This window comes from Enterobacter cloacae complex sp. Mu1197 (assembly GCF_040059225.1).
Taxonomy (GTDB): domain Bacteria; phylum Pseudomonadota; class Gammaproteobacteria; order Enterobacterales; family Enterobacteriaceae; genus Enterobacter; species Enterobacter quasiroggenkampii.
Window position 1 is genome coordinate 1,377,358 of the sequence record NZ_CP157375.1, and the last position, 114,100, is coordinate 1,491,457.

Genomic DNA, 114,100 nt, shown 5'->3' on the forward strand with positions numbered 1-114,100 from the left:
TACCCAGACCGCGGTTGTTGTACTCCCACATGCGGTTGAAGTTAGCGTCGTTCAGGTTACGCTGCACGTTCCCTTTATCGTCCACCGCACCGGTATTGCCGGAGAACGGACGTTTGGAGATTGCCGCATCCGCCCACGGCTTCGCCATGTTGAAGCCTTCGTTGATCACGCTGTCACGGATCACAACCTGACCGTTGGTCGCAGCGTCCACGTCCAGGGAGCGTCCCAGCTGCGCCACGCCGTCACTGGCAGCGTTAAAGCGGCTGTTCACGGCCAGGAAGCCGAAGAAGAGGTTCGACTGGGTTGCCGGAGCAAACACGTAACCTTCCTGCTGAGTGCGTGAGTTCACCACGCGGAAATCGGTGTTATCAAATACCACCGCGCCGCGGCCGGACACCAGATCCACATCACCTTCAACGTAGCTGTTGGTCACCAGCGTACGGGTCAGACGGTTATTCTGCAGCGTGTTCTGTACACCGCTGTTGGTCACGAAGAAGGTGTTCTGACGACCCAGGATGTTGACGTTGTTAATCTGCACTTTATCGCCATCGCTGCGCAGCGCGACGGCCTGGTGGTTACCGGCGTCAACGCTGTCACCCAGGGTATTCTGGATGGTCAGGTTCTGCAGCTGCAGACCGTTATTCTGGGACCAGAACACCGCTGAGCACATCACGCCAATGGTGGCGGCACGCTTGCTCTGGCAGTTATCAAACATGTACCACGCCGGTTTACCCGGCATATATTTACCGGCTGGGTTCACCAGGTGACGCCAGGTGTTGCTGTCGATTTCGGAATCAATCGCCAGGCCAATTTTTACGTCGATCGCTTTTTCGCCCAGACCGTAAAGCGTAATGCTGCCCGGTGCCGCCGGAACATAGACGGTGCCTTCATATTCACCTGGCAGGATCGCGATGTACTGGCGAGACGCGCTGTGTTTCGTGATGGCAGCATCTACCGCAGCCTGAATCGAGGTATGCGTTACGCCCTGCGCACCCGCCGGGCCAACCACGAAGTCAGGCTGTTTCGGCAGGTTAATCGAAGACGGGGTCCACGGCGCAGCGTTAGGATCCATCGACGAGAAGTAGTGCGCACGGTCGAAGTTCTTCGCTTCATCAGCAGACAAAATCGGGCGGGAGGCCGTACCGGGCGCGACCTGCTCAGAAGGCCGCTGATCCGGTGGGGTTGAACTGCATGCGGATAATGTCACGCTAAAGGCGAGTGCTAACGCCAGACGGGAAATCCTGGAAATGTTCAAGGTGAAGCTCCTGGGTATGCAAGTCTTTACGGGATAGACGAAATAGCCTGCTTTTTTATACTAAGTTGAGCGAAACGGGAAGATAAAAAGGGTAAAAGTTGCATTTTTAGCCCAGGGACGGCGGGTAAGTGATCACAAATAAATAACATTTTCCGCAAAGTCGGTTGACAGCAGACAACAGATGAAAATAAATGTCTATACAACCTATGACAAGTGGAATGCCCATGCAGCAGATTCATCCCGACGATGTGATATGGCGAAATGCGCGACTGGCTACGATGGCGCCGGACGTCTGTGCGCCCTATGGACTGAAAGAGCAACACGCCCTGGTCGTACGCGGCCACACCCTTCTGGCCGTGATCCCTGAATCTGACATTCCGGCCGGACACCGTCACTGTGTCGATCTTCAGGGACGTCTGGTCACGCCGGGCCTGATTGACTGCCATACCCACCTGGTGTTTGGCGGCGATCGCGCGGCGGAGTGGGAGCAGCGTCTGAACGGTGTCTCTTATCAAACCATCAGCGCCCAGGGGGGCGGGATTAACGCTACCGTGACGGCGACGCGCAGCAGCTCGCCCGAAACCCTGCTTAAGCTGGCGCAGCAGCGGCTTCAGCGTCTGATGAATGAAGGTGTCACCACGGTTGAAATCAAATCCGGATACGGTCTCAACGCCGAGGCCGAAGAGAAGATGCTGCAGGTCGCACGCCAGCTGAGCCTCAATAATCCGGTTGATATCAGCCCAACGCTGCTGGCAGCTCATGCGGTTCCGCCGGAATACCGACAGGATCCGGATGCGTACCTCACGCTGGTCTGTGAGCAGGTATTGCCCACGCTGTGGCAAAAAGAGTTATACGAATCAGTAGACGTGTTCTGTGAAAACGTCGGCTTTACCCCGTCGCAAACCGAGCGCCTCTTTAAGGCGGCGACCGCGCTCGGTATTCCGGTGAAAGGGCACGTCGAGCAGCTGTCGAATCAGGGCGGTGCGGCGCTGGTCAGCCGGTATAAGGGACTCTCCGCCGATCATATCGAGTATCTTGACGATGCAGGCGTTCAGGCGATGGCGCAAAGCGGCACGGTTGCGGTCCTGTTGCCGGGCGCGTTCTATTTTCTGCAGGAGCGCCAGCGTCCGCCGGTTGAACAGCTCAGAAAACAGGGCGTGCCGATGGCGGTCGCTACCGACTATAACCCCGGTACCAGCCCGTTTGCCAGCCTGCACCTGGCGATGAACATGGCCTGCGTTCAGTTTGGCCTGACGCCTGAAGAGGCCTGGGCTGGCGTCACGCGGCATGCCGCACAGGCGCTGGGCCGCGGGGAAACCCACGGACAGCTGCGGGCCGGGTTTGTCGCTGATTTCATCGTCTGGGATGCACACCATCCGGTAGAGATGGTCTACGAGCCGGGACGCAATCCGCTGTATCAACGTATTTTCCGTGGGGAGGAAGTATGAGGTTATGGCGGCCCGTAGCCGAAACGGTCTGGCAGGGGCGCGACGACAGCGCCGAGGCCAGCAACGCAACGCGCATTTTCCAGACGATACGGCAGCAGGGAGCGTTCACGCCGCTATCATCCGGCATTGCGCTGATAGGCTTTGAATGTGATGCAGGCGTAAAACGCAATCAGGGCAGGCCCGGCGCCGTGCAGGCGCCAGATATGCTGCGAAAGGCGCTGGCGAATATGGCCAGCCATCAGGGACACGATCGGCTGGCGGATATGGGCTCGGTTTACGTTGAAGGTGACGAGCTTGAGGCGGCACAGCAGACGTTAAGCGATGCCGTGACAGCCTGCCAGCGCTCCGGGATGCGCACGCTGGTCTTTGGCGGCGGACACGAAACCGCGTGGGCGCACGGTCGCGGCGTGCTGGACGCCTTCCCGAACGAGCGGGTTGTCATCATCAACCTTGATGCCCATCTCGATCTGCGCAAGGCCGAGCGGGCGACGTCCGGCACGCCGTTTCGCCAGCTGGCGCACTACTGCGATGAGCGCGGGCGGGCATTTCAGTACGCCTGCTTTGGCGTGAGCCGGGCGGCAAACACGCAGGCGCTGTGGGATGAGGCCGAACGCCTGAACGTCACGCTGGTGGAGGATCTCCATTTCAGGCGCGATGCACTGTCCGCGCTGGAAAGTATGCTGGCGCAGGCCGATCGCGTTTACCTGACGATCGATCTGGACGTCCTGCCCGCCAGCGAGATGCCTGCCGTTTCCGCTCCGGCTGCGTTAGGCATTCCGGCACTGGATCTCCTCCCCGTCATCGAACATATCTGCCGTAGCGGTAAGCTCCAGGCCGCCGATCTGGTAGAGTTTAACCCACAGTACGATCGGGACGGGCAGGGCGCTAAGCTCGCCGCCCGCCTGGCCTGGCAAATTGCTCACTGGTGGGCATAACACTATTCAAGGAGTCACGATGTTTTCACGCTCACCCCTGCCGCAGTCGAGCTCTCCCGCACCTTTCTACGAAAAGGTGAAGCAGGCGATCAGCGAAAAAATCGCCACCGGCGTCTGGCGGCCGCACGACCGCATTCCCTCGGAGGCCGATCTGGTGGCGCAGTTTGGCTTTAGCCGGATGACCGTCAACCGCGCGCTGCGCGAGCTGACCGACGAAGGGCTTCTGGTGCGTTTGCAGGGCGTTGGGACGTTTGTGGCGGAACCGAAAGGGCAATCCGCCCTGTTTGAAATCCGCAGTATTGCGGACGAAATTGCCGCGCGTAATCATCAGCACCGCTGTGAGGTGCTGGTGCTCGAAGAGACCCAGGCCAGCGCCGAGCAGGCGGTAGAGCTGAATGTCAAAGAGGGAAGCCGCATCTTCCACTCCGTGATGGTGCATTTCGAAAACGACATTCCGGTGCAGATTGAAGATCGCTGCGTTAACGCCGAACGGATACCGGACTATCTGAACCAGGATTACACCCACACCACGCCGCATGCCTATCTTTCGCTTGTCGCACCGCTGACGGAAGGGGAGCACATTGTGGAAGCCGTGCGCGCCACGCCGCAGGAGTGCGAGCGGCTGCGCATTAAAGAGCACGACCCGTGCCTGCTGATCCGCCGTCGAACCTGGTCCTCGTCGCACATTGTGTCGCATGCCCGGCTGCTTTTCCCGGGTAACCGTTACCGGCTGCAGGGCCACTTTATGTCATAAGTTTTATAAGCGTGATCGCTAACGCAATATAACAAAATTGTATCTTTTTTGTTAAATCCGACCTTGTGTGTGCTTGTCTATACAAGTATATCTAAATGCATCATCTGTCCCGTATAGGAGCACACAATGTCGTCAGGTAAATACCGCCAGCAGGACGTCCGCGCCGCGCGCGGCACCACCCTTACCGCCAAAAGCTGGCTCACCGAAGCCCCGCTGCGCATGTTGATGAACAACCTCGATCCGGAGGTGGCGGAAAACCCCCACGAGCTGGTGGTTTACGGCGGCATAGGCCGCGCCGCGCGCAACTGGGAATGCTATGACGCAATTGTAAAATCCCTGACCGAACTCGAACACGACGAAACCCTGCTGGTGCAGTCCGGCAAGCCGGTGGGCGTGTTTAAAACGCACAAAAACGCCCCGCGCGTGCTGATCGCCAACTCTAACCTCGTGCCGCACTGGGCAACGTGGGAACACTTCAACGAACTGGACGCGAAAGGGCTGGCGATGTATGGCCAGATGACCGCCGGGAGCTGGATCTACATCGGCAGCCAGGGGATCGTGCAGGGCACCTACGAAACCTTCGTGGAAGCCGGTCGCCAGCACTATAACGGCTCGCTGAAAGGCCGCTGGGTATTGACCGCCGGTCTGGGCGGCATGGGCGGCGCGCAGCCGCTGGCCGCCACGCTGGCCGGAGCATGTTCCCTGAACATTGAGTGCCAGCAGAGCCGCATTGATTTCCGACTGCGCACCCGCTACGTCGATGAACAGGCCGAGAATCTCGATGACGCGCTGGCGCGCATCAAAAAATACACGTCCGAAGGCAAAGCGGTGTCGATTGCCCTGTGCGGCAACGCGGCGGACATTCTTCCTGAACTCGTCGCCCGCGGCGTGCGCCCGGATCTGGTCACCGACCAGACCAGCGCCCATGACCCGCTGCACGGTTACCTGCCAAAAGGCTGGACGTGGGAAGTCTACCAGCAAAAAGCGGAAACCGATCCGGAAGGCACGGTGCTTGCCGCGAAACGCTCCATGGCCGAGCACGTCTCCGCCATGCTGACCTTCAGCCAGATGGGTATTCCGACCTTTGATTACGGCAACAACATTCGCCAGATGGCGAAAGAGATGGGCGTGAATAACGCCTTCGATTTCCCCGGCTTCGTTCCGGCCTATATCCGCCCGCTGTTCTGCCGCGGTATCGGTCCGTTCCGCTGGGTTGCCCTGTCCGGTGATCCGGAAGATATCTACAAAACCGACGCCAAAGTGAAGGAGATCGTCGCCGATGACGAACACCTGCACCACTGGCTGGACATGGCCCGCGAGCGCATTAACTTCCAGGGTCTGCCAGCGCGTATCTGCTGGGTAGGGCTGGAGTGGCGTCAAAAACTCGGCCTCGCCTTTAACGAAATGGTGCGCAGCGGTGAAGTTTCCGCGCCGATTGTGATTGGCCGCGACCACCTGGACTCCGGCTCCGTCGCCAGCCCGAACCGCGAAACCGAAGCCATGCGCGACGGCTCGGATGCGGTGTCCGACTGGCCATTGCTGAACGCCCTGCTGAATACCGCCAGCGGCGCGACCTGGGTGTCGCTGCACCACGGCGGCGGCGTGGGGATGGGCTTCTCCCAGCATTCCGGGATGGTTATTGTCTGTGACGGAACGGATGAAGCCGCCGCGCGTATCGCTCACGTGCTCCACAACGACCCGGCCACCGGCGTGATGCGTCACGCGGATGCGGGTTACGAGATTGCCATTGACTGTGCCAAAGAGCAGGGCCTTAACCTGCCGATGATCCCTGCCACACAAGGAAAGCATGAATGAACGCATTAACCCTCACTCCCGGCTCACTGACGCTCAAACAGCTGCGTAACGTCTGGCGTCAGCCGGTCACCCTTTCGCTGGATGAAAGCGCCCACGCCGCCATTAACGACAGCGTGGCCTGCGTTGAAGCCATCGTTGCCGAAGGGCGCACGGCTTACGGGATTAATACCGGCTTTGGGCTGCTGGCGCAGACCCGCATCGCGACACACGATCTGGAAAACCTGCAGCGTTCTCTGGTGCTGTCGCACGCGGCGGGCGTCGGCCAGCCGCTTGACGATGAGATTGTCCGTCTGATGATGGTGCTCAAAATCAACAGCCTGGCGCGCGGTTTCTCCGGCATCCGCCTGAGCGTGATCCAGGCGCTGATGGCGCTGGTTAATGCGGAAGTCTATCCGTGGATCCCGGCGAAGGGTTCCGTCGGGGCCTCCGGCGATCTCGCACCGCTGGCGCACATGTCGCTGCTGCTGCTGGGTGAAGGCAAAGCGCGCTGGCAGGGCGAGTGGCTTCCGGCGAAAGAGGCGCTGAAAAAGGCTGGCTTAACGCCGATCACGCTGGCGGCGAAAGAGGGGCTGGCGCTGCTGAACGGCACCCAGGCGTCGACCGCCTTCGCGCTGCGCGGCCTGTTTGAAGCGGAAGATCTGTTTGCCTCGGCGGTGGTGTGCGGTGCGCTGACTACCGAAGCGGTGCTGGGTTCGCGTCGCCCGTTCGATGCCCGCATCCACGAGGTGCGCGGTCAGCGCGGGCAGATCGATGCTGCCGCGATGTACCGTCACGTGCTTACCGACACCAGCGAGATCGCGGATTCACACCACAACTGTGAAAAGGTGCAGGATCCGTATTCCCTGCGCTGCCAGCCGCAGGTGATGGGCGCGTGCCTGACGCAGCTGCGCCAGGCGGCGGAGGTGCTGCTGGTGGAGGCCAACGCGGTGTCCGATAACCCGCTGGTGTTCGCCCAGGAAAACGAGGTGGTCTCCGGCGGTAACTTCCACGCCGAGCCTGTGGCAATGGCGGCGGATAATATCGCACTGGCGATTGCCGAAGTCGGCGCGTTGTCCGAGCGCCGCATCGCGCTGATGATGGATAAACACATGTCCCAGCTGCCACCGTTCCTGGTGCGTAACGGCGGGGTCAATTCAGGCTTTATGATTGCTCAGGTGACGGCCGCAGCGCTGGCAAGCGAGAACAAGGCGCTGTCGCATCCGCACAGCGTGGACAGCCTGCCAACCTCGGCGAATCAGGAAGATCACGTTTCGATGGCACCGGCTGCCGGGCGTCGTCTCTGGGAAATGGCCTCCAACACCCGCGGCGTGCTGGCGGTGGAATGGCTGGCGGCAAGTCAGGGTATCGATCTGCGTGAGGGGCTCAAATCCAGCCCGCTGCTGGAGCAGGCGCGTCAGGTACTGCGGGAGCACGTCACCCATTACGACGATGACCGCTTCTTTGCCCCGGATATCGATAAGGCGATGCAGCTTCTGGAAAAAGGGCGGCTGGTAGGACTGTTACCTTCGGTGCTGTGATTTTTTTGCCCGGTGGCGCTGCGCTTACCGGGCCTACGCGTGCAAAATCCAGGCCGGGTAAGGCGTAGCCGCCACCCGGCTTTTTTCAGGAATACATCGCTGTAATCGATGCGCTCCCCAAGGAATGGAAATGCACGTTAAACCCGACCATTGCGCCGCTCGCGCCTTCATCGACCTCAATCTTCTCCACATCCAGCGCGTGCACCGTGAAGATATAGCGGTGGGTTTCCCCTTTTGGCGGCGCCGCGCCGCCGTAGCCCGCTTTACCAAAGTCAGTGCGCGTCTGAATGGCACCTTCAGGCAGAGCAACCAGGTCTGAACCGGAACCCTGCGGTAGTACGCGCGTGTCGGCAGGCAGGTTCGCCACAATCCAGTGCCACCAGCCGGAGCCAGTTGGCGCATCCGGGTCGTAGCAGGTCACGACAAAGCTTTTGGTGCCTGCCGGAACCTCGTCCCACGCCAGGTGCGGGGAGATATTGTCTCCCTGATACCCCATGCCGTTAAAAACGTGACGTTCCGGCAGTTTTTCACCGTCGCGCAGATCTTTACTGATGATTTTCATACGGTTTACCCTCGTTGATCGCTCGTTCAGCAAGTGTAATGCATAGGGTTAAATCGTGAAATGCGCGGGAATGTTAACGGCTGTTACGACCGCGTCGGTTAATTTACGCAGTTGCTCCGGCGTAATGCTGTACGGCGGCATCAGGTAGATAAGCTTGCCGAAAGGCCGTATCCACACGCCCTGATCCACGAAGAAACGCTGCAGCGCCTCCATATTCACCGGATGGGTGGTTTCAATCACCCCGATGGCACCCAGCACTCGCACGTCCGCCACGAAATTCGCCCCCGAGGCGGCGCTCAGCTCCGCTTTCAGCTGCGCTTCAATCGCCGCAACCTGCGTCTGCCACTCGCCGCTCGCCAGAATCGCAAGGCTTTCACTCGCCACGGCGCAGGCCAGGGGGTTGCCCATAAACGTCGGGCCGTGCATAAAACAGCCTGCTTCGCCGTCGCTGATGGTGTCGGCGACCTGGCGGGTCGTGAGCGTGGCGGAGAGCGTCATGGTGCCGCCCGTCAGCGCTTTACCGAGGCACAGAATATCCGGGGCGATACCCGCATGTTCGCAGGCAAACAGCTTGCCGGTGCGGCCAAAGCCGGTGGCGATCTCATCGGCAATCAGCAGAATGCCCTCGCGGTCGCACATTCTGCGAATACGCCTCAGCCATTCCGGATGGTACATCCGCATTCCGCCCGCGCCCTGCACGATCGGTTCAAGAATGACGGCAGCAATCTCGTGACGATGTGCCGCCATCAGCCGCGCGAAGCCGACCATGTCCATCTCGTTCCACTCGCCGTCGAAGCGGCTCTGCGGCGCAGGGGCGAACAGGTTTTCCGGCAGATACCCCTTCCACAGGCTGTGCATGGAGTTATCCGGATCGCACACCGACATCGCCCCGAATGTATCCCCGTGATAGCCGTTGCGGAAGGTGAGGAAACGCTGGCGCGATTCGCCTTTGGCGTGCCAGTACTGCAGCGCCATTTTCATCGCCACTTCCACCGCCACGGAGCCGGAATCCGCCAGGAACACGCACTCCAGCGAGTCAGGCGTCATCGCCACCAGACGGCGGCATAAATCCACCGCGGGCTGATGGGTGATCCCGCCAAACATCACGTGCGACATCTGTTCAATCTGGGCCTTCATCGCCGCATTCAGGCGCGGGTGGTTGTACCCATGAATCGCCGCCCACCAGGAGGACATCCCGTCAACGAGCCGCTCGCCGCTGGCGAGGTGCAGCTCGCAGCCGTGGGCGGAGGCCACCGGATAGACGGGAAGGGGGCGGGTCGTGGAGGTGTAAGGGTGCCAGATATGCTGCTTGTCGAAGGCGAGATCGTCCTGGGTCATAATCGACTTGTAAACCATTTTGAAAAGTTTTAGGTTTACGAGTATAAACCGAACCGAAAATTAACAAAACCCTTTGGAGAAGCCCGATGGCTCACCACGCACGCTGGACGATGTCGCAAGTTACTGAATTATTCAACAAACCTTTCCTTGAGCTGATGTTCAAAGCCCAACAGGTGCATCGTCAGCATTTCGATCCCCGCCATGTTCAGGTCAGCACGCTGCTGTCGATCAAGACCGGCGCCTGCCCTGAAGACTGCAAATATTGCCCGCAGAGTGCGCGCTACAAAACCGGTCTGGAGTCAGAGCGCCTGATGGAAGTGGAGCAGGTCCTTGACTCCGCGCGCAAGGCGAAAAACGCTGGATCAACCCGCTTCTGCATGGGCGCGGCGTGGAAGAACCCGCACGATCGCGACATGCCGTACCTGGAGCAGATGGTGAAGGGCGTGAAGGAGATGGGCCTCGAAGCCTGTATGACCCTCGGTACGCTCAACGAAGAGCAGGCGCAGCGCCTCTCGGCCGCGGGGCTGGATTACTACAACCACAACCTCGACACCTCGCCGGAATTTTACGGCAATATCATCACCACGCGTACCTACCAGGAGCGTCTGGATACGCTGGATAAAGTGCGTGATGCGGGGATCAAGGTCTGCTCCGGCGGCATCGTGGGCTTAGGCGAAACGGTGAAAGACCGCGCGGGCCTGCTGCTGCAGCTGGCGAACCTGCCGACCCCGCCGGAAAGCGTGCCGATCAACATGCTGGTGAAGGTCAAGGGCACGCCGCTGGCGGATAACGAGGATGTGGATGCGTTTGATTTTATCCGCACCATCGCGGTGGCGCGCATCATGATGCCAACGTCTTACGTTCGCCTCTCAGCGGGCCGCGAGCAGATGAACGAGCAGACCCAGGCGATGTGCTTTATGGCCGGCGCCAACTCCATCTTCTACGGCTGCAAGCTGCTGACCACGCCGAACCCGGAAGAGGACAAAGACGTTCAGCTGTTCCGCAAGCTGGGGCTGAACCCGCATCAGACCGAGGTGCTGACGGGCGATAACGAGCAACAGCAGCAACTGGAGCAGCAGATTTTCAACGCCGACACCGACCAGTTCTACAACGCGGCAGCCGTATGACCTGGCAGGCACGGATCAACTCTGCGCTCGACGACCGTCGGGCGGCAGAGGCATTTCGCGTTCGCAGGGTGGTGGAAAACGGCGCGGGTCGTTTTCTTACCCGTGAAGGCCAGCGGTTCTGCAATTTCTCCAGCAACGACTATCTCGGGCTGAGCCAGCATCCGGCCATTATCCGCGCCTGGCAGCAGGGCGCGGAGCGGTTTGGCGTGGGCAGCGGCGGATCGGGACACGTCAGCGGATACACCACGGCGCATCAGGCGCTGGAAGAGGAACTGGCTGACTGGCTCGGCTACCCGCGCGCGCTGCTGTTTATCTCCGGCTTTGCCGCCAACCAGGCGGTCATCACGGCCCTGATGGGGAAGGCGGACCGCATTGTCGCCGACCGCCTGAGCCACGCCTCCCTGCTGGAGGCGGCAAATTTAAGCCCGGCGCAGCTGCGGCGTTTTGCCCATAACGATGCTGGACAGCTCGCTGCGCTGCTGGATAAACCCTGCGAAGGACAACAGCTGGCGGTCACGGAAGGGGTGTTCAGCATGGACGGCGACAGCGCGCCGCTTGCCGCGCTGCACGAGGCCGCAAAGCGGCAGCATGCCTGGCTGCTGGTCGACGATGCCCACGGCACTGGCGTGATGGGCGACGAAGGACGCGGAAGCGCGTATCAGCAAAACGTGAAGCCGGAACTGCTGATTGTCACCTTCGGCAAAGGCTTTGGCGTCAGCGGCGCCGCCGTGCTGTGCAGCGAATCTATCGCCGACTATCTGCTGCAATTTGCCCGCCACCTGATTTACAGCACCAGCATGCCTCCGGCGCAGGCCGTGGCGCTGTCAGCGTCGCTGGCAGTCATCCGCAGCGCGGAAGGGGATGAGCGTCGCCAGCGGCTGGCAGAGCATATCGCCCGCTTCCGTCAGGGACTCGCGGCGCTGCCCTTCCGCAGCACCGATTCGCAGAGCGCTATCCAGCCGGTGATTGTCGATGAAAATGCCCGCGCGCTGGCTCTGGCACAGGCGCTGCGCCAGCGCGGCATGTGGGTGACCGCCATCCGCCCGCCAACAGTACCACCGGGCACGGCGCGGCTGCGCTTAACCCTGACGGCGGCGCATGAACGACAGGATATTGAGACGTTGCTGGAGGCGCTCCATGATGCCGGTGAATAAGCAGGCCATCGCGGCGGCATTCGGCCGCGCCGCGCAGAGCTATTCGCAGCATGATGAGCTGCAGCGTCTGAGCGCGCAGGGGCTTCTGGCCGCGCTTGGCGAGAACCGTTTTCCCCAGGTGCTGGACGCCGGGTGTGGTCCCGGCAGCAACAGCCGCTACTGGCGCGGAGCGGGGAGCCAGGTGACGGCTATCGATCTCTCAGCACAGATGCTGGAAGAGGCGCGCCAGCGGCAGGCTGCAGATCGTTATCTGCTGGCCGATATCGAGACGATCCCGCTGGCAGATGCGCAGTTTGATCTGGTCTGGAGCCATCTGGCGGTTCAGTGGTGCAGCAGCCTGCCGCAGGCCTTGCGCGAGCTTTATCGCGTGGCGCGACCGGGCGGGAAGGTGGCGTTTACCACCCTGCTGGAAAGTTCGCTGCCGGAGCTGAATCAGGCCTGGCAGGCAGTCGATGAACAGCCGCACGCTAACCGGTTTTTATCGCATGATCAGGTGACGCAGGCGCTGGCAGGCTGGCGCGCTCGCAGCGTGGTGCAGACCATCACGCTCAATTTTAGCGATGCGTTCAGCGCCATGCGTTCGCTGAAGGGCATAGGCGCTACGCACCTGCATACCGGACGCGAGAAAAAGCCGCTCACCCGCGGTCAGCTGCAGCGCCTTGAGCTGGCCTGGCCGCAGCAGCGGGGTCAATTCCCGCTCTCCTATCAACTTTTTCATGGGATTATCGAACGTGACTGAACGTTATTTTGTCACCGGCACGGACACAGAAGTGGGCAAAACGGTGGCCAGCTCGGCGCTGCTGCAGGCGGCACGGCTGCTCGGGAAAAACACCGCCGGGTATAAGCCCGTGGCGTCCGGCAGCGAGATGACGGCGGAAGGGTTACGCAACACCGACGCGCTGGCGCTCCAGCGTAACAGCACGCGTGAACTCGCCTATTCCGCGGTGAATCCGTACACCTTTGCCGAGCCGACCTCGCCGCACATTATCAGCGCCGATGAAGGTCGTCCGATTGATTTCGCCGTGCTGTCTGCCGGATTGAGGACGCTGGAAAATCAGGCCGACTGGGTGCTGGTAGAAGGGGCTGGCGGCTGGTTTACGCCGCTTTCTGACACGCAGACGTTTGCTGACTGGGTGCAGGCCGAGCAGCTTCCGGTCATTCTTGTCGTCGGCGTCAAGCTGGGCTGCATCAATCACGCCATGTTAACTGCGCAGGCCATACAGCAGGCCGGACTGCGTCTGGCGGGCTGGATAGCCAACGACGTGGTTGCGCCGGGTAAACGACACCTGGAGTATCTGGCGACGCTCAGGCGCGTCCTGCCCGCGCCGTGCCTTGGGGAGATCCCCTGGCTTGCTGACGGCGCGGAAAATGCCGAAACCGGACGTTATCTCGATCTCAGCGTTTTGCTTCCCGCGACATCCAGTGAGCGATAAGCTCATCATCCAGTTCGGTAACGTGGCCCTGCGCCACGTTACGCCCGCGATAGAGCATACAGAAACGGTCCGCCACCCGGCGGATAAACGACAGCTGTTGCTCCGCTAACAGCACCGTCATACCCAGCTCCCGGTTTAATCGCCCCAGCAGCTGCACAAGCTTCTGGGCAACGCTGTGCCCCGCGCCGTGCAGGGGTTCATCCAGTATCAGCAGGTGAGGGCGGTTTACCAGCGCATTAGCCAGCGCCAGCTGATACTGGTCGTCCGGAGAGAGCGTGTTAGCGCGGGTTTGCCGCACCCCATAGAGCGCCGGAAACAGGTCGTAAACGTCATTTTTCGCCTCCGGGTTAGGTTTCCCCGTCGCCCGCATGGCGATATGCAGGTTCTCCTCAATCGTTAGCTGAGAGAAGATCCGCCTGTCCTGCGAGACATAGCCAATCCCCGGCCCGGAGCGCTGTTCTGACGGCGGGTGGAGCAAATCACGCGGCGGCGCGCCCGCCTCATACCAGATGATGCTGCCGCTTTCGACGGGCACTTTTCCGGCGATGCAATTCATGAGGGTGGTTTTCCCCATCCCCGGCAGGCCAACGACGCCTGTACACATCCCTTGCGGAAAATCTAAATCCACATTCCATAGCGTATGTTGACTTCCGTAAAACTGATTCACTGCACGCAGACTCAACATCTTTCTCTCCTTAAAAATGTGTGTAGGTGTGGCTCGTGGATGAATCTGCAAAACCCCTGCCATAAAGCGGAAAGTGGTTAAAAAAGCGACTTTTTTAGGAATAAGTCACGGAAGCGCGGCGGATAAAAACCGGGCTTGCACATCGACGGTGCTGGCGGTGGTGAGTTGTGGTGCAGAGCCTGAAAGGGTGAAAATGTGAGCAAGATCGCATCGGTTGGTTATGAATGACGCAACTGTTAATCAGCAAAAAATAGCTATAAAAATTTTTTGCCGCCGTCTCGTGGGAAAATCCGGGAATTTGCGGAGCGCCAGTCTGTATGGGCTGGAAGCAGTTATCCACTATTCCTGTGGATAACCATGTGCATTAGAGTTAGAAAACACGCGATAAGCGAGAGAAGACGCGGCTTACGCCCAAATTGACGCGAAACGCGGCTTTAGAAAATATCGTTTAGTTTTTAATTGCTTAGATAAAAGCAATTCCCGTCATGAAAGTGTCACCGGTTGCCACAAAACTATCATTACCTGGCTTGACAAATGTTAAAAAAGAAAAAGTTCTGGGGATAACCTGACCTGACTGGTGTTTTATGTTGTCACAGTCCAAATTTTGGTCGCTATCGCGCTAATCATTCAGGCGCTACTCTAAATATCCTGACATGCTACTGGTTTTTCATCCAGTGTTTTTTACTGGCATTCCTGGCAACAAGGAGTAAAATTACTCACCTGCCGCTTATAACGTCATCAGGTTGTCGCCCATGAGTAAACCGTTCAAATTGAATTCTGCTTTCCGTCCATCTGGCGATCAGCCTGAGGCGATCCGTCGTCTGGAAGAGGGGCTGGAGGATGGGCTGGCGCACCAGACGCTGCTGGGGGTAACCGGCTCGGGTAAAACATTTACCATTGCCAACGTGATTGCGGATCTCCAGCGCCCAACGATGGTGCTGGCGCCCAATAAAACCCTGGCGGCGCAGCTTTACGGCGAGATGAAAGAGTTCTTCCCGGAAAATGCGGTAGAGTATTTCGTCTCCTACTACGATTACTACCAGCCTGAAGCCTATGTGCCGAGCTCTGACACCTTCATTGAGAAAGATGCCTCGGTGAACGAACACATCGAGCAGATGCGACTGTCGGCCACTAAGGCGCTTCTGGAGCGTCGCGATGTGATCGTCGTTGCCTCGGTTTCCGCGATCTACGGCCTGGGCGATCCGGATCTCTATCTCAAGATGATGTTGCACCTGACGCAGGGGATGATCATCGACCAGCGCGCGATTTTGCGTCGCCTGGCGGAGCTGCAGTACACCCGCAATGACCAGGCCTTCCAGCGCGGCACCTTCCGCGTGCGCGGTGAAGTGATCGACATCTTCCCGGCAGAATCGGACGATATGGCGCTGCGCGTCGAGCTGTTTGACGAGGAGGTCGAACGCCTGTCGCTCTTCGACCCGCTGACCGGACACGTTGAGTCGGTGATCCAGCGCTTCACCATCTACCCGAAAACGCACTACGTGACGCCGCGCGAGCGTATCGTGCAGGCGATGGAAGAGATCAAAGTGGAGCTGGCCGAGCGCCGTAAGGTGCTGCTGGCGAACAATAAGCTGCTGGAAGAGCAGCGCCTGAGTCAGCGTACCCAGTTCGACCTGGAGATGATGAACGAGCTGGGCTACTGCTCCGGCATTGAAAACTACTCCCGCTTCCTCTCAGGGCGCGGGCCGGGCGAGCCGCCGCCGACGCTGTTTGATTACCTTCCGGCCGACGGTTTGCTGGTGATCGACGAATCCCACGTCACGATCCCGCAGATCGGCGGGATGTACCGTGGCGATCGGGCGCGTAAGGAGACGCTGGTGGAGTACGGTTTCCGCCTGCCGTCAGCGCTGGATAACCGTCCGATGAAGTTTGAAGAGTTTGAGGCGCTGGCGCCGCAAACCATCTACGTCTCGGCCACGCCGGGCAACTATGAGCTGGAAAAATCGGGCGATGAGGTGGTTGACCAGGTGGTACGTCCGACCGGGCTGCTGGATCCGGTTATCGAGGTGCGTCCGGTGGCCACGCAGGTGGACGACCTGCTCTCTGAGATCCGCGCCCGTTCCGCCATCAACGAGCGCGTGCTGGTGACCACGCTCACCAAGCGTATGGCGGAAGACCTGACCGAGTATCTTGAAGAGCACGGTGAAAAGGTGCGTTATCTGCACTCGGATATCGATACCGTGGAGCGCATGGAGATTATCCGCGACCTGCGTCTGGGTGAGTTTGACGTGCTGGTAGGGATTAACCTGCTGCGAGAAGGTCTCGATATGCCGGAGGTCTCGCTGGTGGCGATTCTGGATGCGGACAAAGAGGGCTTCCTGCGTTCCGAGCGTTCGCTGATTCAGACCATTGGCCGCGCCGCGCGTAACGTCAACGGTAAAGCGATTTTGTACGGTGACAAAATTACCCCGTCGATGGCGAAGGCGATTGGTGAGACGGAGCGCCGCCGCGAGAAACAGCAGCGTTACAACGAAGAACACGGCATTACCCCGCAGGGGCTGAACAAGAAGGTGGTGGATATTCTGGCGCTGGGTCAGAACATCGCCAAAACCAAAGCGAAAGGCCGCGGCAAGGCGCGTTCAGTGGTGGAAGAAGATACCGTCGTGCTGACGCCAAAAGCGCTGCAGCAGAAAATCCACGAGCTGGAAGGGCAGATGATGCAGCATGCGCAGAACCTGGAGTTCGAAGAGGCGGCGCAGATCCGCGACCAGCTTCATCAGCTGCGAGATCTGTTTATCGCGGCATCGTGAGTAAAGCGTTGTTTTCTCCCTCTCCCCGTGGGAGAGGGCTGGGGTGAGGGCATCAGGCCGCACAAAACGAATCTAACCCAGCGCCTGAATCGCCTTCTCCAGCGCCTCGCGCAGCAGATGGCGGTCGTGGCGATACTTGATGTCTGAGGCCTCCAGCGGCTCCTGCACCACCAGACGATCGCCGATACCGGATACATCCACCTTCGGCCCCACCACCACGCCGTCAATGATCTTCTTACCGACGTAATGCTCCATCAAATTGAGTTTATCCGCCAGCGACAGGCTTGCGGCTGCCGGGCTCAGTTCACGCCCGAGGTTACCAATGTAAACCATTGGCGCCGGGGTGCGGCGCAGCGCCTGCGCCAGCTCTTTCACCAGCAGGATCGGCATCAGGCTGGTGTAAAAGCTGCCCGGGCCGATCAGAATTAAATCCGCGTCGCCAATTGCTTCTACGGCTTCACGCGTCGCCGGCACGCTCGGGTAAGTCATCAGCTCTTTGGGCGGCAGCAGAAGCTGGTCAATATTCACCTCGCCGTAAACTTCATGCCCTTCGGCGTCGATAGCCATCAAGTCAACCGGTTGTTCAGACATGGGGATCAGAAATGCGTCCACTTTGAGCAGATTACGGATCAGATTGATGGCTTCGAGAGGTCTTACGCTCAGGTGATCCAGCGCCTTTAACATCAGATTTCCGAGGTTATGTCCGGAAAGTTCGCCATTACCGCCAAAACGGTACTCAAACATCGCCGACGCGACGCTCGGCTCGGTAATTAACTGGTTCAGGCAGTTGCGCATATCGCCCCAGGCAATGCCGCCTTCGGCACGTCTGATCCGCCCGGTTGAGCCGCCGTTGTCGGTGGTGGTCACTATCCCTGTCAGCCTTGAGCCGAGTGACGACAATGAAGACATGACGCGGCCCAGGCCGTGGCCTCCGCCAAGAGCGACCACTCGGTCAAGATCCGCAAAAGTGCGATTGCGCATACGTATTCCTTATCACGTTCGATCGCGTAACAGTAACCTAACTACCCCTAAAAGACGATGCCTCACCCGATGCAAAATGACGTATATCAATGTGAAAGTGCGATTTTTAGGTATTCTGTAGCGAAAATGGACGAATGATTCGCTATATACGTAATTATATAGCGAAAAGCGACAATGGCGCTGTCCGAATTTCCGCGCTACTATCGCCCTAACCACGTTTTCAACATTGAAAACATACACTCTAGCCCTTGTGCCTGTGTCGAAAGATATGGCGCTCTGGCCGTGGCGAATTTGCCACCAGGGTACAGAAAGAAATGACTGTGCCTCCCGATCTGGAAAGGTGTACATGGCTTCACAACTTACTGATGCTTTCGCGCGTAAGTTTTATTACTTACGTCTGTCGATTACCGATGTGTGCAATTTCCGTTGCACCTACTGCCTGCCCGACGGCTACAAACCGGGCAGCGTCACCAATAACGGCTTTCTCTCCGTGGATGAAGTGCGCCGCGTCACGCGCGCCTTCTCTGAGCTCGGCACCGAAAAAGTGCGCCTTACCGGCGGTGAACCCTCGCTGCGCCGCGATTTCCCCGACATCATTGCCGCCGTGCGTGAAAACGAACGTATCCGCCAGATTGCGGTGACGACCAATGGCTACCGTATGGCCCGCGACGTGGCCACCTGGCGCGATGCGGGCTTAACCGCTATTAACGTCAGCGTGGACAGTCTGGACGCCCGCCAGTTTCACGCCATTACCGGCCAGGATAAATTCCAGCAGGTCATGGACGGTATCGATGCGGCATTTGCGGCCGGCTTCGAAAAAGTCAAAGTCAACACGGTGCTGATGCGTGATGTAAACCATCACCAGCTTGATACCTTCCTGGCGTGGATCAAATCCCGCCCCATTCAGCTGCGTTTTATTGAGCTGATGGAAACCGGCGAGGGCAGCGAGCTGTTTCGCCGCCATCACATCTCCGGCATGGTGCTGCGCGACGAACTGCTCAGGCGCGGCTGGATCCACCAGATCCGCCAGCGCAGCGACGGTCCGGCGCAGGTCTTCTGCCATCCTGATTATGAAGGCGAGATCGGGCTTATCATGCCTTACGAGAAAGACTTCTGCGCCAGCTGCAACCGCCTGCGCGTCTCTTCCGTGGGCAAACTCCATCTCTGCCTGTTCGGCGACGGCGGCGTGGACCTTCGCGATCTGCTGGAAGACGATGCGCAGCAGGACGCGCTTGAAGCGCGCATTTCTGAAGCACTGACGCATAAAAAACAGACCCACTTCCTGCATCAGGGCAATACCGGCATTACTCAGAACCTGTCTTATATTGGCGGGTAACCAGTCTTAAGAAGGAATCAGAAGATGAGTCAGGTCAGCGCAGAATTTATCCCGACACGCATTGCGATCCTTACCGTTTCCGACCGCCGTGGCGAAGAGGATGATACCTCCGGCCACTGGCTGCGCGAGGCGGCCCATGACGCGGGGCATAACATTGTTGATAAAGCGATCGTGAAGGAGAACCGCTACGCCATTCGCGCGCAGGTCTCGCAGTGGATCGCCAGTGATGAGGTGCAGGTGGTGCTGATCACCGGCGGCACCGGCTTTACCGCGGGCGATCAGGCGCCTGAAGCGCTGCTCCCGCTGTTCGACCGCGAGGTGGAAGGCTTCGGCGAGGTGTTCCGCATGCTCTCCTTTGAAGAGATTGGCACCTCCACGCTGCAGTCGCGCGCCGTTGCCGGGATGGCGAACAAAACCCTGATTTTCGCCATGCCGGGCTCGACAAAAGCCTGCCGCACCGCGTGGGAAAACATTATCGCCCCGCAGCTGGACGCCCGTACCCGTCCGTGTAATTTCCATCCCCATTTAAAGAAATAAGCTATGTCACAACTGACCCACATTAACGCCGCTGGCGAAGCGCATATGGTGGACGTCTCCGCCAAAGCGGAAACGGTGCGCGAGGCGCGCGCCGAAGCGTTCGTCACCATGCTGCCGGAAACGCTGGCGATGATTATCGACGGCAGCCATCACAAGGGTGATGTCTTTGCGACCGCGCGCATCGCGGGTATTCAGGCCGCCAAGCGCACCTGGGATCTCATCCCGCTGTGCCATCCGCTGATGCTGAGCAAGGTGGAGGTGAACCTGCAGGCCCAGCCGGAGCAGAGTCGCGTGCGCATTGAGTCACTCTGCCGCTTAACCGGCAAAACCGGCGTGGAGATGGAGGCGCTGACGGCGGCCTCCGTTGCCGCGCTGACCATCTACGACATGTGCAAAGCGGTGCAGAAAGATATGGTGATTGGCCCGGTTCGCCTGCTGGCAAAAAGCGGCGGCAAATCCGGTGATTTTAAGGTGGACAGCCATGATTAAGGTGCTCTTTTTTGCGCAGGTGCGCGAGCTGGTGAATACCGACAGCCTGACGCTGGATGCCTCTTTTGAAAACGTTGCGGCCCTGCGCGCGCATCTGGCGGCACAGAGCGACCGCTGGGCGCTGGCGCTGGACGAAGGCAAGCTGCTGGCCGCCGTTAACCAGACGCTGGTGGAGCTTACCCATCCGCTGAAGGCCGGGGATGAAGTGGCCTTCTTCCCGCCGGTGACAGGGGGCTAAGATGGCTGAAACCCGAATTCTGGTAAGCCCCGAGCGTTTTAACGTGGGGACCGAATACAGCTGGCTGGCGGAACGCGATGAAGACGGCGCGGTCGTGACCTTTACTGGCAAGGTGCGCAACCACAACCTCGGCGACAGCGTGAAGGCGCTGACGCTGGAGCACTATCCCGGCATGACGGAAAAATCGCTGGCGGAGATTGTGGACGAGGCGCGAGGCCGCTGGCCGCTCGGGCGCGTCACGGTGATTCACCGCATCGGTGAGATGTGGCCTGGCGAGGAGATTGTCTTTGTCGGGGTGACCAGCGCCCACCGCGGCAGCGCGTTTGCCGCAGGGGAGTTCATTATGGATTACCTCAAAACCAAAGCGCCGTTCTGGAAGCGCGAAGCCACGCCGGAAGGCGATCGCTGGGTAGAATCTCGCGACAGCGATAAGCAGGCCGCCAGCCGTTGGTAGTCGGTTTACGTGGATGTGTTACTCTTAACTAGTGTGTCTACTTAATCTTAATCAGGAGTGAATCATGGACCGATTTCCGCGTTCCGATTCAATAGTACAGCAGACCCGTAGCGGCCTGCAGACGTATATGGCTCAGGTGTACGGCTGGATGACGGTTGGCCTGCTGCTTACCGCGTTTATCGCGTGGTATGCGGCGAACACGCCGGAGCTGATGATGTTTATCTTCTCCAGCAAGATCACTTTCTTTGGGCTGATTATCGCGCAGCTGGCGCTGGTGTTTGTGCTTTCGGGTCTGGTGCACAAGCTGAGTGCCGGCATGGCAACGACCCTGTTTATGCTCTATTCGGCGCTAACGGGGCTGACGCTTTCCAGCATCTTTATCGTTTATACCTACTCATCCATCGCCAGCACCTTCGTGGTCACCGGCGGGATGTTTGGTGCGATGAGCCTGTACGGTTACACCACGAAGCGCGATCTGAGCGGTTTCGGCAGCATGCTGTTTATGGGGCTGATTGGGATTGTGCTGGCGTCGCTGGTGAACCTGTGGCTGAAGAGCGAAGCGCTGATGTGGGCCGTGACCTATATCGGAGTGGTGCTCTTCGTCGGGTTGACGGCGTATGACACGCAGAAGCTGAAAAACATCGGCGAGCAGATCGACGTGCGCGACAGTTCAAACCTGCGCAAATATTCGATTCTGGGCGCGCTGACGCTCTATTTGGACTTCATCAACCTGTTCCTGATGCTGTTGCGGATTTTAGGCAACCGTCGCTAAGATTGCTTTGCCGGGTGGCGGCTTCGCCTTACCCGGCCTACGAATCGCGAACCGTAGGTCGGGTAAGGCGAAGCCGCCACCCGACTTATTCACTTCGCTAGCATCCTCTCATTCTTCGCCCGCAGCTTCTTCGCCCGACTTTCCAGCACCAGATAGCAGACCGTTGCCAGCGCCAGCGGCAAGAAGTAATACAGCATCCTGTACGCCAGCAGGGCGGCGATAATCGTTCCCTGAGAAACATGCTCCCCGGCCAGCAGGGCAAGAAACACCGCCTCCAGCACGCCGATCCCCGCCGGAATATGCACAATCACCCCGGCAATACTGCTCACCAGTAGCACGCCCAGCACGAAGAAGTAGTTTACGTCCTCGCCGATCAGCAGCCAGATGATGGCTCCCATCGCCATCCAGTTGGCGCTGGAAACCGCCATCTGCAGCACCGCAAACTTCCACGAGGGCAGAACCAGCTTTTGCCCTTTAATGGTCATATGACGGCGTCTGGCAAAGGCGCAGGCCCACAGATAAACGGCGATAATCAGCAGCAGTACGATGCCCAGAATGCGCAGCGTAGCCTCATCGATATACCAGTGCGCGGGCAGCTGCACCACGCCGATGGTGAAGATCACCCCGCCGAGCAGAATATAGCCCAGCCAGTTGGTGGTAATGCTCAGGGAAAAAATGCGCGTGATGGTCCCGCCCGGCAGGCCGAGCCGCGAGTAGAGGCGATAGCGCATGCCAATCCCCCCGACCCAGGTGCTCAGCGTCAGGTTAAAGGCGTAGCAGATAAACGACACCAGCATTACCTGACGTTTGGCCAGCTTGTGGCCGCAGTAGGCCCGACCCAGCAGATCATAGCAGCCGTACATCAGGTAGCTCACGATAACCAGCCCCGTCGCGCCCAGCAGCACCATCCGGTTATAGTTGCGGATAACCTTCCACACCTCTTCCCAGTCCACTTTCTGCGCGTAGACCACCAGCAGCACCGCGACGGCAATAAAGAATACCCAGGTGAGGATCTTTTTTGCCAGACGCCAGCGTGGATGCGATTTCGACATCAGGGTTTGCCTCCGTCTTCCGCTTCTATGCGGTCCTGGGTTTCCATTTCGGGTTGTACCGGCGGGTCCACCTGCGCCAGCTTCGGCGTATGCGCTGGCAGCCAGCCGACCATCGCCGGGAAATGCCGCAGAAAGTGGAACACCACCACGCTGATGCCCAGGTTCCACCAGGTGCGTTTGGGAACCATGGACTCATCCACGCGCACGCAGTCGTTAACGATCAACGCCTGCAGGTTATCCCGCAGAGTCTGATTAAACTGGCGGTCGTGAATGATCAGGTTGGCTTCAAGATTCAGCGACAGGCTCAGCGGATCGAGGTTGCTGGAGCCCACGGTGGCCCAGTGATCGTCCATCAGCGCGACTTTGCCGTGCAGCGGCCGACGGCGGTATTCGTAGATCTGGACGCCGCCCTTCACCAGGTAGTTATACAGCAGCCGCGCCCCTACTTTGACGATCGGCATATCCGGCTCGCCCTGCACGATCAGCTTCACGCGCACGCCGCGACGGGCAGCATTGCGCATGGCATGCAGCAGGCGATAGCCCGGGAAAAAGTAGGCGTTAGCAATAATCACTTCGCGCTTGGCGTTGGCGAGCATCTTAAGGTAGTGGCGTTCAATGTCGTCCCGGTGCTCGCCGTTGTCGCGCCAGACGAAAAGCGCCTGCGCTTCACCGGGCTTCCGGTTCTCTTCCGGGCGATGGCGGCGTCGCCACCAGCGGCGAACGGCCTCTTTCCCCGGCAGGTTCTCCAGCTCAAACAGCAAGATGTCCTGCACCACCGGGCCTTCAATGCGAATGGCGTAATCCTGCTTCGCTTCCGGGCCGTAGTCGGACATATGCTCAGCGGAGTAGTTAATGCCGCCGACAAACGCCACCGTCTCATCCACCACCACAATTTTGCGGTGCATCCGGCGGAAAAGGTTGGTACGCATGCCGAACAGGCGAGGGCCGGGATCGTAGTAGCGGAACACCACCCCCGCGGCGGTCAGTTCATTGACGAACGCATCGCTAAGGTCCGGCGAGCCGTAGCCATCCAGCAGCACTTCAATTTTGACGCCGCGCTGGGCGGCGCGCAGGAGCACGCTGTGCAGCTGCTTGCCGACGTTGTCTTCGAACCAGATGAAAGTTTCGAGGATCACCTTCTGCTGGGCGTGATCAATCGCCTTAAACACGGCCGGGTAATACTCGTCCCCGTTGACCAGCAACGTGATCCGGTTGCCTTCCTGCCAGGAACATTTCATAGGTGGATCTCCGCGCTGAGCGGGGCATGGTCGGAAAGATGCCGCCAGTTAAGGAGCGCCAGGGCGGTCGGGCTGCTGGCATGGGCATTTTTTACGTAGATGCGGTCAAGCCGCAGCAGCGGGAAACGGACTGGAAACGTGCGCGCAGGCCTGCCGTTCGCCCGGGTGAAAATTTCCTCCAGTCCTGCCTCCACCTTCAGGGGGTGGTTTGCCCGCTGGCGCCAGTCGTTGAAATCGCCTGCCACGACAACAGGTTCACCGTCAGGCAGCGCGTTGGCCCATTCGGCCAGCATTTTCAGCTGCGCCTGACGATGGGCTTCGCGCAGGCCCAGGTGAACGCAGCCGACGTGGATGGGCAGCTCAAGGTCGGGCGGGGTAATGCGGCAGTACAGCAGGCCGCGTTTTTCGCTCTCCCCGACGGAAACGTCGCGGTTCTCGTAATGTTCAATGGGGTAGCGGGACAGCACCGCGTTGCCGTGATGCCCTTCCGGATAGACCGCGTTGCGGCCGTAGGCATAATCACTCCACATGGTGTCAGCCAGAAATTCATAGTGCGGCGTGTCGGGCCAGTTCTCAAAGTGAAGCGGATGCACTTCGTGTGCGCCCATCACTTCCTGCAGGCAGACAATATCCGCGCTGACGGTGCGCACCGCGTCGCGCAGCTCCGGTAAAATGAAGCGGCGGTTAAATGCTGTGAAGCCTTTATGAATGTTTATCGTCAGCACTTTAAGCGAGAAATGCTGCATTTTTTTCGTCATAAGCTCCTTCCTGAGTGACTATCCCAATGAAAATAAAGTGTAGTCGGCGTCACAAAAAGATGCGGCGTTACGGAATTTTCCGTAAAGTGCGGTAGTCTGATTAAGCAGAGAAAAATCCTTCAGGAGAGAAGCCATGAAGTGGCAACAACGTGTTCGTGTCGCAACTGGCCTGAGTTGCTGGCAGATAATGTTGCATTTACTGGTCGTGGCCGTACTGGTGATGGGCTGGATGAGCGGCACGCTGGTGCGTGTTGGCCTGGGGCTATGCGTCCTTTACGGCGTCACCGTGCTGTCGATGCTGTTCTTACAGCGCCACCATGACGCGCGCTGGCGTGAGGTGGGTGATGTGCTCGAAGAGCTCACCACCACCTGGTACTTTGGTGCAGCGATGATTGTCTTGTGGCTGCTGTCACGCGTCCTACAGAACAACCTGCTGCTGGCCCTGGCGGGTCTGGCTATCCTCGCAGGGCCTGCGGTGGTCTCGTTGCTGACCAAAGAGAAAAAGCTACGCGATGTTGCGTCTAAACATCGCGTACGCCACTGAGCCCGTCGTGGCCGCGATGACCAGTAGCGGCCACAAACTTCCCCAGACAATATCCAGACTCGCATCCTTCAGATAGATCTGCTTGGTGATATCCGTAAAGTGTCGTATCGGGTTTATCCACGTCAGATCCTGGAGCCACACCGGCATATTCTCGACGGGTGAGACGTACCCCGAGAGCAGGATCGCGGGCATCATAAAGACGAATACCCCGATAAACGCCTGCTGCTGCGTCGAGCAGAGTGCGGAAATCAGCAGCCCAAACCCCACCAGCGACAGCCCGTAAATCACCATCGTGAAGTAAAACAGCGCCAGCGATCCGGCGAACGGGATCTGGTAGGCCCAAATTCCCACCCCCAGCACGATGGTGGCCTGGAAGGTCGCGACAATCAGCGCCGGCACCGCTTTGCCGACGAAAATTTGCCAGGTGGCGAGCGGGGAGACCAGCAGCTGATCCAGCGTGCCCTGTTCGCGCTCGCGGGCGACGGAGAGGGAAGTGACGATCATCACCCCGATGGTGGTGATCATGGCGATCAGCGACGGCACCACAAACCACTTGTAGTCCAGATTCGGGTTATACCAGTTGCGCACCACCAGTTCGCTGTTGTTGGGCTTCGGTTTGCCGTCCATCAGCTCCTGCTGGTAATCCTTCACGACCTGCTGCAGATAGTTGGCCGCGATCTGGGCGCTGTTGGAGTTGCGTCCGTCGAGGATCAACTGCAGCGGCGCGGTCTGGAAGGTATCCAGATTGCGGGAGAAATCAGCCGGGAACCGCACCAGCAGCAGCGCTTTTTGCGTGTCGATGGTAGGCTGGATCTCCTGCGGGCTTTTCAGCAGCAGGATGTGGGTAAAGGCTTTCGCGCGGGCAAAACGCTGCGTCAGCTCAACGGCGTGTTTGCCGTTGTCTTCGTTGTAAATGGCGATGGTGGCATTGGTCACCTCCAGCGTGGCGGCAAACGGGAACAGTAAAACCTGGATCAGCACCGGCAACACCAGAATGGCGCGGGTTTGCGGCTCGCGCAGCAGGGATTGCAGCTCTTTGCGTATTAACGTCCATAAACGGTGAAACATGCGCGCTCCTTAATCTAACCGCCGTTTGGTTTTCATCCACGTTAACCCGATAAACATCGCCGCAGACGCCAGTAAAAACAGCGTGTTGACGATCAGCACCACCGGAATATTCCCTGCCAGGAACAGGCTCTGCAGCGTGCTCACAAAGTAGCGCGCCGGAATCACGTAGGTCACGGCGCGGATCACGGCAGGCATGCTGTCTATCTGGAAGATAAAGCCGGACAGCATAATCGACGGCAAAAAGGCGGCGTTGAGGGCCACCTGGGCCGCGTTAAACTGGTTGCGGGTGATGGTGGAGATGAGCAGCCCCATCCCTAGCGTGCTGAGTAAAAACAGGCTGGTGATAAAGAACAGCACCACCAGCGAGCCGCGATACGGCACGCCGAGGATAAAGACGGACACCAGCATGCAGAGCAGCATCGCCAGCATGCCGAGGAAGTAGTAGGGAATAAGCTTGCACAGCAGCAGCTCGACGCGCGTCACTTCAGTTGAAAGCAGCGCTTCCATGGTGCCGCGCTCCCACTCGCGGGCGATCACCAGCGAGGTCAGAATCGCGCCAATGACCGTCATGATAATCGTCACCGCGCCCGGAATAATAAAGTGCTGGCTGATGGCGGCGGGGTTAAACCAGTAGCGCGTCTGCACGTCGATGAGCGGTTTAAATTCTTCACCCCGATCTTCCGCCCGCTGCATCTGCCAGAGCTGCCAGATCCCCTCCGCGTAGCCCTGCACGAAGTTCGCGGTGTTTGGCTCGCTGCCGTCGGTGATCACCTGGATCGGCGCATCGGTATTCGCCCGCGCCATATTGGCGGCAAAATCCACCGGAATGACGATCAGACCGCGAATTTTCCCGGCCTGCATCTTCTGGATCAGTTCCTGACGATTGTCGCTGATGGTGGCGTCAATGTAGGGCGAGCCGGTCATGGCGTGGGTGAAGTCCAGCGCCTCCTCGCTCTGCTGCTCCAGCAAAATCCCGACCCGCAGCTTGCTGGAGTCCAGGTTAATGCCGTAGCCAAAGATAAACAGCAGCAGCAGGGGGATCACCACCGCAATCAGCCAACTGCTGGGGTCACGCACGATCTGCCGCGTCTCTTTTATGCACAACGCGCGCACCCGGCGCCAGGAAATGGCGTTACTGCGCATGGGCATTCTCCTTATCCCAGTCGTGGATGAGGGTGATAAACGCCTGCTCCATGGTCGGGTCCGGGACCTCATCGTCGGCGGCCTGGTTTTTCAGGTCGTCCGGTGTACCGTGGGCAATCAGCTTGCCGCGATACACCAGCCCGATGCGGTCGCAGTACTCCGCCTCGTCCATGAAGTGGGTGGTCACCATCACGGTCACCCCTTTTTCCACCATGCTGTTGATATGCAGCCAGAACTCGCGGCGGGTGAGGGGATCAACGCCGGAGGTCGGCTCATCCAGAAACAGAATATCCGGCTCGTGCATCAGCGAGCAGGCCAGCGCCAGCCGCTGCTTAAAGCCGAGCGGCAGTTCGTCGGTGGCGTGAGAAGCAATCGTCGTTAACCCGAAGGCGTCGCTCATGCGGCGGATCTTCTCGTTCTGCGCCCGTCCGCGCAGGCCATACACGCCAGAGAAAAAGCGCAGATTCTGCTCGACCGTCAGGTTGCCATACAGCGAGAACTTCTGCGCCATATAGCCCAGATGCTGGCGCGCCTTGCCGGAGCTGACCTTCAGATCCATATCCAGCACCAGCGCTTTGCCGGACGTCGGCACCAGCAGGCCGCACATCATCTTAAAGGTGGTCGATTTTCCCGCGCCGTTCGGTCCAAGCAGGCCAAAAATCTCGCCGCGTTTTACCGCGAAATTGACGTTATCGGTGGCGGCGAAATCCCCGAACTTTTTGGTGAGGGATTTGGCTTCGATCACCGTTTCGCCCGGCGTGCCGTCCACCGTGTGCAGAATTGCGCCAAGTGGAGACTCAGATGTCCCCGCGCCGCCCAGCAGGTCGATAAACGCATCTTCGAAGCGCGGCGCCGTCTCTTCCATGTCGATCTCAGGCATGCCGGGCGCATGGCGAATATCGTCGACGGTGGCCTCTTTTTTGAGGATCACCCGCACCGAGCGGCCCTGAATCATCCCGTCGCTGACCTGTGGCAGCCTGAGCACCCGCTGCAGCAGCGAACGGTTGGACGCCTGCGGGCTGTGCAGCAGGAAGCTGCGCCCGGCCATGCTCTGCGTCAGCGTCGTCGGCTCGCCCTGATAAAGCAGTTCGCCTTCGTTCATCAGCAGCACGTCCCGGCACTGTTCCGCTTCATCGAGGTAGGAGGTGCTCCAGAGGATCAGCATCCCGTCGCCCGCCAGCTCGTGCACCATCTGCCACAGCTCGCGGCGCGATATCGGGTCGACGCCCACGCCGGGCTCGTCCAGCAGCAGCACTTTTGGCTCGCCCACCAGCGTGCAGGCCAGACCCAGCTTCTGCTTCATCCCACCGGAAAGCTTGCCCGCCAGCCGGTCGGTGAACGGGCCGAGGGAGGTAAATTCCAGCAGGCGGGCGAAGGTCTTCTGTCGGGCTTCGCCGGTAACGCTGCGCAAGTCGGCGTACAGGTTCAGGTTTTCCATCACCGTCAGGTCTTCATACAGGCCAAACTTCTGCGGCATATAGCCGAGCATGGCGTGGAGCGCGCCGTCGTCTTTAATCGGATCCAGGCCAAGCACGCTGGCCGAGCCTTCATCCGGCTTCAGCAGCCCCGCCAGCATGCGCATCAGCGTGGTCTTTCCCGCACCGTCCGGGCCGACCAGGCCGGTGACATAGCCTTTCTGGATGGTGCAGTTCAGCGGCGCGACCGCCAGTTTGTCCATCCCTGCGAAGCGTTTGACCAGATTGTTGAGCTGGATAACCGCATCATTCATGTCGTTCCCCGCTGTTCACTTTTACGGTGACGGGCATACCCTGGCGCAGAGCGTCATCCGCATCAGTCACGATGATGCGCAGGCGATACACCAGGTCGGTACGCAGGTCCGGCGTTTCTACTGTTTTCGGTGTGAATTCGGCGGTAGGGGAGACAAAGCCCACCTTGCCGTGATACGGCTTGTCCGGGCGACCGTCGGTATAGAGCAGCAGCTCGCGGCCCGGCTGCATCTGGCCGAGGTTGGGCTCATCAATGTAGGCGCGTACCCAGACCGGGCGGGTCAGGGAGAGGGTTAACACGGTGCTGCCCGCGCTGAGCATGCTGCCCGGCTCCATGGCGCGGGTCATCAGCGTGCCGTCAGACGGTGCGATGAGCGTGGTGTCGTGCAGATCCAGCTCCGCCTGGGCCAGTTGCGCCTGCGCCTGTTCAAGGCTGGCTTTCGCCTGGGCGATATCCTGCGGGCGGTTACCGGTGTGGTACTGGCTTAATTTATCCTGCGCGGATTTCAGCGTTGCCTGCGCCTGGTCGCGGGAGGAGCGCGCATTTTCCAGGTCATTCGCGGAAATGGTTCGGCTTTTCCACAGCCCCTGCTGGCGAGCGTAGAAGTTCTGCGCGTAGTCATAGGCCGCCTGCGCCTGTTTGACGGCCGCTGCGGCCTGAGCGATCTCTTCGTCGCGATAGCCGGCCAGCATCAGGTCATACTGCGCCTGCGCAACGGAGACGCCCGCTTTGGCCTGCAGCAGCGCATTTTCATAGGGCGCTTTGTCCAGCATCCCCAGCGTCTGCCCGGTTTTAATGGCATCGCCTTCGTCAACGCTCAGCGCGGCGAGACGGCCGCCGACGCGGAAGCTCATGTTTACCGTGCGAATATCCACGTTACCGTACAGCGTCAGGCCTTTATCCTGATGGCTCTGGTACCACAGCCATCCACCGACGCCCGCGGCAAGTAAAACAACAACCACCAGAATGATGGCGACAGGTTTTTTCATGACTTCAGGCTCCTTTGCGTTAAGCCTTGCAGGATCAGATCGAGATGACAGGCGATCACCTCACCGATCTGCGCGGCTTTATCCTCATCAAATTGTGTCCAGCCGGTGCGTAACAGGATGGTTTCCCGGCCCAGACGGAAGGCAAGGATTTCACCCAGCAGGGCGTGGGTATGCAAAATTGTCGCGGTATCGTTGGCATCCCGCCCGGTATAGGCGGCGATCAGCCGGGTCAGGTGGGTATGCATCGGGGCAATGACCCGATCGTGTACCCGCTGATAGGCGGCAGTGGGGGAGAGCTGCTCGCGGGAGATAAACTTGCTCAGGTTGAGCGTATCGTCGTGGGTCAGCACGCGGATCATGTTGTGGCAGGCAGTGAGGATCAGCTGGCGGATGGCCTCGCGATCGGGTGACGGCTGGCTGAGCAGCGCGGTGGCCTCCTCGACGTGAGGGTGAAACTGCGTGCCGATAAAATCGGCAATCCACTCGGCGCAGGCGAGATATAAATCCTCTTTTGAGCCAAAATAGTAGGTAATCGCCGCAATGTTTTGCCCGGCCAGCGCGGCGATATCGCGCGTGGTCGCATGCAGCCCGTACTCACCAAACTGCGCCAGCGCGGCGGCAATAAGCTGGTTTTTGGCCTGTTCACCTTTGGTTGTTGTGGGTGTTGTATTCATGGCGGCATTAAAAATTAATCAATCGATTGATTAAGATTATGCCTGATTCACGCTTACGTCGAGGGAACGCGGAGGGATATTTTATGCGCCACGTCACAAAAGCTGCTACACTCCGCCCCTTCGCGACATTGTGGTTTTTGTCCTCCTAATTGTTATATCTCCCTGAAAACTACACCTGTGATGGTCGGGGCGGTTCGGAGTTTTTATGTCTTTTGATTCCCTTGGCCTGAACCCGGAAATTCTGCGCGCGATCGCAGAGCAGGGCTACGTTGAGCCAACCCCAATCCAGCAGCAGGCTATTCCTGCCGTTCTTCAGGGTCGTGACCTGATGGCCAGCGCCCAGACCGGCACCGGTAAAACCGCGGGCTTTACGCTGCCGCTGTTAGAGCTGCTGGTAAAAAACCAGCCGCACGCTAAAGGCCGTCGTCCGGTTCGTGCGCTGATCCTCACCCCAACCCGCGAACTGGCCGCGCAGATTGGCGAGAACGTGCGTGACTATAGCCGCTATCTCAACATTCGCTCGCTGGTGGTGTTCGGCGGTGTCAGCATCAACCCGCAGATGATGAAACTGCGCGGCGGCGTGGACGTGCTGGTGGCAACGCCGGGCCGTCTGCTGGATCTGGAACACCAGAACGCGGTGAAGCTGGATAACATCGAAATTCTGGTGCTGGACGAAGCCGACCGCATGCTCGACATGGGCTTTATTCACGATATTCGTCGCGTGCTGGCCAAGCTGCCGCCGCGTCGTCAGAACCTGCTCTTCTCCGCGACCTTCTCCGACGAGATCAAGGCGCTGGCGGAAAAGCTGCTGCATAACCCGCTGGAAGTCGAAGTGGCGCGCCGCAACACCGCCTCTGAGCAGGTGACGCAGCACGTTCACTTTGTGGATAAAAAGCGCAAGCGCGAACTACTCTCCCAGATGATCGGCCAGGGTAACTGGCAGCAGGTGCTGGTCTTTACCCGCACCAAGCACGGCGCGAACCACCTGGCGGAACAGCTGAATAAAGACGGCATCCGTAGCGCTGCGATCCACGGCAACAAGAGCCAGGGCGCGCGTACCCGTGCGCTGGCGGACTTCAAGTCTGGCGACATCCGCGTGCTGGTGGCAACCGACATTGCTGCCCGTGGCCTCGACATTGAAGAGCTGCCGCACGTGGTGAACTACGAGCTGCCAAACGTGCCGGAAGACTACGTGCACCGTATTGGCCGTACCGGTCGTGCGGCGGCAACCGGCGAAGCGCTCTCTCTGGTTTGCGTGGACGAGCACAAGCTGCTGCGTGATATCGAACGTCTGCTGAAGAAAGAGATCCCGCGTATCGAAACCCCGGGGTATGAAGTGGATCCGTCGATCAAAGCCGAGCCGATTCAGAACGGTCGCCAGGGCGGTCGCGGTCAGGGCGGCGGTGGTCGCGGTCAGCAGCCGCGCCGTGCCGAAGGCGGCGCGCCGAAGTCAGCGGGCAAACCGCCGCGTCGTAGCAACGACAGCAAACCGGTCGGTGACAATCCGTGGCGCAGCGGCGAAGGCAAGCCGGCAGGAGAAGGGCAGCGCCGACGCCGCCCGCGCAAGCCTGCTAACCCGCAGTAATCTGGAAGCCCGGTCATAAAGCCGGGCTTTTCTTTTTGCGGCTGCGAAGAGAAAGTGCCACAATAGTGGCTGTTTATACAGTATTTCAGGTTTTCCGATGGCTTTAACCGCTGCGCTCAAGGCGCAAATTGGCGCATGGTATAAGGCGCTACAACAGCAGATCCCCGATTTCATCCCCCGAGCGCCGCAGCGGCAGATGATTGCTGACGTGGCAAAAACGCTCGCCGGGGACGACGGGCGACATCTGGCGATTGAAGCCCCGACCGGCGTCGGGAAAACCTTGTCGTATCTCATTCCAGGCATTGCCATCGCGCGGGAAGAGGACAAAACGCTGGTGGTCAGCACCGCCAACGTGGCGCTGCAGGATCAGATCTTCAGCAAAGATTTACCGCTACTGCGCAAAATCATCCCCGACCTGCGGTTTACGGCCGCCTTTGGTCGCGGTCGCTACGTCTGTCCGCGTAACCTGGCAGGTCTTGCCAGCAGCGAGGCGTCGCAGCAGGATCTGCTGGCGTTCCTCGACGACGATCTCACGCCAAACAACAAAGCCGAGCAGGAGCTCTGCGCAACGCTGAAAGGCGATCTCGATGGCTATAAATGGGACGGCCTGCGCGATCACACCGATAAAGCCATCAGCGACGATTTGTGGCGCAGGCTCAGCACGGACAAAGCCAGCTGTCTGAACCGCAACTGTCACTACTATCGCGAATGCCCGTTTTTTGTCGCCCGGCGTGAAATTCAGGAAGCGGAGGTGGTTGTGGCTAACCACGCCCTGGTGATGGCGGCGCTGGAGAGCGAAGCGGTGCTGCCGGAGCCGAAAAACCTGCTGCTGGTGCTCGACGAAGGCCACCATCTGCCCGACGTGGCGCGCGACGCGCTGGAGATGAGCGCAGAAATTACCGCCCCCTGGTTCCGCCTGCAACTGGATCTCTTCTGCAAGCTTGTCGCCACCTGCATGGAGCAGTTCCGGCCGAAAACCACGCCGCCGCTGGCGGTGCCGGAGCGTCTGAGCGACCACTGCGAAGAGGTTTACAGCCTTATCTCATCGCTGAACAACATCCTGAATCTTTATCTTCCCGCAACCCAGGAGGCGGAACACCGCTTTGCGATGGGCGAACTGCCGGACGAGGTGATGGAGATTTGCCAGCAGCTGGCGAAGCATCTCGAAAAGCTACGCGGGCTGGCGGAGATGTTCTTAAACGATCTCAGCGAGAAAACCGGCTCGCACGACGTGGTTCGCCTGCACCGTATTCTTTTGCAAATGAACCGTGCGCTCGGCATGTTTGAAGCGCAGAGCAAGCTCTGGCGGCTGGCCTCGATGGCGCAGGCGTCGGGCGCGCCGGTCACCAAATGGGCCACCCGGGAAGTGCGCGACGGGCAGGTCCATCTGTTTTTCCACTGCGTGGGCATCCGCGTGGCCGATCAGCTGGAAAAGCTCATCTGGCGCAGCGTGCCGCACGTGGTGGTCACCTCTGCCACGCTGCGCTCCCTGAACAGTTTTTCGCGTTTGCAGGAAATGAGCGGGCTTAAAGAGAAAGCGGGCGATCGTTTTGTCGCGCTGGACTCGCCGTTTAACCACTGCGAGCAGGGGAAGCTGGTGATCCCGCGCATGAAATTCGAGCCGCTGATCGACAACGAAGAGCAGCACATTGCGGAAATGGCGGCCTACTTCCGCGAACAGGTTGAGAGCAGAAAATACCCCGGCATGCTGGTGCTGTTTGCCAGCGGGCGCGCGATGCAGCGCTTCCTGGAGCACGTCACCGATCTGCGTTTATTACTGCTGGTCCAGGGCGATCAGCCCCGTTACCGGCTGGTGGAAACGCACCGCAAACGTATCGATAACGGCGAGCGCAGTGTGCTGGTGGGATTACAGTCCTTCGCGGAAGGTCTGGATTTGAAGGGCGATTACCTGACGCAGGTGCATATTCATAAAATTGCCTTCCCGCCCATCGACAGCCCGGTCGTCATCACCGAAGGCGAGTGGTTGAAAAGCCTCAATCGCTATCCCTTTGAGGTGCAAAGCTTACCTGCGGCGTCGTTTAACCTCATTCAGCAGGTCGGGCGTCTGATCCGTAGCCACGGCTGCTGGGGAGAGGTGGTGATTTATGACAAACGTCTGCTCACCAAAAATTACGGCCAACGTTTGTTAAACGCGCTGCCGATCTTTCCGATAGAACAGCCAGAGGTGCCCGAGGTAAAAAAACGCCCGGCAACACTGACCGCCGGGCGCAGGAAAAGCATCCGTGCTAAGGGGCGCGGTCCTACTGGTAAGTGAAGGTCACCTGCACCACGCTGCTGAACGTCCCCGCGCTCACCGGCATGGAGGTGGCGTAGTAGCGTGCGGCGAGTGGGAAGGTGGCCGTATGATCGTTTTGATTAATCAGCGCGTTAAAGCTCGCCTGCGGGGCGATGAGAATATTGTCCTGCCGATCCGCCAGCTCAAGCGCTAGCCCTTTTGCGCTGCCGATGTTGGCAAATTTTGTCGGGTGCAGGCTGTCTGCCTGGCCATAGAAAAAGGCCGTTGCCAGCGTCAGCGTTTTGGGACAATGCGAGACGTTCAGCGAAAATTCTTTCCATTCGCCCGTATCCCCCACGTCTTTAAAATTGCCGGACGCTGTCTGGCCGAGGTCGACGGTTAAGTTTTTGCTGGCGCTGTCGATCACGCAGGTATTGGCATAGATATTCCCGACCATCTGAACCTGGATATCATCCGCCCAGGCCTGCGTCATCAGGGCCATCCCAATGAAAAGCACTATTTTTTTCATCATCGTCACTTATAGGCCAGAGTTATGGTGGCAACGGTGTTGGCCGGGCCGGGCGTGACCTCGTCGCTGATTTGCTGGTAGCGCACCTGGAAAGGGATATCCAGCGTCTGGTTGGCAACGGCCTCGCTGGAGGTCGTGACGTATTGATCGAAGGTGGCGATATCGTTGTCGAACAACATTCGCACCCCGACCCCGGTGGCCATTCCGGGCTGCTGAGTGAGTTTGATCACGCCAGCGTAGCCGGTCTCATAGCCGTTAGCGCTGGTGATTTTCACTTCAGGCTGCACCGTGGCGTTACAGTTGACCGTTACGTTAAACTCCTGTGCTGGCATGGAGAGCGTGCCGATGCTGATAAAATCGCTGACCGGAAAATCACCTAAATTAACGGTGAGGTTTTTAGGGGAAACGGAGCAGGTGACAGTCTGAACATTCACGTTTCCGGCATAGGAGATGGTATTCGGATTACCAATCCCTTCGTGTTGATAAACGCCGATGCCGAATTCCGTTTGCGCCATGGACAGCGCGCCTGACTGGATGTTATCGCTGGTTTTGACCAACTCAAGCGTCACATTAAAATCAAAGGACTGATTTGCATCGTCAGTGATATACCCCAGCGGCGTGCTGGTCGAGTTACAATAAATACCGCCAGCGCCGGTAATGCGTTGACCTTTATCATTCATCAGCGCGACGCCAATACCCTTTACACCTGAATCATATACACCTGCAAGTCCAGGAATTTCCGAGCCCGTGCCGTAATAGCAAGCGACAATGGGCAGCCCAAAGTTACTTGTGCCGTAGCAGGCTCCTGAAATATGGACGCTCTGTTCCGTCCCCTCAATGGTTGCGCCAACGGGCAGCGAGGAAGGGACGGATATAGAGGCGACGTCAATCAGCTTTGGCAGAGCGGGCGTATCGCATGATGCCTTCGCATGCGGCATAAACAATGCCGCCGTTCCAAGAACCAGTAAGAAAAAACACTGTTTAATTATCTGCATAGTTAAGCCTTCACGGTGAATCAATGACACTGCGCGGCAGCGTTAATGATGCTGTTTTTGTCTTTCTCATCCGTGAGGGCGTATTCAGCGACGCAATGTTCGCCGGCACCTTCACCCCACGAAACGGAGAGCGTGCCGTGCTGTGGCATGCCGGAGAGGTAGGTCTGGCCGCCGCTGCCCACGATAAATTCGCTGTCCTTATCGTCGGTGGTCACCGTTGCGCCAAAGGGCAGCGGTTTCCCGTTTTGCGTGAGCACCATCAGTACCCGGTTTCCCACGCGGGTGTTAAAGCTGGCGCGCACCACCGCGCCGCGGGTCGGGGTAACAACCTGCGCGGCGTGGGTAACGTCGGCGTCGTCCGGCAGTGTTTCGGTGTCCAGGGCAATCGTGTTATGGCGGTAGGCCGTGACGAACGGCACCACGGTATAGCCGCGGAAGTCGGTTTCAACGCCGGTCTGGTTGGCAATGTGCGTACCGTGGGTGCCCGGCGCTTTGACCAGTGCAATCGTTTCGCCGAGCGGCTGGCTCAGCGTTATGCCGTTGGCGTGGGCGATAACGCCGCCCTGCACGCCGACGTTTACGCTCTGCTGATAGTTGTCCTGACTCACGCCGCCGCTGAGCTCGCCGTAGGTGCCTTTGTAGTCAGCGTTCATGCTGGTCGAGTTTCCACTACCGGTGCGGCTAAGCCCCTCCTGGATGTTCCAGTTCAGGTTATCTTCGGCCAGTGCCGTGCCGTTAAGGCCAATGTTCTGCGTCGTGCCGTCTTTGGTATTGTTCAGGTTGTAGGTTGCCCAGGTGTTATGCATCCAGCGATCGAGCGGCACGGAGACGCTCAGTGAAAACTGGTTGTCGTTGGAGACGGAATTCCCGTTTTCATCGCTGTCGTCGGTATTCTTATTCATGCTGTAGCTCAGGCTGTAGCTCACGCCGTGCCAGCTGTTGTTGTAGCTGACGCTCATTGAGGTCATGTCCTGGCTCTGGCTCCAGTAGGTCTCTTTGACCAGGCTCAGCGTCATTGAGCCCCAGCCTTCGGGCAGGGTTTGGTCGATGGTGGCTTCTTCACGCTCGCGGCGCTGCTGCGGTGCCGACCAGTCATCCGAGCGGGTATAGGATTCCATGGTGTCTTCCAGCGTGTAGAACCCTTTGCTGTTGTAGCGATAGCCCGCCACGGAAAAATTCGTCCCCGATCCCGCAAAATCTTTGCTGTAGCGGAGGCGCGCAGACTGCCCTTTGCTGGACTGCTGTTTTTTCAGCAGCGCTTTTGCGCGGGTGACGTCGAGCGAGAAGGCGCCTAAATCTCCCATGTTTTTACCGACGCCCACCGCCTGAGACTGATAATGGCTGCTCTGCTGCACGCCGCCGTAGGCGGTGAATCCGTAAGGTAAGCCGTAAATTACGCTCCCCTGGGCAAACGGTGTTTTCTCGACGTCGCTGTCATACGAGCGGTAGCGGCCTGCGGTTACGCTGTAGCGCAGGTTTTTTTCACGCTGCAATACCGGCACCGACGCGTAGGGCACCACAAAGTGGCTTTCGCTTCCGTCGGTCTCTTTTACGGTCACCTGCAGATCGCCGCTGCTGCCGGTAGGGTAGAGATCGTTAATTTCAAACGCGCCGGGGGCAACGGTGTTCTGGTAAATGACATAGCCGTTCTGGCGAACCATCACCAGCGCGTTACTGTGCGCCGTTCCGCGAATAATCGGCGCATAGCCTTTTTCGCTGTCCGGCAGCATGTCGCTGTCGGAGTTAATCTGCACCCCGGTATAGGGCACGCTGTCGAACACATCGGCAGGCGAAGAGCTCTGCCCGACGGTGAGATCGCTTTTCATCGACACGATATCGCGCTGGGCATAGGTATAGACGGAGGAGAACTTCTGTTGTTCTTCCTTGCCCGTCGTGCTGCGATTCCAGGTGGAATAGTTGCGTACGCGCCAGGCCCCGACATTAAAGCCCGGGCGCAAATTGACGTACTGGCTGCTGTTATCCTCTTCGCCCTGCTGGCGAGCGTGGCTCTGGCTGGCGTTGGCGCTGTAGTTTAATAAGCCTGCGGTGATCCCTTCATCAAACTCTTTGGGATCGATATAGCCGCGTGGCACCTGGCCCAGTGCCGTTTGCGGTATGCTCAGGAGCAGCTGTTGATTCCGAACGTGGAACGAGGCCGATGCCGAAGGGATGGCGCTTAAGTCGGCACACGAACCCTTTGCCATTAACTGCGGGTATTTTTGGGTTTTGATGCCCAAACTTTTTAACTCTTCGAGGCTAAAACAAGGCTGAAGCGAACTGTTGCCCCGGCTATCCTGCTGCAATGTAAACGTCACGTCACGGGTGTCGATTTTATTATTATCAATATAGATCGCGACCTGGTATTTCCCCGGCGCCTGTCCAGGCCCTTTTTCATATACGGAGAGATCCGTTTTGGTCTGCTGAGGGTTGTCAATATCCAGCAGTGCCGGGTTAAAATAATCATCAGCCCACGCGAACTGCGCAAAACACACGGCTGCCAGACCACATAGCAGGGTCAGCAGCGTGAATAATTGCCAGGTGAACGGCTTTTTATGGCTGTACATGATTATTTTAATGCGTTATCAGATATGAAATTAATGAACGGATTTTGTCCAGGTTTTGCTGATGCTGCCGTAATCCGTAATAATGGAATACGTCACAGTATCGCCACCCGTATTGGCTGGCAGGGTAATGTGCGTTCCGGTTTCAGGCACGGCCCAGGTGGCTTTCGTGATTTTATGACCATTCAACGCCACGCTCTGGAAATTCATATAGAAGGGGGTCGGATTATTAACGACCAGATCGTTGCCTTCACGATGCCATTCCAGCTTATCCGCCATCTCTTCCGGCTTGCCCTTAACGGACGATGGACGGTAGAGTAATTTGATGCGCGTATTAATCGCAATTTGCAGCGTATTCACCCCCTCCACGTGCTTTGATGAGGGAATCGCTTTAATATTTAACCAGTACAGCGATTCGCGATCTTCCGGTAAATTTCCGCCGGTGCGAACGACGCGCAGTACGTTATCCTCTTTCGCATCAAGACGAAACAGGGGCGGTGTAATCAGGAATGGCGCAGCGGCATGATTTTTACTGTCGGTTTCAACCCAGGACTGCACCAGATAATCCGTTGTATCTGGATTTGAAATACCAAGAGATGACTCCTTTTTATCTCCCCGGTAGACCAGGCGGGTGCCATTAATAATGACTCCCGCATGAGCGGTCGCGGCTACCAGTAACAGAGTGCTCAGTAAATAACCATGGCGCATAAATATTTCTCAACATAAAGAAAAGATATTAGCTTTGACACAAAGCTAATATCTTCAGATTGAAAATATCAGTTATAAATAACGGTGAAGGTCGATACGGAGTTAGCAGGGCCAGCCGTAACGGCAGCCTGCGTCTGAATATATCGCGCTGCAAATTCCAGATCGTTAACCGTACTTCCTGCGTTGAGTGGATACGCGCGGGAAGGCGTATATAAGTTGACGGGTTGTTCAGATGAGTCAAGCAATTGAATGGCGACGCCGGTTGCGGCATTCGCATCTGCCGTTAACGCCAGCGTGGTGCTGTTATTCGCATCTGGCGTACCGCCAAAATTAATTGCTGCAGAGGTGACCGTCTCCGGACAATCTTTTAACTGAATATCAAATTTTGTTGGTGTGCTGGTGGAGCCTGCACCGGTGAATACCGTTTTAGAAACTTTGCCTAACTGGACGTTGAGTGGATCGCTTAATCCATTTACTACCTGACAGGCAGAATCAATAATTTCGCCGGTAAAGTTAATCTGTCCTTCACCGTTTGTTGCCGCAAAGGCGGATGCAGAACACCCTATCGTTGCAGCGATAAATAAACCTAAAGCAACCTTGTTCATAGTCAATCCTGGTGTGTTTCGGGTAAAAACGTTGCCTGGACGTTTTCACCGTGACCCTCAATAGTGTTTCGGCGACTATTTAATCAAAAAAGATATGCTTTAGAATCTTCTATAGAAATCACAAATAATTGAAATAAAGCTTGTCTTTCGTTAACTGCTAAAAAATCAGCGGGTTGATTGTCTTCATAAAAAACTATCGGCCAGCGCTTCTTCAGGACTATAGTGTTCACAAGATGACGTAGTCAGGAGAAAAGACGTGGATTATCGCAAAATTATCAAAGAGGTAGGGCGGGGCAAAAATCATGCGCGCGACCTGGATTACGAAACGGCTAAGGCACTCTATACGCACATGCTGAATGGCGATGTGCCAGATCTGGAGATGGGCGGCATCCTGATCGCGCTGCGTATTAAAGGGGAAGGTGAAGCGGAGATGCGCGGTTTTTACGAGGCGATGCAGGCGCAAACGATGCGCTTAACGCCGCCAGTCGCAAAGCCGATGCCGATTGTCATCCCCAGCTATAACGGGGCGCGTAAACAGGCAAACCTGACGCCGCTGCTGGCGATTTTACTGCACAAGCTTGGATTCCCGGTTGTCGTACACGGCGTAAGTGAAGATCCCACGCGCGTATTGACGCAAACCATCTTTGAGCTGCTGGACATCAAGCCGACCCTTCATGCGGGTCAGGCACAGGCGAAGCTTGACGGGCATCAGCCGGTCTATATTCCGGTTGGTGCGTTCTGCCCGCCGCTGGAAAAGCAACTGGATATGCGCTGGCGTATGGGGGTGCGTAACAGCGCCCACACGCTGGCAAAACTGGCAACGCCGTTTGGCGAAGATGCCGCGCTGCGGCTTTCCAGCGTCTCTCATCCGGAGTACGTGACGCGAGTCGGCAAGTTCTTTGAAGAGGTTGGCGGGCGCGCTTTACTGATGCACGGCACCGAAGGGGAGGTGTATGCCAACCCGCAGCGCTGCCCGCAGATTGTGCACATTGATTCTGCCGGCGCGCGCGTCATTCTGGAGCGCGGGACGGATAATCGTGATGTGGCGTTGCCCGAAGCCAAAGATCCGCACACCACCGCCCACTGGATCACCCAGTGTCTGGCGGGCCAGGTCCCTGTTCCGCACGCCATTACGCAGCAGATGGCCTGCTGTCTGCTGGCGACGGGCGAGGTGGACTCGATAGAGGATGGTCTGGCGCGCGTGGCGCAGTCTTTTTAACTAAAAAAAAGCCCGTCCAGTGGCGGACGGGCAAGCAAGGGTAACAAACAACAGGGTCAATGAGGGTTGGAGCAGCTCACCAGAGGGTTTGGCGAGGGGACAGCATTCGTTCAGGCGATTATTTGTAGATAACCGCGGTACCGCTCAGCTTGTTATTGCCGTTAGCGGAGGTAATGGTGTATCCGCTTGCACCGGCAGCAGCCGCTTTCTCAGCCAGTTTGGCTTCCAGACCGTCCAGCGTGGTCGCGCCATCAGCACTTACCACACCGACTTTATTCATGTTCTGTGCCTGAGTTGAAGAGACTGGCTCTACGGCGAAAGCGCCGAAGGACAGAGCGGACAGGGCAACAGCAGCTACAGCATATTTGATGGTTTTCATAATTAATCTCTCGCAGGTGTTTCTGTTAAGGGGACGATGTTCCGTCGATGTGATAAGTATCACGGTTTTTTGCGAGGGATAAAATCGAAGAGAATTGACGTGGTTGCTCAAAAAAATTGAATGACAAATAACTTATTGAATATTAATAAATTCAAACTGGCGATTTACACTTCTTGTTGATGCGCTTTACAGAAGAAAGATGAAGGGCACATTTTGCTACGCGGTTCGCTAAAAATCGTGAGCGTAAAGGTAAGGGCCTGTGCGGTTAACTTAGGTAAAGGAAAGTCAACGTAACTGGCTGTCTTTCGAACCCCTGCGATTATATCCCGAGTGCGATGAGTTTTTCGAATCTTTATGCTGCTGGCAGGTGATGCAAAACCTTACGCCGGGGATGGCTTTTCGGCGCGCCTCGGGAATAGGGTCTCCACACTCTTCGCATTCAGTTAAGCTTTCGCCGCGCGGAATTTCACCGCGAGCACGCGCTACCGCATCTTCAATTGTACTGTTGATCTGGTCGTTAACGGCATCATCATTTGCCCAGCCGGAAGCCATTATGCCCTCCTGATATTGGTTCAGCCCTGCTTTTAATATGGGGTTAAAAAACGAACAGTCAAGGCGAGGGGGAAGGGAACTGCACCCGTTGGACAGATGCAGTCTGGGGAAAAAAGCAGATTATTTATAAATGGTCGCTGTGCCGTACATATGGTTATCGCCGCCAGCGGAATTCACCACGAAGCCTTTTGCACCTTCCTGACGGGCTTTTTCGGCAAGTTTAGACTGGAGATCGTCAAGGTTGCTGGCACGGCTTACCGAGACGGTGCCCGCAGGCCGGAGCTGGCTGGTGTCGGTACTCGGGGTCAGCGACTGAACGGCCATCGCAGAGAATGACGCGGTCGCCAGGGCGGCAGCGATAACAGCAAGGGTCAGATACTTTTTCATAATCACATCCTCATGAGGAAACAACAGGTGATTCCCCTTAAGTTTAGAAGCCGGAGGAGTGTGACTTAGCGCAAATATTTGATGATGATCTGCTTATTTTTTGAACAACATCAGTTGACATTTCGCTGACAGATCATAGACATAAAGGTGTTTGATTTATGTCGAATTTTTAATCGATGCAGAGAAAGATTTACCGTTGGGCCAGCAAAGGGTATCTTACGCCGCTGTTTAAAGGAGAACGCCATGACTTCCCAAAAGCCGGGATTGCACCCACGAAATCGCCACCGCAGCCGCTACGACATGAATGCGTTATGCCTGAGCTGCCCGCCGCTGCAGGACTACATTGTCCAGACCCCCGCGGGTGAACCTTCGGTCAACTTTGCTGACCCCCAGGCGGTTAAAATGTTGAACAAAGCGCTGCTTGCACACTATTACGGTGTGGCGAACTGGGATATTCCCGAAGGCTTTCTCTGTCCACCTGTGCCGGGCCGCGCGGATTACGTGCATCACCTTGCCGACCTTCTTGCCGAAGGTAATGAGGGCGTTGTTCCAGAGCAGGCCACCATTCTGGATATTGGCACCGGGGCGAATCTGATTTACCCGCTGATCGGCGCGCATGAATACCACTGGCGCTTTACCGGAAGCGAAATCGGTGCCGAGGCCTTTGCCAGCGCCCAGGCGATTATCAGCGCGAACCCTGGGTTAAGCCGCGCCATTCGTCTGCGTCGTCAGAAAGAGGCGGCGTCGATCTTCAACGGTATCATTCACAAAAATGAAAGTTATGACGCCACGATGTGCAACCCGCCGTTCCATGATTCGGCGGCCGCGGCCCGTGCGGGCAGCGAGCGCAAGCGCCGCAACCTGGGTCAGGCGGAAGATGCCGCGCTGAACTTCGGCGGTCAGCAGCAGGAATTATGGTGTGAAGGCGGCGAAGTGGCATTTATCCTGCGCATGATTGCGGAAAGCAAACAGTTTGGTCGTCAGGTGAAGTGGTTCACGACGCTGGTTTCCCGCGGAGATAACCTGCCGCCACTCTACCGCGCGCTCACCGAAGCGGGTGCCGTAAAAGTGGTGAAAAAAGAGATGGCGCAGGGCCAGAAGCAAAGCCGCTTTATTGCCTGGACGTTTATGGACAATAACAAACGTCGCAAATAGAACGCCGTCGTAGGCCGGGTAAGGCGAAGCCGCCACCCGGCCACGAGGCTACAGCGTCGGCTCCTGCGGTGGCAGCGGCGCTGCGGGCGGCGGCAGTACCTGATAGGTCTGGACCGGCATCCGCACGTTCGCCAGATCGAAGTGTTTTTTCACCATGCTGTCGAGCGCAAAGCGCACCGTCCACTGCTTCAGCGGCTGGGTGGTGAACGACACGCGCAGGGTAAAGGCCGTGTTCGTCAGCCCGACAATGCCGGCAAATGACGGCTCGCCAATCACCAGTCCGCGAATGTCCTCCATCTGCATCAGTTCTTCTACCGCATCGCGTAGCGCCTGCTTCGCTTTATCGGCATCCTCATGACGATCCACATCGTAGTTCGCCACCACGGAACCAATGCCGCGCACAAAGTTGGCGAAGGTGGTTATCGAGGACCAGGGAATGATGTGGTACGCCCCGGTGTCCTGGCGCACGCCCACCGAGCGAATCGACATCCTCTCAACGGTGCCGGTTAACGGCCCGATGGTCACCAGATCGCCCGTGTTCATCCCGTTCTCAAACTGGATAAAGATGCCGGTAATAATATCCTTCACCAGCGTTTGCGACCCGAAGGAGATCGCCAGCCCCAGGGCACCGGCACCTGCCAGCAGCGGGGCGATATTCACCCCGATTTCCGACAGCACAATCATGATGGTGATGGTACTGATAATGACCGCCAGCGCGTTGCGGAACAGGGTTAACAGCGTTCTTGCCCGCGCGCTGGGCAGGGGACGGCCATGAATATCCGACACCAGACGGTTCTCGATAAGGCTCGCCAGCAGCGTCCAGCCGACGGCAGAGAAGAACAAAATCAACGCGATGCGAATCAGGATGTCGACCGTTTTCTCACCCGCACCGTTGTGCAGCCAGTTCCAGAAATCAAACAGGCTCCACGCATTCAGGAGCAGCATAATCGCCACGCAGACGGTGAGGATGCGCGCCACCTTCAGCGATACCGACATCCAGCCGTTTACCCGTTTTTGCAGTTCCGGGTAATTACGCTGTACCTGCGGCGACAGGGTGATGGTTTTCGAGATCCAGCGCGACAGCAGCCCCGACACAAACGCCGCAATGCCGATAATCGCCAGGCTTTTGAATGTTGCCCCCATCATAAATTTCAGGCTGTTTCCCGGGTCGAACAGCGAGAAGAAGCACAATACGATGAAGTAGGCGCTTGCCAGCCAGTGCCACACCAGGGCGAATGCGCGAATAAACAGGCTGAAGAACGAGAGGGAACGATCGGCCAGATGCAACAGGCTCTCAGTGATGGTCTTTTTATTGTGGAAGATAAGGTACAGCGACCAGACGGTAATGCAGAGCATGATAATGACGTTTGCCAGCGCGCCAAACTGGACGTTCACCTGGTTGGAGATGATCGGCACGGCAACCAGCAGACCGTAGCCAATCAGCCCGCTGAGCACGCTCAGGCGCAGCGCCCAGTACTTCGCCGTTTCATCCCGGATGGCGAAAGGACGCAGCGCCGGCACGTGGGGACAAAAGAGTAGCCGCAGCAGCGCCTTGAAGAACTCAATCAGGGCAAAGGCATTCAGGAAAAGCGACTGCTGGAAGGCGATGGTTTTGTTGCCCGCGTTCAGCCTGTCGGCCAGCATCTGGCCTAAGAACAGCGTCAGCGCCAGCAGCAGTAAATCAATGATAAACGCTGAGGCTATCATCAACGGCAGGTGCAGCCAGCTGCTTTTCTGCTGATTCTTTCTGCGTCCCCATTGCCCCATTTTGCGGTACAGCGGCCACGCGCACAGGCGCACCAGCCAGTAAAAAAGGAAGACTGCACCGGCCAGCATCAGGAACTGCGTGGCGGCGGCGGTAAACGTTTGTGGGTTAAACGGCTTATGCGGTGAGCCAATCAGGTTGCGGTAGAGCTGAGCAAAGCGCGAGGAGAGCGCTTCCCCATAGTGTCGGCTCACGTCGGTGACATTTTCCAGCACCGTTTTTTGTTCCTCCACCTGGGGAGGGGTGATGACAGGCACTGGCTCCTGCGGCGGCGTGGCGGCCACTTTCCGCAGCTGGCTGATGAGTTCCTGCCGGGAGGTGTCGTTCTCAAGGACGTCGGCGAGGGCGCTGTAGGCGGCTTTTTTCTGTTCGACATCGGGTTCAGGAGGGGGCGTACTTTGCTGACTGGCGGTTGTTCCGGTGGTCACGCCGGGGATCGCGACGGCGAACGATGGCGCACTAAACAGGCTAATCAACAGCAACAGGATCCACGGCACGGCGTCCTCCGGTGAAAATGTCGAACAAAATGATAAGTATAGAAGTCGGGACGCGGAGGGGGATTTTTGGGAACAATCTGGCGTAAAAAAGCCGGGCAAGCCCGGCTTTAGCGTCAAGCGAGGGATCAGGAGACGTGCTGCAGGAACTCCTGCAGACGCGGGCTCGGCGGGTTCGCAATCAATTCCTGCGGGTTACCGTCTTCCGCGATACGGCCTTTATCAATAAAGATCAGGCGGGACGCCACTTTCTCAGCGAAGCCGATTTCGTGGGTCACGATAACCATCGTCATCCCTTCTTCCGCCAGATCCTGCATGACCTTCAGCACCTCGTGGCGCAGCTCCGGGTCGAGTGCGGACGTAGGCTCATCAAACAGCATCAGTTTCGGTTTGACCGCCAGCGCGCGGGCAATTGCCACGCGCTGCTGTTGACCACCGGACAGCTCGGAAGGGTAGTGGTGCGCGCGTTCAGCCAGGCCGACTTTCGCCAGCAGATCTTTGGCCAGCGCTTCTGCCGCCGCTTTGTTGGCACCGCGCACGCGCAGGGGGCCAAACATCACGTTCTCCAGCGCCGTCAGGTGCGGGAACAGGTAGAACTGCTGGAACACCATGCCGGCTTCCTGGCGAATCAGACGGTCATCCACTTTCGGGTCATTCACCTTCAGGCCATCGACAATCAGGTCGCCGCTGGTGATCTCTTCCAGCTTGTTGATGCAGCGCAGCAGGGTCGACTTACCGGAGCCGGACGGCCCGATAATGACCACCACTTCACCCTGCTGGATGTTCAGATCGATATTGTGCAGCACCTGGGTTGGACCAAAGTGCTTGGAAACGTTTTTAAATTCAATCACAGGATTTTCATCCTTCTTTCAAGACGACGCAGAACGAAGCTCAGAACCAGAGTAATGATCAGGTAGACCACGGCCACCGCACTCCAGATTTCCAGCGCGCGGAAGTTGCCAGCAATGATCTCCTGCCCCTGACGGGTCAGTTCGGCCACGCCGATAACAATGAACAGCGACGTATCTTTAATGCTGATGATCCACTGGTTACCCAGCGGTGGCAGCATGCGACGCAGCGCCAGCGGCAGAATAACGTGGCGGATCGTTTCGCGACGCGAAAGGCCTAATGCCAGACCGGCTTCACTGAAACCTTTATGAATCGACAGCACCGCACCGCGGGTGATTTCCGCAATGTAGGCGCCTGAGTTGATCATAATGGTGACGACGGCTGCGCTGAACGGGTCGATGCGCAGGTCAGTGAATGCCATAGGCAGGGCGAAGTAAATGAACATGACCTGCACGACAATAGGGGTGCCGCGGATCACTTCGATGAAAACCAGTGCGATGTGGTTTGCAATCCAGCCACCGTAGGTACGGGCGAAACCGGCGACAAGACCGATAATCAACCCGCCAACCAGACCCAGGACCGAAATCCACAGGGTCATTTTAGCGCCTTCAAGCAAGAGTGGAATGGCAGGCCAGATGGCGCTCCAGTCAAACTGCATGATGTATTCCTGTATACCGTGGTGAAAAACGAAAAACGTAGGCCCGGTAAGCGGCAGCGCCACCGGGCGTTACAAACCTGAATTCAGGTGAAATTATTTAGGCTCGGTACCGAACCATTTTTTGTAGATTTCGTTATAGGTGCCGTTCTCTTTCAGCGTTTTCAGCGCGCCGTTAACTTTCGTGCGCAGGTCGTCGCTGCCTTTCGGGAACGCGATACCGTACTGCTGGGCTTCCAGAGACTCGCCAACGGCTTTGAACTTGCCGTTACCGGCTGTTTTGATGAAGTAAAGGATGTTCGGCGTGTCGTGCAGAACAGCGTCAGCACGGTTGGTGCCGAGTTCCATGTACGCGTTGTCGATGTTCGGGAACTGACGCAGGTCTTTGGTTTTGATATTGGCTTTCGCGTAATCAACCGAACCGGTGCCGCTCTTCACTGCTACCACTTTGCCGTCGAGATCTTTCACGCTTTTTACGTCGTTATTATCGGCTTTGACCATCACCAGCAGGCCGCTTTTGTAGTAGCCATCAGAGAAGTCGATCGCTTTTTTACGCTCGTCGGTAATGGTGATACCCGCCAGCGCCAGATCAACGTTCTTGGTTTGCAGTGCCGGAATAATGCCGCTGAAGTCCATCGGCTTCAGGGTGTAATCCAGTTTGAGTTCTTTTGCGACGGCGGCCCACAGATCCACATCGAAACCAACGTATTTATCACCCTGTTTGAATTCAAACGGAACGAACGCCGTGTCGGTCGCCACAACCAGTTTGTCGGCAGCCTGAGAGGACACCGCAAAAGCCAGGGTAAGTGCAGCCAGTGAAACTTTTAATACAGACTTCATAGCATTTCCTTTTATATCCACGGGGCGATCCCCTGCGAGAACAGGTGGCACAATGAAAAAATCGTGCCAACTTTACAAGCTATTGTTTTGCAAAGGGGATGATGTCATGCATTGCACAATAAATGGGGCAATGAGGTCTTATTGCACCAAAGTGGAGCACTGTTTTGGTGCGCTTCGTTTGGCTCAACTGACGGGGAGATATTTAGCGTAAATTCTGACGAAAAAACAATCTTCCGTTAACGGTTGTGTGAGGTGATTATTACAATTTCTTCACTTTTGCACGTTCTCAGGCAAAAAACGTGCACCATAGATGTGCAAAACCCTCACCGAAGGGCGAGGGTTTGATAGAAAATTCGTATGAATTATTCGATGTTAGATTCGATGAACCACAGGAACTGATCCAGATCGCGGGACGCGGCGGTGAAGATGTCTGCGGTATCTTCGTCTTTCGCTTCGCTAATCGCTTTGCGCACATCGTTCGCCACAATCGCATAGCGGTCCGCCAGCTCTTTCAGGTGATCCTGAACGGTGTGGATATCCAGCGGATAGCTTTTCAGCGGGGTTTTGCTGTTGATCACCTGTGTGGTGCCCAGCGCCACGCCGCCTAACTGAACGGCACGTTCAGCCATCGTATCGAGGTGGGTAACCAGTGCTGTGCGGAAGCCATCCAGCATTTCATGAACGGCAATAAAGTTTGCACCGCGCATATTCCAGTGGGCCTGTTTGGTGATCAGCGAAAGATCGATGAACTGGATCACCTGGCGATTCAGCAACTCAATGGTCGCTTTTTTGTCGCTGTCCGATACATCGTTACGGGTATAAAGCAGATTAGACGCTTTCGTTTTCACCAGTTTAGCGGTACTCATAATCTCATATCCTCTTGATGTTTATGTCCCAGGTAATTACGGAACTAAGTATAGCACCGGATTTTTTCTCTGCGGTTTGGCTGTGCCTATCGGTTTAATAGCGAGAAGGAGGTTGAGAATTTAATTTATTGAAAGTATTGGATAATTTATAAATTGATACAGATCAATCTTAATTGCTGAATGGGGAAGTTAACGCAGAGGAATATTTTGCTGGCAGGCGTGAGTGTGTAAGAAATTATAACGCCTGTGTTTCTGGCCTTTATTCTGCATGGCGTGGAAGCCATGCAGAATATATGGCCTTAGTTGATATCCACTTTCTCAACTTTTGGCTCCGGACGCATGGTAAGCGTCGAGCCCATTGATGCCGCGATAATCGAGCAGAGCGCCAGCGTTTGGGTCAATGTCAGGGTTTCGCCGAGAAACACCATCCCGGAAATCGCGGCAAGCGCAGGCTCCATACTCATCAGGGTGCCAAATATGCGTGTCGGCAGACGCGTCAGCGCAATCATCTCCAGAGAATAGGGGAGTGCGGTAGAGAGAATCGCGACCGCCAGACCGATGGGCATGACGGACCATTGCCAGATAGACTCTGTCGCCTGCGCCATACCGATGGGCACAAACACGATGGCCGCAATCAGGGAGCCCAACGCAACGGTCGCCGGACCGTGCTCTTCCCCTGCGCGCTGGCCGGTGAGGATATAGACAGCCCAGCAGGCACCTGCGCCCAGCGCCAGCGCTGCGCCCGTCAGATCAATCTCAGAAACGCTCTGGCCCAACGGCAGCAGGAACCATAAGCCCAGTACGGCTAACACGACCCAGATAAAATCGACCGGACGTCGGGAGGAGAACAGCGCCACCGCCAGCGGGCCGGTAAACTCCAGCGCGACGGCAATACCCAGCGGTATCGTCTGGATGGAGAGGTAGAACAGGTAGTTCATTGCCCCCAGGGAGAGTCCATAAAACAGCAGCGGTAAACGCTGCTCCTTTTTGAAGCGCAGACGCCACGGTTTAAAAATGACCACCAGTATTGCCGTGCCCAGCACAATACGCAGGGCGGTCACCCCGGGCGCGCCAACCAGCGGAAAAAGCGATTTTGCCAGCGAGGCGCCGCTTTGAATGGACAACATGGCAATGAGTATGACGGCTACCGGCAACCAGACCGACGACGTGCGGGATAACCCAGGCATCCTTTCTCCTGTCAGCTTATGTCAAATGAGGTAAAGGTTGCAGTGTAAAGGAAATATGCGGCTACGGTTGAGGTACTGTTGAAAAAAAAACAGGTGAAATCCGTAAAATGGTTAAGCGCTGGTGGATTTATCGCCTGTCAGATTAGGAATAATCTGGATGAATGTAACTGCGCAGACGCGCACTATGCGCATTTAGTAGTGAAAATTGCATGTGATTTGAAAGAGATAGCTGATGCTGGAAACGTTCTGTTACAGGAAAGGTTTCATTAGACATCACGAATCACAAAGAGTTTCGCAAATTTTTTTGATATATTTAAAACTTACGGACTTACTTGGATCACATTTGAGGTGGTTATGAAAAAAATTGCATGTCTTTCAGCACTGGCCGCTGTACTGGCTGTTTCCGCAGGTACCGCTGCAGCTGCTACTTCTACTGTTACTGGTGGTTACGCTCAGAGCGACTATCAGGGCGTGATGAACAAAGCTAACGGTTTCAACCTGAAGTATCGTTACGAGCAGGATAACAACCCACTGGGCGTGATCGGTTCTTTCACCTACACCGAGAAAGATCGTTCTGAAAACGGCGCATACAACAAAGGCCAGTACTACGGTATCACCGCGGGCCCAGCTTACCGTCTGAACGACTGGGCAAGCATCTACGGTGTTGTAGGTGTTGGCTACGGTAAATTCCAGCAGACCGAAAACGAAGGTCTGAACCGCACTGCAAGCAACAGCGACTACGGCTTCTCCTATGGCGCAGGCCTGCAGTTCAACCCAATCCAGGACGTTGCTCTGGACTTCTCCTATGAGCAGAGCCGTATCCGCAACGTTGACGTTGGCACCTGGATCGCGGGCGTAGGTTACCGCTTCTAATCACTTCGGTGATTAAATGAAAAATCCGCCCACTGTGGCGGATTTTTTTTATTTTGTTCCCTCCCGCTGTGGGGAAAGATCCCAGGTAACTTTAAACCAGAAGCGATTCAGGTTTTGAAGTGAAATGATTAACCTTCAGCGATGCTATGGTCCGGCTGTAAATCGCCGAAGCGTTTCCGTAAGGCCGGGGCAAGGCGCAGGGATGCGCCGAGAGGGCGTGGCCTGCAAGGATGCAGGCTCATGCCCGACCCGATAGCCTGAAGGAATAAGCTGAGGGTACCGCGAAGCGGCGATTTACCGCCGGGAGCCCGGGTCGCCAGGGTGGTGGCGACTGCACTGAACCCCTAAACCTGGACACCATGCTTTCATTGTTGTTCTGTCAGAGTCCGGTATTCAACCGGACTCATCCCGCCCGTTTTTAAACTGATTCGTTCGGTATTGTAATAGCGAATATACCTGCCAATATCGCTTTCAAGCTCTTTCACTGAACTGTATTTTTTCCTGTAATACATCTCTACTTTCAGGTGACTGAAGAAGTTTTCCATCACTGCATTATCCAGACAGTTGCCCTTACGCGACATACTTTGTGTTATGCCTGCATCAGCCAGCATTCTGCGCCAGACAGGCGTTCTGTAAGCCCAGCCCTGATCACTGTGCAACATCGCACCTTCTTTGTTTCTGCATGCATTAAGCGCTTTTTTTAGCATCCTGCAGACCAGAGGTTGCGACTGACTGGTTGATGTTTGCCAGGCCACAATTTCATTATTGAACAGATCCTGAAGGGCCGAAAGGAACAGTTTTTGACCACCGGCACGGAACTCCGTCACGTCTGTGCACCACTTTATCCCACTGCGTTCGGCTCTGAAGTTGCGAGCAAGAAGATTATCGGAAGCCGGGCCACCACCGGCCATACAGGAACGGTATTTTCTTCGGCGCAACTGGCATGTCAGATCATACTTTTTCATCAATATACGAACCGTTTTATGGTTCAGCGTGAAGGCCTCATTACGCAGTGCCGCCGTCATTCTTCGGTAACCATAGCATTGGGCGTTTCTCTGACTGATCGTGAACATAGCACTGACAGCAGCCGCATACCGAACCGGCTCACCTGCGGGCCTGGATATCTGGTAATAATACGTGCTGCGCGCCAGCCCTGCGGCACAGAGCAGGTAAACAAGTCGGTGGTCTGCAAGCAGACTCTGTATCACTCGCGCTTTTTCTGCTGTTCCCTGAGAGTTTTTTCTTCCCTCAGGGCTTTGAGCTTTTTTAGATATGCGTTTTCCGCCCGCAGATATTCCAGCTCTCTCAGAAGTTCTGAGGGAGTCATCTCACTGAGCGGTCTGGAGTCAGGTATAAACTTTTTCTGTGACATAGCGGGCCCGGATTTGGCTGTATTAAGCGCCTGTGCGCCGCCTTTCCGGTAACGTCTTGTCCAGTCGAGAATGAGCGACTCATTTGGAATGGCAAAGCGCGCTGAAGCTTCCGCATAGCTGCACCCGTGTTCAGCAACATAACGGATTACGCGGAGCCTGAAAGCTGAAGTATAGGTCCGTGCAGGACGGTCCTCCAGCCCGGCCTTCCCCTGACGCCTGTAAGACCGTATCCAGCGGGTAAGAGGTGTTCGGCCAACACTGAACAGACGGGCTGTTTCTTTAATGCTCGACTGGCCAGTCATGTAATGCTGAACAGCCTCAAGACGGATGTGGAAGGGATATCTCATAAGGACCTCCAGATTCTATGATCTGGTGTCCTGGATATGGGGTTCAGTGCAGACTGAGCCACCCTGGCACGTTCACCGGTGATGTCGTTACAGAGTAGCAAGGAACATAAAGTGAACGGAATGACCACCAGAGCCGTATGTTCCCCCTCACCCCATCCCTCTCCCTCAAGGGAGAGGGAGTCGTCCGTGCAGGCCTCAGCCCTGTAGGAGAGGGCCTGGGAGAGGACATCAGACCGCTACTTACTCTTAATATCAAAAATATCCGTACCCAGATGGTTGTAGTCAACTTTCTGTAACTTGAAGTTGGTAACGTACACTTGGGGAGCTTTCTTGTTAGAGACAAACGGGTAAGCGTTTTTTATCTGCCCGGCGGTAATCCCCGTCCACTGCGAGAAAAACTGCAGGAAATCATTCGCTGAACGACGCGCTTTAATGACGCGATGCGTTTTATCGTCACTCGACAGCACCATAAACGGCACCTGGAAGTTCTGCTGGAACTTGTCATCGTGCGCCAGATACTGCACCTCTTTGCCGCGCTCTTTAAACGCCAGTCCGTGATCCGAGAAATAGACCAGGGAGAAACTGTCGCCCGTATTGCGCAGCTGATCGTAGAGCTTGCTCAGCAGGTCGTCAGTTTGCGTCATGGTGTAGAGATAGCAGGAGGTCTCTTTGGACTGCACGAACTCCGCGTACTTCCCGCCGGTCCGATCGCAGGCCTGCGGGTGCGATCCCATCAGGTGCAAGACGATCAGCTGAGGCTGGGTGCGCGGGGTGGCGAAGACCTGCGCCGTCATTTTCAGCAACGCTTCGTCTTTAGTGTTTTTGTCAGCTTCAAAGTCGCCGTTTTTCAGGAACTGCACTTCGTCAGCCCGTTTGGCGATGCTGGCGATGGCCGTATCGTATTCGCCAATTTGCCCCTGATTCGAGAACCACCACGTCTGAAAACCTGCGCGGTTTGCCAGGGTGACGAAATTATCCTGATACTGCGGTTTGCCATCCACCACCCGGTTAAGGGTCAGGCCGAGCGATTTCTGCGTTGAGCCGCTGGCCGCGACATAATCGGTAAACAGGGTGCCTTTGACCGAACTCGCGAACGGGGTGTTGTCCCAGTGGCCGCCAAACGCCCCCATTGCATCGCGACGTGCGCTTTCGCCAATCACCACCACATAGGTGTGATATTTCGGCTTAACGGCCAGCACGTTCCAGGTGTCTTTCATATTGGAAAGCTCAGCCATGCGGGCCTGTTCGTCGAGAACCTCTTTATTATTTACAACGACGTCTTTCACGAAGCGGAAAACCGGATAGCCGATGTTAATAAGTCTTAGCTTACCGTCCCAGGGAATATTCTGGATGGGGGCGACAAACGCCACGGCAACGCTGAACACCAGACAGAGTATGTCGATCTTACCCCAGGATTTTTTCTCGCCCGGCTGACGGCGAATGGCGATAACGCCCAGCGCGAAGATAAAGAGCCCGACCACGTAGCTGTACCACGGGAAGATCGTCAGGATCTCCGTCGACTCTTCCATATTGGTCGAGTGCAGCGCCAGCAGGGTATTAAAGTTTGGCGAGCCGTAGGCCTGACCAAACGGGAAATAGAGTGCCGCAACCAGCGAACAGATGCCGATTAATGCTTTTTGCGCGCGCGGCGCGGCTCGCCACAGCACATGCAGAATGCAGGTGAAGGCCACCGCGTAGAGCAGACTAAAGGGATAACCGAGCGCAAAGTTAATCAGTAATGACTGCAAAAAGTAAAACCCCGTCCACGGGCTTAAGGCCCGGCTGCGGGTCACAACGGTATCTATCAGGGTTAAATTCATAGGTCACTATCATGGATGAAAACGCCATGTGCTCACCCTGGCGTCAAGGGTCATAACCTGCCTGACAGTGCGTGGAGAGGGAATGAGGGTCCGCTTCAGCGAGCCGCAAATTGTGCAGGGCTGCAAGAAGATAGTGCGAGCGCTAAATAATATCAACAGTTGCTAAGCAGATGTTTTGCGAAGGGGATTGCAAATCCGTAAAAAAGATCGGGAATAGGGCGGCTGGAAGCCAGTTTACAGCGAAAATGTGACGGGAAAATGAAGCGGCGTACCGCGACGCCGCTTAGTGGGAAGGTTTGTCATCCTGATGCGGTTTGCCGTTAAACATATCGCACAGCATGTTCAGCAGCATTAAGCGCACTTTAAAGGGTGAGTGGGTAAACACGGTCATGCACCTCTTGAATTCGTTCATAAGACCTCCTGATTTTTGATCCCTTCGATCCGTGAAGGGTGACTGCATTACATACAGATATAGCACAGGCTATATTGTATAGCTATGGCTATTTCGTTAATTTTTTGTGCTTGTGGAGGGATGGTTTACAATGTGCGCTCTCGATACCGGGCGCTGGAAGCGTCACCCCACTGAGGAAGTACAATGAACCGTCGCGCAGGTAAGCCAACCATTAAAAAAACGACGCAACTGGTGAATGTTGAAGAGCATGTCGAAGGTTTTCGCCAGGTCCGTGAAGCGCACCGGCGTGAACTGATTGATGATTATGTTGAACTCATTTCCGATCTGATTCGTGAGGTCGGGGAAGCACGTCAGGTCGATATGGCCGCCAGGCTGGGGGTATCGCAGCCAACTGTCGCAAAAATGTTAAAACGTCTCGCCTCCGTGGGCCTAATCGAAATGATCCCCTGGCGCGGGGTCTTTCTGACGCCAGAAGGGGAGAAACTCGCGCAGGAGAGCCGCGAGCGCCATCAGCTTGTCGAGAATTTTTTGCTGGTGCTGGGCGTTAGCCCGGAGATTGCCCGCCGGGATGCGGAAGGAATGGAACACCACGTCAGCGAAGAGACGCTGGTGAAGTTTCGTGAGTTTACGCTTAAATATGGTCCCTCCGCTGAATGAAAATCCCTGGACTGCAGGCCCTGGCACGCGATCGTTTCTTCCATCTCTTATTACTCATTGGCGCAGGGTTAAGCCTCTTTGTGCCGTTTGCGCCGCAGGCCTGGCCCGCCGCCATTGACTGGCGCACCATCATTACCCTGAGCGGCCTGATGATGCTCACCAAAGGGGTCGAGCTGAGCGGCTATTTTGACGTGCTGGGCCGTAAAATGGTGCGCCGTTTTGCCACCGAGCGCAGGCTGTCCCTGTTTATGGTGTTTTCCGCCGCGGTGCTGTCGACGTTTCTGACCAACGACGTGGCGCTGTTTATCATCGTGCCCCTCACGCTCACGCTGCGTAAGCTTTGCGAGATCCCGGTCAGCCGGCTGATCATCTTTGAAGCGCTCGCCGTTAACGCCGGTTCTCTGTTAACGCCTATCGGCAACCCGCAAAATATCCTCCTCTGGGGACGTTCCGGGCTGTCGTTCGCCGCCTTTACCTGGCAGATGGCGCCGCTGGCGCTGGTGATGATGCTGTCGCTGATGGCGGTGTGCTGGTTTGCGTTTCCGGATAAAAAACTGCAATACCACAGCGGCACCACGGGCCCGCAGTGGCAGCCGCGTCTGGTCTGGAGCTGTCTCGGGTTATACATCGTCTTTCTGTTCGCGCTGGAGCTGAAGTATGAGCTGGCGGGTGTCCTGCTGGTCGCCGCAGGCTTTGTCGTCCTGGCACGGCGCGTGCTGGTCAGCGTGGACTGGACACTGCTGCTGGTCTTTATGGTGATGTTTATTGATGTGCATCTTCTCATCCAGCTTCCGGTGCTGCAGAACGTGCTGCACAGCGTCAGCACGCTGTCTCAGCCGGGACTGTGGCTGACGGCGATTGGCCTGTCGCAGGTTATCAGCAACGTGCCGTCCACTATTCTGCTGCTCAACTACGTTCCGCCGGATACGCTGCTGGCCTGGGCGGTGAATATCGGCGGGTTTGGGCTGTTGCCCGGCTCGCTGGCTAACCTTATTGCTCTGCGCATGGCCAACGACCGTCGTATCTGGTGGCGCTTCCATCTCTGGTCGATCCCGATGCTGGTTTGGGCTGCGGCGATCGGTTTCGGAATATTCCTTCTCATATAGTGCGCAATTTGTCAGTTTTTCCTGGCAAACGTATAGCAACGTCCTAGCTTTAGTGAACGGCATAGTGTGATGCCGCTCACTGACAGGACCGTTGCTGAACTATGGCTGAAGATCAAAATAAGCCTGCTGACGAGCAGGACAAAAATAATAATGAGCGTAAGCGCCCGGGCAAAAAACCGTTAATTATCCTCGGCATTGTCGTGGTGGTGATGGTTGTCGTGGCGCTGGTCTGGTGGTTTTTAACCCGTAACGAAGAGACGACTGACGACGCCTTTACCGACGGCGACGTGGTGACGATTGCCCCGAAAACGGCAGGCTACGTCACCGAGCTGCGGGTGCGCGATAACCAGCGCGTGAAAAAGGGCGATCTGCTGGTGGTCATCGATCCGCGGGATACCACCGCTCAGCGCGATCAGGCTCAGGCCCAGCTTGGGCTGGCTATCGCGCAGCTGCACCAGGCCCAGGCGCAGCTGGCGCTCTCAAAAGTGCAGTATCCCGCCCAGCGTGACGAAGCCAAAGCGCAGGTGCTGAAAGCGCAGGCCGATCTGGCGAACGCGCAGGCGGAGTACCGTCGCCAGCGCGGCGTCGACCCGCGGGCAACTACCCAGCAAAGCATTGATTCCGCGAACGCTCAGCTGCGCAGCGCGCAGGCGGGGCTGGCCAGCGCCCAGGCGCAGCTGGAGGTGGCAGAGCAGGTCCAGCTGCAAATCCGCCAGCAGGAAACCAACGTTGAAGCGCGCGAGCGCCAGGTCGATCAGGCGAAAGCGCAGCTGGAAACGGCCAATCTGAACCTCTCTTACACCGAAGTCCGCGCCCCGTTCGACGGGTTTGTCACCAAACGCAACGTGCAGCCCGGCACGCTGGTACAGGCGGGAACGGCGTTGTTCTCCCTGGTTTCGCCGAACGTGTGGGTGGTGGCGAACTTCAAAGAGTCCCAGCTTGAGCGCATGAAGCCCGGCGATAAGGTCACCGTGTCGGTCGACGCGTGGCCGGATATGGCGCTTGAGGGCCATGTTGATAGTATCCAGCAGGGCAGCGGCTCGCGCTTCTCCGCCTTCCCGGCAGAAAATGCCACCGGTAACTTTGTCAAAATTGTGCAGCGCGTGCCGGTCAAAATCGTGATTGATAAGGGGCTCGATCCGAACAAACCGCTGCCGCTGGGGCTGTCGGTTGCGCCGAAGGTGACGGTGGAATGACGGATCACAGCCACGACAGCTGGAAGCCCGCCAGCAATCCGTGGGCGGTGGCGATTGTCGTCACCCTGGCGGTGTTTATGGAAATTCTGGACACCACTATCGTCAACGTGGCGCTGCCTCACGTGGCAGGCTCGCTCTCGTCCAGCTATGACGAATCCACCTGGGTGTTAACCAGCTACCTGGTCGCGAACGGCATCGTGCTGCCCATCTCGGCGTTTCTGAGCCGCGTCTTCGGCCGCAAGCAGTTCTTCCTGATCTGCATCGTCATGTTCACCGTCTGCTCGTTCCTCTGCGGGATCGCCACCGAGCTGTGGCAGATCATCCTGTTCCGCGTGATGCAGGGTTTTTTTGGCGGCGGGCTACAGCCCACGCAGCAGTCGGTACTGCTCGACTACTTCAAGCCGGAGGACAGGGGCAAAGCCTTTGGGCTCTCGTCCATCGCGATTATCGTTGCTCCGGTCCTCGGCCCGACGCTGGGGGGCTGGATCACCGACAACTACTCCTGGCGCTGGGTGTTCTTTATCAACATCCCGGTGGGGATTGTCACGGTGCTGGCGATCTACCAACTGCTGGAAGATCCGCCGTGGGAGAGCAAGTCAAAAGAGAAGCTGACCATCGACTGGACGGGGATCGGCCTGATTGCCCTGGGGCTGGGCTGCCTGCAGGTGATGCTTGACCGGGGGGAAGATGAGGACTGGTTCTACTCAAACTTTATTCGTACCTTCGCGGTATTAACGCTTATCGGCATTATCGGTGCCATTTACTGGCTGGTGTATGCCAGAAAACCGGTGGTGGATCTGCACTGCATGAAGGACCGCAACTTTGCCATCTCCAGCCTGCTGATGGCGGGGATGGCGATGATTTTGTACGGCAGTTCCGTGGTGATCCCGCAGCTGGCGCAGCAGGACCTGGGCTATACCGCCACCTGGTCCGGGCTGGTGCTGTCGCCCGGGGCGGTGCTGATTGTGCTGACTATTCCGCTGGTGCTGAAGCTGATGCCGGTGGTGCAAACGCGCTGGATTATCGCCTTTGGCTTTACCTGTCTGGCGGTGTCGTTCTTCTGGTCGCGCACGCTGACCCCGGATATCGACTTCGAGACGCTGGTGCTGTTCCGCAGCGCCCAGTCACTGGGGCTGGGGTTCCTGTTTGTGCCCCTGACCACCATTGCCTTTATTTCGATTCCAAGACGGCTGAATGCCGATGCGGCGGCGCTGTTTACCATGTTCCGTAACGTCGCGGGCTCGGTCGGGATCTCGCTGTCGACGGCGGCCATCACCGAACGATCCCAGGCGCACAGCGCGCATCTGGCGTACCACGCCTCGCCGTTTAACGAGCAGTTCCAGCAGGCGATACGCGAAAGCGCCCAGGCGATCCAGAACTTCACGACCCAGGTGGGAGACCCCACCGGCATCGCCACCGGACGCCTGTACCAGACCATGATCGAGCAGTCGCGCTTTTTGGCCTACATCGACGTCTTCACCATCCTGAGCGCCGTGGCCTTGCTATTGATTCCGTTTTGTTTGTTGCTCTCGCCGGTTAAGAGCGAGGGGAGTGCAGGAGCACATTGATGATACACAGACGTTTACACCCCCTGATGATAATGATGCTGCTGGCAGGCTGCGCCGTCGGACCGGACTATCAGCCGCCCGCGCCACCTGCCGTCACGCACTGGAACGATAAGGGCGACAGCGCGGTAAAATCGCAGACGACCTCCGCCGCGACCAACCCTCGCTGGTGGAAGACCTTCGGCTCGCCACAGCTCGACAGCCTGGTGGAACGCGCCATCGCCGGGAACCTGACGCTGCAGCAGACGGTGCTGCGCATCGCCGGCGCGCGCGAACAGATTAACCAGGCGGGCGGGGCATTTTACCCGTCGGTGAACGGCAATCTACAGGCGACGCGCCAGCAGCTCGGGCTGGAAGGGGAGCTGAAATCCCACGGCGTGTATGACCAGGTGGATAGCATCGATCCCGCTCTCAAGGGCGCGCTGGGACCGCTGACGCAGCCGATCAACCTCTACCAGGGCAGCTTCGACGCCCAGTGGGAAATTGACCTGTGGGGTAAGGTGCGTCGTCAGGTGGAAGCCGCTGAAGCGCAGCAGAAAGCGGCTATCGAGCAGCGTAACGACGCGCTGGTGTCGCTGGAGGCGGAAGTGGCGCGCGCGTGGCTCCAGCTGCGCGGGGCGCAGAGCGTTATCGCCACGCTGAACACCCAGATTAAAAGCGCGCAGCAGACGCTGGATCTGACCGAGAGCCGCCAGCGCGGCGGGCTGTCGCCGCAGATGGACGTGGAGAATGCGCGTGCACAGCTGGGTAACCTGGAGGCGCAGCTGCCGCAGTACCAGGCGCAGGCGCGTCAGGCGATGAATGGCCTGGCAATCCTCCTGGGCAAGCCGCCGGGGGCGCTGGATGCGGAACTGCAAAGCGTGCAGCCGATGCCTGCGCTGCCGGATATCGTGCAGACCGGCATTCCGTCGACGCTGGCGCGCCGCCGTCCGGACGTGCGCGAAGCGGAGGCGAACCTTCATGCCGCCACGGCGCAAATCGGCGTCTCGGTGGCGGAGCTGTTCCCGAGCTTTACCCTCTCCGGGCAGTTTGGCCTGCGCAACAGCGAAACCAACTGGCTGACCGACTGGAGCAGCCACTTCTACAGCTTTGGCCCGCAGGTCTCCATTCCCATCTTCCAGGGCGGTCGGCTGGTCTCCAGCGTGAAGGTGGCGCGCGCGCAGCAGGGGGCGGCGGTGCTGGACTATCGTCAGACGGTGCTCACCGCGCTTGGCGATGTCGAAAACGCCCTGGTGAGCTATCGCACCGACCAGCAGCGTGAAGCGGGTCTCGCAAAAACGATCGACGCCCTGCAAAACGCCTTTGACCTGGCGAGCGACAGCTATCGTCAGGGGATCGCCAGCTTCATTGACGTGCTGGACGCCCAGCGGCAGCTGGCCCAGGCCGAGCAGCAGCGCGCGCAGGCGCAGGTGCAAAGCGCGCTCGATCTGGTGGCGCTCTACAAGGCGCTCGGCGGCGGCTGGGAGCCGTATCAGCAGGTGCAATTACCGGACTACAGCGTCTTTGGCGACGCCCCGCGCGGATAAATTTTCAGAGGATTGGGCAAGAAACGGACAGGAACGCCACATTCGCGATGGCTGAGGGGCGGGTATAACTATTGGGTACCCCTTAAACGACATGCGAGGATTATCTTATGCGTTATCAAAAACTGGGCAACACCGGTCTGTTCGTTTCTGAACTGTGCCTCGGCACCATGACCTTCGGCGGTGAAGGCGGCATGTGGGGCAAGATTGGTCAGCTCCAGCAAAGCGAAGCAGAACAGCTGGTGGGCCGCGCGCTGGATGCCGGGATCAACTTTATCGATACCGCGGACGTTTACTCGGAAGGGCGTTCGGAGGAGATCACCGGCCAGGCGCTGAAAAACCTGAAAATCCCCCGCGAGAACGTGGTCGTCGCGACCAAAGTGTTCGGCGAAACCGGAACGGCAGGGGTGAACTCGCGCGGCAGCTCGCGCTATCACATCATCAGCAGCGTGAAGGAGAGCCTGCGCCGCCTGCAGCTCGATCATATCGATCTTTATCAGCTGCACGGCTTCGACCCGGCCACGCCGATTGAAGAGACGCTGTATGCGCTGAATAACCTGGTGCAGCACGGCCACGTGCGCTATATCGGCGTCTCAAACTGGGCGGCGTGGCAGATTGCCAAAGCGCTGGGCATTTCCGAGCGTCTCGGGCTGGCGCGTTTCGCATCCCTCCAGGCGTATTACACCATCGCCGGACGCGATCTTGAGCGCGAGCTGGTGCCGATGATGCAGAGCGAAGGCGTCGGGCTGATGGTCTGGAGCCCGCTGGCAGGCGGCCTGCTGAGCGGAAAATATGGCCGCGACGGGCAGAGCGAAGCCGGTGGTCGTCGTCTGGAGTTTGACTTCCCGCCGGTGAACAAAGATCGCGCCTTCGACTGCGTGGACGTGATGCGCACGATCGCCGAAAGCAAGGGTGTCTCCGTCGCGCAAATCGCGCTGGCTTGGCTGCTGCACCAGAAAGCGGTGACCAGCGTCATCATTGGCGCGAAACGCGTTGAACAGCTGGACGACAACATTGCCGCCACCGGGATCCTTCTCAGCGAAGACGAGCTTCAGCAGCTTGATGCGGTGAGCGCGCTGCCGCGGGAATATCCTGGCTGGATGCTGGAGCGGCAGGGGGAGTATCGCCGCAATCAGCTCGCGCAGCAGTAACCTTTCTTGCCCCGGTAGTGCATCGCTTACCGGGGCTTTTTTTCCCGCATTGCTCACAAAAAACGATCCTCCTCTTTGATCGTTTTTACATCTTTGCCTATATGACTAGTCATGAATTTTTAAATGACTAGTCATATAGGGAGGGAACATGAACAATCAGCTGCCGGCCAACTTTTTATGGGGCAACTCGGTCTCCAGCATGCAGACGGAAGGGGCCTGGAACGAGGGCGGGAAGGGGATGTCGGTGTATGACATTCGTGAAGCCGGGGAGAACGTCTCCGACTGGAAAGTGGCGACCGACTCCTACCACCGCTACCGGGAAGATTTTGACCTGATGCAGGATCTGGGCATGAACTGCTACCGCTTCCAGATCTCATGGAGCCGCGTCTGCCCGCAGGGTGACGGCCCGTTCAACGACGAAGGCATCGCATTTTACGACCGCTTTATAGACGATCTGATCGCCCGCGGCATCGAGCCGATGATCTGCCTGTACCATTTCGATATGCCGCTCGCGCTGGCGCAGGAGTACAACGGCTTTATCGATCGCTGCGTGATGGACGCCTTTGTCCGCTACGGCAAAAAGATGATCGACTGCTTTGGCGACCGCGTGAAGTACTGGCTGACCTTCAACGAGCAGAATATTTTCCATATGCCGGAAGCCTTCCGCATTTCCGGCTATATGACAGGCGAGAAAACCCTGCGCGAGCTGTACCTGCTCCAGCACCATACGATGGTGGCGCACATGGCGCTGACCGAATACCTGCACCAGACGAAACCGGGCCAGCTGATGGGCGGCATGCTGGCGCACCAGCTGATCTACCCGGCCACCTGCAAACCGCGCGATATCTTCTGCGCCCAGCAGTATGACGAATTCCTCAACCAGAATTTGCTGCGCGTCTTTGCCGGGCAGGGCTACAGCCCGGCGGTGATGGCGGTGGTGGAGCAGGAGGGCTTTGGCGATATCTACCGCGCAGACGATCTCGCGCTGCTGGCGCGCACCCAAAACGACTATATGGCCTTCAGCTACTACGCCAGCAAAACGCTGGACAGCGATGCGATCCCGGAAGGCACGCCGGTCAACTATTACCTGCTGCACGGCGAGAAAAATAACCCGTACCTGAAGGCCACCGAGTGGAACTGGCAGATCGATCCGCTGGGCTTCCGCACCATCATCACCCGCTACGCCAACGACTGGCGCCTGCCGGTGTTCCCGATCGAGAACGGCATCGGCGTGATTGAGTCCTGGGATGGGGTGAACCCGATTGAGGACACCTACCGCATCGACTACCACCGGGCGCACATCGAGGCGATGAAAGCGGCGATGTTCGAGGACGGGGCAGAGGTCATTGGCTACCTCGGCTGGGGGTTAATCGACATTCTCAGCTCCCAGGGCGACATGCGTAAGCGCTACGGCGTGGTGTACGTCAACCGGGAAAACCACGACCTGAAAGACCTCAGGCGCGTACCGAAGAAGAGCTACGCGTGGTTAAAACAGGTTATCCATACCAACGGACGCGAGATGTAAGCCGTACGCTGCCGGGCCGTTTTTGTGACTGATTGATGGGAACACGCCGCTATGTCTGAAACAAAAATCACACCGCACATGCAGTCCTTTGTCGATAAATTTGTCGAGTTTTCGGCGCGCCTGGCAAACCAGGTGCACCTGCGCTCCCTACGCGACGCCTTCGCCACGGTAATGCCCATTTTCATCCTCGCCGGTCTGGCGGTGCTGGTGAACAACGTGGTGTTTCCGTGGATGTTTAAGGGCGATACGCTGGCGCATTTTCAGGTGTGGGGCGAGGCGATTATCAACGGCACGCTGAACATCGCCGCGCTGCTGCTGGCCCCGATGATTGCCTGGTCGCTGGCGCGCAACAAAGATTTCGACAATCCGGTCTCGGCAGTGGTTATCGCCGTCAGCAGTTTTATCATTATGATGCCGATGCGCTTACAGATTACGCCCGTCGGCAGCGACGCTGCGGTCAGCGTGACGCAGGTGCTGACCTTCGCCAATATCGGCTCCACCGGGATTTTCGCCGGGGTGCTGATTGGGCTGCTTTCAACGGAGGTATTCATCGCCATCTCGCGGTTGAAGGCGCTGCACATTTCGCTCGGAGAAAACGTGCCCCCGGCGGTGAGCAAATCCTTTACCGCGCTGATCCCAACCATTCTCACGCTTTCCCTGTTCGCGGTGCTCGCGGCGATACTGGCAAATGTGCTGCATACGGACCTGATCCATCTCATTACGACCTTCATCCAGCAGCCGCTGCGGCTGATCAACACCAGCCTGCCGGGGACGATTTTCATCTACAGCTTCGGCAACTTCCTGTTCACGCTCGGCATTCATCAGTCAGTGGTCAACAGCGTGGTGCTGGAGCCGTTCCTGCTGATCAATACCAACGAGAACATGCTGGCCTTCGCCAACGGCCAGCCCATTCCGCACATCATCAATAACATCTTCGTGCCGACCTTTGGCATGGTGGGCGGGACGGGCAGCACGATATCGCTGCTGATCGCCATCTTTATCTTCTCCCGACAACAGTCGGCGAAGCAGGTGGCGCGTCTCTCGCTGGCGCCGGGCCTGTTTAATATCAACGAGCCGGTGATTTTTGGCCTGCCGATCGTGTTTAACCTGCCGCTGATGATCCCATTCGTGCTGCTGCCCGCGATAGGCATTTACTTTGCCTGGCTCTGTACCACGCTGGGATTCATGTCGCGCTGCGTGGTGATGATCCCGTGGACCACGCCGCCGATTCTCAGTGCCTGGCTGGCCACGGCGGGAGACTGGCGGGCGGTGGTGGTGCAGTTGGCAATCATCGTATTTGGTGTATTCTTCTACCTGCCTTTCCTCAAAATTGCCGAGCGAGTGGCCTTGAAAAACAGCGGGATAGAAAACTAACAGAAAGGAAGGATGATGGCGGCGAAGTACATCACCATAGCGCGGGAAATCAAGAAACGCATTATCAGCCAGCAGTACGCCGCCCATGAACCGCTGCCGGACCAGTTTGCGCTGGCGGCGGAGTTCAGCACCAGCCGGATGACCATCCAGCAGGCGATGCGCCAGCTGATCGTCGAAGGGCTGGTCTATACCCGCCAGGGGCAGGGGACGTTCATCCGCAAAAATTTCCTCCAGCTTTCGCAGTGGGATCTCTCCGGCAGCGACTACTTTGGCGCGACCAAAACCTGGGCGCATCTGGGTACGGTTACGAGCCGGGTGGTGCATTTCGAACTGCGCTTCCCGAACGAAAAAGAGCAGGCGTCGCTGATGATTAACGCCGATGCGCCGATCTACGACTTCATTCGCCTGCGTTTGCTGAACGGCGAACCGATGTCGCTGGATTCCACGGTGATGCCGATGAATCTGGTGCCGGGCCTGACGAAAAACCATCTTGAAGGTTCAGTGTTTCAGTACGTTCAGGAGACCCTGGGGCTGAAAATTATGGGCTCGTATCGGGTGGTGCGGGCGCTTAAGCCCAGCGCGCTGGACAGAGAGCATCTGGTCTGCGAGGAAACCGATCCGGTACTGGAGGTGGAGCAGGTCATTTATCTGGAAGATGGCACGCCGCTGGAGTATGCCCACTGTCACTATCGGTACGACCACGGCGGGATTGTGATCGTGAATAACGGGTAAAAAAAAGCGGGCCTCGAAGCCCGCTTTTTTAATGCGCGTGATTAGTTCAGACGCACCGGCATACCGGAACGGTTCTGAACGGCCTGGTCAACAATCGCCGTTTCAACGTCTGGCTGAGACGTTACCGCCTGTACCGCGCTGTTCAGCGTAACAGGAACGACTTCGTTGTTGTTGATCTGGTCTTCGCTGGTGGACAGCGGGTTGTGCACTTCGATGTAGCGGCTGCCGTCTGGCTCAGACGTCGCTTTCACCGGTTCGTTGATGAACTGCACGCGCGTACCGACCGGCACGTTTTCGAACAGGAACTTGATGTCGTCGTTACGCAGGCGCACGCAGCCGTGGCTCACGCGCAGGCCGATACCGAAGTTGGCGTTGGTGCCGTGAATCGCATACAGACGACCAATGTACAGGGCATACAGACCCATCGGGTTATCCGGGCCGGCTGGCACAACGGCTGGCAGCGGTTCGCCCGCAGCGATGTATTCCGCGTGCATTTTAGCCGTTGGCGTCCAGGTTGGGCCCGCTTTCTTACGTTCAACTTTGGTGGTCCAGTTCAGCGGGGTGTCTTTACCCAGCTGGCCGATACCGATTGGCAGCACGATCACGGTGTTGGTGCCTTTCGGGTAGTAATACAGACGCATTTCGGCGCTGTTAATTACGATACCTTCATGAACGGTATCCGGCAGGATCAGCTGCTGAGGGATATTCAGCACGGTACCTGCTTTCGGCAGGTACGGGTCAACGCCCGGGTTCGCTTCCAGCATGTTAGACAGACCCAGCTGGTACTGCGCCGCGAAATACTCCAGCGGCTGAGAGTTACCTTCAGGAACCGTCACCACCTGGTTTTGACCCACCAGACGGCTTCCGTCGGTCGGCAGGGGATACGTCACCGCAGACGCGGTCTTACAAAAACCTACTACGGCTAACGCCGCCGCAAAAAGCGCTGTTAATTTCATGTTCATGTTGTGCGAGGTATCTAAGCCATTCTGGCGATGAGTTGATAAGTCTGAATCTGTGATGGGAGCGCATTATATGTGCATTCCCGCTCACTGGGAATTCAGATGTGTACGAAATCACATTTTTTTCGATTTTGTTAAAGTTTAGTGGATGGTTGCAACGCGGGATCTCAATTCGGAATTGTGGCATAATGCCGTGTTTATCACACTTTTCGCAGGAATCTCCCCGTGTTAGTTACCAGCAACGTCACTATGCAGTTTGGCAGTAAGCCGCTGTTCGAAAACATTTCCGTCAAATTTGGCGGCGGCAACCGTTACGGCCTGATTGGTGCCAACGGTAGCGGTAAATCCACCTTTATGAAGATCCTCGGCGGCGATCTGGAGCCGACCCTCGGCAACGTGTCGCTCGATCCGAACGAGCGCATCGGTAAGCTGCGTCAGGATCAGTTCGCCTTCGAAGAGTTCACCGTGCTCGACACCGTGATCATGGGGCACGCGGAGCTGTGGGAAGTGAAGCAGGAGCGCGATCGCATCTATGCGCTGGCCGAGATGAGCGAAGAAGACGGCTATAAAGTGGCCGAGCTGGAAACGCAGTACGGCGAGATGGACGGTTACTCTGCGGAAGCGCGCGCGGGCGAGCTGCTGCTGGGCGTGGGTATTCCGGTTGAACAGCATTACGGCCCGATGAGCGAAGTCGCGCCAGGCTGGAAGCTGCGTGTGCTGCTGGCTCAGGCGCTGTTCTCTAACCCGGACATCCTGCTGCTCGACGAACCGACGAACAACCTGGACATCGACACCATCCGCTGGCTGGAGCAGACGCTTAACGATCGCGACAGCACCATGATCATCATTTCGCACGACCGTCACTTCCTGAACATGGTCTGTACGCACATGGCGGATCTGGACTACGGCGAGCTGCGCGTCTATCCGGGCAACTACGACGAGTACATGACGGCGGCCACCCAGGCGCGCGAGCGTCTGCTGGCGGACAACGCCAAGAAAAAAGCGCAGATTGCCGACCTGCAGTCCTTCGTCAGCCGATTCAGTGCTAACGCCTCTAAATCGCGTCAGGCAACCTCGCGTGCGCGTCAGATTGATAAAATCAAGCTGGAAGAGGTTAAAGCCTCCAGCCGTCAGAACCCGTTCATCCGCTTCGAGCAGGACAAGAAGCTGTTCCGTAACGCGCTGGAAGTGGAAGCCCTTACCAAAGGCTTCGATGAAGGCCCGCTGTTTAAAAATTTCAACCTGCTGCTGGAAGTGGGCGAGAAGATTGCCATTCTGGGCGCCAACGGCGTGGGTAAATCTACCATGCTGAAAACCCTGGTCGGCGAACTGCAGCCGGACAACGGCACCGTGAAATGGTCCGAAAACGCGCAGGTTGGCTACTACGCGCAGGACCATGAATACGAGTTCGAAAACGATCTGACCGTCTTCGACTGGATGAGCCAGTGGAAGCAGGAAGGCGACGACGAGCAGGCGGTGCGCAGCATTCTGGGTCGTCTGCTGTTCAGCCAGGACGACATCAAAAAGCCTGCTAAAGTGCTCTCTGGTGGTGAGAAGGGACGCATGCTGTTCGGCAAGCTGATGATGGAAAAACCAAATATCCTGGTGATGGACGAACCGACTAACCACCTGGACATGGAATCGATCGAATCCCTGAACATGGCGCTGGAGATGTATCAGGGCACCCTGATCTTCGTCTCTCACGACCGTGAGTTCGTCAGCTCGCTGGCGACCCGCGTGATCGAAATTACGCCAGAGCGCGTGGTGGACTTCACCGGTAACTACGAAGATTACCTGCGCAGCAAAGGTATCGACGGCTAAAAAAAAGCCCGGTGGCGCTTCGCTTACCGGGCCTACGGGTGACTTTGTAGGCCGGGTAAGGCGAAGCCGCCACCCGGCAATGTTCAGAGCACCCACTCACTCCCTTCAACCCCGTTCACCCGCAGCGTACGTTTTTCCCCCGCCGGTAATGACATCTTCAGCGCTTTCCACGCCGGACGATAATCCCCCCGCGCGTTCACCTTCAGGTTGATGGTTGCGCCGTCGCACACCATTTCCCATTCCACCCACAGCGCATTGCCGTTCTGATAGCCCCAGCTTTCACCGTCGTCTTCAAACAGCAGCCCCGAGGTCGTGCCGACGCCTTTCACCGGGAACAGCTTCAACTCGCGGGTCGTATCTTTTTCGGCACTCACATGCGTGATGCGCTCGCTCAGCGGCAGACCGGCTCCGGCGCGCACCAGCAGCGGCAGTTTTTCCAGCGGCGCATCGAGGACGATGGATTGCCCGCCTGCATACCACGCGTGGGTGTAAAAATCATACCAGCCCGTTTCGTTATCCGGCAGCCAGACCCGGCGCTCGCGCTGCCCGGCTTCGACGACGCTGGCGACCAGCAGGTCGCGGCCCAGCAGGAAGTCGTCGCACTCTTCGAAGGTCTGCGCATCGTGCTCGTGGTCGAGGAAGGTCGGGCGCAGCATCGGCTCGTCGTCGGCGTGCGCCTGCCAGAGCAGGGTATAGAGATACGGCAGCAGGCGGTAGCGCAGCTCAATCGCGCCGCGAATGGCAGGCGTGACGCCCGGATACATCCACGGCTCGTTCACCGTGTGGTCATCGTTCCACGAGTGAATGGTAAAGCGCGGGTGCATCACGCCGTTCTGCACCCAGCGCACGAACAGCTCGGCGTCCGGCTTGTCGCCGGAGAAACCGCCGACGTCATGGCCGACGTTGAACAGCCCGGACAGGCTCATGCCCAGCCCCATGCGGATGTTATAGCGCAGCGTGTCCCAGTTGGTGCGGTTGTCACCGCTCCAGGTCTGAACGTAGCGCTGCATCCCGGCGCAGCCGGAGCGGGAGATGAGATACGGGCGTTTTTCCGGCGCAAAGCGCTGCTGCGCTTCCAGCGAGGCGCGCATCATCAGCAGCGGCATGACCGGGCGAATATGCTTGATGGCGATCTCCTTGCCGAAGCCGTGACAGCGAGCTTCTCCGTCCCACACTTCATATTCGTTGTTGTCGTTCCAGGTGGAGTCGATGCCCATCTCCAGCAGCTGCGTGGTGACGCCGTTCTGCCACCACTGCACCGTCTGCGGGTTGGTAAAGTCGAGGTGCGAGCCTTCGTCATCCCAGAAGCTGGAGCATTCGGGTGCATCGGTTTCTGAATCGCGAATGAACAGGCCGCTCTCCGCCACTTCGCTGTAGCGCGGATGATCCTGCAGCAGGCACGGCTTGATGTTTGCGGCCAACTTCAATCCCGCGTCGTGGAACGCCTGGCTCATCACCTTCGGCTGCGGCACCTTGTCATAGTTCCAGTTGAAGACGTAGCGCTTGCCGTTGATGGAGGTATAGCCAGACGAAAGCTGGAACGAGTCGCACGGAATGGCGTGCTCTTCGCACAGGCGGATGAAGTTCATCAGCTGATTCTGCGCGTCCGGCGCGTCGGTGTAGTGCATGGTCGAGCCGCTGTAGCCCAGGCTCCATTTCGGTCCGAACAGCGTTTTCCCGGTCAGGCGCACAAAGGCTTTGGTGACGTCCAGCACGCGCCTGCCGGTAAAGATGTAGTAGTCGATATCGCCCGCTTCCGCCTGCCAGCGGCGATAGGCGGTGTGGTAGTTGTCGATTTCGTTACCCAGATCCAGCCAGCAGCTGCTCAGGTTGTCGTAGAACAGGCCGTAGCTCACGTCGTCGCGGCGGGTAAGGGTGAACGGAATGTGCTTGTACAGCGGGTCGGTGCTGGCGGCGTTGTAGCCCATGGCGTCGAGGTTGCGCATCTCGTAGCGTTTACCGTTGCGCTGCAGATCGCCCGCTTTCTCACCCAGGCCGTAGAAACGCTCGTCCTTGCGGCGGCTCAGGTAGTGCGCCACGCCGTCGCCATGGGCGTTCAGCAGGTAGGCGCTGGTGGGGCGGTCGTTGACCAACGGCTGCCACTCGCCCGCGTCATTGCGGTAGTGCCACTCCAGCCACAGCGGCTGGTGCACGGTGACGCGCAGCTGTTCGGTTGCCACAGTTAACGTGTCGTCCTGCTGCGTCAGCGTCCAGGCCGGGCAGGTGAAGCCGCTGACATCGTCACGACGGCGACCTTCCCACGGCACGTCTTGTTCCGGGGCGATGCTCCAGGTGCGGTCCAGCGCCAGCTCGCCTTTGCGTTTGATCAGCACGCGGAACAGGTTCTCTTCCAGCACATACAGGCACAGACGGTGCTGGTTATCGACCAGCAGTTCAAGATGGTTTGCCGACTGCGTATCAACGGTCCAGTTTTTCAGGGTTTTCATATGCAATACATCCACTATCAGGCGCGCTTGGCGCGACGTTCAGCAATAAATGCTACCAGGAAGAGAGCGCCAATCAGGTCAAAGAAGCCCATGGCGATAAAGAGCGGGTTAAAGCCGATTTTGTCGGCGGTCACACCGATTAACAGCGAGAACAGGAAGCTGGCGATCCACGCCGCCGAGCCGCGCATGCCGTTGACGGTCGCCATCTGGCCTTTGTCGAACGACTCCACGACCAGGGCGCTGAGCATGCAGGAGATGATCTGGTGCCCGAAGCCGCCGATGGAGATCAGCACGATGGTGATGTACGGGTCGCGGGTAATGGCCACGATGGCCAGCGAGATCATCAGGAACGCGCCCGTCACGGAGCTGGCGACGACAGAGTTCACGCGGGAGCAGCCGAACAGGCGGGTGTACAGACGCGTCAGGTAGCCGCTCGCCACGCTGCCGAGGTCAGCGGCGAGGAACGGCAGCCAGGCAAACATCGCAATCTGCTTCAGATCCATGCCGTGCTCTTTGGCAAGGTACAGCGGCACCCAGAAGCTCAGCACCGCCCAGGCCGGTTCCGCCATAAAGGCCGGGATGGCGATACCGTAGAAGCGTTTGTTCTTCGAGACGGTTTTCAGCGCGGTCAGGAAGGGCAGTTTGACGGCAGGCGGTTCGTTATCCTGCTTGATAAACGCCAGCTCGTCCTTGCTCAGGTTCGGGTGCTGCTCCGGGTTATGGTAGAACGCCCACCACAGGATCACCCACAGCAGCGCCAGCACGCCGGTAAACATGAACGCCCCCTGCCAGCCGAACGACGCGTGAGCAAAGTAAATGATAGGCGGAGCCAGCATCGCGCCGATAGAGAAGCCCACGCCCGCCCAGCCGGCAGCAACGGGACGCTCTGATTTCGGGAACCATTCACCGATGGTTTTGGCGTTCGCCGGGGTAGCGGCGGCTTCTGAAGCCCCCATAAAGAAGCGCAGTATGGCCAGGTGCAGCCAGCTTCCGGCGCCCGCATGGAAAATACACATTAGCGCCCAGATCCCGGCGCAGACCATAAAGCCAATCTTCAGGCCAATGACGTCAATCAGCCAGCCGCACAGGGGCTGGAAAATGGTGTAGGCGATCTGGAACGCACCGACGATCCAGGAGTATTGCTCGGTGGTGATCCCGAGGCTCTCTTTTAGCTCCGGAGCGAGAATACCTAAGGAATTTCGGGTGATGTAGTTAACGGTGACGCCCAGCAAAAACAGCACCAGCACGTACCAGCGCAGGTTCTTGATGACGCGACGGGTTTTGCTTGTCGCAACGGTGTTATTGATGTCCTGACTCATTTTACTCTCCACAAGACGGACGGTAAGGGGACGGAGGTTCAGGTGTCACACAGATTTTTATGCCTTTGATTTCTATCCGTTTAAACTGCTTAAGTTGGTATACAACTAGTATGGAAGTTGTGTGACAGGTTCACCTTAAGGGAGAAAATGAGCGGGCAATAGTCTATTTTGTGCAAAATTTCTCATAACTGACGTAAACACTCTGGCAAGATGGTATTGATATCAGTTATTGCCTGACAAACACGCTATGAAAATTTTTTCATTTCGCAAATGGAGCCAGATCACAAAATGGACAAAAGGCTAAAAATCACCGAAATCGCTGCCCGCACGCAGCTCTCGATCAGCACCGTGTCACGCGTGCTGGCGGGGAAAGCGAATACCAGTGAAAAAGCGCGCGCAAAGGTGCTGGCGTGCGCGCGGGAACTGGGTGTGATGGAGGGCATGGCGGCGGGACGGCTGCTGCTCAATAGCCTGGTGGTTTTTGCTCCTCAGCGCGCTTTCGACGAGCGGTCCGACATCTTTTACTACCGCGTGATCCAGAGCGTGAGTAAAGGCCTGGCATCCCACGATGTGCGCCTGCGCTACTGCGCGCTGGAAGAGAACGACAGCGACGCCCAGCTTTTTCTGGCGCGGATGAACGAGTCGGACACCCAGGCCGCCATTCTTCTCGGTATCGACGACCCGCATATCCACGATCTGGCTGCGGATGTCGGCAAACCCTGCATGTTGATTAACTGCCGCGACCGGCACATGCGTCTGCCTGCCGTTGCGCCGGATCACCGCGCCATTGGCGAGCGGGCGGCGGAGTACCTGTTCGAGATGGGACACCGTGAGGTGATGAACGTGCTGTGCCTGCGTCGCTACACCATGGAGCTGCGCCTGTCGGGGATCCGTGACGCGTGGCAGTCTCACAACCTGGCGTTCAACGACAGGCGCGATCTGCTGGTGGTGCCCAGCTTCAGCGCGCGCGAAACGGAACAATTGGTCAGCGCCTGGCTCAGCGAAATGCAGGGCAAGGATTTGCCAACCGCGTTCCTGGTCGGCGGCGATTTTATGGCGGCGGGGACCATCAGCGCATTACAAAACCACGGCTTGCGCGTGCCGCAGGACGTCTCGGTGATGAGCATTGACGGGTTTAACCTGGCGGCGATCCAGGATGTGCCGCTGACGGCCGTGCATGTTCCCCGCGACGAGCTGGGGACGGAAGCGGTACACATGCTCCAGCAGCGGCTCATGCGCCCGGACGCGCCGGTGGGGACGTTACTGCTTAACGGCACGCTGACCGTGCGAGAATCGGTACGGCGGATACGTCAGGGAAAACGACGCACCGCCGTTGAGCGGGAAGGGCTGTACGACAGTTAGACCATGCCCAGCGCGCGCTTGCCGTGGATATTGAGATCGTTCACGGTAAAGCGGTCCTGCCAGCTCTTTTCATAATCTTCGCGTGGGAAATCCCCCGGCGATGCGCCGGTCTCCAGCGCTTCCTTGACCTTCTTCGCGTAGGCGAGGTTTTTCTCGCACATCGGTGCGGCAGGAATATACATCACGTTGCCCCAGCCCTGCTGATTGTCCACCGGCGCGACGGAGTGGATCACATCGCAGTGCCACCACACCGAATCGCCCGCGTCCAGCGCCGGAATGCTGGTCAGCGCCTCGATGAGCAGCGGGTGCCACTTCTCGGAAATCGGCAGCACGCGCCCCGGCGCCACGCCGCACAGCTCGTCTTCCGGCACGTCGTCCAGCAACGGACGCAGCAGAATGTACGCCATTGCTTCCGGGATCGGCACGACGTGCAGCAAGCCCTGTCCGGGGATCATATCCGACAGCGCGGTCCAGCCCTGGAAGGTGCGGAACACCGAGCATTTAGTGGTGTTATCGACGGTATACTCTTCCACTTCGGTACGGTGCGCGGCGTTCCACGGATCGTACTTGTCGACATTGCCGTCAAACACGCGGGCAAAGACCTGCTGGTAAGCCGGCAGCAGCCAGCGCTCCAGCGCGCCGGAGTCGGTATGCGCACCCAGCCCTTTCGAGGTGGTTCCCGGCGGACGGCGGCGGATACGATCCGGGTAAATCACGCTCACGTCCGGGTCGAACCACTGCTTGCCGTTGCTCTCGAACGTCCATAAACGGTTAAGGAACGACTGCACCTGCGCCATCTCTTCACTCTGACGCGCCTGCATCTGCGCCTGCGACCAGTAGATCGGGTAAATCTCCGGACGGGAAGCGGTCAGGGTGCCAAAGAAGTTATCGCCTGGCCCTTTGTACACCTCGTCAAACTTGTTCAGATCGAGGTAGTCGAGCATCGACTGATCCCACGCCAGTGCCTGCTCGCGCGGGAAGTGACCTTTAATCACCGCACAGCCGCGGCGTTTAACGGCGTCGCGCTGCGCGTCGGTAATCGTGCCGTTTTTCACATCGGTAAACGGGATCACCGGCCAGACGGATTCACCTTTATTTTTAAGCGCGTTAATTTCCGCCACGCGGGTGGCAATTTTGTCGCTGAGCTTGTTAAACACCGCCTGCACGTCGCCGATCTGCGCGCGTAACTCACGTTTCAACTGACGGATTGCCGCTTTGTGATCCGCCGGCAAGGTTTCACTGGTAAAGGTCATAACTGCCTCGCATCTTTCATTCGAAAGTAAAAGTGTCTACAAGTGATACTTTAAGTTAAAAATAAGTTAATGCAAGTTTAAAAACTTGACGTGCGCCACAGGACGGAAAAAGAGTGAGAGGCCGGAGCCAGGCTCCGGCGAAGAAAGGATCAGGCGTCGAACGGGGAATGGTTGTCGAGCACGGCCTGAATGACGTTCAGCGCGCCCTGATGGTTGTTGTCATCGGTGCTGTAGCGGCTGATTTCTTTGATGCTCTCTGCCGCGTTACCCATCGCAAAGGAATATTTCACCAGCTTCAGCATCTCGGCATCGTTGCCGCTGTCGCCAATCGCCACGCACTCTTGCGGGGAGATTTTCCAGCGCTTCAGCAGACGGCTGATGCCGTTAGCTTTGTGCAGGCCGGGGATAATCAAATCGACAAAGCCAAAGCCGCTGGTGACCGGCTTCATGATGCCGTCCAGCGAGACGTGCAGCTTATCCACCAAATTGGGGATATCGCTGTCCGGCAGGTTCAGGGAGAACTTAAACAGCACGTCGTCAATTTCACGGTAATCGCTAATGCGCTTTAAGCGGTGGTAGTGCTTTGACATCAGCGCCACGAACGCATCCGGGGCTTTATCGCTGACGTACGCGCTCTCCAGCCCGCAGGCCACGAAGTTCAGCCCTTTATCTTTCAGCAGTTCGCCAATCACGATCTGCGATTCATGGCGGGTCAGCTCGCCGTGAAAAATCTGCTCCCCGCGATCGAACACCAGCGCGCCGTTTTCCGCCACGAAGGAGATCCGATCTTTGAGCTCCGGAAAGAAGGAGATGAGCTGGTAATACTGGTTGCCGCTGGCGACAACGAATTCAATGTTGCGGGCTTTAAGCTGTTCAAACTGTGCCTGGAAGCGGTCACGATCGTACTGCTTGGCATCATCAAGAAAAGTTCCGTCCATATCGGTGACGATAACTTTAACGGTCATACTGTGCTCCTGGGTCACTGCGTTTTGAAACATTCTAATAACAAGGTGACGGGGAGCACAAATTTAATTTCGAATGAAAGTCAGAAAGCCGGGTGGCGGCTTCGCCTTACCCGGCCTACGGGGAGACTCTGTAGGCCCGGTAAGCGCAGCGCCACCGGGCGTTTTTCTTACAGCGTATGTTCAGTTCGGGCGATAATATCGTCCTGCGCATCCGGCGACAGGGCGGTGAAGAACGCCGAGTAACCTGCGACGCGCACCACCAGGTCACGATACTGGTCAGGGTGTTTCTTCGCCTCCAGCAGCGTGTCGCGCGAGACGATGTTGTACTGAATATGCCAGCCCTTATGCACCTCGAAGAAGGTGCGCAGCAGCACCATCAGCTTCTGGCGATCGCTGTCGTTTTCCAGCGTTGACGGGTTAAGCTTCTGGTTCAGCAGCACGCCGCCGAGAATCGCCTCGGTAGGCAGTTTACCCACGGAACCGATGACCGCCGTTGGACCCAGGTGGTCGGTACCGGAAGCCGGGCTTGCCCCTTCCGCCAGCGGCGTGTGCGCCTTACGTCCGTCCGGTGTCGCCATCGTCGCCGCGCCAAACGGCACGTTCGCGGAAATCGAGGAGGTGCCCGCGTAGTAGTTACCGCCAATCGGGCCGCGGCCGTGGCGCGGGTTATGGTACTGCTTCAGCTCTTCAATGTAGGTCTGATAGGCGCGGGTCAGCAGCATATCCACGCTGTCGTCATCGTTACCGTACTTAGGCGCGCCATTGATCAGACGCTGACGCAGCTGCTCGTGGGTCAGGCCGTCGAAGTCATCCGCCAGCGCCGCCGCCAGCTGCTGTTGGCCAATGACGCCCTGTTCGAACACCAGCTTCTTCACCGCCGCCAGGCTGTTGCCGAGGTTGGCGATCCCCACCTGCAGGCCGGAGACCCAGTCATACTTCGCGCCGCCCTGCTTGATGCTTTTCGCGCGCTCGATGCAGTCGTCCACCAGCGCCGAGCAGAGAATATCGTGAACGTTCTCCTCCAGCATGGTGTCCACCACGTACTCAATCTCGATGGATTTGCGGGTGTAGTAGCGGATCTGGCTATCCCAGGCCGCCATCACCTCGTCGAAATTGTCGAAGTTACCGGCAGAGAGCGCTTTCTCCTGCGGCAGGAACACCTTGCCGCTGGTGGCATCGCGGCCGCCTTCCAGCGCGGCCAGCATCACGCGGGCGAAGTTGATGAAGCTCATGCCGGTGCAGCGATAGCCCCACTTGCCGCCCACCGCGGTTTCGATACAGCCAATCGCCGCGTAGCCGTAGGCGTCGTCTCGTTCAACGCCGAGCTTGATGAATTCCGGGATCACGATTTCATCGTTGTTGAACGCGGGCATCCCGAAGCCGCAGCGGATCACCTGCACGCAGGCGTCGAGGAAGTCGTTGCTCATGCCCGCGTGGTAACGCACGCTCAGGTTCGGCTGGGTGGAGCGCAGGCGACCGCAGGATTCCAGAATCGCGTAGGAGAGCGGGTTCACCGCGTCCATCGGCTCACCGTTGACCAGCTTCTGGCCGCCGATGGTGACGTTCTGGTACAGCGGGCTGCCGGCGGAGGCTTTGGAGTGCGAGCCGGAGCGGATCTTGTTCACTTCCAGCAGCTTCAGCCAGCAGCTGTGCAGCAGCTCGATGGCATGTTCGCGATCCAGGCTCTGGTTCAGCTCCACGTCGCGGCGGTAGTACGGATAGAGATACTGGTCCATACGCGCGAAGGAGACGGAGTGGCCGTTGGACTCAATCTGCAGGATCAGTTGAATGAAGTAGCACAGCTGCAGCGCCTGCCAGAAGGTTTTTGGCGGCTCGTGAGCAATCACGTCGCAGTTTTCTGCCATCGCCAGCAGCTCGTCGCGGCGGCTTTCGCGGGTTTCGGTGGAGGCCATCTCGCGCGCCAGATCGGCGAAGCGTTTGATGTGCAGGCTCACCGCTTCCAGCACGATATCAATTGCCTTCAGGAACTGATCGCCGTGCAGGTCTTCCAGCACCGTCAGGTTGATGCGCGAGCGGCGCTCGGCCACTTTGGCGCGCAGGCCGTCGAGACCTTTCTCCAGCACCAGGGGGAAGTTCACCGCCAGGTGCGCGTCGCCGGAGGTCATGTTGCCTTCGGCTTTGATGATGCCGGTTTCCAGCAGGCCTTTCTGCTCGTCGGTGAACATGCCGTAGCAGCGATCCTGCACCGTCTGGCCGCGCCACCACGGGCAGATCTCATGCAGCACACGCTTGTTCTCTTCACTCACCGCAAAGCCCGCGCCCGGGCGATCCGCCAGGTCGTCAATCTCTTTCTCAATCCAGGAGACGGTGTATTCCGGGAAGATCGGTGCGGCGCGTACTTCACTGGCCTGGTTACCAATAATCAGCTCGTCGTGTTTGATCCAGATGGTACGCTCGGCCAGGTGATGCGCCAGCGCCAGGGCGCGACGGACCGGGATCGGCTTGTCCATGTGCTGCTGGTACATTTCGGTGTAATGCTGGGCACGCTCGGTACAGACCGGCGGCTTAACGATATGCACCAGCGCCGTTTTGTGCGCCTTAATGCGCTCGCTGAGGGTATTGAGATTCAGGGTTGTCATAAGTTTATCCTCGTAAGGTCGCGGTTAACCCTTTCTGGCAGGCGTACTGCTGCGCGAAGTCCAGCAGGGCAGGGTTATCCAGCGGTTTGTCAGGGGCAGAGTAGGGTTGGCCGAGCAGGGTGTATTTGTTCATGCCCAGCGTGTGATACGGCAGAAAATGAATATCGTCGACGCCGAGCTCATCGGCAGCGAAGTTGGTGATGGCGGTGATGGAGGCTTCATCCGCGTTAAAGCCCTGGATCAGCGGCACGCGGATGATGATCTTTTTCCCGGCGGCGGCCAGGCGTTTCAGGTTGTCCAGGATGCGCTTAGCCGAACCGTCCGTCCACTGCTTGAAAACGTCCCCGTCGACATGCTTCAGGTCGGCGAGGAACAGATCGACGTACGGTAATGACGGCTCGATATAGTGCCACGGCACGTGAAGGCAGGTTTCGACGGCTGTGTGGATCCCCTGGTCATGGCTGGCTTTAAACAGGGCCTGCGCCAGCTCGGGGTTCATAAACGGTTCGCCGCCGGAGAGGGTGATCCCGCCGCCGCTGCGGTCGTAGAAGGGTTTGTCGCGCAGTACGGTCGCCATGATCTCCTCGACCTGCCGTTCTTCACCGCAGACGGTCAGCGCCTGCGTCGGGCAGCAGTCGGTGAGGGCATTAAGCGTCTCTTCACTTAATTTCTCACGATGAATGACCATCCCGTTCAGCGCACGTTCGATACAGCCCGGTGCCGCCTGCTGACACAGGTCGCAGCCGTCCAGGCACAGACGCGCATCAAACAGAACGTCCCGACTGCGGGAGCGGCTTTCCGGGTTCTGGCACCAGCGACAGCCCAGCGAGCAGCCTTTCAGGAACACCACGGTACGGATACCGGGGCCATCGTGGGTAGAGTAACGCTGAATATTGAAGATCATGTTTTCGCCTCTCATCTTGCATACGAAGATTAAATGACTTTCGAATGAAAGTTATCTTGATGCAGGTCAACTCTTGAGCAGGTTTTGTCGTGATAGGGTAAGTGCAGGCTAATTTTGAGGGTGACATCATGGAACTTTATCTCGACACATCTGACGTTGCGGCAGTTAAAAAGCTGGCGCGTATCTTCCCGCTGGCGGGCGTGACCACCAACCCAAGCATCGTTGCGGCCGGTAAAACGCCGCTCGATGAACTGCTGCCCGCGCTGCACGATGCGCTGGGCGGTAAAGGCCGTCTGTTCGCGCAGGTGATGGCGACAACCGCCGAAGGGATGGTGGAGGACGCGCGTAAGCTGCGCGCTATCATTAACGATTTGGTGGTGAAAGTGCCGGTAACCGCAGAAGGGCTGGCGGCGATCAAGATGCTCAAAGCGGAAGGGATCCCGACGCTGGGTACGGCGGTATACGGTGCCGCGCAGGGGATGCTGTCCGCGCTGGCGGGGGCGGAGTATGTGGCCCCGTACGTTAACCGCGTGGACGCGCAGGGCGGGGACGGGATCCAGACCGTGGTGGAATTACAGCAGCTGCTGACGCTGCATGCCCCGCAGTCAAAAGTGCTGGCCGCGAGCTTTAAAACCCCGCGTCAGGCGCTGGACTGCCTGCTGGCTGGGTGCGAGTCCATCACGCTGCCGCTGGACGTGGCGCAGCAGTTTATTACCTCTCCGGCTGTGGATGCGGCGATTGTGAAGTTTGAGCAGGACTGGCAGGGGGCGTTTGGACGGACGTCCATCTGATGCGGTTGCCGGGTGGCGCTGGCGCTTACCCGGCCTACGTTCGCATTGCTGTTGCCGGGTGGCGCTAACGCTTACCCGGCCTACGTTCGCATCGCGGTTGCCGGATGGTACTGGCGCTTATTCGGCCTGCGTTCGAGCCGTTGTAGGTCGGGTAAGGCGAAGCCGCCACCCGACTTTTTACTGGCTACACACCTCACACCCCGGGTTACGCATCAGCTTCATCTCGCGGAACTGGCAGGTCATCGCGTCGTACATCACGATTTTACCCGCTGCGGGCGTGCCGTAATTCGCCAGCACTTTGATCGCTTCCATTGCCTGCAATGAACCAATCACGCCGACGAGCGGCGCCATTACGCCCGCCTCAACGCAGGTCAGCGCATTCTCGCCAAACAGACGGCTCAGGCAGCGGTAGCAGGGTTCACCCTCGGCGTAGGTGAAGACGCTGATTTGCCCCTCCATGCGGATCGCCGCGCCGGAGACCAGCGGGGTTTTGTGAGCAAAACAGCCCGCGTTGAGCTGGTTGCGGACGGTGACGTTATCGGTGCAGTCCAGCACCAGGTCGTGCCGGGCAATCTGTGCGAACAGCGCGTCGTCATCCAGCATTGCGTCAATCAGCGTGAACTGAACGTGGGGGTTGATGCGCGCCAGCGCAGCCCTGGCGGATTCCACTTTCGGCTGGCCCACCGTCGCGTCGCTGTGCAGCGTCTGGCGCTGCAGGTTGGAGACCGACACGGTATCGAAATCCAGCAGCGTCATGCTTCCCACACCCGCCGCGGCAAGGTACTGCGCGGCGGCGCAGCCCAGCCCGCCCAGCCCGACGACCAGCACGCTGGCCGCCTTGAGCGCTTCCTGACCTTCGAAATCAAATCCGCGCAGCACAATCTGGCGGTTGTAGCGCATCATCTCCTGGTCGCTCAGTTCCACCGTCATGTCAGCCTCCGAACAGGTGGTTAAAGCGCTCGACCTCAACCCATTCGCCGGCTTCCACGTTGCCGCGCTCGCGCTCCAGCACGATGAAGCAGTTGCCCAGACTGAAGGAACTGAAAATGTGCGAGCCCTGATGTCCGGTAGTGCGTACTTCAAGCTCGCCGTCCGCACCGCGGGTCAGAATGCCGCGCTGGAAATCGAGACGGCCCGGTGATTTTTTCAACCGCGTGGCGGCACGCACGCGCACGCGTTCCGGCAGCGGGCTGGCCTTGTTGCCGGAAAGCTTCGCCAGCAGCGGGATCGCCAGCTGGTAGAAGGTGAGTGCCGCCGAGACCGGGTTACCCGGCAGGCCGCAGAACCAGCTGTGTGAAAGCTTGCCAAACGCGAACGGCTTGCCCGGCTTGATCGCCAGCTTCCAGAAGGCGATTTCACCCAGCTCTTCAAGAAGGGTTTTGGTGTAATCCGCTTCGCCCACGGAGACGCCGCCGGAGCTGATGACCACGTCGGCGGATTTATCCGCCTCGATAAACGCCGCGCGCAGTTTTTCCGGATCGTCTGGAATGATGCCGAGGTTAATCACCTCGCAGCCCAGCTGCTCCAGCATCAGGTGTACCGCCAGGCGGTTGGTGTCGTAAATCTGGCCGTCCTGCAGCGGCTGGCCCGGAAGCTGCAGCTCGTCGCCGGTGGAGAAAACGGCGACGCGCACTTTACGGATTACGTCGATTTCAGCAACGCCGAGCGACGCCAGCACCGGCAGCTCCGCCACCGTCAGCTTTTGCCCGGCGGCAAAGACCGTCGCGCCGAGGGTAATGTCTTCGCCCGTGCGACGGATGTTCTGGCCCGCTTTGACGCTCGCGGTAAAACGCACGCCGTCGTCGGTCTGTTCGGTCTCTTCCTGCATCACCACGGCGTCGCAGCCTGGCGGAACCGGTGCGCCGGTCATGATACGCACGCAGGTGCCTGCAGGCCATTCGCCGCTAAACGGCTGACCCGCAAAGGCTTTACCCGCCACCGGCAGGGCGTTACCCGTCTGGAGATCCGCCAGGCGTACCGCGTAACCGTCCATCGCGGAGTTATCAAACCCCGGCACGTTAAGCGGAGAGACGATATCGCGTGCGGCAATACGGCCAAAACAGCGCACGAGGGGCAGCGTCTCAACGTCATGCAGCGGGGAAACTCGGTCAAGCATCTGCGTGAGTGCCGTCTCAAGCGGCATCAGTCCGGCGGTAAAATCCATGGTGGGCTCCTGCGGAGTAACAACGAAAGCGTCCATTATGGCAGAAAAGTGCGGCTAACTGTATGACCGAAGGGTGCACGCTTTACATCACTGTTACGTCTTTCTATATTCAAAAATCATCTGAAGTTTCGTCGACGATAATGATATTTATAGAAAAAGCCGCAAAACAGGCTAACGGGTGATGCGAATGGTTAAGGCGGTAATCGCAATTCATGGCGGGGCCGGGGCAATCACCCGTGCACAGCTCACTTCTGAGCAGGAAAAACGCTACATCGACGCGCTGTACGCCATTGTGGAAACGGGCCAGAAAATGCTGGAAGCGGGCGAGAGCGCGCTGGATGTGGTCACCGAGGCGGTGCGTCTGCTGGAAGAGTGCCCGTTATTTAATGCGGGGATCGGTTCGGTCTTTACCCGGGATGAAACGCACGAGCTGGATGCCTGCGTGATGGACGGTATCACCCTGAAAGCGGGGGCCGTGGCAGGCGTCAGCCACCTGCGTAACCCGGTGCTGGCCGCGCGTCTGGTGATGGAAGAGAGCCCGCACGTGCTGCTGACGGGCGCGGGGGCGGAGAGGTTTGCCTTCGAACACGGAATGGAGCCGGTATCGCCCGACCTGTTTTCCACGGAAGCCCGCTATCAGCAGCTGCTGGACGCCCGTTCGGCGGGCATGACGCAGCTTGACCATACTGCGCCGCTGGATGAGCGCAGCAAAATGGGCACCGTCGGCGCGGTGGCGCTGGATAAAGCCGGCAACCTCGCGGCGGCAACTTCCACGGGCGGGATGACCAACAAGCTGCCCGGACGCGTGGGTGATAGCCCGCTGCCTGGCGCGGGTTGCTATGCCAATAACGCGACGGCGGCGGTGTCGTGTACCGGCACCGGAGAAGTGTTTATCCGCGCTCTCGCGGCCTATGACATTACCGCGCTGATGGATTACGGCGGCTTAAGCCTGAGCGAGGCCTGCGAGCGTGTGATGATGGAAAAATTACCTGCCCTGGGCGGCATCGGCGGACTCATTGCGGTGGATCGTGAGGGCAACGTGGCCCTGCCGTTCAACAGCGAAGGCATGTACCGCGCCTGGGGCTATGCCGGCGATGAGCCGAGCACGGGGATTTATCGTGAATAAGGGGGCAGCGCGTGCCGCACAGTGAAGAGCTGGACAACCGCGAAGTGCTGGCTGTCCATCAGCTGAATATTGCGTTTCAGGAAGAGCGGCAGTTCATCCCCGCAGTACAGAATTTATCGTTCACGCTCAGGCGCGGCGAGACGCTGGCGATTGTTGGCGAGTCCGGTTCCGGGAAATCGGTCACCGCGCTGGCGCTGATGCGCCTGCTGGAACAGACGGGCGGTCAAATCAGCAGCGAGAAAATGCTGCTGCGCCGCCGTAACCGCCAGGTCATTGATTTAAACGAGCTGAGCGGCGCGCAGATGCAGGGCGTGCGTGGGGCGGATATTGCGATGATCTTCCAGGAGCCGATGACCTCCCTGAACCCGGTGTTCCCGGTCGGGGAACAAATTGCCGAGTCCATTCGCCTGCATCAGGGGCTGAGCGGCGATGAGGCGCTCAGGGAAGCGAGACGCATGCTGGAGCTGGTACGCATTCCGGAGGCGCAGGCCATTCTCGGCCGCTACCCGCATCAGCTTTCCGGTGGCATGCGCCAGCGGGTGATGATCGCCATGGCGCTCTCGTGCCGTCCGGCGGTGCTGATTGCCGATGAGCCGACGACGGCGCTGGACGTGACGATTCAGGCGCAGATCCTGCAGCTCATCAACGTGCTGCAGCAGGAGATGGAGATGGGGGTGATCTTTATCACCCACGATATGGGCGTGGTCGCCGATATCGCCGATCGCGTACTGGTGATGCACAAGGGCAGCGCGGTCGAAACCGGCACGGTTGAGCAGATTTTTCACGCGCCCGCGCATCCCTACACCAAAGCGCTGCTGGCGGCGGTCCCGCGTCTTGGGGCGATGAACGGCAGCGATCTGCCGCGTCGTTTTCCGCTGATTTCCCTGGCGGCGTCTGAGCCGCAGGAGGAGGAACGCGAGCAGGACACCGTGGTGCCGGGCAAGCCCATTCTGGAAGTGCGCAATCTTGTCACCCGGTTTCCGCTGCGCAGCGGTGTACTGAACCGGGTGAAGCGCGAAGTGCACGCGGTGGAAAACGTCAGCTTCGATCTCTGGCCGGGCGAAACGCTGGCGCTGGTGGGGGAGTCCGGTTGCGGTAAATCCACTACCGGGCGCGCGTTGCTCCGTCTGGTGGCCTCTCAGGAGGGCAGCATTACCTTTAACGGCGAGCGCATTGATACCCTTCCGGACAGCAGGCTGCAGGCGGTGCGGCGGGATATTCAGTTTATTTTCCAGGATCCGTATGCCTCCCTCGATCCGCGCCATACGGTGGGGTATTCGATCATGGAGCCGCTGCGGGTGCATAACCTGCTCGACGGCGAGGCGGCGCAGCGTCGCATCGCCTGGCTGCTGGAGCGCGTTGGCCTGAAGCCGGAACACGCCTGGCGTTATCCGCACGAGTTTTCCGGCGGGCAGCGGCAGCGTATCTGCATCGCCCGCGCGCTGGCGCTGAATCCGAAAGTGGTGATTGCGGATGAATCCGTCTCGGCGCTGGATGTCTCTATCCGGGCGCAAATCATCAATCTGCTGCTGGATTTACAGCGGGATATGGGGATCGCCTTCCTGTTTATCTCGCACGACATGGCAGTGGTTGAGCGCATCAGCCATCGGGTGGCGGTGATGTTTATGGGGCAAATTGTGGAAATCGGTCCGCGAAGAGCGGTGTTCGAGAACCCACAGCACCCGTATACCCGCAAGCTCATCGCGGCGGTCCCGGTCGCCGACCCGGCGCATCGTCACGGCCAGCGCGTGCTGCTGCAGGATGAAATGCCGAGCAATATTCGTAAACGCGGCGAGGCCGTAGAGCGCGTGGCGTTGCGTGAGGTCGGGCCGGGTCATTTCGTGGCTCCCCCGCGTCAGGACAATGCTTTTTCGCGGTTATAACTTTCAACAGGCAGGAGAACATAATGGTTACATTTGTAGCGCGTAGATGGTTGTTAGCCGCGAGCGTGACGGCAGCCCTGGCCGCTGCCCCCGCGTTCGCTGCCAAAGATGTGGTGGTCGCCGTCGGCTCTAACTTCACCACGCTGGATCCGTATGACGCTAACGACACGCTCTCCCAGGCGGTGGCGAAATCGTTCTACCAGGGCCTGTTTGGCCTGGATAAAGAGATGAAGCTTAAAAACGTGCTGGCGGAGGGGTACACCGTTTCGGATGACGGGCTGGTGTACACCATTAAGCTCAAAACCGGGGTGAAGTTCCAGGACGATACCGACTTTAATGCAGACGCGGTGAAGGTTAACCTCGATCGCGCCAGCAATCCTGAAAACAGCCTCAAGCGTTATAACCTCTATAAAAACATCGCCAAAACTGAGGTGGTCGACCCGGCGACGGTAAAAATTACCCTGAAAGAGCCGTTCTCCGCGTTTATCAATATTCTGGCGCATCCGGCGACGGCAATGATTTCCCCTGCCGCGCTGAAGAAATACGGCAAGGAGATCGGCTTCCACCCGGTCGGCACCGGCCCGTATGAGCTTGTCACCTGGAATCAGACCGATTTTGTGAAGGTGAAGAAATACGCGGGATACTGGCAAAAAGGGCTGCCGAAGCTGGACACCATCACCTGGCGCCCGGTGGTGGACAACAACACCCGTGCGGCGATGCTGCAAACCGGCGAGGCGCAGTTTGCCTTCCCTGTTCCGTATGAGCAGGCCGCCATTCTGGAGAAAAACAGCAAGCTGGAGCTGGTCGCCAGCCCGTCGATCATGCAGCGCTACATCAGCATGAACGTCACGCAAAAGCCGTTCGATAACCCGAAGGTGCGCGAAGCCATTAACTACGCCATTAACCGTCAGGCGCTGGTGAAAGTCGCTTTTGCGGGCTATGCCACCCCGGCCACCGGCGTGCTGCCGCCAGCTATCGCGTATGCGCAAAGCTATCAGCCGTGGCCGTACGATCCGGCTAAAGCACGCGAGCTGCTGAAAGAGGCGGGCTTCCCGAACGGGTTCAGCACCACGCTGTGGTCGTCGCATAATCACAGTACCGCCCAGAAGGTGCTGCAGTTCACCCAGCAGCAGCTGGCGCAGGTGGGTATCAAGGCGCAGGTGACCGCCATGGATGCCGGGCAGCGTGCGGCCGAGGTTGAGGGGAAAGGGCAGAAAGAGAGCGGCGTGCGGATGTTCTACACCGGCTGGTCGGCCTCGACCGGTGAAGCCGACTGGGCGCTGTCGCCGCTGTTTGCCTCGCAGAACTGGCCGCCAACCCTGTTCAATACCGCGTTCTACAGCAACCCGCAGGTGGACAAAGACCTTGCTGACGCGCTGAAAACCACCAAACCGGAGGAGAAAGCACGCCTCTACAAGGACGCGCAGGACATCATCTGGAAAGAGTCGCCGTGGGTGCCGCTGGTGGTGGAAAAACTCGTGTCAGCCCATAACAAAGCGTTGACCGGGTTCTACATCATGCCGGATACGGGCTTTAGCTTTGACGATGCGGATTTAAAATAACGCCCATGCTGAACTATGTTTGTAAACGCCTGCTGGGGCTTATCCCGACACTGCTGATTGTGGCAGTGCTGGTGTTTTTGTTTGTCCATATGCTGCCGGGCGATCCGGCGCGTCTGGTTGCCGGGCCCGAAGCGGATGCCACGGTCATTGAGCTGGTGCGTAAACAGCTGGGTCTTGACCAGCCTCTGTATAGGCAGTTTCTGCACTATATTGGCAACGTTCTGCAGGGTGACTTTGGTATCTCGATGGTGTCGCGTCGTCCGGTGTCGGAGGAGATCGCCAGCCGCTTTATGCCCACGTTCTGGTTAACGATAGCCAGCATGAGCTGGGCCGTGGTGTTCGGACTTGGCGCCGGGATTGTGGCGTCCGTCTGGCGTAACCGCTGGCCGGACAAGCTCGGCATGGCGCTGGCGGTGACCGGCATCTCCTTCCCGGCGTTCGCGCTGGGGATGCTGCTGATGCAGATCTTCTCCGTTGAGCTGGGCTGGCTGCCCACCGTCGGGGCCGATACCTGGAAGCATTACATTCTGCCCTCGATGACGCTGGGGGCTGCCGTGTCGGCGGTGATGGCCCGCTTTACCCGCGCCTCGTTCGTTGACGTGCTGAGCGAAGATTATATTCGCACCGCGCGGGCGAAAGGGGTCAGCGAGAAGTGGGTCATCCTTAAGCACGGGTTCCGCAATGCGATGATCCCGGTCGTGACGATGATGGGGCTTCAGTTTGGCTTCCTGCTGGGCGGCTCTATCGTGGTGGAAAAGGTCTTCAACTGGCCGGGGCTGGGACGTCTGCTGGTCGATTCCGTCGAGATGCGCGACTACCCGGTGATCCAGGCGGAAGTGCTGCTTTTCTCGCTGGAGTTTATTCTTATCAACTTAGTGGTGGACGTGCTCTACGCCGCCATTAACCCGGCCATCAGGTATAAGTAAGATGCGATTGTTGAACTGGCGACGTCAGGCCGTTTTAAACGCCATGCCGGGGCTCAAACCGGACCACATCCGCACCCCGTGGTCTGAATTCTGGCGGCGTTTCCGCCGCCAGCCGGTCGCGATGACCGCGGGGCTGTTCGTGCTGCTGCTGATTGTGGTGGCGATCGTGGCACCGTGGGTGGCGCCGTTTGATGCGGAAAATTATTTTGACTACGACCGCCTGAACGACGGGCCCTCGATGCTCCACTGGTTCGGCGTGGATTCCCTCGGGCGGGATATCTTTAGCCGGGTACTGGTAGGGGCGCAGATCTCGCTCGCCGCCGGGGTGTTCGCGGTGCTGATCGGCGCGGCCATCGGGATCGTGCTGGGGCTGGTTGCCGGGTATTATGAAGGCTGGTGGGACCGCATCATCATGCGCATCTGCGACGTGCTGTTTGCCTTCCCCGGCATTCTGCTGGCGATTGCCGTGGTGGCGATCATGGGCAGCGGTATGGCCAACGTCATCATCGCGGTCGCGGTGTTTTCGATTCCGGCTTTTGCCCGCCTGGTGCGCGGCAACACGCTGGTGTTGAAACAGCAGACCTTTATCGAGTCGGCCCGCAGTATGGGGGCCAGCGATGCGACCATCCTCTTCAGCCATATTCTGCCGGGGACGGTGTCGTCCATCGTGGTCTATTTCACCATGCGTATCGGCGTGTCGATTATCTCGGCGGCCAGCCTGTCGTTTCTGGGGTTAGGGGCACAGCCTCCGACGCCGGAGTGGGGCGCGATGCTGAACGAGGCGAGGGCCGATATGGTGATTGCGCCGCACGTGGCGATTTTCCCGAGCCTGGCGATTTTCCTGACCGTGCTGGCGTTTAATCTGTTAGGTGATGGGCTGCGCGACGCGCTGGATCCGAGGATAAAGGGGTAGTGCAGTGAAATGTGCCGGGTGGCGGCTACGCCTTACCCGGCCTACAAAAGCGGAGTGGGGCGATTAAACCCGGCTACCCCACAGGTCATACTCGTCCGCGTTTTCAACCTTCACGCGAATAATATCACCCGGCTTAACGTTGGTTTCGCCATTCAGGTACACCGCACCGTCGATTTCAGGGGCGTCCGCCATGCTGCGGCCAATCGCGCCTTCTTCGTCCACTTCGTCGATGATAACCATGATCTCGCGGCCCACTTTCTCCTGCAGACGCTCGGCAGAGATCTGCTGCTGCAACTGCATGAAGCGGTTCCAGCGCTCCTCTTTCACCTCTTCCGGCACCTGGTCCGCCAGCTCGTTGGCGGTTGCGCCTTCCACCGGGCTGTATTTGAAGCAGCCGACACGGTCCAGACGCGCTTCTTTCAGGAAGTCGAGCAGCATCTGGAAGTCTTCTTCGGTTTCACCCGGGAAGCCGACGATAAAGGTGGAGCGCAGGGTCAGGTCCGGGCAGATCTCACGCCACTGCTTGATGCGCGCCAGCTGACGGTCAACGGAGCCAGGGCGCTTCATCAGCTTCAGGATACGCGGGCTCGCGTGCTGCAGCGGGATGTCCAGGTACGGCAGAATCTTGCCTTCCGCCATCAGCGGGATGACGTCGTCAACGTGCGGGTACGGGTAGACGTAGTGCAGACGCGTCCAGATACCGAGTTTAGACAGCTGTTCGCACAGGCCCACCATGCTGGTTTTCACCGGCTCGCCGTTGTGGAAACCGGAGCGGTGCTTCACGTCCACGCCGTAGGCAGAGGTATCCTGGGAGATGACCAGCAGCTCCTTCACGCCCGCGTCGGCCAGACGTTTGGCTTCAGCCAGCACTTCGCCAATGGGACGGCTCACCAGATCGCCACGCATGGACGGGATGATGCAGAAGGTGCAGCGATGGTTACAGCCTTCGGAAATCTTCAGGTACGCGTAGTGGCGCGGCGTCAGCTTCACGCCCTGTTCCGGCACCAGGCTCAGGAACGGGTTGTGTTTGGGTTTTGGCACGTAGTGATGAACATGTTGCAGCACCTGCTCGTAGCTATGCGGGCCGGTGATCTCCAGCACCTTAGGGTGCACTTCGCGGATCTGGTCTTCTTTCGCGCCCAGACAGCCGGTCACGATCACTTTGCCGTTTTCGGTCAGCGCTTCACCGATGGCTTCCAGTGACTCCTGGACCGCGCTGTCGATAAACCCGCAGGTGTTAACAATCACCATATCGGCGTTGTCGTAGCTTGGCACCACGTCATAGCCCTCGGTGCGCAGTTCGGTCAGGATGCGTTCTGAATCCACCAGGTTTTTCGGGCAGCCCAGGGAGACGAAGCCGATTTTCGGCTGGTGCGTAACATTGCTCATAGGTTAAAAATTCATCAATTATGGAGTTATCAGGGCGGGATTTTACAGCGTATCGCGGGGGATTTATACACTCTTTGCAAGGCGGATGCGTCGGGCCGAGGTTGTAACATTGTAAATAATGTTAATCAGTTAATAAAAATTGATCCCAGGCATTAAACTGTACAAAAAATGTACTTATCCTGACTATGCACCATGGCTGACAGAGGAGGAAAGAGCATGACCGTTGACAGACTAAAACGCGATCTGCTGAACAAGCTGATCAACGCCCGAATCGACCTGGCCGCGTACCTGCAGTTGAGGAAGGCAAAAGGGTATATGTCAGTCAGCGAAAGCGAACATCTGCGTGATAACCTGTTTGAACTGTGTAATTTCATGCGTGAAAAAGCACCGACCCTGAAGGCGAACGGCGGCGAAAGCGAAGAAATCGCGCTACGCCGCGCCACCGAAGTGCTCTCCATCGCAGGGGTGTGTCTGATGAACGGACGCCACGACTGCCCGAACTTTATCGCCGTAAACGCGGAGAAGCTTGAAAACTGCCTGACAACGCTCTCTCTATGCATCATGTGTCTGAACGAGCACAAACAGCTTGAACAGCACTGATCCCGGGGGAGGCAACTCCCCCTTCTGCTTAAGCTTTTGTAAAAGTGATAACGCGCCCGGACGCAGTGGCTAATCTTTATGCCATATGCCGATAAAGGAGTGCGTTATGCCTCGATCCTCGCTGATTTCCCTGCCTGCGTTATTTATTTCGTTTTCACTTCTTGCTGCGCCAGAGGCGGTGAAGGTCGAGGTGCTGCAAAACAGACTCGATCACCCCTGGTCCCTGGCGTTCCTGCCGGATAATGACGGGCTGCTGGTGACCCTGAAGGGGGGGCAGCTCAAACGCTGGCAGGCCGGAAAAGGGCTCTCCGATCCGATTGTCGGCATACCGAAGATCTGGGCAAACGGTCAGGGAGGATTGCTGGATGTGGTATTGGCGCCGGATTTTGAGAAGTCGCGCCGCGTCTGGCTGAGCTACGCCGAGGCCGGGCATGACGGCAAAGCCGGAACGGCGGTGGGCTATGGCCGCCTGAGCGACGACTATTCCCGCATCGAGGGATTCCAGGTGGCGTTCCGCCAGATGCCGAAACTCTCAACCGGTAACCATTTTGGCGGGCGGCTGGTGTTCGACGGCAAAGGCTCTCTCTTTATTGGACTCGGCGAGAACAATCAGCGTCCGACGGCGCAGGATCTGGATAAATTGCAGGGTAAAGTGGTGCGCCTCACAGAAGACGGGAAAGTCCCGTCGGATAACCCCTTTGTGAACACCCCCGGTGCGCGACCCGAAATCTGGTCTTACGGCATTCGCAACCCGCAGGGGATGGCGATGAACCCCTGGAGCGATACGCTGTGGCTGAACGAGCATGGCCCGCGCGGCGGGGATGAGATCAATATTCCGGAGAAAGGTAAGAACTACGGCTGGCCGCTGGCCACGCACGGCATTAACTACAGCGGCCTGAAAATCCCGGAAGCCAAAGGCGAGCATGTTGAGGGCACCGAGAAGCCGCTGTTCGTCTGGAAAGTCTCACCCGCGGTGAGCGGCATGGCGTTTTACAACAGCGACGTCTTCCCGCAGTGGAAAAACAAGCTGTTTATCGGCGCGCTGAAGGAGAAGGACGTGATCGTGCTGAGCGTGGAGGGAAACAAGGTGACGGAGGACGGGCGCATTCTGGGCGACCGGGACCAGCGTATTCGCGACGTGCGGGTGGGGCCGGATGGGTATCTCTATGTCCTGACCGACGAGACGGACGGGCAACTGTTGAAAGTCAGCCCGTCCGGCGCGTAATCAGGTGACCGGGATCATCACGACGTTACGGTAAGCCGGGCGATCGCTCAGCTGTTTAAGCCAGCGCTCAAGGTGAGGGCGCGGCGTCCACTTCAGACCCATGTTGGTCAGGTTCCAGACGAACGGCGCCACGGCGATATCGCCTGTGCCGAACGCCTCGCCGGAGAACCAGGCGTGCTTCGCCAGCTCGTCATCCATCATCGCAAACAGATTTTCGCAGGCATCCTGCGCGGCGTGAATCGCAGGATAGTCGCGTTCAGCTTCCGGCGTGCGGATAAGCCCCATCAGGATCACGCGGTGGGTTGGGGACAGCGTCTGGTTTGCCCAGTCCATCCACTTTTCGCCCTGGGCGCGCCGGGCCGGGTTTTCAACCCACAGGCGGCCCTGACCGTACTGGGCGGCGAGGTAACGGACAATGGTGTTGGACTCCCAAAGCGTCGCGTCTGTTTCATCATCGCGCAGCAGCGGCACCAGGCCGTTCGGGTTCATGGCCAGATAGTCGGCCTCTTTGTTCACGCCGAACGCCATGCCAGCCATGATTTGATTGAACGGTAAATCCAGCTCTTCCAGCGTCCAGAGCACTTTCTTAACGTTGGTCGAATTATTCCTGCCCCACAGCGTAATCATATTTACTCCCGATGAGATGTGAATCCGAGTCAGCCTTTCGCCATGGTGAGATAAACCTAACAATTACGCAACAGAAGACAAAAAAATCGTCTTAATCAAAGCGTATCTGAATGTTATTGCATAAACTTTAATAACTTTACCCTCGTTGGGTTTCTTTAACGGTTTTAGTGCGCTATTACTCATCGCTTCTTGCGACACGGTGATGTGACGTAATTTTTGAATGGACACTCGGGTGGCATTTATGACGCGTAAAATGACTTCTCTGCGCAGCCTGGCGGCAGGCTCTGCGCTTCTTTTCCTGTTTGCACCAACGCTCTACGCAGCTGAACAGGCTGCGCCCGAAGCGCCGCCCGTGGATGCGCGCGCCTGGATCCTGATGGACTACGCCAGCGGTAAAGTGCTGGCGGAAGGGAATGCGGATGAGAAACTCGATCCGGCAAGCCTGACCAAAATCATGACCAGCTATGTGGTGGGCCAGGCGCTGAAAGCGGGCAAGATCAAGCTGGACGATATGGTGACCATCGGGAAGGACGCGTGGGCGACCGGCAACCCGGCGCTGCGGGGTTCTTCCGTGATGTTCCTGAAGCCTGGCGATCAGGTTTCCGTTTCCGATCTGAATAAAGGGGTGATTATTCAGTCGGGAAATGATGCGTGCATCGCGCTGGCCGATTACGTCGCCGGCAGTCAGGATTCATTTATCGGCCTGATGAATGGCTACGCGCAAAAGCTGGGCCTGACCAATACAACCTTTAAAACCGTTCACGGTCTGGATGCGCCGGGCCAGTTCAGCACCGCACGCGACATGGCGCTGCTGGGGAAAGCGCTGATCCACGACGTGCCGGATGAATACGCCATCCACAAAGAGAAAGAGTTTACCTTCAACAAAATTCGCCAGCCGAACCGCAACCGCCTGCTGTGGAGCAGCAACGTCAATGTGGACGGGATGAAAACCGGCACCACGGCGGGGGCTGGCTACAACCTGGTGGCCTCCGCGACCCAGGGCGACATGCGCCTGATTTCGGTGGTGCTGGGCACCAAAACCGACCGCATTCGCTTTAATGAATCCGAAAAACTGCTGACCTGGGGCTTCCGCTTCTATGAAACCGTGACGCCGATTAAACCGGATGCCACGTTCGTCAGCCAGCGCGTCTGGTTTGGTGACAAGAGCGAAGTGAACCTGGGCGCGGGTGAGGCGGGCTCGGTGACCATTCCGCGCGGCCAGCTGAAAAACCTGAAGGCTAGCTACACCCTGACTGACCCGCAGCTTACGGCTCCGCTGAAAAAGGGCCAGGTGGTCGGGACGATTGATTTCCAGCTTAACGGTAAGTCGATTGAACAGCGTCCGCTGATTGTGATGGAAGCGGTGGAAGAGGGCGGCTTCTTCAGCCGGATGTGGGATTTCGTGATGATGAAATTCCACGGGTGGTTTGGCAGCTGGTTTAGCTAAGTTTTTTGCCGGGTGGCGCTGCGCTTACCCGGCCTACGTTCGAGCCGTTGTAGGCCGACCCGGCATAACCTCAATACATCAACTTCACCTGCTGCGCCTTCGCGTGGGCCACAATCTCGTCGTCCGGGCGGCAATCGCTGACGATGGCATCGAACTGCGCCAGCTCGCCCATTCTTGCCGAACGTACCTTACCAAACTTGCTGTGATCGACCACCAGCACATGATACTGCGCGGCGCTTAACGCCCAGTGTTTTACTGGCAGCTCTTCCAGATTAAAGCAGGTCGCGCCCTGGCGCACATTAACGCCGGCGGCGGAATAAAACGCGATATCCGGGCAGAGATTGCTGAGCGTGTCCTGCAGGTTGAGCGGCTTAAAGATCGCGTTGCTGGCGTGAAACACACCGCCGCAGAGGATCACCCGGCACTCGGGTTTCTCCTGAAGCGCCAGAAAGGTGTTCAGGGAGTAGCACACGGCAGTGAAAGGGATGCTGCTGTCGATGGCTTCGATAATCCACGGCGTGGTGGTACCGCAGTCAAAAAACAGCGTCTGGTGCGGCTGTACCAGTGAGGCCGCAAGCCGCGCGGCTTTGCGTTTCTCCTCCACCAGGCGTGTCTTCTGGTCGCTGATCAGATAATGGCTGGCGCTGCGTGGCTCAAGCACAATGTATCCGCCCAGCAGCACGACGGGCGCGCTCTCGCTGTTCAGATCCCGACGAATGGTCATCTCTGAGACGCCGAGGAGGTTGGCGGCTTCCTTAAGATGCAGCTTATCGCTGCGCTTCAGCGCCTGAAGCAGCTGAGCAATGCGGTCATCGCGACGTGTTTCCATAGTTCCTCGGGATAAAAAAGTGAACCCCCGCAGGGCGGGGGTTCAAGTGTAACCTGTCAGGTCGGGGTTAGTCACGTATCCAGCCTTTGCGGATCGGGATAGCGAAAATGGCGCGATAGAGGGTAGAGAGCCCGCTATAGAGCGCCTCACCGATAAGGCTCCACAGGATAGCCGCGCTCACGCAGCCAATCAGCCCCACCAGGAAGCCACCCACCATATCCAGCGGCCAGTGGACGCCCAGATAAACGCGAGACCAGGCGATGGCCACCGCGACCACCATCAGCACCGCACCTGACCACAGGCGATGCCAGAACAGGAAGGCCAGCGCAAAGGTGAAGATCACCGTCCCGTGATCGCTCGGGAAAGAGTCATCTGGCGCATGGTGCAGGAAGGTATAGCCCACGTGATCGACAAACGGACGATCGTGCGGGAATGCGTGGCCCAGAATGTAGCTCACCAGAACGCTCACGCCCAGCGCCATCGCTACTTTGATCACCAGCTGGCGCTGCGCTTTCACCTGGCTACGAGGTCCCCACAGCCAGAGGATGGCGGCCAGCGCGGGCACGATGCTGATCAGATCTTTTGCCAGAAAGGTGGCAAAGTCGATCATCCACTCGGGCGAGGCCGGGGTGGCATTGATCAGATAGAACAGCTGATAATTCAGATTCTCTAGCATAGCGTTATCACTCTTTAGCAAACCGGGTGGAAACAAGGCCGTAGACCACCACCTGAGAAAACCAGACCCACCACCCAGCCCACAGGTTGTGAGAGAAAAAATGTGCCCCGCGCATGATCTGGCCATAACCCATCACCAGACCTAACACCACGCCCAGCGCAACGAAGCTCCAGGCGAGACGCGGACGCTCGCGCCAGAAGGCAAAAAACAGCCCCATCACCATAAAGCCGCTGGAGGCATGACCGCCGGGGAAACAGCGCCCCGGACCGCTGTCAGCAGGAACGGCGCTGAACAGGGGATAAGAGACAGCCTTACCGCCATATTCCACCAGGTCCCACGGGCAGCTGTGATGGCTCATGCTTTTCAGCAGGCCCACCACCAGCGCGCCAACGCCCATCAGCAGCGCTGCCGTCACCAGCCTTGCGTTACGCTTGTAAGCGCCGTAAAACAGCGCCACGGCGCCTAAGGCGATGGCGATGTACTTCGCCAGACGATGGTTGAGCAGATCCAGCAGGTGGTCTTTCTGCAGCGGGAAGCTCTGCGTCGCCGCGTCATACCAGAAGCCGGTTACCCATCTGTCGAGCGCTTCATTGCGCGATAGCCACGTAAACACCACGGCAAGGGCTATCAGTATGAAAAGCTGATAACCATAAAAGCGGGCCGGTAAGCGGTAAAGGCGTTTTGTCTTATTTGTCTGTAACGTAGACAATTCTGAACGGCTGGAGGTGAGTGCCATAATTTGGGGTCGTTGACGAGTAATGGGGCTATCATAAATCTGTCAAATTAAGGAAACCTTAAACGAAGACGATATGTGCTTTATTTCTGTTTATCCTCGATAAATCACTATCTCGGGCTGCGGCATTTCATTACACTCGTCGCGATTTTGTCATTATAAAGAGATTGCATGTTAAACCGTTCTTCTTCAGGTTCACGTCTGGGTCGTCAGGCGTTGCTTTTCCCTCTGTGTCTGGTGCTCTACGAATTTTCTACCTATATCGGTAACGATATGATCCAGCCCGGAATGCTGGCCGTGGTGGCGCAGTACAACGCCGGAATCGAGTGGGTACCGACCTCCATGACCGCCTATCTGGCCGGCGGCATGTTTTTGCAGTGGCTGTTAGGCCCGCTGTCGGATCGTATTGGCCGTCGTCCGGTGATGCTGACGGGCGTGGTGTGGTTTATCGTCACCTGCCTTGCCACGCTGCTGGCGCAAAACATTGAACAATTTACCCTGGTGCGTTTCCTGCAGGGGGTGAGCCTGTGCTTTATCGGCGCCGTGGGGTATGCCGCTATTCAGGAGTCGTTTGAAGAGGCGGTGTGTATCAAAATTACCGCGCTGATGGCGAACGTGGCGCTGATCGCTCCCTTGCTCGGGCCGCTGGTAGGCGCCGCATGGGTGCATGTTGCACCGTGGGAAGGGATGTTTGTGCTCTTTGCGGTTCTCGCCGCCATCGCGTTCTTTGGTCTGCACCGGGCAATGCCGGAAACCGCCACCCGCATCGGCGAGAAACTCTCGCTGAAAGAGCTGGGGCGGGATTACAAAGAAGTGCTGAAGAATGGCCGCTTTGTGGCGGGCGCGCTGGCGACCGGGTTCGTTAGCCTGCCGCTGCTGGCGTGGATTGCCCAGTCACCGGTCATTATCATCAGCGGTGAAAAGCTCAGCAGCTACGAGTACGGCCTGTTGCAGGTGCCGATCTTTGGCGCGCTGATTATCGGTAACCTGGTGCTGGCGCGTCTGACGTCACGCCGCACCGTGCGTTCACTGATTATCATGGGTGGTTGGCCGATTGCGGCCGGGCTGATTCTGGCGGCGGTGGCGACCGTCGCGTCATCACATGCTTACTTATGGATGACGGCAGGACTCAGCATTTACGCCTTCGGGATTGGCGTGGCGAACGCCGGGCTGGTGCGCCTGACGCTGTTTGCCAGCGAGATGAGTAAAGGCACGGTCTCCGCGGCGATGGGGATGCTGCAGATGCTGATTTTTACCGTCGGTATCGAGGTGAGCAAGCATGCCTACGCGATGGGCGGTAACGGGCTGTTCAGCCTGTTTAACCTCGCCAACGGCGTGTTGTGGGTTGGCCTGATGGTGGTGTTCCTGAAAGACAAGCGCGTCGGAAACGCCCTGCAACCTTAATCTTTATTCCCTCTCCCGGTGGGAGAGGGTTAGTGTGAGGGCACCAGACCGCACAGTGTTAATTAAACGGTGCCTCCCCGTTCAACACCTTCTCAATCACATCCAGCACGCCTTCCTCGTTATTATGCGGCGCTTCAAAACGCGCCGCCGCTTTGATATGCGGTCTGGCATTCGCCATCGCAAAGCTGAACCCGGACTGGCGCAGCATCTCCACGTCGTTGCCGCTGTCGCCGAAGGCCACCACGTCGCTGTTCTCTATCCCCCAGCGCTGCTGCAGGATCCGCAGGCCGTTGGCCTTATGCACGCCGGGGATAATCAGGTCGATACTGCCGTGACCGGTGGTGACGGGCACCATGATGTCGCTGAGTTTTTCATGCAGGAGCGCCTGAATACGCGGAATTTCATCATCAGACACGTTAAGCCCAAACTTGAAGAAAATATCGTTCAGGTTGTCGAAATCGCTGACCATTTCCAGACGGTGATAGTACTTTGCCGCGATGGCCTTAAAGCCCTCGTCATAGCATTTGAGCGTGTAGGCGCTGCTCTTCCCGCAGGCGATGATCTCAATGCCCGGCACGTCGTTTAACACGTTCGCGACGGTCTCGAAATGGGCTTTCGACAGTTCACCGTTGAAGACGTCTTCACCCTCACTCACGACCCAGCCGCCATTTTCGGCGACGAATGAAATTTCATGCGCAATCTCCGGGAAAAAGGAGATCAGCTGGTAGTACTGGTTGCCGCTGGCGACCACGAAGCGAATGCCTTGCGCCTTCATGCGCGCGTACTGCGCCAGAAAGCGCGGGCGATTGTAGGTCTTGGCATCACTCAGGAATGTGCCATCCATGTCGACGGCGATCAGTTTAACGCTCATATCCCTTCTCCAGTGTCGTGTGTTTCGTTTCCGGCTTTGCCACCGCGCGCGCCACCAGCGCCGCGACGATCACCAACCCTAATACCACCAGCATGGCGCTGCGCAGCCCGTAGTGCTCCCCGAGGAAGCCGAGCAGCGGCGGCCCGACCAGGAAGGCGAGATAGCCGGTTGTCGCCACCACGCTGACGCGCGTCGGGGCATCCGGGCCGGTGTCGCTGGCGGCGGAGATGGTCAGCGGGAAGCCGAGGGACGCGCCCAGCCCCCAGAGGATCACCGAGACGCCGGCAATCCAGTCCACATCCACAAAGATGATCATCGCGATACCCAGCCCGCCGAGCAGGGCGCTGGCGCGCACCACCGCCACGCGGCTGTAGCGGTCGATAAACCAGCCGCCGGTGAAGCGCCCGACGGTCATCCCCAGCGTAAACCCGGCGTAGATCAGCGAGCCGGAGGTCGGGCTAAAGCCGTGACCGTCCACCATCAGCAGCGGCAGCCAGTCGTTGGCGGACCCTTCCGCGAACGCCATCGCCAGCACCACCACGCCAATCAGCATCAGCTGATAATCGCGGTAGAAGGGCAGCCCTTTTTCGGCCGAATGCTGTTCATCTGAGGCGTTCTTGCCGGTGCCGTCCGGGATCGCCCGGATGCCGGTCAGAATCGGAATAATGCACACCAGCGCCGCCAGCAGGATATGCAGATTCGCGGTCATGCCGAAGGCCGTCAGCGCCATCCCCACGCCCGCCCCGGCCAGCGTGCCGAGGCTATAAAAGCCGTGCATCATCGGCAGCACGGTTTTGTTCATCTCGCGCTCGACCGCCGCCCCTTCAACGTTTATCGCCACTTCCGCCGAGCCGAAGCTGCCGCCAAACACCGTCAACCCCAGCGCAAACAGCACCGGTGAGGCAAACCACAGCGCCACGCTCAGCACCATCATCCCGAACACCGCGAAGCACATGGTGGTGCGGATCACCGCCCGCGTACCGAAGCGCTTCACCAGCCAGGCGGAGCAGAGGATGCCGCTCATGGAGCCTATCGACAGGCCGAACAGCACGATGCCCATTTCTGCGGTAGAAACGGACAAAATGTCGCGAATGGCGGGGGTGCGCGTGGCCCAGGAGGCCATCAGCAGACCGGGAATAAAGAAGAACATAAACAGCGCCCACATGCGGAGCTGCAGGGCTTTGCGGGGAGAGGTCAGCGTCATTGGGGTAGCACCAGAAGTACAACAATAGCGACAACACTAGCAAGTTTGTGTACATTTGTACACAAACCAGGTGAGGAATTGATGAGCAGACCACCCAACGATCCGCATCGCCGGGAGAAAATCCTGCAGGCGACGCTCGACACCATTGCTGAACACGGTATTCACGCCGTCACACACCGTAAAATCGCCACCTGCGCGGGCGTGCCGCTGGGGTCGATGACCTACTATTTCGACGGTATGGAGCCGCTGCTGGAGGAGGCCTTCACGTGGTTTACCCGCCAGATGTCGCAGCAGTACCGGGATTTCTTCGCGGGCGTCACCGGGCCGGAAATGGCATGCGAATCCATCACTACCCTGATCCACAGCTCACAGGTGACCACGCCGCACAACATGGCGCTGATGTATCAGCTTTACGCTTTTATGCACCGCAGCGCGGCGCTCAAAACGGTGATGCAGGACTGGATGAAGATGAGCCAGGCCACGCTGGAGCAGTGGTTCGACCCGGTTACCACCCGCGCGCTGGATGCGTTTATCGAAGGGATGACGCTGCACTACGTTACTGACCGGACGCCCTTAACCCGCCAAGAGATCCGGGCCATGGTGGGCAGGATTGCGGGCGAGAGCTAGGTTGCACCGGCGGTCATATTGACTGTGGTTCCCGTGATGGCGCTTGCCGCATCTGAAGCCAGAAACGCAATCGTGTCTGCTATCTGCGCCAGCGTCGGCAGGCGATGCGTCAGGGTGCTTTGCGCGGCGCCGCCGAGAAACTGCTCAACCGTTATCCCCATCGCCTGCGCCTTGGCGGCGAAAATGGCCCCCACATACGAACCCGCCTGCACCGCGTCGGCTATTGCGTGCGAGCGCAGACACAGCACACGAATATTTTGAGTCTCCAGCTCAGCCGCAAGCGCCCGGGTAAAGGCTTCCGTTCCCGCGCAGCCGACGATATGTCCGAGGTGGCCCGCCATCGTCATGTTTGCGGCGGGGGCGACGACGGTAATTATGGTCCCGCCATGCTCGCCGCCCATGCGGGATGACACGGCTTTCGCAATGTTAAAGTACGCGGCCAGGAAAGGGTCGAAGCCCTGACGGAATTCGCCGAGCGTTAATGCCTCAAGACGTTTGCCCTGATCGTGCATAAAGCCCGTGGCGTTGACGACGATATCAATGCGGGCAAGGTCGGGGAGCGGCGAGGACTCCTCAAGCGCATCGAAAACAAACGTGCTGGCAGAACCGCCCGCGGCGCGAATGCTGCTGGCGGCCTGCTCCAGCCTGGCGTGGGTGCGTGCGGCGAGATACACCTCCGCGCCTTCACGCGCAAGAGCGTGTGCCGCAGCGCTGCCGATGGCGCCGCTGCCGCCGAAGATGACGGCGGTTTTGTTTTTAAGACCCATGCCTGCATACCCTCACCAGACTTAACCCTCAAAAGTATGTGCCGGGTTTCGGCGGATGCAACTCAGCCGTTGGGCGGGGTATGCGGTTGGCAGATCTTACCGTGCCATTATCAATGGGTTACTTTTGTGAGATTTTTTTCCCGCTGGCGTCCACCACCGCTTCGCCATCTTCTTTCGTAAATGCCCCTTTCTGCGCATCCGGCAGAATATCTAGGACGACTTCAGACGGGCGGCACAGGCGGGTGCCCAGCGGCGTGACCACGATCGGACGGTTAATCAGAATCGGGTATTGCAACATAAACTCGATTAGCTGGTCGTCGGTGAAGCTATCTTCGGCAAGGCCGAGCTGTTCATAGGGCTCCACGTTTTTACGCAGCAGATCCCGCACCGAAATGCCCATATCGGCAATCAGGGTGGTCAGCGTATCGCGCGACGGCGGGGTTTCCAGATAGAGGATAATCTCTGGCTCCGTGCCGCTGTTGCGGATCATCTCCAGCGTGTTGCGCGAGGTGCCGCAGGCGGGGTTGTGGTAAATGGTGATGTGGCTCATATCAGTGGCTCATTACAGTGTGAAGGAGAGACGTAGCGCCAGCGCGGCGAGCGTCACAAACAGGACCGGCAGCGTCATGATGATGCCCGTCCGGAAATAGTAACCCCAGGTGATCGTCATGTTTTTCTGCGCCAGCACGTGGAGCCAGAGCAGGGTGGCGAGGCTGCCGATAGGCGTGATTTTCGGACCCAGATCGCAGCCAATCACGTTGGCGTAAATCATCGCCTCCTTAATCAACCCGGTTGCCGTGCTGCCCTCAATGGAGAGCGCGCCAATCAGCACCGTGGGCATATTGTTCATTATGGATGACAGGAACGCGGTGATGAACCCGGTACCCAGCGTGGTGGCCCACAATCCGTGCCCGGCCAGGCTATTCAGTACGCCTGTAAGAGAGTCCGTCAGCCCGGCATTGCGCAGGCCATACACCACCAGATACATCCCCAGTGAGAAGATGACGATCTGCCACGGTGCGCCGCGCAGCACTTTTCCGGTATTTATCGCATGTCTGCGTTTTGCAACGGCAAACAAAACCAGCGCGCCCGCAGTCGCAATGGCGCTGACCGGAATACCCAGCGGCTCCAGCACAAAGAAACCGACGAGAAGAAGGAGCAGCACGATCCAGCCGGTTCTGAACGTTGGAAGATCGTTTATCGCGCGTGCAGGCTCACGCAGTTTCGCCAGGTCATATTCCGGCGGAATTTCCTTACGGAAGAACAGATGGAGCATGACCAGCGTTGCGGCAATCGCAGCGACATCAACGGGAATCATCACCGAAGCGTATTCGCTGAACCCCAGCGTGAAGAAGTCTGCCGAGACAATGTTGACCAGGTTCGACACAATCAGCGGCAGGCTGGCGGTATCGGCGATAAAACCTGCCGCCATCACAAACGCCAGCGTAGCCTGCTTGCTGAACCCCAGTGCCAGCAGCATGGCGATAACGATAGGCGTCAGGATCAGCGCTGCGCCGTCATTGGCAAATAGCGCTGCGACGGCTGCGCCCAGAAGGATAATCCAGGTAAACAGCAATCGCCCGCGACCGTTCCCCCAGCGGGCGACGTGCAGCGCCGCCCACTCGAAAAAGCCGGACTCATCCAGCAGCAGACTGATGATGATGACGGCGATGAACGTTGCCGTAGCGTTCCAGACGATATTCCAGACTACCGGTATATCGTTAATGTGAATCACGCCGCTGGCCAGCGCCAGCACGGCGCCAATGCTGGCGCTCCAGCCGATACTGAGCCCTTTGGGCTGCCAGATGACCAGTACCAGCGTAAACAGAAAAATAGTCCCTGCCAGAAACATCGCTTACTCCGTTATATCTGTTTTTGTGAATGTGTTGTGCTTAGCACGAGCCCGGAAGCCGGTTTTTCAGCTTCAGGCGCGTCTCTTCCCGCAGGCAGTTCCAACTGGTGTCGATAACGGCTGCCGCCCATGCAGGCATGTTGGGAGAGAGACGGTAATGGACCCACTTCCCCTCACGGCGGTCGATAACCAGCCCGGACTCGCGGAGCAGCGCCATATGGCGGGAAACCTTCGGCTGAGATTCGGCGGTCGCGGAGCAGAGATCGCAGACGCATAGTTCGCCCGCTTCGCGGAGCAGCATGACGATGGCGAGCCGCGTTTCGTCGGAGAGGGTTTTGAAGAGGTGGAGTGGGTGGAGCATTCGGTCATCCTGAATGTCTTTTGTCATATTCATTAAATCATATATGTTTATAGCTGGCGAGAGAAGAGGAAAAAGCAGCAAGGATAGAAAAACTCAGGGAGGGCTTGTAGAAGGTCAAAAAAGTCTTTATGGCTTGCCCGGAGCAATCCTGACAGTCATGAGAAAGAAACCGTCCCCTGGAACGGTCTCTTTTTATCTGCTCACTTTCAACACTCTTCTGCGCTCAGGCGCAACAGCGATCGTTCCAGGTGTCACGGTAAATGATATTCCCCTTCGTGTACTTCCATGAGATGGCTTCATAACGCAATTCGAGCGTTTCAAGATGGGTGCTGCTCATCCCGTTAGGGGTCAGGAAGGGTGCCACTGTCGTGAACTTAACGTTTTCCATCACGATATTGAAATATTCGGCCTCGATACCGGACTCCAGAATACGGTACATCTTAATAATCCCCTTCTTCATCACTCGCCCTTCGCACACGGCTCGGTAAAGAAGTGGGGTAGTCTGATCAAATTCTTTGATTATCGTAATAGGGCGATGGACGCGCGTGCCGGTGAGCTTGCCCCAACTTGGGTCAACCGGAATGGTTACGCCATGTGAGAACGATTTCAGTTCTATGGAACCATGACGGGTGGGCATCATGCAGCTACCAACAATTGGCGAGCCGTTCTCGTCCTCAAGCCAGAGATGTGCGGGTGTAGACATGTCATTTCCTTATTAGCAAACGTGAAGCTTTTATGGTCCTCAATGCCATATCCAGTAAGCCAGCCCCATTGTGACCAGGTAAAACAGGAGGATGAATCCCTGGCTAACCTCAGGGAAGTAAACGTCAAGGACATAGCCAAAAATGAACGCGAGGATAATGGGTATATAAGTCCAGAAGAAAAACTGGGCCTGAGATTTGAGCCAGCGTCTTAGAAAGCCCATTAGTGCCTGCCCATGAGCTTCAGGATAGTGTCAGCAGCATCATAAGGGCTTTGACTGTCAGTCCATTGCTGCGTTAGCACGCCCGCGCGCATAAAAGCAGGTTCCACCAGGAAATACATCATTTCCAGTTCTCGCAGGTACAACGCTTGATAGTAGGCAGGATGCATCACTTGCAAGCGATGAGCGCTGTCAGCGGCCTGTTGCACAATCCCATATATCCCCAGCCCGCCAATAGCCGCGCCCGTTAATCCTGAAACGACCTTTAACCCTGAAGATGGAAGGGTTACATAAAGGCAAACAGTCGATGTGACACCTGCAGAGAATGAATATGAGGTTAGCGTGCTGGTGGATATATAAACGTTAGTGCGCATTAGAGCATGCTGTATCGCTGATAATTCTGCCGGGGAATAATTCTTAACCAGCTCCTCAACGTATGTGTTGATTAGGTCAAAGACGATGTTCCAGCGAGAAACGAGATGGAATATGCCCTTTCGGAAGCGAGCGTCCTCCAGGTTTTGTCGGGTGCATACATCGTAATATTCATCAGTAAAGCAGGAGGTGTAGTACAGCAGGCGTTGGGCACCGGCACCTATATTACTCAACTGGCTCTTTACTTCTTCACCTACCGCGCGTACCGCCTGGTCCAGCTTCATGGCCAGTATCTTTTGGCTCTGAAGCTGGCGGATGATCTCTTCAGAATGGTACATGCTTACTGACCTCGCACTTCAGTTCAATTGTGCGATCTTTTGCTGCATTCCCTAAGACCGGTATTGCTATTACTGAACTTGAAAACTGCATTCCTGTCCCCTCCATAGTGTTTCTATCCGCTCCAGCGTATGCCTGTAACTAATATGGAAGTTCAAAGCAGATCATGTTTATGAAAAGCACGGGATTTTTAGGATAATGACCTGATTTTTTTAATCAAAATACGATTTATCGGGAGCTTTAAGTGCGAATCGATGAGTTCAATACTGAGTGGCGCGTTCCAAAATCCGGAAGAATTGCAGGAACAATTAGCTGACTGATACAGACCCGCCGCTGGCTGGTTTTTTATTATCTGTTACAGCTATATAAAAGTTCTGCCGCGACGATGTCGCTATGCAGGGGAACCTGGCGGCATAAAGCATTAATTTACAGAGTGGTAATTTTCAGGCAACAAAAAACCCATCAACCTTGAACCAAAACGGCGGGGTTGATGGGCTCCACAAATTGGGGACATCAAAGAAAAGCAGTGGCACTAGTTATGACTGCCCCCTGATAAAAAAGTTCTGCGCGTAACAAAAATATTTTCCGCTACGCGCATTCTTAGGAGTTATCCGAGTCCGGGCCAGATGATGATAATCAGCGTACCCGCCAGTGTCAGCAGCACGTTAGCGATAGCATACGTGCCCGCATAGCCCAGCGCCGGGATGTTGCTGCGCGCGGTGTCGCTGATGATTTCCATAGCAGGCGCACAGGTACGCGCGCCCATCATTGCCCCGAAGAGCAGGGCGCGGTTCATGCGCAGCACGTAGGCACCGAACAGGAAGCAGATCACCACCGGTACCAGGCTGACGATAAGTCCGGAAACCAACATCTGCCAGCCGACGGCGCCGAGGCTGTGACCAATCCCGCTGCCCGCGCTTAAGCCCACGCCCGCCATAAAGACCATTAGGCCGAACTCTTTCACCATGTTCAGTGCGCCCTGCGGAATGTAGCCGAAGGTCGGGTGGTTCGCTCGCAGGAAGCCCAGCATGATCCCGGCGAACAGCAGACCGGCGGCGTTACCGATGCCGAAGCTGAAGTTGCTGAACTGGAAGGTGATCATCCCGATCATCAGGCCAACGATAAAGAAGGCGCAGAAGGCCAGCAGGTCGGTGACCTGGCTGTGAATGGAGATAAAGCCGATGCGGTCGGCCACGGTTTTCACGCGGCGGGCGTCGCCGCTGACCTGCAGCACGTCGCCTTTGTTGAGCACCACATTGTCGTCGATAGGCATCTCAATCTGGCTGCGGATCACGCGGTTGAGGAAGCAGCCGTGGTCGGTCAACTTCAGCTGCGCCAGGCGGCGGCCCACGGCGTTATGGTTTTTCACCACGATCTCTTCGGTGACGATGCGCATGTCGAGCAGGTCGCGGTCGAACACCTCTTTGCCGTTACGGAAGCTCGGGTCGAGACGGGCGTGGGCGTCCGGATAACCCACCAGCGCGATGTCATCACCCATCTGCAGCACCGCGTCGCCGTCCGGGTTCGCCAGAATGCCGTTGCGGCGGATACGTTCGATGTAGCAACCCGTCTGGCGGTAAATCCCCAGCTCACGCAGATTTTTGCCGTCAGCCCAGGCAACCAGCTCTGGCCCGACGCGATAGGCGCGGATCACCGGGAGATAGACTTTACGTTTGGAGTCGGTATCGAGACCGCGCTCGCGTGCGATTTGCTGGGCGCTGGTCTGCAGATCCTGATGCTGCAGTTTTGGCAAGTAGCGTGCGCCGACAATCAGGCTCACCAGACCAATCAGATAGGTCAGGGCATAGCCGAGGCTCAGGTGGTCGAGTGCGGTAGAAAGCTGCGCGCCGGCCATGCCGGAATGGCGCAGGGTATCACCGGCGCCCACGAGCACAGGGGTGGACGTCATGGAGCCTGCCAGCATACCGGCCGTTAACCCGATATCCCAGCCAAACAGTTTACCCAGCCCTAAGGCGATCAGCAGCGCGCTGCCGACCATTACCAGCGCCAGCATCAGATAATTTTTGCCGTCGCGGAAGAAAATTGAAAAAAAGTTCGGTCCTGCTTCCACGCCAACACAAAAAATAAACAGCATAAAACCTAAGTTGAGCGCGTCCGTGTTAATGCTGAAGTGCTGCTGGCCTAATAATAAGGAGACGACTAAAACGCCAATGGAATTACCAAGTTGAACTGAACCCAGGCGCAATTTACCCAGGCAAAGGCCCAGCGCCAGTACCACAAATAATAACAGGATGTAATTCCCATTTAACAAGTCTGCGACGTTTATATTCACGGAGGCTAACTTCTTGTTTACCAGTAAGTTGTTGAATGAAAGGACTTTTTGGGCTACTGTTTTCTGGGTCAGGGAAAGGCGTTAACGCTCCCTGTTTCCTGCTTTATTCCCTAAAACATTAGCTGGCGTGTAGTTTAATCGTATTAGCTACTGACAGCTACTGATTATCGCATCACCCTGTGCGTACTTTGGCAAGGATTGCCGCATTGCTTTATCTGACTGGGCGTCTACCCGACGAAAGTGTATTTGATAGAGATAAGTCAGGAGGATAGTTTGAACATTAAACGAAACTGGGCGGGGGTGATCAGCTGCTTTTTGCTGTTCACGGTCGTATGCATGTCGCTTGCTTTTAACGTGAAAGGGGCATTCAGGACATCGGGTCATCCGGAGCTGGGGCTGCTCTTTTTTACGCTGCCGGGGGCTGCTGCCAGTTTTCTCTCCCGTAAAGGGGAGGTGGTGAAGCCGCTGTTGGGTGCCATGCTGGCCGCGCCGCTCTGTTTGCTGCTGATGCGCTTGCTCTATATCTCAACGCGGAGTTTCTGGCAGGAGCTGGCATGGTTGATGAGCGCTGTATTCTGGTGCGCCCTTGGCGCGCTCTGCTACTTATTTGTGCGCAGTCTGCTTCGGCACCGACGGCACCACAAATAAAAACGCCCTCTCGGTGAGGGCGTCTTCACATTACTGGGCGGCAAACAAGCCCAGATGCTCTTTGGCGTAGGCTTCAAAGTCAGTGCAGCCGCCGATGTGTTTCTGATCGAGGAAGATCTGCGGTACGGTTTCAACCGGCTTACCGACGGTTTTCTCGAGATCCGCTTTCGTGATACCTTCCGCGTGGATATCCACGTAGCGGAAGTTGAAGTCATCGCGCTCTTCGGTCAGTTTCTCAGCCAGCTCTTTCGCGCGTACACAGTATGGGCACCCTGGACGACCAAAAATTACTGCAAACATTTCTCTCTCCTCAAAAAACAAGCCTGACGGCGAATAAGACATATAGTGCCCGATAACCTGCCGCCATTAAAGAAGGTTTCGCCTGTCGCTTTGATACAGTCAGGCTATGTTTCGCCAATTACATCGCGCAAATCATTGCCTATACTGGCTGCAATACGTATTAAGCAAGACAAAGAGAGACAAGATGACACCCACGATTGACCTGCTCCGTTCCCACCGTTCCATTCGCCACTTCATCGATGAGCCGATTACCGAGGCGCAGCGTGCCGCGATTATTGACAGCGCCAGGGCGACCTCAAGCTCCAGCTTCCTGCAGTGCAGCTCCATTATCCGCATCACCGATCCGGCCATGCGTGAACAACTGGTGACGCTGACCGGCGGGCAGAAGCATGTGGCCCAGGCGGCCGAGTTCTGGGTGTTTTGCGCCGACTTCAACCGTCATCTGCAGATCTGCCCTGAGGCCGAACTCGGGCTGGCCGAACAGCTGCTGCTGGGCGTGGTGGATACCGCGCTGATGGCGCAAAACGCCTTCACGGCGGCGGAATCGCTGGGGTTAGGCGGCGTTTACATCGGCGGTCTGCGTAATAACATCGAAAGCGTGACCGAGCTGCTGAAGCTGCCAAAACACGTGCTGCCGCTGTTTGGCCTGTGCCTCGGCTGGCCTGCGGATAACCCGGATCTGAAGCCGCGCATTCCTGCGGCGATGCTGGTGCATGAAAACCACTACCAGCCGGTCGATCAGGATGTCCTGAATCAATACGATGAAGAGCTGGCGAACTACTACCTGACGCGCGGCAGCAATAACCGTCGTGATACCTGGACTGACCATATTCGTCGCACCATCATTAAAGAAAATCGCCCGTTTATTCTTGATTATCTGCACAAACAGGGCTGGGCGACGCGATAGTCCATTTATCCTGCGCCTGCCTGCGTATATGATACGCAGGCTTTTTCCATGTCTTCAGAGAGGTGCAGGGTGAAAATTGCCATATTGTCCCGGGATGGAACGCTCTATTCATGTAAGCGCCTGAGAGAAGCGGCGGCGAAACGCGGGCATCAGGTTGAGATCCTCGACCCGATGTCCTGTTATATGAACATCGACCCGGCCGCCTCGTCGATTCACTACAAAGGCCGCAAGCTGCCGCATTTTGATGCGGTCATCCCCCGCATCGGCTCCCAGATTACCTACTACGGCACCGCCGCGCTGCGCCAGTTCGAGATGCTGGGCAGCTATCCGCTCAACGAATCCGTCGCCATTTCCCGCGCCCGCGACAAGCTGCGCTCGCTGCAGCTCCTTGCCCGTCAGGGGATCGATCTCCCCGTCACCGGAATTGCCCATTCACCGGACGACACCAGCGATCTGATCGACATGGTGGGTGGCGCCCCTTTGGTGATCAAGCTGGTGGAAGGCACCCAGGGCATTGGCGTGGTGCTGGCGGAGACGCGTCAGGCAGCGGAGAGCGTGATTGACGCCTTCCGCGGGCTGAATGCCCACATTCTGGTGCAGGAGTATATCGAAGAGGCCAAAGGGCGCGACATCCGCTGCTTCGTCGTGGGAAACGAGGTGGTGGCGGCCATTGAGCGCCAGGCCAAAGAGGGTGATTTCCGCTCTAACCTTCACCGCGGCGGCGTCGCGCGTGTAGCCGATATCAGCGACCGCGAGCGAGAGATTGCGGTGAAAGCGGCGCAAACCCTGGGGCTGGACGTGGCGGGTGTAGATCTTCTGCGCGCGACGCGCGGGCCGCTGGTCATGGAGGTGAACGCCTCGCCGGGGCTGGAAGGCGTGGAAAAAACCACAGGGGTCGATATTGCGGGTAAAATGATCTTATGGATCGAGCGTCATGCGACGCCGGGCTACTGTCTGAAAACGGGTGGTTAAATGGATTACCGCGCGCTTTTTGAGTACCCTATGCGAAGTTTTTATTAAAGAGGCTGCATCGCGATGGATTTACAGGTCGTACCTACACTGGATACGTTACGTCAATGGCTTGATGATGCCGGAATTACGTTCTTCGAATGCGATTCCTGCCAGGCGCTGCATCTGCCTCATATGCAGAATTTCGACGGCATTTTCGATGCCAAAATCGATCTGATTAACGACGTGATCCTTTTCTCCGCGCTGGCCGAAGTGAAGCCGTCCGCGCTGTTGGCGCTGGCCTCCGACCTGTCGGCCATCAATGCCAGTTCTTTGACGGTGAAGGCATTTCTCGACATACAGGATGATAATCTGCCAAAACTGGTCGTTTGCCAGTCTTTATTCTCCGGGGCAGGGCTGTCGTTCAAGCAGTTCGCCTGGTTTATGCGCCTGAGCGAAGAGCAAATTTCGATGGTCATGATGGAAGCCAATGCACACCATCTGCTGTATAGCGCGGAAGATGATGCAGAGAATAATGATGCATCTCCCAATTTTCTTCACTAAGCCTGTCTGACTTTTGCGCAGTCGCTGCCATGGCGGCTGCAGAAGGCCATTTTTTCTGCTGCTTTTAACCTTCCTTTAAAGAATTATTCACCTCCCTGAAGGCTGTTTCGGCTTATCACGTAGACTTAACCTGCATAAAAAATTGATAAAAGGCGTTTTTTCGTCTGGGCTATAGCCGGAGACACGGGCTACAGTTATTCTTGCGATGCTTCAAAAAGCGAGCGGAAGCTGCCGGGTAAAGAGGTTTCTTTTTATTTTGAGCAGAGCGACAAACTATGCATGATTTTTGCATATATCCAGATTGCACAGTTTTAGTTCGTTTGTTAACGAGCTTTCAGAAGGAATAACACTATGATCGCCTTGAATAAAAAATGGTTATCGGGTCTGGTTGCGGGTGCTCTGATGGCCGTCTCTGCCGGCACGCTCGCTGCGGAACAAAAAACGCTGCACGTTTATAACTGGTCTGACTATATTGCGCCGGACACGGTCGCAAATTTCGAAAAAGAGACCGGCATTAAAGTGGTCTACGACGTGTTCGATTCCAACGAAGTGCTGGAAGGAAAACTGATGGCGGGCAGCACCGGGTTTGACCTCGTGGTGCCTTCCGCAAGCTTCCTCGAGCGCCAGCTGACGGCAGGCGTCTTCCAGCCGCTGGATAAGAGCAAATTACCGAACTGGAAAAATCTCGATCCGGAAGTGCTGAAGCTGGTGGCCAAGCATGACCCGGACAACAAATACGCGATGCCGTATCTCTGGGCGACCACCGGTATCGGCTTTAACGTTGATAAAGTGAAGGCGGCGCTGGGCCCGGACGTGAAGCTGGACAGCTGGGACGTGGTACTGAAGCCGGAAAACCTTGAGAAGCTGAAAAGCTGCGGCGTCTCCTTCCTCGATGCGCCGGAAGAGATTTTCGCGACCGTGCTGAACTACCTGGGCAAAGACCCGAACAGCAATAAGGCGGATGATTACACCGGCCCGGCGACCGATCTGCTGCTGAAGCTGCGTCCAAACATTCGCTACTTCCACTCTTCCCAGTACATTAACGACCTGGCGAACGGCGACATCTGCGTCGCGATTGGCTGGGCAGGGGACGTTTGGCAGGCGGCTAACCGCGCGAAAGAGGCGAAAAACGGCGTGAACGTCTCTTACTTCATTCCGAAGGAGGGGGCGCTGGCCTTCTTTGACGTCTTCGCGATGCCGGCTGACGCGAAAAACAAAGACGAAGCGTATCAGTTCCTCAACTACCTGATGCGTCCTGAGGTTATCGCCCACATCAGCGACCACGTTTACTATGCGAACGGTAACAAGGCCTCCGTGCCGCTGGTGAGCGAAGAGATCCGTAATAACCCGGCTATCTATCCGCCAGCGGATGTGTTCGCCAAGCTCTTCACCCTGAAAGTTCAGGATCCAAAAATTGACCGCGTGCGTACCCGCGCGTGGACCAAGGTGAAAAGCGGTAAATAACGGCGTTTGGTATTGCTGCCCGCTGGCGCTATCGCTTACCGGGCCTCTACAACCCGTAGGCCGGGCAAGCATTAGTGCCGCCCGGCGATGCGCACCCTGACGGTGCGTTTGCACCAGTTTTGATCTCTACCGGAGAACACCCCGTGAATGACGCGATCCCCCGCCCGCAGGCGAAAGTCCGTAAAGCGCTGACCCCGCTGCTTGAAATTCGTAACCTCACCAAATCTTTTGATGGCCAGCATGCCGTGGATGACGTCAGCCTGACGATCTATAAAGGCGAAATTTTTGCCCTTCTGGGGGCCTCTGGCTGCGGTAAATCGACCCTGCTGCGTATGCTGGCCGGTTTTGAACAGCCCACCGCCGGGCAGATCGTGCTCGACGGCGTGGATCTCTCCAGCGTGCCGCCGTATCAGCGCCCGATCAACATGATGTTCCAGTCCTACGCACTGTTTCCGCACATGACGGTGGAGCAGAACATCGCCTTCGGCCTGAAGCAGGACAAGCTGCCGAAAGCCGAAATTACCGCGCGCGTGGCCGAGATGCTGAGCCTCGTGCACATGCAGGAGTTCGCCAAGCGTAAGCCGCACCAGCTCTCCGGCGGCCAGCGTCAGCGCGTGGCCCTGGCTCGCAGCCTGGCAAAACGCCCGAAACTGCTGCTGCTTGACGAACCGATGGGCGCGCTGGATAAAAAGCTGCGCGACCGTATGCAGCTCGAAGTGGTCGATATCCTTGAGCGCGTGGGGGTGACCTGCGTGATGGTGACCCACGACCAGGAAGAGGCCATGACCATGGCCGGACGTATTGCGATCATGAACCGCGGCAAGTTCGTGCAGATTGGCGAGCCGGAAGAGATTTATGAGCATCCGACCACCCGCTACAGCGCGGAGTTCATCGGCTCGGTTAACGTCTTCGAAGGGCTGCTGAAAGATCGTCAGGAAGACGGTCTGGTCATCGAATCGCCGGGGCTGCAGCATCCGCTTAAGGTCGATCCGGATAACTCGGTGGTGGATAACGTGCCGGTCTACGTTGCGCTACGCCCGGAGAAGATCATGCTCTGTGAGGATCCGCCTGCTGATGGCTATAACTTTGCCGTCGGGGAAGTGGTGCACATTGCCTATCTGGGCGATCTCTCTATCTATCACGTGCGCCTGAAAAGTGGGCAGATGCTCAGCGCGCAGTTACAGAACGAACATCGCTATCGCAAGGGACAGCCGACCTGGGGCGACGAAGTGCGCCTGTGTTGGGATGCAGACAGTTGCGTTGTGCTGACGGTATAAGGAGCGGCCAATGAGTACACTTGAACCTCCAGCCCGCGTCGAAAAACCGGGCGGCTTTGCCCACTGGCTGACGCGCATGCAGATGAAGCACGGCCGCAAGCTGGTGATCGCCATGCCGTACGTGTGGCTGATCTTGCTGTTCCTGCTGCCGTTCCTGATTGTTTTCAAGATAAGCCTGGCGGAAATGGCGCGGGCGATCCCGCCTTACACCAACCTGCTGGACTGGGCCGACGGGCAGCTGACGCTGACCTTAAACCTGGGTAACTTCCTGCAACTCACCGACGACCCGCTCTATTTCGAAGCCTATCTGCAGTCGCTGCAGGTGGCGGCGATCTCGACGCTCTGCTGTCTGGTGATGGGCTACCCGCTGGCGTGGGCGGTGGCGCACAGCAAGCCGTCAACGCGTAACATCCTGCTGCTGCTGGTGATTTTACCGTCGTGGACCTCGT

105 protein-coding genes and 1 riboswitch (2 of these 106 running past the window's edge) are annotated in these 114,100 nt (G+C 57.8%); of the genes, 51 read left to right on the forward strand and 54 right to left on the reverse strand.

Annotation, left to right across the window (positions count from 1 at the left end):
* A protein-coding gene (locus ABFV38_RS06530) for a putative acyl-CoA thioester hydrolase (protein ID WP_348958862.1) crosses the window boundary here: on the reverse strand, positions 1–1,255 show its 5' portion. The gene continues 29 nt to the left of window position 1, outside the view; 1,255 of the gene's 1,284 nt are visible here — the first part of the coding sequence; its start codon is at positions 1,253–1,255; the stop codon falls past the left edge of the window.
* Positions 1,256–1,479: 224 nt separating this feature from the next.
* Between ABFV38_RS06530 and hutI the strand changes: the two genes are divergently transcribed.
* From hutI to hutH, 5 genes are all read left to right on the forward strand, one after another.
* The gene (hutI, locus tag ABFV38_RS06535; protein WP_348958864.1) at positions 1,480–2,703 is read left to right on the forward strand and encodes an imidazolonepropionase; all 1,224 of its coding nucleotides are present in this window, start codon (positions 1,480–1,482) and stop codon (positions 2,701–2,703) included.
* Positions 2,700–3,638 (forward strand): formimidoylglutamase, encoded by a 939-nt coding sequence (gene hutG, locus ABFV38_RS06540; protein WP_348958866.1) that lies wholly within the window; start codon positions 2,700–2,702, stop codon positions 3,636–3,638. Before hutI ends, hutG begins: the two co-directional genes overlap by 4 nt.
* A 19-nt stretch (positions 3,639–3,657) precedes the next feature.
* On the forward strand, positions 3,658–4,392 hold the full coding sequence (locus ABFV38_RS06545; RefSeq protein ID WP_045909476.1) for a histidine utilization repressor: 735 nt from the start codon (positions 3,658–3,660) through the stop codon (positions 4,390–4,392).
* A 126-nt stretch (positions 4,393–4,518) separates the two neighbouring features.
* The gene (gene hutU / locus ABFV38_RS06550; protein ID WP_348958868.1) at positions 4,519–6,207 is read left to right on the forward strand and encodes a urocanate hydratase; all 1,689 of its coding nucleotides are present in this window, start codon (positions 4,519–4,521) and stop codon (positions 6,205–6,207) included.
* Positions 6,204–7,724 carry a histidine ammonia-lyase gene (hutH, locus tag ABFV38_RS06555; protein WP_248240142.1) on the forward strand — a complete coding sequence of 507 codons (1,521 nt, stop codon included), beginning with the start codon at positions 6,204–6,206 and terminating at the stop codon, positions 7,722–7,724. Before hutU ends, hutH begins: the two co-directional genes overlap by 4 nt.
* A gap of 85 nt (positions 7,725–7,809) precedes the next feature.
* Here the strand turns inward: hutH and ABFV38_RS06560 are convergent, their stop codons facing one another.
* The gene (locus ABFV38_RS06560) at positions 7,810–8,286 is read right to left on the reverse strand and encodes a kinase inhibitor (protein ID WP_008501131.1); all 477 of its coding nucleotides are present in this window, start codon (positions 8,284–8,286) and stop codon (positions 7,810–7,812) included.
* 48 nt (positions 8,287–8,334) lie between these two features.
* Positions 8,335–9,642 carry an adenosylmethionine--8-amino-7-oxononanoate transaminase gene (gene bioA / locus ABFV38_RS06565; RefSeq protein ID WP_348958870.1) on the reverse strand — a complete coding sequence of 436 codons (1,308 nt, stop codon included), beginning with the start codon at positions 9,640–9,642 and terminating at the stop codon, positions 8,335–8,337.
* A gap of 68 nt (positions 9,643–9,710) precedes the next feature.
* Between bioA and bioB the strand changes: the two genes are divergently transcribed.
* From bioB to bioD, 4 genes are read left to right on the forward strand one after another with little or no spacing between them, the layout of a single operon-like run.
* Positions 9,711–10,751, forward strand: a complete 1,041-nt coding sequence (gene bioB / locus ABFV38_RS06570) for a biotin synthase BioB (RefSeq protein ID WP_348958872.1) — start codon at positions 9,711–9,713, stop codon at positions 10,749–10,751.
* Entirely contained in the window at positions 10,748–11,905 is a 1,158-nt protein-coding gene (gene bioF / locus ABFV38_RS06575) for an 8-amino-7-oxononanoate synthase (RefSeq protein WP_348958874.1), read from the forward strand. Before bioB ends, bioF begins: the two co-directional genes overlap by 4 nt.
* Positions 11,889–12,644 (forward strand): malonyl-ACP O-methyltransferase BioC, encoded by a 756-nt coding sequence (gene bioC / locus ABFV38_RS06580; protein ID WP_348958875.1) that lies wholly within the window; start codon positions 11,889–11,891, stop codon positions 12,642–12,644. Before bioF ends, bioC begins: the two co-directional genes overlap by 17 nt.
* Positions 12,637–13,338 (forward strand): dethiobiotin synthase, encoded by a 702-nt coding sequence (bioD, locus tag ABFV38_RS06585; RefSeq protein WP_074180315.1) that lies wholly within the window; start codon positions 12,637–12,639, stop codon positions 13,336–13,338. Before bioC ends, bioD begins: the two co-directional genes overlap by 8 nt.
* Here bioD and ABFV38_RS06590 read toward each other — a convergent pair.
* The gene (locus tag ABFV38_RS06590; protein WP_196364846.1) at positions 13,301–14,023 is read right to left on the reverse strand and encodes an ATP-binding cassette domain-containing protein; all 723 of its coding nucleotides are present in this window, start codon (positions 14,021–14,023) and stop codon (positions 13,301–13,303) included. The two genes, bioD and ABFV38_RS06590, sit on opposite strands and share 38 nt — an antisense overlap.
* A gap of 752 nt (positions 14,024–14,775) precedes the next feature.
* On the opposite strand from ABFV38_RS06590, the gene uvrB reads away from it, so the two are divergent.
* Positions 14,776–16,791 carry an excinuclease ABC subunit UvrB gene (uvrB, locus tag ABFV38_RS06595; protein ID WP_045909484.1) on the forward strand — a complete coding sequence of 672 codons (2,016 nt, stop codon included), beginning with the start codon at positions 14,776–14,778 and terminating at the stop codon, positions 16,789–16,791.
* A gap of 72 nt (positions 16,792–16,863) precedes the next feature.
* Here uvrB and yvcK read toward each other — a convergent pair whose 3' ends face one another.
* Positions 16,864–17,772 (reverse strand): uridine diphosphate-N-acetylglucosamine-binding protein YvcK, encoded by a 909-nt coding sequence (yvcK, locus tag ABFV38_RS06600; RefSeq protein ID WP_048026997.1) that lies wholly within the window; start codon positions 17,770–17,772, stop codon positions 16,864–16,866.
* A gap of 225 nt (positions 17,773–17,997) precedes the next feature.
* Positions 17,998–18,131, forward strand: a riboswitch (molybdenum cofactor riboswitch).
* On the opposite strand from yvcK, the gene moaA reads away from it, so the two are divergent.
* The 6 genes from moaA (at position 18,119) to ABFV38_RS06630 (ending at position 21,598) form a co-directional block, all read left to right on the forward strand.
* Complete coding sequence (gene moaA, locus ABFV38_RS06605) at positions 18,119–19,108, forward strand: GTP 3',8-cyclase MoaA (protein WP_048222132.1); 990 nt, start codon at positions 18,119–18,121, stop codon at positions 19,106–19,108. (Overlaps the previous riboswitch by 13 nt.)
* 24 nt (positions 19,109–19,132) lie before the next feature.
* A complete protein-coding gene (moaB, locus tag ABFV38_RS06610; RefSeq protein WP_348958878.1) occupies positions 19,133–19,645 on the forward strand; it encodes a molybdenum cofactor biosynthesis protein B in 513 nt (170 codons plus the stop codon).
* A gap of 3 nt (positions 19,646–19,648) precedes the next feature.
* Positions 19,649–20,134, forward strand: a complete 486-nt coding sequence (gene moaC / locus ABFV38_RS06615) for a cyclic pyranopterin monophosphate synthase MoaC (protein ID WP_023292962.1) — start codon at positions 19,649–19,651, stop codon at positions 20,132–20,134.
* Entirely contained in the window at positions 20,127–20,372 is a 246-nt protein-coding gene (gene moaD, locus ABFV38_RS06620) for a molybdopterin synthase sulfur carrier subunit (RefSeq protein ID WP_008501143.1), read from the forward strand. Before moaC ends, moaD begins: the two co-directional genes overlap by 8 nt.
* Position 20,373: 1 nt before the next feature.
* A complete protein-coding gene (gene moaE, locus ABFV38_RS06625) occupies positions 20,374–20,826 on the forward strand; it encodes a molybdopterin synthase catalytic subunit MoaE (protein WP_229225526.1) in 453 nt (150 codons plus the stop codon).
* Positions 20,827–20,890: 64 nt separating this feature from the next.
* On the forward strand, positions 20,891–21,598 hold the full coding sequence (locus ABFV38_RS06630) for a Bax inhibitor-1/YccA family protein (protein WP_069719576.1): 708 nt from the start codon (positions 20,891–20,893) through the stop codon (positions 21,596–21,598).
* Positions 21,599–21,687: 89 nt separating this feature from the next.
* Here ABFV38_RS06630 and ABFV38_RS06635 read toward each other — a convergent pair whose 3' ends face one another.
* The 3 genes from ABFV38_RS06635 to ABFV38_RS06645 are packed head-to-tail and all read right to left on the reverse strand — an operon-like array spanning position 21,688 to position 24,646.
* Positions 21,688–22,650 carry a YbhN family protein gene (locus ABFV38_RS06635; RefSeq protein ID WP_348958879.1) on the reverse strand — a complete coding sequence of 321 codons (963 nt, stop codon included), beginning with the start codon at positions 22,648–22,650 and terminating at the stop codon, positions 21,688–21,690.
* A complete protein-coding gene (gene clsB / locus ABFV38_RS06640) occupies positions 22,650–23,888 on the reverse strand; it encodes a cardiolipin synthase ClsB (protein ID WP_045909491.1) in 1,239 nt (412 codons plus the stop codon). The genes ABFV38_RS06635 and clsB overlap by 1 nt, the downstream gene beginning before the upstream one ends.
* Complete coding sequence (locus tag ABFV38_RS06645) at positions 23,885–24,646, reverse strand: endonuclease/exonuclease/phosphatase family protein (RefSeq protein ID WP_048222143.1); 762 nt, start codon at positions 24,644–24,646, stop codon at positions 23,885–23,887. Before ABFV38_RS06645 ends, clsB begins: the two co-directional genes overlap by 4 nt.
* Before the next feature lie 133 nt (positions 24,647–24,779).
* On the opposite strand from ABFV38_RS06645, the gene ABFV38_RS06650 reads away from it, so the two are divergent.
* Positions 24,780–25,190, forward strand: coding sequence for a YbhQ family protein (locus tag ABFV38_RS06650; protein ID WP_047173454.1), 411 nt, complete (start codon positions 24,780–24,782; stop codon positions 25,188–25,190).
* On the opposite strand, the gene ABFV38_RS06655 is transcribed toward ABFV38_RS06650, so the two are convergent.
* From ABFV38_RS06655 to cecR, 5 genes are read right to left on the reverse strand one after another with little or no spacing between them, the layout of a single operon-like run.
* Entirely contained in the window at positions 25,152–26,258 is a 1,107-nt protein-coding gene (locus ABFV38_RS06655) for an ABC transporter permease (RefSeq protein ID WP_045909494.1), read from the reverse strand. The two genes, ABFV38_RS06650 and ABFV38_RS06655, sit on opposite strands and share 39 nt — an antisense overlap.
* Before the next feature lie 9 nt (positions 26,259–26,267).
* Positions 26,268–27,401 (reverse strand): ABC transporter permease, encoded by a 1,134-nt coding sequence (locus ABFV38_RS06660; RefSeq protein ID WP_045909495.1) that lies wholly within the window; start codon positions 27,399–27,401, stop codon positions 26,268–26,270.
* Positions 27,391–29,130 (reverse strand): ATP-binding cassette domain-containing protein, encoded by a 1,740-nt coding sequence (locus tag ABFV38_RS06665; protein WP_348958882.1) that lies wholly within the window; start codon positions 29,128–29,130, stop codon positions 27,391–27,393. The genes ABFV38_RS06660 and ABFV38_RS06665 overlap by 11 nt, the downstream gene beginning before the upstream one ends.
* Positions 29,123–30,118, reverse strand: coding sequence for a secretion protein HlyD (gene hlyD / locus ABFV38_RS06670; protein WP_348958883.1), 996 nt, complete (start codon positions 30,116–30,118; stop codon positions 29,123–29,125). Before hlyD ends, ABFV38_RS06665 begins: the two co-directional genes overlap by 8 nt.
* Entirely contained in the window at positions 30,115–30,792 is a 678-nt protein-coding gene (cecR, locus tag ABFV38_RS06675) for a transcriptional regulator CecR (protein ID WP_348958885.1), read from the reverse strand. Before cecR ends, hlyD begins: the two co-directional genes overlap by 4 nt.
* Before the next feature lie 205 nt (positions 30,793–30,997).
* On the opposite strand from cecR, the gene rhlE reads away from it, so the two are divergent.
* Together rhlE and dinG are read left to right on the forward strand one after the other, a co-directional pair.
* Complete coding sequence (gene rhlE / locus ABFV38_RS06680; protein WP_348958886.1) at positions 30,998–32,377, forward strand: ATP-dependent RNA helicase RhlE; 1,380 nt, start codon at positions 30,998–31,000, stop codon at positions 32,375–32,377.
* A 97-nt stretch (positions 32,378–32,474) separates the two neighbouring features.
* Entirely contained in the window at positions 32,475–34,652 is a 2,178-nt protein-coding gene (gene dinG, locus ABFV38_RS06685) for an ATP-dependent DNA helicase DinG (RefSeq protein WP_048027009.1), read from the forward strand.
* Here the strand turns inward: dinG and ABFV38_RS06690 are convergent.
* From ABFV38_RS06690 to ABFV38_RS06710, 5 genes are all read right to left on the reverse strand, one after another.
* Positions 34,639–35,142, reverse strand: coding sequence for a fimbrial protein (locus tag ABFV38_RS06690; protein ID WP_048027613.1), 504 nt, complete (start codon positions 35,140–35,142; stop codon positions 34,639–34,641). The genes dinG and ABFV38_RS06690 overlap by 14 nt on opposite strands.
* Before the next feature lie 5 nt (positions 35,143–35,147).
* Positions 35,148–36,137: a fimbrial protein gene (locus ABFV38_RS06695; RefSeq protein ID WP_348958889.1), complete on the reverse strand. Its 990-nt coding sequence runs from the start codon at positions 36,135–36,137 to the stop codon at positions 35,148–35,150.
* Positions 36,138–36,157: 20 nt separating this feature from the next.
* Positions 36,158–38,701: a fimbria/pilus outer membrane usher protein gene (locus tag ABFV38_RS06700; protein ID WP_348958891.1), complete on the reverse strand. Its 2,544-nt coding sequence runs from the start codon at positions 38,699–38,701 to the stop codon at positions 36,158–36,160.
* Positions 38,702–38,731: 30 nt separating this feature from the next.
* Positions 38,732–39,406 (reverse strand): molecular chaperone, encoded by a 675-nt coding sequence (locus ABFV38_RS06705; RefSeq protein ID WP_252073969.1) that lies wholly within the window; start codon positions 39,404–39,406, stop codon positions 38,732–38,734.
* Between the two features lie 68 nt (positions 39,407–39,474).
* Positions 39,475–40,011, reverse strand: a complete 537-nt coding sequence (locus tag ABFV38_RS06710; protein ID WP_348958893.1) for a fimbrial protein — start codon at positions 40,009–40,011, stop codon at positions 39,475–39,477.
* 256 nt (positions 40,012–40,267) lie between these two features.
* On the opposite strand from ABFV38_RS06710, the gene ybiB reads away from it, so the two are divergent.
* Positions 40,268–41,230, forward strand: coding sequence for a DNA-binding protein YbiB (gene ybiB / locus ABFV38_RS06715; RefSeq protein ID WP_045909504.1), 963 nt, complete (start codon positions 40,268–40,270; stop codon positions 41,228–41,230).
* Between the two features lie 118 nt (positions 41,231–41,348).
* On the opposite strand, the gene ybiJ is transcribed toward ybiB, so the two are convergent.
* The 3 genes from ybiJ to mcbA all read right to left on the reverse strand — a co-directional run bounded on the left by ybiJ (position 41,349) and on the right by mcbA (position 42,548).
* Positions 41,349–41,609, reverse strand: coding sequence for a DUF1471 family protein YbiJ (gene ybiJ / locus ABFV38_RS06720; protein ID WP_023310874.1), 261 nt, complete (start codon positions 41,607–41,609; stop codon positions 41,349–41,351).
* Positions 41,610–41,894: 285 nt separating this feature from the next.
* Positions 41,895–42,161 carry a DksA/TraR family C4-type zinc finger protein gene (locus ABFV38_RS06725; protein WP_048962138.1) on the reverse strand — a complete coding sequence of 89 codons (267 nt, stop codon included), beginning with the start codon at positions 42,159–42,161 and terminating at the stop codon, positions 41,895–41,897.
* Positions 42,162–42,281: 120 nt separating this feature from the next.
* Positions 42,282–42,548, reverse strand: a complete 267-nt coding sequence (gene mcbA, locus ABFV38_RS06730) for a DUF1471 family periplasmic protein McbA (RefSeq protein WP_045909506.1) — start codon at positions 42,546–42,548, stop codon at positions 42,282–42,284.
* Positions 42,549–42,791: 243 nt separating this feature from the next.
* On the opposite strand from mcbA, the gene rlmF reads away from it, so the two are divergent.
* A complete protein-coding gene (rlmF, locus tag ABFV38_RS06735) occupies positions 42,792–43,703 on the forward strand; it encodes a 23S rRNA (adenine(1618)-N(6))-methyltransferase RlmF (RefSeq protein WP_045909507.1) in 912 nt (303 codons plus the stop codon).
* Between the two features lie 48 nt (positions 43,704–43,751).
* Here the strand turns inward: rlmF and ybiO are convergent, their stop codons facing one another.
* From ybiO to rhtA, 6 genes are all read right to left on the reverse strand, one after another.
* Complete coding sequence (gene ybiO / locus ABFV38_RS06740; protein WP_048962135.1) at positions 43,752–45,965, reverse strand: mechanosensitive channel protein; 2,214 nt, start codon at positions 45,963–45,965, stop codon at positions 43,752–43,754.
* A gap of 125 nt (positions 45,966–46,090) precedes the next feature.
* Positions 46,091–46,813: a glutamine ABC transporter ATP-binding protein GlnQ gene (glnQ, locus tag ABFV38_RS06745; protein WP_023292945.1), complete on the reverse strand. Its 723-nt coding sequence runs from the start codon at positions 46,811–46,813 to the stop codon at positions 46,091–46,093.
* The gene (gene glnP / locus ABFV38_RS06750) at positions 46,810–47,469 is read right to left on the reverse strand and encodes a glutamine ABC transporter permease GlnP (RefSeq protein WP_003858462.1); all 660 of its coding nucleotides are present in this window, start codon (positions 47,467–47,469) and stop codon (positions 46,810–46,812) included. Before glnP ends, glnQ begins: the two co-directional genes overlap by 4 nt.
* 93 nt (positions 47,470–47,562) lie before the next feature.
* Entirely contained in the window at positions 47,563–48,306 is a 744-nt protein-coding gene (gene glnH, locus ABFV38_RS06755) for a glutamine ABC transporter substrate-binding protein GlnH (protein WP_023310880.1), read from the reverse strand.
* 362 nt (positions 48,307–48,668) lie between these two features.
* Positions 48,669–49,172: a DNA starvation/stationary phase protection protein Dps gene (dps, locus tag ABFV38_RS06760; RefSeq protein ID WP_008501171.1), complete on the reverse strand. Its 504-nt coding sequence runs from the start codon at positions 49,170–49,172 to the stop codon at positions 48,669–48,671.
* Positions 49,173–49,471: 299 nt separating this feature from the next.
* Positions 49,472–50,359 (reverse strand): threonine/homoserine exporter RhtA, encoded by an 888-nt coding sequence (gene rhtA / locus ABFV38_RS06765; RefSeq protein ID WP_008501172.1) that lies wholly within the window; start codon positions 50,357–50,359, stop codon positions 49,472–49,474.
* Between the two features lie 354 nt (positions 50,360–50,713).
* On the opposite strand from rhtA, the gene ompX reads away from it, so the two are divergent.
* On the forward strand, positions 50,714–51,232 hold the full coding sequence (gene ompX, locus ABFV38_RS06770; protein WP_348958897.1) for an outer membrane protein OmpX: 519 nt from the start codon (positions 50,714–50,716) through the stop codon (positions 51,230–51,232).
* Positions 51,233–51,597: 365 nt separating this feature from the next.
* Here ompX and ABFV38_RS06775 read toward each other — a convergent pair.
* The 3 genes from ABFV38_RS06775 to mntS form a co-directional block, all read right to left on the reverse strand.
* Positions 51,598–52,952, reverse strand: a protein-coding gene (locus ABFV38_RS06775) for an IS3 family transposase (RefSeq protein WP_348958899.1) whose coding sequence is annotated in 2 segments (ribosomal slippage) — positions 51,598–52,502 and positions 52,502–52,952 — 1,356 coding nt in all. Because the reading frame shifts where the segments join, the coding sequence is not laid out codon by codon here.
* A gap of 236 nt (positions 52,953–53,188) precedes the next feature.
* Complete coding sequence (locus ABFV38_RS06780) at positions 53,189–54,772, reverse strand: phosphoethanolamine transferase (RefSeq protein WP_063621229.1); 1,584 nt, start codon at positions 54,770–54,772, stop codon at positions 53,189–53,191.
* Positions 54,773–55,055: 283 nt separating this feature from the next.
* Complete coding sequence (gene mntS / locus ABFV38_RS06785) at positions 55,056–55,184, reverse strand: manganase accumulation protein MntS (RefSeq protein ID WP_008501175.1); 129 nt, start codon at positions 55,182–55,184, stop codon at positions 55,056–55,058.
* Positions 55,185–55,367: 183 nt separating this feature from the next.
* Between mntS and mntR the strand changes: the two genes are divergently transcribed.
* The 9 genes from mntR to ABFV38_RS06830 all read left to right on the forward strand — a co-directional run bounded on the left by mntR (position 55,368) and on the right by ABFV38_RS06830 (position 66,013).
* On the forward strand, positions 55,368–55,841 hold the full coding sequence (mntR, locus tag ABFV38_RS06790; RefSeq protein WP_008501176.1) for a manganese-binding transcriptional regulator MntR: 474 nt from the start codon (positions 55,368–55,370) through the stop codon (positions 55,839–55,841).
* Positions 55,838–56,947 (forward strand): anion transporter, encoded by a 1,110-nt coding sequence (locus ABFV38_RS06795; RefSeq protein ID WP_126535146.1) that lies wholly within the window; start codon positions 55,838–55,840, stop codon positions 56,945–56,947. The genes mntR and ABFV38_RS06795 overlap by 4 nt, the downstream gene beginning before the upstream one ends.
* 101 nt (positions 56,948–57,048) lie before the next feature.
* Positions 57,049–58,143 carry an HlyD family secretion protein gene (locus tag ABFV38_RS06800; RefSeq protein ID WP_048222160.1) on the forward strand — a complete coding sequence of 365 codons (1,095 nt, stop codon included), beginning with the start codon at positions 57,049–57,051 and terminating at the stop codon, positions 58,141–58,143.
* Entirely contained in the window at positions 58,140–59,711 is a 1,572-nt protein-coding gene (locus ABFV38_RS06805) for a DHA2 family efflux MFS transporter permease subunit (protein ID WP_048027030.1), read from the forward strand. Before ABFV38_RS06800 ends, ABFV38_RS06805 begins: the two co-directional genes overlap by 4 nt.
* On the forward strand, positions 59,711–61,234 hold the full coding sequence (locus ABFV38_RS06810; RefSeq protein WP_045909419.1) for an efflux transporter outer membrane subunit: 1,524 nt from the start codon (positions 59,711–59,713) through the stop codon (positions 61,232–61,234). Before ABFV38_RS06805 ends, ABFV38_RS06810 begins: the two co-directional genes overlap by 1 nt.
* A gap of 107 nt (positions 61,235–61,341) precedes the next feature.
* On the forward strand, positions 61,342–62,382 hold the full coding sequence (locus ABFV38_RS06815) for an aldo/keto reductase (RefSeq protein ID WP_348958901.1): 1,041 nt from the start codon (positions 61,342–61,344) through the stop codon (positions 62,380–62,382).
* A gap of 148 nt (positions 62,383–62,530) precedes the next feature.
* Complete coding sequence (locus ABFV38_RS06820; protein WP_348958902.1) at positions 62,531–63,907, forward strand: glycoside hydrolase family 1 protein; 1,377 nt, start codon at positions 62,531–62,533, stop codon at positions 63,905–63,907.
* Between the two features lie 51 nt (positions 63,908–63,958).
* Positions 63,959–65,281, forward strand: a complete 1,323-nt coding sequence (locus tag ABFV38_RS06825) for a PTS transporter subunit EIIC (RefSeq protein ID WP_196346025.1) — start codon at positions 63,959–63,961, stop codon at positions 65,279–65,281.
* Between the two features lie 15 nt (positions 65,282–65,296).
* Positions 65,297–66,013: a GntR family transcriptional regulator gene (locus ABFV38_RS06830; RefSeq protein ID WP_348959405.1), complete on the forward strand. Its 717-nt coding sequence runs from the start codon at positions 65,297–65,299 to the stop codon at positions 66,011–66,013.
* 41 nt (positions 66,014–66,054) lie between these two features.
* Here ABFV38_RS06830 and ldtB read toward each other — a convergent pair whose 3' ends face one another.
* The gene (gene ldtB, locus ABFV38_RS06835; protein ID WP_032649383.1) at positions 66,055–66,975 is read right to left on the reverse strand and encodes a L,D-transpeptidase; all 921 of its coding nucleotides are present in this window, start codon (positions 66,973–66,975) and stop codon (positions 66,055–66,057) included.
* A gap of 222 nt (positions 66,976–67,197) precedes the next feature.
* Here ldtB and ABFV38_RS06840 point away from each other — a divergent pair, with 222 nt between their 5' ends.
* Positions 67,198–68,793 (forward strand): ABC-F family ATPase, encoded by a 1,596-nt coding sequence (locus ABFV38_RS06840; RefSeq protein ID WP_348958905.1) that lies wholly within the window; start codon positions 67,198–67,200, stop codon positions 68,791–68,793.
* A gap of 83 nt (positions 68,794–68,876) precedes the next feature.
* Here the strand turns inward: ABFV38_RS06840 and ABFV38_RS06845 are convergent, their stop codons facing one another.
* Both ABFV38_RS06845 and ABFV38_RS06850 read right to left on the reverse strand, forming a co-directional pair.
* A complete protein-coding gene (locus ABFV38_RS06845) occupies positions 68,877–71,240 on the reverse strand; it encodes a glycoside hydrolase family 31 protein (protein WP_348958906.1) in 2,364 nt (787 codons plus the stop codon).
* 17 nt (positions 71,241–71,257) lie between these two features.
* A complete protein-coding gene (locus ABFV38_RS06850) occupies positions 71,258–72,559 on the reverse strand; it encodes an MFS transporter (protein WP_045909413.1) in 1,302 nt (433 codons plus the stop codon).
* 288 nt (positions 72,560–72,847) lie between these two features.
* Here ABFV38_RS06850 and ABFV38_RS06855 point away from each other — a divergent pair, with 288 nt between their 5' ends.
* Positions 72,848–73,921 (forward strand): LacI family DNA-binding transcriptional regulator, encoded by a 1,074-nt coding sequence (locus tag ABFV38_RS06855; RefSeq protein WP_348958908.1) that lies wholly within the window; start codon positions 72,848–72,850, stop codon positions 73,919–73,921.
* On the opposite strand, the gene ABFV38_RS06860 is transcribed toward ABFV38_RS06855, so the two are convergent.
* The 4 genes from ABFV38_RS06860 to ABFV38_RS06875 form a co-directional block, all read right to left on the reverse strand.
* On the reverse strand, positions 73,918–75,174 hold the full coding sequence (locus ABFV38_RS06860) for a DUF1479 domain-containing protein (RefSeq protein ID WP_235403849.1): 1,257 nt from the start codon (positions 75,172–75,174) through the stop codon (positions 73,918–73,920). The genes ABFV38_RS06855 and ABFV38_RS06860 overlap by 4 nt on opposite strands.
* Positions 75,175–75,323: 149 nt before the next feature.
* Positions 75,324–76,139, reverse strand: coding sequence for a Cof-type HAD-IIB family hydrolase (locus tag ABFV38_RS06865; RefSeq protein ID WP_348958909.1), 816 nt, complete (start codon positions 76,137–76,139; stop codon positions 75,324–75,326).
* 167 nt (positions 76,140–76,306) lie between these two features.
* Positions 76,307–78,739 carry a formate C-acetyltransferase/glycerol dehydratase family glycyl radical enzyme gene (locus ABFV38_RS06870; RefSeq protein ID WP_348958910.1) on the reverse strand — a complete coding sequence of 811 codons (2,433 nt, stop codon included), beginning with the start codon at positions 78,737–78,739 and terminating at the stop codon, positions 76,307–76,309.
* A gap of 4 nt (positions 78,740–78,743) precedes the next feature.
* Positions 78,744–79,643, reverse strand: a complete 900-nt coding sequence (locus ABFV38_RS06875) for a glycyl-radical enzyme activating protein (protein ID WP_235403860.1) — start codon at positions 79,641–79,643, stop codon at positions 78,744–78,746.
* 128 nt (positions 79,644–79,771) lie between these two features.
* Between ABFV38_RS06875 and fsa the strand changes: the two genes are divergently transcribed.
* Positions 79,772–80,434, forward strand: a complete 663-nt coding sequence (gene fsa, locus ABFV38_RS06880) for a fructose-6-phosphate aldolase (RefSeq protein ID WP_023326972.1) — start codon at positions 79,772–79,774, stop codon at positions 80,432–80,434.
* 177 nt (positions 80,435–80,611) lie between these two features.
* Here the strand turns inward: fsa and moeB are convergent, their stop codons facing one another.
* Together moeB and moeA are read right to left on the reverse strand one after the other, a co-directional pair.
* Positions 80,612–81,364 (reverse strand): molybdopterin-synthase adenylyltransferase MoeB, encoded by a 753-nt coding sequence (gene moeB / locus ABFV38_RS06885; protein ID WP_048027059.1) that lies wholly within the window; start codon positions 81,362–81,364, stop codon positions 80,612–80,614.
* A gap of 1 nt (position 81,365) precedes the next feature.
* A complete protein-coding gene (gene moeA, locus ABFV38_RS06890; RefSeq protein WP_262752356.1) occupies positions 81,366–82,598 on the reverse strand; it encodes a molybdopterin molybdotransferase MoeA in 1,233 nt (410 codons plus the stop codon).
* A 187-nt stretch (positions 82,599–82,785) separates the two neighbouring features.
* Between moeA and iaaA the strand changes: the two genes are divergently transcribed.
* The 5 genes from iaaA to gsiD are packed head-to-tail and all read left to right on the forward strand — an operon-like array spanning position 82,786 to position 89,008.
* On the forward strand, positions 82,786–83,724 hold the full coding sequence (gene iaaA / locus ABFV38_RS06895) for a beta-aspartyl-peptidase (RefSeq protein WP_348958911.1): 939 nt from the start codon (positions 82,786–82,788) through the stop codon (positions 83,722–83,724).
* Between the two features lie 11 nt (positions 83,725–83,735).
* Positions 83,736–85,607, forward strand: a complete 1,872-nt coding sequence (gene gsiA, locus ABFV38_RS06900) for a glutathione ABC transporter ATP-binding protein GsiA (protein ID WP_348958912.1) — start codon at positions 83,736–83,738, stop codon at positions 85,605–85,607.
* A 23-nt stretch (positions 85,608–85,630) separates the two neighbouring features.
* The gene (gsiB, locus tag ABFV38_RS06905) at positions 85,631–87,169 is read left to right on the forward strand and encodes a glutathione ABC transporter substrate-binding protein GsiB (RefSeq protein ID WP_348958913.1); all 1,539 of its coding nucleotides are present in this window, start codon (positions 85,631–85,633) and stop codon (positions 87,167–87,169) included.
* 5 nt (positions 87,170–87,174) lie between these two features.
* Complete coding sequence (gene gsiC / locus ABFV38_RS06910; RefSeq protein WP_048222187.1) at positions 87,175–88,095, forward strand: glutathione ABC transporter permease GsiC; 921 nt, start codon at positions 87,175–87,177, stop codon at positions 88,093–88,095.
* 1 nt (position 88,096) lies between these two features.
* Positions 88,097–89,008, forward strand: a complete 912-nt coding sequence (gene gsiD, locus ABFV38_RS06915) for a glutathione ABC transporter permease GsiD (RefSeq protein ID WP_021240948.1) — start codon at positions 88,097–88,099, stop codon at positions 89,006–89,008.
* Positions 89,009–89,071: 63 nt separating this feature from the next.
* Here the strand turns inward: gsiD and rimO are convergent, their stop codons facing one another.
* Positions 89,072–90,397 carry a 30S ribosomal protein S12 methylthiotransferase RimO gene (rimO, locus tag ABFV38_RS06920; protein WP_008501203.1) on the reverse strand — a complete coding sequence of 442 codons (1,326 nt, stop codon included), beginning with the start codon at positions 90,395–90,397 and terminating at the stop codon, positions 89,072–89,074.
* Between the two features lie 216 nt (positions 90,398–90,613).
* On the opposite strand from rimO, the gene bssR reads away from it, so the two are divergent.
* Both bssR and ABFV38_RS06930 read left to right on the forward strand, forming a co-directional pair.
* Entirely contained in the window at positions 90,614–90,997 is a 384-nt protein-coding gene (gene bssR / locus ABFV38_RS06925; RefSeq protein ID WP_008501204.1) for a biofilm formation regulator BssR, read from the forward strand.
* Between the two features lie 106 nt (positions 90,998–91,103).
* Positions 91,104–92,222, forward strand: coding sequence for a PQQ-dependent sugar dehydrogenase (locus ABFV38_RS06930; protein ID WP_348958914.1), 1,119 nt, complete (start codon positions 91,104–91,106; stop codon positions 92,220–92,222).
* On the opposite strand, the gene ABFV38_RS06935 is transcribed toward ABFV38_RS06930, so the two are convergent.
* Positions 92,223–92,849, reverse strand: a complete 627-nt coding sequence (locus ABFV38_RS06935; RefSeq protein ID WP_023326978.1) for a glutathione S-transferase family protein — start codon at positions 92,847–92,849, stop codon at positions 92,223–92,225.
* Between the two features lie 241 nt (positions 92,850–93,090).
* On the opposite strand from ABFV38_RS06935, the gene dacC reads away from it, so the two are divergent.
* Entirely contained in the window at positions 93,091–94,296 is a 1,206-nt protein-coding gene (gene dacC, locus ABFV38_RS06940; protein ID WP_008501207.1) for a serine-type D-Ala-D-Ala carboxypeptidase, read from the forward strand.
* 70 nt (positions 94,297–94,366) lie between these two features.
* Here dacC and deoR read toward each other — a convergent pair whose 3' ends face one another.
* The 3 genes from deoR to ABFV38_RS06955 all read right to left on the reverse strand — a co-directional run bounded on the left by deoR (position 94,367) and on the right by ABFV38_RS06955 (position 96,537).
* Positions 94,367–95,125, reverse strand: a complete 759-nt coding sequence (gene deoR, locus ABFV38_RS06945; protein ID WP_348958916.1) for a DNA-binding transcriptional repressor DeoR — start codon at positions 95,123–95,125, stop codon at positions 94,367–94,369.
* A gap of 67 nt (positions 95,126–95,192) precedes the next feature.
* Positions 95,193–95,801, reverse strand: coding sequence for an undecaprenyl-diphosphate phosphatase (ybjG, locus tag ABFV38_RS06950; protein ID WP_045908451.1), 609 nt, complete (start codon positions 95,799–95,801; stop codon positions 95,193–95,195).
* Positions 95,802–95,808: 7 nt separating this feature from the next.
* Complete coding sequence (locus tag ABFV38_RS06955) at positions 95,809–96,537, reverse strand: phosphatase PAP2 family protein (RefSeq protein WP_235401429.1); 729 nt, start codon at positions 96,535–96,537, stop codon at positions 95,809–95,811.
* Positions 96,538–96,705: 168 nt separating this feature from the next.
* Here ABFV38_RS06955 and ABFV38_RS06960 point away from each other — a divergent pair, with 168 nt between their 5' ends.
* Positions 96,706–97,938 (forward strand): MFS transporter, encoded by a 1,233-nt coding sequence (locus tag ABFV38_RS06960; RefSeq protein ID WP_348958918.1) that lies wholly within the window; start codon positions 96,706–96,708, stop codon positions 97,936–97,938.
* A gap of 58 nt (positions 97,939–97,996) precedes the next feature.
* On the opposite strand, the gene ABFV38_RS06965 is transcribed toward ABFV38_RS06960, so the two are convergent.
* On the reverse strand, positions 97,997–98,809 hold the full coding sequence (locus ABFV38_RS06965) for a Cof-type HAD-IIB family hydrolase (protein WP_196346039.1): 813 nt from the start codon (positions 98,807–98,809) through the stop codon (positions 97,997–97,999).
* Entirely contained in the window at positions 98,799–100,013 is a 1,215-nt protein-coding gene (locus ABFV38_RS06970) for an MFS transporter (protein WP_048222198.1), read from the reverse strand. Before ABFV38_RS06970 ends, ABFV38_RS06965 begins: the two co-directional genes overlap by 11 nt.
* A gap of 81 nt (positions 100,014–100,094) precedes the next feature.
* Between ABFV38_RS06970 and ABFV38_RS06975 the strand changes: the two genes are divergently transcribed.
* A complete protein-coding gene (locus ABFV38_RS06975) occupies positions 100,095–100,640 on the forward strand; it encodes a TetR family transcriptional regulator (protein ID WP_348958920.1) in 546 nt (181 codons plus the stop codon).
* Here ABFV38_RS06975 and ABFV38_RS06980 read toward each other — a convergent pair.
* From ABFV38_RS06980 to ABFV38_RS07010, 7 genes are all read right to left on the reverse strand, one after another.
* Positions 100,637–101,407: an SDR family oxidoreductase gene (locus ABFV38_RS06980; RefSeq protein WP_348958922.1), complete on the reverse strand. Its 771-nt coding sequence runs from the start codon at positions 101,405–101,407 to the stop codon at positions 100,637–100,639. The genes ABFV38_RS06975 and ABFV38_RS06980 overlap by 4 nt on opposite strands.
* A gap of 118 nt (positions 101,408–101,525) precedes the next feature.
* Positions 101,526–101,957: a glutaredoxin-dependent arsenate reductase gene (gene arsC / locus ABFV38_RS06985; protein WP_048222202.1), complete on the reverse strand. Its 432-nt coding sequence runs from the start codon at positions 101,955–101,957 to the stop codon at positions 101,526–101,528.
* 12 nt (positions 101,958–101,969) lie between these two features.
* Complete coding sequence (locus tag ABFV38_RS06990; RefSeq protein WP_348958924.1) at positions 101,970–103,259, reverse strand: arsenic transporter; 1,290 nt, start codon at positions 103,257–103,259, stop codon at positions 101,970–101,972.
* A 40-nt stretch (positions 103,260–103,299) separates the two neighbouring features.
* On the reverse strand, positions 103,300–103,620 hold the full coding sequence (locus tag ABFV38_RS06995; protein WP_048222207.1) for a metalloregulator ArsR/SmtB family transcription factor: 321 nt from the start codon (positions 103,618–103,620) through the stop codon (positions 103,300–103,302).
* 223 nt (positions 103,621–103,843) lie between these two features.
* The gene (tssD, locus tag ABFV38_RS07000) at positions 103,844–104,323 is read right to left on the reverse strand and encodes a type VI secretion system tube protein TssD (RefSeq protein ID WP_348958926.1); all 480 of its coding nucleotides are present in this window, start codon (positions 104,321–104,323) and stop codon (positions 103,844–103,846) included.
* A gap of 221 nt (positions 104,324–104,544) precedes the next feature.
* The gene (locus ABFV38_RS07005; RefSeq protein WP_348958928.1) at positions 104,545–105,252 is read right to left on the reverse strand and encodes a hypothetical protein; all 708 of its coding nucleotides are present in this window, start codon (positions 105,250–105,252) and stop codon (positions 104,545–104,547) included.
* 605 nt (positions 105,253–105,857) lie between these two features.
* On the reverse strand, positions 105,858–107,543 hold the full coding sequence (locus tag ABFV38_RS07010; protein ID WP_014169303.1) for an aspartate:alanine antiporter: 1,686 nt from the start codon (positions 107,541–107,543) through the stop codon (positions 105,858–105,860).
* 273 nt (positions 107,544–107,816) lie between these two features.
* On the opposite strand from ABFV38_RS07010, the gene ABFV38_RS07015 reads away from it, so the two are divergent.
* Positions 107,817–108,191 carry an inner membrane protein YbjM gene (locus ABFV38_RS07015; RefSeq protein ID WP_348958930.1) on the forward strand — a complete coding sequence of 125 codons (375 nt, stop codon included), beginning with the start codon at positions 107,817–107,819 and terminating at the stop codon, positions 108,189–108,191.
* 30 nt (positions 108,192–108,221) lie between these two features.
* Here the strand turns inward: ABFV38_RS07015 and ABFV38_RS07020 are convergent, their stop codons facing one another.
* Positions 108,222–108,491, reverse strand: coding sequence for a GrxA family glutaredoxin (locus ABFV38_RS07020; RefSeq protein ID WP_006809455.1), 270 nt, complete (start codon positions 108,489–108,491; stop codon positions 108,222–108,224).
* A gap of 184 nt (positions 108,492–108,675) precedes the next feature.
* Here ABFV38_RS07020 and nfsA point away from each other — a divergent pair, with 184 nt between their 5' ends.
* The 6 genes from nfsA to potH form a co-directional block, all read left to right on the forward strand.
* Positions 108,676–109,398 carry a nitroreductase NfsA gene (nfsA, locus tag ABFV38_RS07025; RefSeq protein WP_348958931.1) on the forward strand — a complete coding sequence of 241 codons (723 nt, stop codon included), beginning with the start codon at positions 108,676–108,678 and terminating at the stop codon, positions 109,396–109,398.
* Between the two features lie 69 nt (positions 109,399–109,467).
* On the forward strand, positions 109,468–110,370 hold the full coding sequence (rimK, locus tag ABFV38_RS07030) for a 30S ribosomal protein S6--L-glutamate ligase (RefSeq protein ID WP_045908436.1): 903 nt from the start codon (positions 109,468–109,470) through the stop codon (positions 110,368–110,370).
* A 63-nt stretch (positions 110,371–110,433) separates the two neighbouring features.
* On the forward strand, positions 110,434–110,910 hold the full coding sequence (locus ABFV38_RS07035; protein WP_003858385.1) for a YbjN domain-containing protein: 477 nt from the start codon (positions 110,434–110,436) through the stop codon (positions 110,908–110,910).
* 351 nt (positions 110,911–111,261) lie between these two features.
* Complete coding sequence (gene potF, locus ABFV38_RS07040) at positions 111,262–112,374, forward strand: spermidine/putrescine ABC transporter substrate-binding protein PotF (RefSeq protein ID WP_045908435.1); 1,113 nt, start codon at positions 111,262–111,264, stop codon at positions 112,372–112,374.
* 143 nt (positions 112,375–112,517) lie between these two features.
* On the forward strand, positions 112,518–113,651 hold the full coding sequence (potG, locus tag ABFV38_RS07045) for a putrescine ABC transporter ATP-binding subunit PotG (RefSeq protein WP_021240929.1): 1,134 nt from the start codon (positions 112,518–112,520) through the stop codon (positions 113,649–113,651).
* 10 nt (positions 113,652–113,661) lie between these two features.
* Positions 113,662–114,100: the beginning of a putrescine ABC transporter permease PotH gene (potH, locus tag ABFV38_RS07050; RefSeq protein ID WP_024907854.1), read on the forward strand. 515 nt of this gene lie beyond the right edge of the window; the window shows 439 of its 954 coding nt (coding positions 1–439); the start codon lies at positions 113,662–113,664; the stop codon falls past the right edge of the window.

What these genes read in the sequence shown, in the direction of transcription:
- uvrB (WP_045909484.1), top strand. Translation starts at nt 14,776, where the DNA reads ATGAGTAAACCGTTCAAATTGAATTCTGCTTTCCGTCCATCTGGCGAT.
- ABFV38_RS06855 (WP_348958908.1), top strand. Translation starts at nt 72,848, where the DNA reads ATGGACAAAAGGCTAAAAATCACCGAAATCGCTGCCCGCACGCAGCTC.
- cecR (WP_348958885.1), bottom strand. Translation starts at nt 30,792, where the DNA reads ATGAATACAACACCCACAACAACCAAAGGTGAACAGGCCAAAAACCAG.
- ABFV38_RS06690 (WP_048027613.1), bottom strand. Translation starts at nt 35,142, where the DNA reads ATGAAAAAAATAGTGCTTTTCATTGGGATGGCCCTGATGACGCAGGCC.
- ABFV38_RS06975 (WP_348958920.1), top strand. Translation starts at nt 100,095, where the DNA reads ATGAGCAGACCACCCAACGATCCGCATCGCCGGGAGAAAATCCTGCAG.
- ABFV38_RS06795 (WP_126535146.1), top strand. Translation starts at nt 55,838, where the DNA reads ATGAAAATCCCTGGACTGCAGGCCCTGGCACGCGATCGTTTCTTCCAT.
- hlyD (WP_348958883.1), bottom strand. Translation starts at nt 30,118, where the DNA reads ATGAAAAAACCTGTCGCCATCATTCTGGTGGTTGTTGTTTTACTTGCC.
- clsB (WP_045909491.1), bottom strand. Translation starts at nt 23,888, where the DNA reads ATGAAATGTTCCTGGCAGGAAGGCAACCGGATCACGTTGCTGGTCAAC.
- moaC (WP_023292962.1), top strand. Translation starts at nt 19,649, where the DNA reads ATGTCACAACTGACCCACATTAACGCCGCTGGCGAAGCGCATATGGTG.
- ABFV38_RS06965 (WP_196346039.1), bottom strand. Translation starts at nt 98,809, where the DNA reads ATGAGCGTTAAACTGATCGCCGTCGACATGGATGGCACATTCCTGAGT.
- ABFV38_RS06800 (WP_048222160.1), top strand. Translation starts at nt 57,049, where the DNA reads ATGGCTGAAGATCAAAATAAGCCTGCTGACGAGCAGGACAAAAATAAT.
- bioB (WP_348958872.1), top strand. Translation starts at nt 9,711, where the DNA reads ATGGCTCACCACGCACGCTGGACGATGTCGCAAGTTACTGAATTATTC.
- dinG (WP_048027009.1), top strand. Translation starts at nt 32,475, where the DNA reads ATGGCTTTAACCGCTGCGCTCAAGGCGCAAATTGGCGCATGGTATAAG.
- dps (WP_008501171.1), bottom strand. Translation starts at nt 49,172, where the DNA reads ATGAGTACCGCTAAACTGGTGAAAACGAAAGCGTCTAATCTGCTTTAT.
- ABFV38_RS06810 (WP_045909419.1), top strand. Translation starts at nt 59,711, where the DNA reads ATGATACACAGACGTTTACACCCCCTGATGATAATGATGCTGCTGGCA.
- gsiD (WP_021240948.1), top strand. Translation starts at nt 88,097, where the DNA reads ATGCGATTGTTGAACTGGCGACGTCAGGCCGTTTTAAACGCCATGCCG.
- ABFV38_RS06660 (WP_045909495.1), bottom strand. Translation starts at nt 27,401, where the DNA reads ATGCGCAGTAACGCCATTTCCTGGCGCCGGGTGCGCGCGTTGTGCATA.
- bioC (WP_348958875.1), top strand. Translation starts at nt 11,889, where the DNA reads ATGATGCCGGTGAATAAGCAGGCCATCGCGGCGGCATTCGGCCGCGCC.
- deoR (WP_348958916.1), bottom strand. Translation starts at nt 95,125, where the DNA reads ATGGAAACACGTCGCGATGACCGCATTGCTCAGCTGCTTCAGGCGCTG.
- ABFV38_RS06705 (WP_252073969.1), bottom strand. Translation starts at nt 39,406, where the DNA reads ATGCGCCATGGTTATTTACTGAGCACTCTGTTACTGGTAGCCGCGACC.
- ABFV38_RS06655 (WP_045909494.1), bottom strand. Translation starts at nt 26,258, where the DNA reads ATGTTTCACCGTTTATGGACGTTAATACGCAAAGAGCTGCAATCCCTG.
- ABFV38_RS06870 (WP_348958910.1), bottom strand. Translation starts at nt 78,739, where the DNA reads ATGACAACCCTGAATCTCAATACCCTCAGCGAGCGCATTAAGGCGCAC.
- ABFV38_RS06970 (WP_048222198.1), bottom strand. Translation starts at nt 100,013, where the DNA reads ATGACGCTGACCTCTCCCCGCAAAGCCCTGCAGCTCCGCATGTGGGCG.
- ABFV38_RS06560 (WP_008501131.1), bottom strand. Translation starts at nt 8,286, where the DNA reads ATGAAAATCATCAGTAAAGATCTGCGCGACGGTGAAAAACTGCCGGAA.
- bioA (WP_348958870.1), bottom strand. Translation starts at nt 9,642, where the DNA reads ATGGTTTACAAGTCGATTATGACCCAGGACGATCTCGCCTTCGACAAG.
- ABFV38_RS06850 (WP_045909413.1), bottom strand. Translation starts at nt 72,559, where the DNA reads ATGAGTCAGGACATCAATAACACCGTTGCGACAAGCAAAACCCGTCGC.
- ABFV38_RS06930 (WP_348958914.1), top strand. Translation starts at nt 91,104, where the DNA reads ATGCCTCGATCCTCGCTGATTTCCCTGCCTGCGTTATTTATTTCGTTT.
- ABFV38_RS06545 (WP_045909476.1), top strand. Translation starts at nt 3,658, where the DNA reads ATGTTTTCACGCTCACCCCTGCCGCAGTCGAGCTCTCCCGCACCTTTC.
- arsC (WP_048222202.1), bottom strand. Translation starts at nt 101,957, where the DNA reads ATGAGCCACATCACCATTTACCACAACCCCGCCTGCGGCACCTCGCGC.
- ybiJ (WP_023310874.1), bottom strand. Translation starts at nt 41,609, where the DNA reads ATGAAAACCATCAAATATGCTGTAGCTGCTGTTGCCCTGTCCGCTCTG.
- glnH (WP_023310880.1), bottom strand. Translation starts at nt 48,306, where the DNA reads ATGAAGTCTGTATTAAAAGTTTCACTGGCTGCACTTACCCTGGCTTTT.
- hutU (WP_348958868.1), top strand. Translation starts at nt 4,519, where the DNA reads ATGTCGTCAGGTAAATACCGCCAGCAGGACGTCCGCGCCGCGCGCGGC.
- ABFV38_RS06820 (WP_348958902.1), top strand. Translation starts at nt 62,531, where the DNA reads ATGAACAATCAGCTGCCGGCCAACTTTTTATGGGGCAACTCGGTCTCC.
- bioF (WP_348958874.1), top strand. Translation starts at nt 10,748, where the DNA reads ATGACCTGGCAGGCACGGATCAACTCTGCGCTCGACGACCGTCGGGCG.
- ABFV38_RS06725 (WP_048962138.1), bottom strand. Translation starts at nt 42,161, where the DNA reads ATGGCTTCCGGCTGGGCAAATGATGATGCCGTTAACGACCAGATCAAC.
- ABFV38_RS06860 (WP_235403849.1), bottom strand. Translation starts at nt 75,174, where the DNA reads ATGACCTTTACCAGTGAAACCTTGCCGGCGGATCACAAAGCGGCAATC.
- ABFV38_RS06700 (WP_348958891.1), bottom strand. Translation starts at nt 38,701, where the DNA reads ATGTACAGCCATAAAAAGCCGTTCACCTGGCAATTATTCACGCTGCTG.
- mntS (WP_008501175.1), bottom strand. Translation starts at nt 55,184, where the DNA reads ATGAACGAATTCAAGAGGTGCATGACCGTGTTTACCCACTCACCCTTT.
- dacC (WP_008501207.1), top strand. Translation starts at nt 93,091, where the DNA reads ATGACGCGTAAAATGACTTCTCTGCGCAGCCTGGCGGCAGGCTCTGCG.
- mntR (WP_008501176.1), top strand. Translation starts at nt 55,368, where the DNA reads ATGAACCGTCGCGCAGGTAAGCCAACCATTAAAAAAACGACGCAACTG.
- nfsA (WP_348958931.1), top strand. Translation starts at nt 108,676, where the DNA reads ATGACACCCACGATTGACCTGCTCCGTTCCCACCGTTCCATTCGCCAC.
- ABFV38_RS06845 (WP_348958906.1), bottom strand. Translation starts at nt 71,240, where the DNA reads ATGAAAACCCTGAAAAACTGGACCGTTGATACGCAGTCGGCAAACCAT.
- ABFV38_RS06960 (WP_348958918.1), top strand. Translation starts at nt 96,706, where the DNA reads ATGTTAAACCGTTCTTCTTCAGGTTCACGTCTGGGTCGTCAGGCGTTG.
- rhlE (WP_348958886.1), top strand. Translation starts at nt 30,998, where the DNA reads ATGTCTTTTGATTCCCTTGGCCTGAACCCGGAAATTCTGCGCGCGATC.
- ABFV38_RS07020 (WP_006809455.1), bottom strand. Translation starts at nt 108,491, where the DNA reads ATGTTTGCAGTAATTTTTGGTCGTCCAGGGTGCCCATACTGTGTACGC.
- ABFV38_RS06805 (WP_048027030.1), top strand. Translation starts at nt 58,140, where the DNA reads ATGACGGATCACAGCCACGACAGCTGGAAGCCCGCCAGCAATCCGTGG.
- ABFV38_RS07035 (WP_003858385.1), top strand. Translation starts at nt 110,434, where the DNA reads ATGGATTTACAGGTCGTACCTACACTGGATACGTTACGTCAATGGCTT.
- ABFV38_RS06710 (WP_348958893.1), bottom strand. Translation starts at nt 40,011, where the DNA reads ATGAACAAGGTTGCTTTAGGTTTATTTATCGCTGCAACGATAGGGTGT.
- ABFV38_RS06935 (WP_023326978.1), bottom strand. Translation starts at nt 92,849, where the DNA reads ATGATTACGCTGTGGGGCAGGAATAATTCGACCAACGTTAAGAAAGTG.
- ybjG (WP_045908451.1), bottom strand. Translation starts at nt 95,801, where the DNA reads ATGCTAGAGAATCTGAATTATCAGCTGTTCTATCTGATCAATGCCACC.
- moaA (WP_048222132.1), top strand. Translation starts at nt 18,119, where the DNA reads ATGGCTTCACAACTTACTGATGCTTTCGCGCGTAAGTTTTATTACTTA.
- ABFV38_RS07005 (WP_348958928.1), bottom strand. Translation starts at nt 105,252, where the DNA reads ATGTACCATTCTGAAGAGATCATCCGCCAGCTTCAGAGCCAAAAGATA.
- ABFV38_RS06645 (WP_048222143.1), bottom strand. Translation starts at nt 24,646, where the DNA reads ATGACGAAAAAAATGCAGCATTTCTCGCTTAAAGTGCTGACGATAAAC.
- fsa (WP_023326972.1), top strand. Translation starts at nt 79,772, where the DNA reads ATGGAACTTTATCTCGACACATCTGACGTTGCGGCAGTTAAAAAGCTG.
- ABFV38_RS06635 (WP_348958879.1), bottom strand. Translation starts at nt 22,650, where the DNA reads ATGTCGAAATCGCATCCACGCTGGCGTCTGGCAAAAAAGATCCTCACC.
- tssD (WP_348958926.1), bottom strand. Translation starts at nt 104,323, where the DNA reads ATGTCTACACCCGCACATCTCTGGCTTGAGGACGAGAACGGCTCGCCA.
- rhtA (WP_008501172.1), bottom strand. Translation starts at nt 50,359, where the DNA reads ATGCCTGGGTTATCCCGCACGTCGTCGGTCTGGTTGCCGGTAGCCGTC.
- ABFV38_RS06665 (WP_348958882.1), bottom strand. Translation starts at nt 29,130, where the DNA reads ATGAATGATGCGGTTATCCAGCTCAACAATCTGGTCAAACGCTTCGCA.
- rimO (WP_008501203.1), bottom strand. Translation starts at nt 90,397, where the DNA reads ATGAGCAATGTTACGCACCAGCCGAAAATCGGCTTCGTCTCCCTGGGC.
- bssR (WP_008501204.1), top strand. Translation starts at nt 90,614, where the DNA reads ATGACCGTTGACAGACTAAAACGCGATCTGCTGAACAAGCTGATCAAC.
- ABFV38_RS06830 (WP_348959405.1), top strand. Translation starts at nt 65,297, where the DNA reads ATGGCGGCGAAGTACATCACCATAGCGCGGGAAATCAAGAAACGCATT.
- ABFV38_RS06825 (WP_196346025.1), top strand. Translation starts at nt 63,959, where the DNA reads ATGTCTGAAACAAAAATCACACCGCACATGCAGTCCTTTGTCGATAAA.
- ABFV38_RS06815 (WP_348958901.1), top strand. Translation starts at nt 61,342, where the DNA reads ATGCGTTATCAAAAACTGGGCAACACCGGTCTGTTCGTTTCTGAACTG.
- hutH (WP_248240142.1), top strand. Translation starts at nt 6,204, where the DNA reads ATGAACGCATTAACCCTCACTCCCGGCTCACTGACGCTCAAACAGCTG.
- moaD (WP_008501143.1), top strand. Translation starts at nt 20,127, where the DNA reads ATGATTAAGGTGCTCTTTTTTGCGCAGGTGCGCGAGCTGGTGAATACC.
- ABFV38_RS06650 (WP_047173454.1), top strand. Translation starts at nt 24,780, where the DNA reads ATGAAGTGGCAACAACGTGTTCGTGTCGCAACTGGCCTGAGTTGCTGG.
- moeB (WP_048027059.1), bottom strand. Translation starts at nt 81,364, where the DNA reads ATGACGGTGGAACTGAGCGACCAGGAGATGATGCGCTACAACCGCCAG.
- hutI (WP_348958864.1), top strand. Translation starts at nt 1,480, where the DNA reads ATGCAGCAGATTCATCCCGACGATGTGATATGGCGAAATGCGCGACTG.
- moeA (WP_262752356.1), bottom strand. Translation starts at nt 82,598, where the DNA reads ATGGATTTTACCGCCGGACTGATGCCGCTTGAGACGGCACTCACGCAG.
- hutG (WP_348958866.1), top strand. Translation starts at nt 2,700, where the DNA reads ATGAGGTTATGGCGGCCCGTAGCCGAAACGGTCTGGCAGGGGCGCGAC.
- ldtB (WP_032649383.1), bottom strand. Translation starts at nt 66,975, where the DNA reads ATGAACATGAAATTAACAGCGCTTTTTGCGGCGGCGTTAGCCGTAGTA.
- ABFV38_RS06695 (WP_348958889.1), bottom strand. Translation starts at nt 36,137, where the DNA reads ATGCAGATAATTAAACAGTGTTTTTTCTTACTGGTTCTTGGAACGGCG.
- ABFV38_RS06630 (WP_069719576.1), top strand. Translation starts at nt 20,891, where the DNA reads ATGGACCGATTTCCGCGTTCCGATTCAATAGTACAGCAGACCCGTAGC.
- ompX (WP_348958897.1), top strand. Translation starts at nt 50,714, where the DNA reads ATGAAAAAAATTGCATGTCTTTCAGCACTGGCCGCTGTACTGGCTGTT.
- rlmF (WP_045909507.1), top strand. Translation starts at nt 42,792, where the DNA reads ATGACTTCCCAAAAGCCGGGATTGCACCCACGAAATCGCCACCGCAGC.
- ABFV38_RS06955 (WP_235401429.1), bottom strand. Translation starts at nt 96,537, where the DNA reads ATGGCACTCACCTCCAGCCGTTCAGAATTGTCTACGTTACAGACAAAT.
- moaB (WP_348958878.1), top strand. Translation starts at nt 19,133, where the DNA reads ATGAGTCAGGTCAGCGCAGAATTTATCCCGACACGCATTGCGATCCTT.
- ABFV38_RS06995 (WP_048222207.1), bottom strand. Translation starts at nt 103,620, where the DNA reads ATGCTCCACCCACTCCACCTCTTCAAAACCCTCTCCGACGAAACGCGG.
- mcbA (WP_045909506.1), bottom strand. Translation starts at nt 42,548, where the DNA reads ATGAAAAAGTATCTGACCCTTGCTGTTATCGCTGCCGCCCTGGCGACC.
- ABFV38_RS06875 (WP_235403860.1), bottom strand. Translation starts at nt 79,643, where the DNA reads ATGATCTTCAATATTCAGCGTTACTCTACCCACGATGGCCCCGGTATC.
- ABFV38_RS06980 (WP_348958922.1), bottom strand. Translation starts at nt 101,407, where the DNA reads ATGGGTCTTAAAAACAAAACCGCCGTCATCTTCGGCGGCAGCGGCGCC.
- gsiC (WP_048222187.1), top strand. Translation starts at nt 87,175, where the DNA reads ATGCTGAACTATGTTTGTAAACGCCTGCTGGGGCTTATCCCGACACTG.
- ABFV38_RS06990 (WP_348958924.1), bottom strand. Translation starts at nt 103,259, where the DNA reads ATGTTTCTGGCAGGGACTATTTTTCTGTTTACGCTGGTACTGGTCATC.
- ABFV38_RS06865 (WP_348958909.1), bottom strand. Translation starts at nt 76,139, where the DNA reads ATGACCGTTAAAGTTATCGTCACCGATATGGACGGAACTTTTCTTGAT.
- yvcK (WP_048026997.1), bottom strand. Translation starts at nt 17,772, where the DNA reads ATGCGCAATCGCACTTTTGCGGATCTTGACCGAGTGGTCGCTCTTGGC.
- gsiB (WP_348958913.1), top strand. Translation starts at nt 85,631, where the DNA reads ATGGTTACATTTGTAGCGCGTAGATGGTTGTTAGCCGCGAGCGTGACG.
- moaE (WP_229225526.1), top strand. Translation starts at nt 20,374, where the DNA reads ATGGCTGAAACCCGAATTCTGGTAAGCCCCGAGCGTTTTAACGTGGGG.
- glnP (WP_003858462.1), bottom strand. Translation starts at nt 47,469, where the DNA reads ATGCAGTTTGACTGGAGCGCCATCTGGCCTGCCATTCCACTCTTGCTT.
- ABFV38_RS06780 (WP_063621229.1), bottom strand. Translation starts at nt 54,772, where the DNA reads ATGAATTTAACCCTGATAGATACCGTTGTGACCCGCAGCCGGGCCTTA.
- iaaA (WP_348958911.1), top strand. Translation starts at nt 82,786, where the DNA reads ATGGTTAAGGCGGTAATCGCAATTCATGGCGGGGCCGGGGCAATCACC.
- ABFV38_RS06590 (WP_196364846.1), bottom strand. Translation starts at nt 14,023, where the DNA reads ATGTTGAGTCTGCGTGCAGTGAATCAGTTTTACGGAAGTCAACATACG.
- potF (WP_045908435.1), top strand. Translation starts at nt 111,262, where the DNA reads ATGATCGCCTTGAATAAAAAATGGTTATCGGGTCTGGTTGCGGGTGCT.